Annotated in this window: 96 protein-coding genes, 1 tRNA gene and 3 pseudogenes (2 of these 100 cut by a window edge); 59 read left to right on the forward strand and 41 right to left on the reverse strand. The window is 67.4% G+C overall.

Features of this window, described 5'->3' with window-relative positions; all coding sequences use genetic code 11:
• The 3 genes from PX554_RS03710 to PX554_RS03720 form a co-directional block, all read right to left on the reverse strand.
• Nucleotides 1–716 carry the 5' portion of a TerD family protein gene (locus PX554_RS03710; protein ID WP_275499096.1) on the reverse strand. Its footprint begins 463 nt before the window's first position, so only the first 716 of its 1,179 coding nucleotides appear in the window; the start codon lies at nucleotides 714–716; its stop codon lies off the left edge, out of view.
• A 44-nt stretch (nucleotides 717–760) separates the two neighbouring features.
• Nucleotides 761–1,342: a TerD family protein gene (locus PX554_RS03715; RefSeq protein WP_093220343.1), complete on the reverse strand. Its 582-nt coding sequence runs from the start codon at nucleotides 1,340–1,342 to the stop codon at nucleotides 761–763.
• Nucleotides 1,343–1,433: 91 nt separating this feature from the next.
• Nucleotides 1,434–2,453, reverse strand: a complete 1,020-nt coding sequence (locus PX554_RS03720; protein WP_275499098.1) for an ATP-grasp domain-containing protein — start codon at nucleotides 2,451–2,453, stop codon at nucleotides 1,434–1,436.
• A gap of 201 nt (nucleotides 2,454–2,654) precedes the next feature.
• Here PX554_RS03720 and rplK point away from each other — a divergent pair, with 201 nt between their 5' ends.
• The 3 genes from rplK (at nucleotide 2,655) to PX554_RS03735 (ending at nucleotide 4,724) form a co-directional block, all read left to right on the forward strand.
• Nucleotides 2,655–3,086, forward strand: coding sequence for a 50S ribosomal protein L11 (gene rplK / locus PX554_RS03725; protein ID WP_093220348.1), 432 nt, complete (start codon nucleotides 2,655–2,657; stop codon nucleotides 3,084–3,086).
• Between the two features lie 4 nt (nucleotides 3,087–3,090).
• Complete coding sequence (gene rplA / locus PX554_RS03730; protein WP_275499100.1) at nucleotides 3,091–3,789, forward strand: 50S ribosomal protein L1; 699 nt, start codon at nucleotides 3,091–3,093, stop codon at nucleotides 3,787–3,789.
• Between the two features lie 134 nt (nucleotides 3,790–3,923).
• A complete protein-coding gene (locus PX554_RS03735) occupies nucleotides 3,924–4,724 on the forward strand; it encodes an EAL domain-containing protein (RefSeq protein ID WP_476712848.1) in 801 nt (266 codons plus the stop codon).
• A 4-nt stretch (nucleotides 4,725–4,728) separates the two neighbouring features.
• Here PX554_RS03735 and PX554_RS03740 read toward each other — a convergent pair whose 3' ends face one another.
• Nucleotides 4,729–6,648, reverse strand: coding sequence for an AsmA family protein (locus PX554_RS03740; RefSeq protein ID WP_275499102.1), 1,920 nt, complete (start codon nucleotides 6,646–6,648; stop codon nucleotides 4,729–4,731).
• Between the two features lie 104 nt (nucleotides 6,649–6,752).
• Between PX554_RS03740 and PX554_RS03745 the strand changes: the two genes are divergently transcribed.
• The 3 genes from PX554_RS03745 (at nucleotide 6,753) to rplL (ending at nucleotide 8,474) form a co-directional block, all read left to right on the forward strand.
• Nucleotides 6,753–6,953 carry a hypothetical protein gene (locus PX554_RS03745; RefSeq protein ID WP_093220356.1) on the forward strand — a complete coding sequence of 67 codons (201 nt, stop codon included), beginning with the start codon at nucleotides 6,753–6,755 and terminating at the stop codon, nucleotides 6,951–6,953.
• Between the two features lie 547 nt (nucleotides 6,954–7,500).
• Entirely contained in the window at nucleotides 7,501–8,022 is a 522-nt protein-coding gene (gene rplJ / locus PX554_RS03750; protein ID WP_093220359.1) for a 50S ribosomal protein L10, read from the forward strand.
• Between the two features lie 68 nt (nucleotides 8,023–8,090).
• Complete coding sequence (gene rplL / locus PX554_RS03755; RefSeq protein WP_093220361.1) at nucleotides 8,091–8,474, forward strand: 50S ribosomal protein L7/L12; 384 nt, start codon at nucleotides 8,091–8,093, stop codon at nucleotides 8,472–8,474.
• A 256-nt stretch (nucleotides 8,475–8,730) separates the two neighbouring features.
• Here rplL and PX554_RS03760 read toward each other — a convergent pair whose 3' ends face one another.
• Complete coding sequence (locus tag PX554_RS03760; RefSeq protein WP_275499105.1) at nucleotides 8,731–9,909, reverse strand: hypothetical protein; 1,179 nt, start codon at nucleotides 9,907–9,909, stop codon at nucleotides 8,731–8,733.
• Between the two features lie 335 nt (nucleotides 9,910–10,244).
• Between PX554_RS03760 and rpoB the strand changes: the two genes are divergently transcribed.
• Both rpoB and rpoC read left to right on the forward strand, forming a co-directional pair.
• Entirely contained in the window at nucleotides 10,245–14,399 is a 4,155-nt protein-coding gene (rpoB, locus tag PX554_RS03765) for a DNA-directed RNA polymerase subunit beta (protein ID WP_275499107.1), read from the forward strand.
• A 123-nt stretch (nucleotides 14,400–14,522) separates the two neighbouring features.
• Nucleotides 14,523–18,809: a DNA-directed RNA polymerase subunit beta' gene (gene rpoC / locus PX554_RS03770; protein ID WP_275499109.1), complete on the forward strand. Its 4,287-nt coding sequence runs from the start codon at nucleotides 14,523–14,525 to the stop codon at nucleotides 18,807–18,809.
• A gap of 253 nt (nucleotides 18,810–19,062) precedes the next feature.
• On the opposite strand, the gene PX554_RS03775 is transcribed toward rpoC, so the two are convergent.
• Nucleotides 19,063–19,407 (reverse strand): DUF2794 domain-containing protein, encoded by a 345-nt coding sequence (locus tag PX554_RS03775; RefSeq protein WP_275499111.1) that lies wholly within the window; start codon nucleotides 19,405–19,407, stop codon nucleotides 19,063–19,065.
• A complete protein-coding gene (gene epsC, locus PX554_RS03780) occupies nucleotides 19,407–20,087 on the reverse strand; it encodes a serine O-acetyltransferase EpsC (protein WP_275499113.1) in 681 nt (226 codons plus the stop codon). Before epsC ends, PX554_RS03775 begins: the two co-directional genes overlap by 1 nt.
• Before the next feature lie 159 nt (nucleotides 20,088–20,246).
• Between epsC and PX554_RS03785 the strand changes: the two genes are divergently transcribed.
• The 7 genes from PX554_RS03785 (at nucleotide 20,247) to PX554_RS03815 (ending at nucleotide 29,557) form a co-directional block, all read left to right on the forward strand.
• The gene (locus PX554_RS03785) at nucleotides 20,247–21,014 is read left to right on the forward strand and encodes a sulfite exporter TauE/SafE family protein (protein ID WP_275499114.1); all 768 of its coding nucleotides are present in this window, start codon (nucleotides 20,247–20,249) and stop codon (nucleotides 21,012–21,014) included.
• 189 nt (nucleotides 21,015–21,203) lie between these two features.
• The gene (gene parE / locus PX554_RS03790) at nucleotides 21,204–23,186 is read left to right on the forward strand and encodes a DNA topoisomerase IV subunit B (RefSeq protein ID WP_275499116.1); all 1,983 of its coding nucleotides are present in this window, start codon (nucleotides 21,204–21,206) and stop codon (nucleotides 23,184–23,186) included.
• Nucleotides 23,187–23,247: 61 nt separating this feature from the next.
• Nucleotides 23,248–24,579 (forward strand): 30S ribosomal protein S12 methylthiotransferase RimO, encoded by a 1,332-nt coding sequence (gene rimO, locus PX554_RS03795; protein ID WP_275499118.1) that lies wholly within the window; start codon nucleotides 23,248–23,250, stop codon nucleotides 24,577–24,579.
• Nucleotides 24,576–25,226, forward strand: coding sequence for a YiiX/YebB-like N1pC/P60 family cysteine hydrolase (locus PX554_RS03800; protein ID WP_093220387.1), 651 nt, complete (start codon nucleotides 24,576–24,578; stop codon nucleotides 25,224–25,226). The genes rimO and PX554_RS03800 overlap by 4 nt, the downstream gene beginning before the upstream one ends.
• Nucleotides 25,223–26,611 carry a serine hydrolase domain-containing protein gene (locus PX554_RS03805; RefSeq protein WP_275499121.1) on the forward strand — a complete coding sequence of 463 codons (1,389 nt, stop codon included), beginning with the start codon at nucleotides 25,223–25,225 and terminating at the stop codon, nucleotides 26,609–26,611. Before PX554_RS03800 ends, PX554_RS03805 begins: the two co-directional genes overlap by 4 nt.
• Nucleotides 26,608–27,999: a leucyl aminopeptidase family protein gene (locus tag PX554_RS03810; RefSeq protein ID WP_275499123.1), complete on the forward strand. Its 1,392-nt coding sequence runs from the start codon at nucleotides 26,608–26,610 to the stop codon at nucleotides 27,997–27,999. The genes PX554_RS03805 and PX554_RS03810 overlap by 4 nt, the downstream gene beginning before the upstream one ends.
• A 61-nt stretch (nucleotides 28,000–28,060) precedes the next feature.
• Nucleotides 28,061–29,557 (forward strand): CYTH and CHAD domain-containing protein, encoded by a 1,497-nt coding sequence (locus PX554_RS03815; protein ID WP_275499125.1) that lies wholly within the window; start codon nucleotides 28,061–28,063, stop codon nucleotides 29,555–29,557.
• Nucleotides 29,558–30,558: 1,001 nt separating this feature from the next.
• Here the strand turns inward: PX554_RS03815 and PX554_RS03820 are convergent.
• Nucleotides 30,559–30,888, reverse strand: coding sequence for a hypothetical protein (locus PX554_RS03820; RefSeq protein ID WP_275499127.1), 330 nt, complete (start codon nucleotides 30,886–30,888; stop codon nucleotides 30,559–30,561).
• Nucleotides 30,889–31,084: 196 nt separating this feature from the next.
• Here PX554_RS03820 and PX554_RS03825 point away from each other — a divergent pair, with 196 nt between their 5' ends.
• On the forward strand, nucleotides 31,085–32,149 hold the full coding sequence (locus PX554_RS03825) for an aromatic ring-hydroxylating oxygenase subunit alpha (RefSeq protein WP_275499128.1): 1,065 nt from the start codon (nucleotides 31,085–31,087) through the stop codon (nucleotides 32,147–32,149).
• Between the two features lie 91 nt (nucleotides 32,150–32,240).
• Here the strand turns inward: PX554_RS03825 and tpiA are convergent, their stop codons facing one another.
• The gene (gene tpiA / locus PX554_RS03830; protein ID WP_093220409.1) at nucleotides 32,241–32,990 is read right to left on the reverse strand and encodes a triose-phosphate isomerase; all 750 of its coding nucleotides are present in this window, start codon (nucleotides 32,988–32,990) and stop codon (nucleotides 32,241–32,243) included.
• Between the two features lie 135 nt (nucleotides 32,991–33,125).
• On the opposite strand from tpiA, the gene PX554_RS03835 reads away from it, so the two are divergent.
• The 4 genes from PX554_RS03835 (at nucleotide 33,126) to PX554_RS03850 (ending at nucleotide 37,706) form a co-directional block, all read left to right on the forward strand.
• Nucleotides 33,126–35,081, forward strand: coding sequence for a peptidylprolyl isomerase (locus PX554_RS03835; protein ID WP_275499131.1), 1,956 nt, complete (start codon nucleotides 33,126–33,128; stop codon nucleotides 35,079–35,081).
• 10 nt (nucleotides 35,082–35,091) lie between these two features.
• The gene (locus PX554_RS03840) at nucleotides 35,092–36,588 is read left to right on the forward strand and encodes an anthranilate synthase component I family protein (protein WP_275499133.1); all 1,497 of its coding nucleotides are present in this window, start codon (nucleotides 35,092–35,094) and stop codon (nucleotides 36,586–36,588) included.
• A gap of 115 nt (nucleotides 36,589–36,703) precedes the next feature.
• Nucleotides 36,704–36,919, forward strand: a complete 216-nt coding sequence (locus PX554_RS03845; RefSeq protein WP_275499135.1) for a hypothetical protein — start codon at nucleotides 36,704–36,706, stop codon at nucleotides 36,917–36,919.
• Nucleotides 36,920–37,034: 115 nt separating this feature from the next.
• Nucleotides 37,035–37,706, forward strand: coding sequence for a DMP19 family protein (locus PX554_RS03850; protein ID WP_275499137.1), 672 nt, complete (start codon nucleotides 37,035–37,037; stop codon nucleotides 37,704–37,706).
• A 167-nt stretch (nucleotides 37,707–37,873) separates the two neighbouring features.
• On the opposite strand, the gene PX554_RS03855 is transcribed toward PX554_RS03850, so the two are convergent.
• A complete protein-coding gene (locus PX554_RS03855) occupies nucleotides 37,874–38,215 on the reverse strand; it encodes a LysR substrate-binding domain-containing protein (RefSeq protein WP_275499969.1) in 342 nt (113 codons plus the stop codon).
• Nucleotides 38,104–38,805, reverse strand: a complete 702-nt coding sequence (locus PX554_RS03860) for a LysR family transcriptional regulator (protein WP_275499139.1) — start codon at nucleotides 38,803–38,805, stop codon at nucleotides 38,104–38,106. Before PX554_RS03860 ends, PX554_RS03855 begins: the two co-directional genes overlap by 112 nt.
• Nucleotides 38,806–38,894: 89 nt before the next feature.
• Here PX554_RS03860 and PX554_RS03865 point away from each other — a divergent pair, with 89 nt between their 5' ends.
• The gene (locus PX554_RS03865) at nucleotides 38,895–39,911 is read left to right on the forward strand and encodes an NADP-dependent oxidoreductase (protein WP_275499140.1); all 1,017 of its coding nucleotides are present in this window, start codon (nucleotides 38,895–38,897) and stop codon (nucleotides 39,909–39,911) included.
• A gap of 31 nt (nucleotides 39,912–39,942) precedes the next feature.
• Nucleotides 39,943–40,245, forward strand: a complete 303-nt coding sequence (locus tag PX554_RS03870; protein ID WP_275499143.1) for a putative quinol monooxygenase — start codon at nucleotides 39,943–39,945, stop codon at nucleotides 40,243–40,245.
• A gap of 17 nt (nucleotides 40,246–40,262) precedes the next feature.
• Here PX554_RS03870 and PX554_RS03875 read toward each other — a convergent pair whose 3' ends face one another.
• Nucleotides 40,263–40,793: a hypothetical protein gene (locus PX554_RS03875; RefSeq protein ID WP_275499145.1), complete on the reverse strand. Its 531-nt coding sequence runs from the start codon at nucleotides 40,791–40,793 to the stop codon at nucleotides 40,263–40,265.
• Nucleotides 40,794–40,930: 137 nt separating this feature from the next.
• Between PX554_RS03875 and PX554_RS03880 the strand changes: the two are divergent.
• The 7 genes and pseudogenes from PX554_RS03880 to lexA form a co-directional block, all read left to right on the forward strand.
• Nucleotides 40,931–41,503, forward strand: a pseudogene (locus PX554_RS03880) (anthranilate synthase component II); the annotation flags it as partial.
• 107 nt (nucleotides 41,504–41,610) lie between these two features.
• A complete protein-coding gene (gene trpD / locus PX554_RS03885) occupies nucleotides 41,611–42,606 on the forward strand; it encodes an anthranilate phosphoribosyltransferase (protein ID WP_275499147.1) in 996 nt (331 codons plus the stop codon).
• On the forward strand, nucleotides 42,603–43,388 hold the full coding sequence (trpC, locus tag PX554_RS03890; protein ID WP_275499149.1) for an indole-3-glycerol phosphate synthase TrpC: 786 nt from the start codon (nucleotides 42,603–42,605) through the stop codon (nucleotides 43,386–43,388). The genes trpD and trpC overlap by 4 nt, the downstream gene beginning before the upstream one ends.
• A gap of 127 nt (nucleotides 43,389–43,515) precedes the next feature.
• Nucleotides 43,516–43,992, forward strand: a complete 477-nt coding sequence (moaC, locus tag PX554_RS03895) for a cyclic pyranopterin monophosphate synthase MoaC (RefSeq protein WP_275499151.1) — start codon at nucleotides 43,516–43,518, stop codon at nucleotides 43,990–43,992.
• A 359-nt stretch (nucleotides 43,993–44,351) separates the two neighbouring features.
• Nucleotides 44,352–45,851: a reverse transcriptase domain-containing protein gene (locus tag PX554_RS03900; protein WP_275499970.1), complete on the forward strand. Its 1,500-nt coding sequence runs from the start codon at nucleotides 44,352–44,354 to the stop codon at nucleotides 45,849–45,851.
• A 31-nt stretch (nucleotides 45,852–45,882) separates the two neighbouring features.
• Nucleotides 45,883–47,067, forward strand: coding sequence for a molybdopterin molybdotransferase MoeA (locus PX554_RS03905; protein WP_275499153.1), 1,185 nt, complete (start codon nucleotides 45,883–45,885; stop codon nucleotides 47,065–47,067).
• A gap of 68 nt (nucleotides 47,068–47,135) precedes the next feature.
• Entirely contained in the window at nucleotides 47,136–47,804 is a 669-nt protein-coding gene (lexA, locus tag PX554_RS03910) for a transcriptional repressor LexA (RefSeq protein WP_275499155.1), read from the forward strand.
• Between the two features lie 4 nt (nucleotides 47,805–47,808).
• Here lexA and PX554_RS03915 read toward each other — a convergent pair.
• Nucleotides 47,809–49,926: pseudogene (locus PX554_RS03915) on the reverse strand (ComEC/Rec2 family competence protein); the annotation flags it as partial.
• Between the two features lie 28 nt (nucleotides 49,927–49,954).
• Here PX554_RS03915 and gltX point away from each other — a divergent pair.
• Genes gltX through PX554_RS03930 form a run of 3 tightly spaced genes read left to right on the forward strand, consistent with a single transcriptional unit; the run spans nucleotide 49,955 to nucleotide 52,895 of the window.
• Entirely contained in the window at nucleotides 49,955–51,394 is a 1,440-nt protein-coding gene (gltX, locus tag PX554_RS03920; RefSeq protein ID WP_256326036.1) for a glutamate--tRNA ligase, read from the forward strand.
• Between the two features lie 18 nt (nucleotides 51,395–51,412).
• The gene (locus PX554_RS03925) at nucleotides 51,413–52,696 is read left to right on the forward strand and encodes a citrate synthase (protein ID WP_093220443.1); all 1,284 of its coding nucleotides are present in this window, start codon (nucleotides 51,413–51,415) and stop codon (nucleotides 52,694–52,696) included.
• Nucleotides 52,683–52,895, forward strand: coding sequence for a hypothetical protein (locus tag PX554_RS03930; RefSeq protein ID WP_093220445.1), 213 nt, complete (start codon nucleotides 52,683–52,685; stop codon nucleotides 52,893–52,895). The genes PX554_RS03925 and PX554_RS03930 overlap by 14 nt, the downstream gene beginning before the upstream one ends.
• A gap of 4 nt (nucleotides 52,896–52,899) precedes the next feature.
• Here the strand turns inward: PX554_RS03930 and PX554_RS03935 are convergent, their stop codons facing one another.
• Nucleotides 52,900–53,868 (reverse strand): magnesium and cobalt transport protein CorA, encoded by a 969-nt coding sequence (locus PX554_RS03935; protein ID WP_275499158.1) that lies wholly within the window; start codon nucleotides 53,866–53,868, stop codon nucleotides 52,900–52,902.
• Nucleotides 53,869–53,967: 99 nt separating this feature from the next.
• Here PX554_RS03935 and PX554_RS03940 point away from each other — a divergent pair, with 99 nt between their 5' ends.
• Complete coding sequence (locus PX554_RS03940) at nucleotides 53,968–54,762, forward strand: TrmH family RNA methyltransferase (protein ID WP_275499161.1); 795 nt, start codon at nucleotides 53,968–53,970, stop codon at nucleotides 54,760–54,762.
• 27 nt (nucleotides 54,763–54,789) lie between these two features.
• On the opposite strand, the gene PX554_RS03945 is transcribed toward PX554_RS03940, so the two are convergent.
• Complete coding sequence (locus PX554_RS03945; RefSeq protein ID WP_093220453.1) at nucleotides 54,790–55,365, reverse strand: hypothetical protein; 576 nt, start codon at nucleotides 55,363–55,365, stop codon at nucleotides 54,790–54,792.
• 126 nt (nucleotides 55,366–55,491) lie between these two features.
• On the opposite strand from PX554_RS03945, the gene PX554_RS03950 reads away from it, so the two are divergent.
• The gene (locus PX554_RS03950) at nucleotides 55,492–55,893 is read left to right on the forward strand and encodes an MAPEG family protein (protein WP_093220456.1); all 402 of its coding nucleotides are present in this window, start codon (nucleotides 55,492–55,494) and stop codon (nucleotides 55,891–55,893) included.
• 3 nt (nucleotides 55,894–55,896) lie between these two features.
• Here PX554_RS03950 and PX554_RS03955 read toward each other — a convergent pair whose 3' ends face one another.
• The 4 genes from PX554_RS03955 to PX554_RS03970 form a co-directional block, all read right to left on the reverse strand.
• Complete coding sequence (locus tag PX554_RS03955) at nucleotides 55,897–57,942, reverse strand: alpha/beta hydrolase family protein (RefSeq protein WP_275499164.1); 2,046 nt, start codon at nucleotides 57,940–57,942, stop codon at nucleotides 55,897–55,899.
• A gap of 470 nt (nucleotides 57,943–58,412) precedes the next feature.
• Nucleotides 58,413–58,916, reverse strand: a complete 504-nt coding sequence (locus tag PX554_RS03960; RefSeq protein ID WP_275499166.1) for a DUF2497 domain-containing protein — start codon at nucleotides 58,914–58,916, stop codon at nucleotides 58,413–58,415.
• A gap of 31 nt (nucleotides 58,917–58,947) precedes the next feature.
• A complete protein-coding gene (locus tag PX554_RS03965; protein WP_275499168.1) occupies nucleotides 58,948–60,456 on the reverse strand; it encodes a TolC family outer membrane protein in 1,509 nt (502 codons plus the stop codon).
• An 18-nt stretch (nucleotides 60,457–60,474) separates the two neighbouring features.
• On the reverse strand, nucleotides 60,475–61,140 hold the full coding sequence (locus PX554_RS03970) for a protein-L-isoaspartate O-methyltransferase family protein (RefSeq protein ID WP_093220467.1): 666 nt from the start codon (nucleotides 61,138–61,140) through the stop codon (nucleotides 60,475–60,477).
• A 151-nt stretch (nucleotides 61,141–61,291) separates the two neighbouring features.
• Between PX554_RS03970 and PX554_RS03975 the strand changes: the two genes are divergently transcribed.
• Both PX554_RS03975 and PX554_RS03980 read left to right on the forward strand, forming a co-directional pair.
• Nucleotides 61,292–61,365: transfer RNA gene (locus tag PX554_RS03975), tRNA-Cys, on the forward strand.
• 102 nt (nucleotides 61,366–61,467) lie between these two features.
• Entirely contained in the window at nucleotides 61,468–62,298 is an 831-nt protein-coding gene (locus tag PX554_RS03980; protein WP_275499170.1) for an MOSC domain-containing protein, read from the forward strand.
• 7 nt (nucleotides 62,299–62,305) lie between these two features.
• Here PX554_RS03980 and PX554_RS03985 read toward each other — a convergent pair whose 3' ends face one another.
• The 7 genes from PX554_RS03985 to hpnI are packed head-to-tail and all read right to left on the reverse strand — an operon-like array spanning nucleotide 62,306 to nucleotide 69,211.
• Nucleotides 62,306–63,613, reverse strand: coding sequence for a hypothetical protein (locus PX554_RS03985; RefSeq protein ID WP_275499172.1), 1,308 nt, complete (start codon nucleotides 63,611–63,613; stop codon nucleotides 62,306–62,308).
• 35 nt (nucleotides 63,614–63,648) lie between these two features.
• Nucleotides 63,649–64,641, reverse strand: coding sequence for a lysylphosphatidylglycerol synthase domain-containing protein (locus PX554_RS03990; protein ID WP_275499174.1), 993 nt, complete (start codon nucleotides 64,639–64,641; stop codon nucleotides 63,649–63,651).
• A complete protein-coding gene (locus PX554_RS03995; protein ID WP_093220659.1) occupies nucleotides 64,638–65,534 on the reverse strand; it encodes an aminomethyltransferase in 897 nt (298 codons plus the stop codon). The genes PX554_RS03990 and PX554_RS03995 overlap by 4 nt, the downstream gene beginning before the upstream one ends.
• A 13-nt stretch (nucleotides 65,535–65,547) precedes the next feature.
• Nucleotides 65,548–66,372: a hopanoid biosynthesis-associated protein HpnK gene (gene hpnK, locus PX554_RS04000; protein ID WP_275499177.1), complete on the reverse strand. Its 825-nt coding sequence runs from the start codon at nucleotides 66,370–66,372 to the stop codon at nucleotides 65,548–65,550.
• A gap of 9 nt (nucleotides 66,373–66,381) precedes the next feature.
• Nucleotides 66,382–66,579, reverse strand: a complete 198-nt coding sequence (locus PX554_RS04005; RefSeq protein WP_093220664.1) for a hypothetical protein — start codon at nucleotides 66,577–66,579, stop codon at nucleotides 66,382–66,384.
• A gap of 23 nt (nucleotides 66,580–66,602) precedes the next feature.
• The gene (gene hpnJ / locus PX554_RS04010; RefSeq protein WP_275499179.1) at nucleotides 66,603–68,048 is read right to left on the reverse strand and encodes a hopanoid biosynthesis associated radical SAM protein HpnJ; all 1,446 of its coding nucleotides are present in this window, start codon (nucleotides 68,046–68,048) and stop codon (nucleotides 66,603–66,605) included.
• A complete protein-coding gene (gene hpnI, locus PX554_RS04015; protein WP_420833414.1) occupies nucleotides 68,045–69,211 on the reverse strand; it encodes a bacteriohopanetetrol glucosamine biosynthesis glycosyltransferase HpnI in 1,167 nt (388 codons plus the stop codon). The genes hpnJ and hpnI overlap by 4 nt, the downstream gene beginning before the upstream one ends.
• A 195-nt stretch (nucleotides 69,212–69,406) precedes the next feature.
• Between hpnI and hpnA the strand changes: the two genes are divergently transcribed.
• From hpnA to PX554_RS04050, 7 genes are read left to right on the forward strand one after another with little or no spacing between them, the layout of a single operon-like run.
• Nucleotides 69,407–70,402 carry a hopanoid-associated sugar epimerase gene (hpnA, locus tag PX554_RS04020; RefSeq protein ID WP_275499185.1) on the forward strand — a complete coding sequence of 332 codons (996 nt, stop codon included), beginning with the start codon at nucleotides 69,407–69,409 and terminating at the stop codon, nucleotides 70,400–70,402.
• Nucleotides 70,372–71,640 carry a glycosyltransferase gene (locus tag PX554_RS04025; protein WP_420833415.1) on the forward strand — a complete coding sequence of 423 codons (1,269 nt, stop codon included), beginning with the start codon at nucleotides 70,372–70,374 and terminating at the stop codon, nucleotides 71,638–71,640. Before hpnA ends, PX554_RS04025 begins: the two co-directional genes overlap by 31 nt.
• Nucleotides 71,637–72,473 (forward strand): squalene synthase HpnC, encoded by an 837-nt coding sequence (hpnC, locus tag PX554_RS04030; protein WP_275499189.1) that lies wholly within the window; start codon nucleotides 71,637–71,639, stop codon nucleotides 72,471–72,473. Before PX554_RS04025 ends, hpnC begins: the two co-directional genes overlap by 4 nt.
• Nucleotides 72,470–73,309: a presqualene diphosphate synthase HpnD gene (gene hpnD / locus PX554_RS04035; RefSeq protein ID WP_275499190.1), complete on the forward strand. Its 840-nt coding sequence runs from the start codon at nucleotides 72,470–72,472 to the stop codon at nucleotides 73,307–73,309. Before hpnC ends, hpnD begins: the two co-directional genes overlap by 4 nt.
• Nucleotides 73,306–74,559: a hydroxysqualene dehydroxylase HpnE gene (hpnE, locus tag PX554_RS04040; protein ID WP_275499192.1), complete on the forward strand. Its 1,254-nt coding sequence runs from the start codon at nucleotides 73,306–73,308 to the stop codon at nucleotides 74,557–74,559. Before hpnD ends, hpnE begins: the two co-directional genes overlap by 4 nt.
• A gap of 8 nt (nucleotides 74,560–74,567) precedes the next feature.
• Nucleotides 74,568–76,514 carry a squalene--hopene cyclase gene (shc, locus tag PX554_RS04045; protein ID WP_275499194.1) on the forward strand — a complete coding sequence of 649 codons (1,947 nt, stop codon included), beginning with the start codon at nucleotides 74,568–74,570 and terminating at the stop codon, nucleotides 76,512–76,514.
• A complete protein-coding gene (locus tag PX554_RS04050; RefSeq protein ID WP_275499196.1) occupies nucleotides 76,511–77,182 on the forward strand; it encodes a phosphorylase family protein in 672 nt (223 codons plus the stop codon). The genes shc and PX554_RS04050 overlap by 4 nt, the downstream gene beginning before the upstream one ends.
• Nucleotides 77,183–77,194: 12 nt before the next feature.
• Here the strand turns inward: PX554_RS04050 and hpnH are convergent, their stop codons facing one another.
• Together hpnH and ispH are read right to left on the reverse strand one after the other, a co-directional pair.
• Nucleotides 77,195–78,340: an adenosyl-hopene transferase HpnH gene (gene hpnH, locus PX554_RS04055; protein ID WP_093220686.1), complete on the reverse strand. Its 1,146-nt coding sequence runs from the start codon at nucleotides 78,338–78,340 to the stop codon at nucleotides 77,195–77,197.
• Between the two features lie 12 nt (nucleotides 78,341–78,352).
• Complete coding sequence (ispH, locus tag PX554_RS04060) at nucleotides 78,353–79,345, reverse strand: 4-hydroxy-3-methylbut-2-enyl diphosphate reductase (RefSeq protein WP_275499198.1); 993 nt, start codon at nucleotides 79,343–79,345, stop codon at nucleotides 78,353–78,355.
• A gap of 218 nt (nucleotides 79,346–79,563) precedes the next feature.
• Here ispH and PX554_RS04065 point away from each other — a divergent pair, with 218 nt between their 5' ends.
• Both PX554_RS04065 and PX554_RS04070 read left to right on the forward strand, forming a co-directional pair.
• Nucleotides 79,564–80,163 carry an ABC transporter substrate-binding protein gene (locus tag PX554_RS04065; RefSeq protein WP_256326044.1) on the forward strand — a complete coding sequence of 200 codons (600 nt, stop codon included), beginning with the start codon at nucleotides 79,564–79,566 and terminating at the stop codon, nucleotides 80,161–80,163.
• Between the two features lie 5 nt (nucleotides 80,164–80,168).
• Entirely contained in the window at nucleotides 80,169–81,218 is a 1,050-nt protein-coding gene (locus PX554_RS04070; protein WP_275499201.1) for an MlaA family lipoprotein, read from the forward strand.
• Nucleotides 81,219–81,259: 41 nt separating this feature from the next.
• Here PX554_RS04070 and hpnN read toward each other — a convergent pair whose 3' ends face one another.
• The gene (gene hpnN / locus PX554_RS04075; protein WP_275499203.1) at nucleotides 81,260–83,857 is read right to left on the reverse strand and encodes a hopanoid transporter HpnN; all 2,598 of its coding nucleotides are present in this window, start codon (nucleotides 83,855–83,857) and stop codon (nucleotides 81,260–81,262) included.
• Nucleotides 83,854–84,315 carry a DUF2141 domain-containing protein gene (locus PX554_RS04080; RefSeq protein WP_275499205.1) on the reverse strand — a complete coding sequence of 154 codons (462 nt, stop codon included), beginning with the start codon at nucleotides 84,313–84,315 and terminating at the stop codon, nucleotides 83,854–83,856. Before PX554_RS04080 ends, hpnN begins: the two co-directional genes overlap by 4 nt.
• A gap of 241 nt (nucleotides 84,316–84,556) precedes the next feature.
• Between PX554_RS04080 and PX554_RS04085 the strand changes: the two genes are divergently transcribed.
• The 4 genes from PX554_RS04085 to PX554_RS04100 are packed head-to-tail and all read left to right on the forward strand — an operon-like array spanning nucleotide 84,557 to nucleotide 92,163.
• Nucleotides 84,557–86,299 (forward strand): non-ribosomal peptide synthetase, encoded by a 1,743-nt coding sequence (locus PX554_RS04085; RefSeq protein ID WP_275499206.1) that lies wholly within the window; start codon nucleotides 84,557–84,559, stop codon nucleotides 86,297–86,299.
• A complete protein-coding gene (locus PX554_RS04090) occupies nucleotides 86,299–87,519 on the forward strand; it encodes a cytochrome P450 (protein ID WP_275499208.1) in 1,221 nt (406 codons plus the stop codon). The genes PX554_RS04085 and PX554_RS04090 overlap by 1 nt, the downstream gene beginning before the upstream one ends.
• On the forward strand, nucleotides 87,516–91,505 hold the full coding sequence (locus PX554_RS04095; RefSeq protein ID WP_275499210.1) for a non-ribosomal peptide synthetase: 3,990 nt from the start codon (nucleotides 87,516–87,518) through the stop codon (nucleotides 91,503–91,505). The genes PX554_RS04090 and PX554_RS04095 overlap by 4 nt, the downstream gene beginning before the upstream one ends.
• Nucleotides 91,426–92,163 (forward strand): 4'-phosphopantetheinyl transferase family protein, encoded by a 738-nt coding sequence (locus PX554_RS04100; RefSeq protein ID WP_275499212.1) that lies wholly within the window; start codon nucleotides 91,426–91,428, stop codon nucleotides 92,161–92,163. The genes PX554_RS04095 and PX554_RS04100 overlap by 80 nt, the downstream gene beginning before the upstream one ends.
• A 161-nt stretch (nucleotides 92,164–92,324) precedes the next feature.
• On the opposite strand, the gene msrB is transcribed toward PX554_RS04100, so the two are convergent.
• The 3 genes from msrB to PX554_RS04115 form a co-directional block, all read right to left on the reverse strand.
• Complete coding sequence (msrB, locus tag PX554_RS04105) at nucleotides 92,325–92,774, reverse strand: peptide-methionine (R)-S-oxide reductase MsrB (RefSeq protein ID WP_275499213.1); 450 nt, start codon at nucleotides 92,772–92,774, stop codon at nucleotides 92,325–92,327.
• 36 nt (nucleotides 92,775–92,810) lie between these two features.
• Nucleotides 92,811–93,131: a DUF2218 domain-containing protein gene (locus tag PX554_RS04110; RefSeq protein ID WP_275499215.1), complete on the reverse strand. Its 321-nt coding sequence runs from the start codon at nucleotides 93,129–93,131 to the stop codon at nucleotides 92,811–92,813.
• Nucleotides 93,132–93,213: 82 nt separating this feature from the next.
• A complete protein-coding gene (locus PX554_RS04115) occupies nucleotides 93,214–93,801 on the reverse strand; it encodes a PadR family transcriptional regulator (RefSeq protein WP_420833416.1) in 588 nt (195 codons plus the stop codon).
• A 99-nt stretch (nucleotides 93,802–93,900) separates the two neighbouring features.
• Between PX554_RS04115 and PX554_RS04120 the strand changes: the two genes are divergently transcribed.
• Both PX554_RS04120 and PX554_RS04125 read left to right on the forward strand, forming a co-directional pair.
• A complete protein-coding gene (locus PX554_RS04120; protein ID WP_275499217.1) occupies nucleotides 93,901–95,211 on the forward strand; it encodes a replication-associated recombination protein A in 1,311 nt (436 codons plus the stop codon).
• Between the two features lie 98 nt (nucleotides 95,212–95,309).
• Nucleotides 95,310–96,458: an aminotransferase class I/II-fold pyridoxal phosphate-dependent enzyme gene (locus PX554_RS04125; protein WP_275499219.1), complete on the forward strand. Its 1,149-nt coding sequence runs from the start codon at nucleotides 95,310–95,312 to the stop codon at nucleotides 96,456–96,458.
• Between the two features lie 81 nt (nucleotides 96,459–96,539).
• Here the strand turns inward: PX554_RS04125 and PX554_RS04130 are convergent, their stop codons facing one another.
• The gene (locus PX554_RS04130; RefSeq protein WP_420833417.1) at nucleotides 96,540–97,175 is read right to left on the reverse strand and encodes a peptidylprolyl isomerase; all 636 of its coding nucleotides are present in this window, start codon (nucleotides 97,173–97,175) and stop codon (nucleotides 96,540–96,542) included.
• Nucleotides 97,176–97,376: 201 nt separating this feature from the next.
• Between PX554_RS04130 and PX554_RS04135 the strand changes: the two genes are divergently transcribed.
• Both PX554_RS04135 and dinB read left to right on the forward strand, forming a co-directional pair.
• A complete protein-coding gene (locus PX554_RS04135) occupies nucleotides 97,377–98,627 on the forward strand; it encodes an aminotransferase class V-fold PLP-dependent enzyme (protein WP_093220717.1) in 1,251 nt (416 codons plus the stop codon).
• Nucleotides 98,628–98,703: 76 nt separating this feature from the next.
• Nucleotides 98,704–99,783: a DNA polymerase IV gene (dinB, locus tag PX554_RS04140; protein ID WP_275499976.1), complete on the forward strand. Its 1,080-nt coding sequence runs from the start codon at nucleotides 98,704–98,706 to the stop codon at nucleotides 99,781–99,783.
• Here dinB and PX554_RS04145 read toward each other — a convergent pair.
• Nucleotides 99,780–100,373: a TetR/AcrR family transcriptional regulator gene (locus PX554_RS04145; RefSeq protein WP_275499222.1), complete on the reverse strand. Its 594-nt coding sequence runs from the start codon at nucleotides 100,371–100,373 to the stop codon at nucleotides 99,780–99,782. The genes dinB and PX554_RS04145 overlap by 4 nt on opposite strands.
• 94 nt (nucleotides 100,374–100,467) lie before the next feature.
• Nucleotides 100,468–100,521 (reverse strand): annotated as a pseudogene (locus PX554_RS26650) (hypothetical protein); the annotation flags it as partial.
• Between the two features lie 11 nt (nucleotides 100,522–100,532).
• Here PX554_RS26650 and PX554_RS04150 point away from each other — a divergent pair.
• The gene (locus PX554_RS04150) at nucleotides 100,533–101,465 is read left to right on the forward strand and encodes an SDR family NAD(P)-dependent oxidoreductase (RefSeq protein ID WP_420833421.1); all 933 of its coding nucleotides are present in this window, start codon (nucleotides 100,533–100,535) and stop codon (nucleotides 101,463–101,465) included.
• A 46-nt stretch (nucleotides 101,466–101,511) separates the two neighbouring features.
• On the opposite strand, the gene PX554_RS04155 is transcribed toward PX554_RS04150, so the two are convergent.
• From PX554_RS04155 to PX554_RS04165, 3 genes are all read right to left on the reverse strand, one after another.
• A complete protein-coding gene (locus tag PX554_RS04155; RefSeq protein WP_275499226.1) occupies nucleotides 101,512–102,300 on the reverse strand; it encodes an SDR family NAD(P)-dependent oxidoreductase in 789 nt (262 codons plus the stop codon).
• Between the two features lie 127 nt (nucleotides 102,301–102,427).
• Complete coding sequence (locus PX554_RS04160) at nucleotides 102,428–103,612, reverse strand: zinc-dependent alcohol dehydrogenase (RefSeq protein WP_093220729.1); 1,185 nt, start codon at nucleotides 103,610–103,612, stop codon at nucleotides 102,428–102,430.
• Nucleotides 103,612–104,196 (reverse strand): SRPBCC family protein, encoded by a 585-nt coding sequence (locus tag PX554_RS04165; RefSeq protein ID WP_275499229.1) that lies wholly within the window; start codon nucleotides 104,194–104,196, stop codon nucleotides 103,612–103,614. The genes PX554_RS04160 and PX554_RS04165 overlap by 1 nt, the downstream gene beginning before the upstream one ends.
• Before the next feature lie 30 nt (nucleotides 104,197–104,226).
• Between PX554_RS04165 and PX554_RS04170 the strand changes: the two genes are divergently transcribed.
• The 5 genes from PX554_RS04170 (at nucleotide 104,227) to PX554_RS04190 (ending at nucleotide 112,917) form a co-directional block, all read left to right on the forward strand.
• Nucleotides 104,227–104,451, forward strand: a complete 225-nt coding sequence (locus tag PX554_RS04170) for a hypothetical protein (protein ID WP_275499231.1) — start codon at nucleotides 104,227–104,229, stop codon at nucleotides 104,449–104,451.
• 156 nt (nucleotides 104,452–104,607) lie between these two features.
• Nucleotides 104,608–107,280: a TonB-dependent receptor gene (locus tag PX554_RS04175; protein WP_275499233.1), complete on the forward strand. Its 2,673-nt coding sequence runs from the start codon at nucleotides 104,608–104,610 to the stop codon at nucleotides 107,278–107,280.
• 22 nt (nucleotides 107,281–107,302) lie between these two features.
• Nucleotides 107,303–108,445, forward strand: a complete 1,143-nt coding sequence (locus tag PX554_RS04180) for an SGNH/GDSL hydrolase family protein (RefSeq protein ID WP_093220737.1) — start codon at nucleotides 107,303–107,305, stop codon at nucleotides 108,443–108,445.
• A 28-nt stretch (nucleotides 108,446–108,473) separates the two neighbouring features.
• Nucleotides 108,474–109,688 carry an SGNH/GDSL hydrolase family protein gene (locus PX554_RS04185; RefSeq protein WP_093220739.1) on the forward strand — a complete coding sequence of 405 codons (1,215 nt, stop codon included), beginning with the start codon at nucleotides 108,474–108,476 and terminating at the stop codon, nucleotides 109,686–109,688.
• A gap of 370 nt (nucleotides 109,689–110,058) precedes the next feature.
• On the forward strand, nucleotides 110,059–112,917 hold the full coding sequence (locus PX554_RS04190; RefSeq protein WP_275499236.1) for a YadA family autotransporter adhesin: 2,859 nt from the start codon (nucleotides 110,059–110,061) through the stop codon (nucleotides 112,915–112,917).
• A 111-nt stretch (nucleotides 112,918–113,028) separates the two neighbouring features.
• On the opposite strand, the gene PX554_RS04195 is transcribed toward PX554_RS04190, so the two are convergent.
• Together PX554_RS04195 and yghU are read right to left on the reverse strand one after the other, a co-directional pair.
• Complete coding sequence (locus tag PX554_RS04195) at nucleotides 113,029–114,834, reverse strand: putative bifunctional diguanylate cyclase/phosphodiesterase (RefSeq protein ID WP_275499237.1); 1,806 nt, start codon at nucleotides 114,832–114,834, stop codon at nucleotides 113,029–113,031.
• Between the two features lie 123 nt (nucleotides 114,835–114,957).
• On the reverse strand, nucleotides 114,958–115,343 hold the final stretch of the coding sequence (yghU, locus tag PX554_RS04200) for a glutathione-dependent disulfide-bond oxidoreductase (RefSeq protein ID WP_275499239.1). Its footprint extends 484 nt past the window's final position; 386 of the gene's 870 nt are visible here — the last part of the coding sequence; the start codon falls outside the window, past its right edge — the gene reads right to left on this strand; it ends in the stop codon at nucleotides 114,958–114,960.

Genomic DNA, 115,343 nt, shown 5'->3' on the forward strand with positions numbered 1-115,343 from the left:
CTGCCGCCGCCGAACAGCCCCTTGCGCCCACGCGACCAGTTGAGGTTGATCGTGATCTCGCCGAAGCTCGCGCCGCGCTTGGCGAGGCTTACGGTCTGCCCGCGCTTCTCCAGCGTCACCTTGCTGAGGCTGACCGGCGGCGGAGCGGGCGGGGGCGGAGGAGGAGGCGGTGTCGCAGCGGCCGGCGGCTCGTCGGCGACGTCGATCCCGAACGACCGCGCGAGCGGCGCAAGCCCGCCGTTGAACCCTTGGCCAACCGCACGGAACTTCCATTGCCCATTCCGGCGATACAGTTCGCCGAAGGTCATCGCCGCCTCGCTCGCCCCGGCGAGCTGCGGCCGAAAGCGCAACGCTTCCCCGCCACCACGCGGCGCAACGGTGATCTCGGCGCCGTCGAGCCGGGCCAGCGTCTCGCCTCGCGCCTGCGCGTCGGGGAGCGTCACGCAAAACACGATCCGCTCGATCTCGGCGGGCAGCCGCGCAAGATCGACCTCGAACGCGCCCTGCCCGCGCGACGCATCGAAACGGATGCCGCCGCCATCGCCCTCGGGCTGGTTGTAGAACACCATGTCGGCGTCGCCGCGCACCTTGCCGGTCGCGGTCAGCAGATAAGCGGACGCATCGGCGTCCACCCCGCCCGTCGCGCTCCAGGCGAACGTCACGGCCAGCGCGTCGCCGGGGACGGGCGCGTTGCCGCCCTGTTGCAGATCGGTCATGCGATCTCCTGTTCGTGTCGGCGAAAGGATGGTGGCGGGCGGCGTCAGAGCACGCCGCGGATCACACCCATCATATCGTGGAAGGTCCGTCCGGTGGTGCGCTCGCCCAGCGCCTTCATCTCCCAGCCATCGCCCGAGCGGACCAGCTTCGCCATCACCTGCCCGGTGTGCGGACCCGATCCGCTGAGATCATAGCGCGCCATTTCCTTGCCATTGGTCGAATCCACAACGCGGCAATAGGCGTTTTCGATCCGGTCGAAACTTTCGCCGGTGAAGCTGTTGACGGTGAACACCAGCGATCGCACCGTGGCGGGCACCCGCGTCAGATCGACATTGATCGTCTCGTCGTCGCCGTCCCCGGCGCCGGTGCGGTTGTCGCCGCTATGGACGATGCTGCCGTCCGCGCTGACGAGCTGCCGGAACCACACCTGATCGAGCAGCGCCCCGCCCGCATCGAACAGCAGGCACGACGCGTCGAGATCGATATCGCCGCCACCGCCGCCGAACAGGCCGAACAGCCCCTTGGACTTGCGCACGTCCCAGCCCACGCCCATCGCCACCCGCGTCAGCGTGCCGCCGCCCGACTTTTCCAGCTTTACAGTTTGGCCTTTTTGCAGACTGACCACGCTGGCTTCTCCATATTTTCGTTTTGTAACGTTCTGTATGCCAAGCGATTATGACAGTTGACCTACAAACCACAAGGCCGGCGGTTCCGCCTCATCCCCGCGCCGCATCGGTTCGTCGTCGCCGCTCGGCATGGACTACCGCGACGATTTCGACGTTCACATCGGCGTCGAAGCGCCGCGCGGTGCCTGTCACGACATCGACCCAGGTCGCGCTGAACGGCACGCCCACCGCGTCGCAATAGGACGCGCCGCCCGCCGCGCGCGTGTTGATTTCAAGGATACGCCACGCCCCGCCGCGATCCTGCCGGTACTGGACGTTGACCGCACCGTGCAGCGCGTAGCGCGCGACCAGGCCGGCGGCGTGGGCGATCAGCGGATGCCGCGTCTCGATGCGCTGCCGGTTGGCGTCGAGCTTGGTCCGCACCGCCGCGACCAGCGTGTCGCCACGATCCGCGACGATGTCGACCGATGCCTCCAGCCCCGGCAGATGCTCCATCACCAGCAGCGAGAAGGTCTCGCCGCGCGCCTCGCCCGCCCGCAACGCGGCGGCATAGACCTCGGGCGCGATCCGCCGCGCATCGGGATCGGCGAGATGCTGGAGCGCGGTCGCCGCATCGAGCGTCCAATAGCCGGCGCCGTAAATGCCCGTCGCCGGCTTGACGCAGGCGACCGCACCGCCCCGCGCGATCGCATCCACCGCCGCCTCGAACGCCGCCGCCGTCGTGACCGGGATCGTCGGGCACAGCATCGCATCCCCGGCCAGCGCCGCCGAAAACGCCGCCTTGTCGTCGAGCAGCCGCAATGTCGCCGCGTCGGCGGCGACATGCAGCGCGATCCCTTCCGCCGCGAACCGGTCGGCCATCCCGGCGACATCCATGCGCCCCCGCTGCGCGACCAGCGCATCGACGCCGCGTTCGATCGCGGTCGCGAGCAGCCATTCCGGGTAATCGAAGGTGCCGCGTGCCGGCTCGCGCCAGAATTCGGGCGCGACATCGCGCACCGGCGACTCCGGGTCGATCGCGCTGACGCACAACGAAATGCCGGGCCGCTCGACGGCGATGCGAGAGACGATGTTGCGGAGCGAAAACGCCTGGTTGAACCACAGCTTCATAGCTCGGCGGATATCGCCCCTCGCCGTCACGTCAACCGCGGCGCGCCGATTGCATCGCCACGCCGCTTGCGCTATGCGCCCGCGCTTCCAGAGCGACAGCAATGGGATTCGTGCGGGAGGGCGCTGTGACACGCGCCCGCTACCAACCGCTAGACTTGATCGGGGCACGCCACCGTGCGGGCCCGACCGAAAGAGAGTGACATGGCAAAGAAGATTACCGGATACATCAAGCTGCAGGTTCCTGCAGGCAAGGCGAACCCCTCGCCGCCGATCGGCCCGGCGCTGGGTCAGCGCGGCGTGAACATCATGGAGTTCTGCAAGCAGTTCAACGCCTCGACGGGCGATCAGGAAGTCGGCACCCCGCTGCCGACCATCATCACCGTCTATGCCGACCGCAGCTTCTCGTTCGAGACCAAGACGCCGCCGGCGACCTATCTCATCAAGAAGGCCGCGAACCTGAAGTCGGGTTCGAAGGAGCCGGGCAAGACCTCGGCGGGCAAGATCGCCCGGTCGAAGCTGTCGGAAATCGCGCAGGCCAAGATGAAGGATCTGAACGCGAACGACATCGAAGCGGCAACGCGCATCATCGAGGGCTCGGCCCGCGCGATGGGCCTCGAAGTGGTGGAGGGCTGATATCATGGCAAAGCTGACCAAGAAGGCGAAGACCCTCGCCACCGTGATCGACCGCGACAAGCTGTACGGCATCAACGAGGCGATCGAATTGGCCCGCGCCAACGCGACCTCGAAGTTCGACGAGACGATCGAAGTCGCGCTCAACCTCGGCGTCGATCCGCGTCACGCCGACCAGATGGTGCGCGGCGTCGTCACGCTGCCCAAGGGCACCGGCAAGACCGTGCGCGTCGGCGTGTTCGCCAAGGGCGCGAAGGCTGAGGAGGCGCTCGCCGCCGGTGCCGACGTCGTCGGCGCCGAAGACCTCATGGAAATCGTCCAGGGCGGCAAGATCGACTTCGATCGCTGCATCGCGACCCCGGACATGATGGGCGTCGTCGGCCGGCTCGGCAAGATCCTGGGTCCGAAGGGCCTGATGCCGAACCCCAAGCTCGGCACCGTCACGATGAACGTCGCGCAGGCGGTCAAGGACGCCAAGGGCGGCCAGATCGAATATCGCGTCGAGAAGGCCGGCATCATCCACTCGGGCATCGGCAAGGCGTCGTTCCCGGCCGAAGACCTGCGCGCGAACTTCGACGCGCTGGTCGATGCCGTGGTCAAGGCGAAGCCGGCGGGCGCCAAGGGCAAGTATGTCCGCAAGGTCGCCGTCAGCTCGACGATGGGCGCCGGCATCAAGGTCGACACCGCCGAGGTGAGCGCGGCGTAAGCCACGCCACCGCGGGCAAGACCATGAAGGGCCGGGAGCGATCCCGGCCCTTTTTGCGTGCGCCCATGATCGAAGTTAACCACTTTCCTGATTCATAAGGCTTTTCTTTGAACTTTCACGGGCATGATGCGCGCATGGCCCTTCCCGTGACCCCATCGGCGCCCGCGCCCGCCCCCTGTGCCGGATGCCGCGACGGCGGCGATCTCGATTTCGCCTTTTCGATGGCGTTCCAGCCGATCGTCGATATCGTCACCGGCACGCCCTTCGCCTACGAAGCGCTGGTGCGCGGCCCCAACGGACAAGGCGCCGCCAGCGTCCTGTCGCGCGTGTCGGACGCCAACCGCTACGCCTTCGATCAGCAATGCCGTGTCCGCGCCATTTCGGTCGCCGCCGCCGCCGGGCTGATCGACACCCGCGCGCGCCTGTCGATCAACTTCCTTCCCAACGCGGTCTATTCGCCCGCCGCGTGCATCCAGTTGACGCTCAAGACCGCCAGGGCGGTGGCGTTCCCCACCGACCGGCTGATCTTCGAATTCACCGAAAACGAGCGGATGGCCGATCCGGCGCACGTCGCCGATATCATCGCGACCTATCGCAAGATGGGCTTCGGCACCGCGCTCGACGATTTCGGCGCGGGGCATGCCGGGCTCAACCTGCTCGCGCGGTTCCAGCCGGACATCATCAAGCTCGACATGGAGCTGATCCGCGGGCTCGACAGCAGCCTGCCGCGCCGGATGATCGTCGATGGCGTCGTCAAGATGTGCGCCGCGCTCGGCATCACCGTCATCGCCGAGGGGATCGAGACCGCCGGCGAATTGGCGGCGCTCCGCGCGATGAACGTCCGCTACGTCCAGGGCTATCTGCTCGCCCGGCCCGGCTTCGAGACGCTGCCGCCGATCGCGTTCGACGTGACCGCGGAGCCGCCGATCGCCTGAGCCGCTACCGCAACGCCGCCGCGCTCAACCGCGCGCAATCGAGTGGCGCGAACGCCGGGCGCGGCGCAGGCTTGTCGCCCAGCCCGATCGCTTCGCCGATCGAGCGCCCGAGCGCCTTGAAGAAGCCGCCGACACCCGGCTTGCCCGAGGGCGCGTCGCTCCCCGCGATCGCGATGGCGGGTTTGCTGAGCGTGCCGCCGATGCGGATCGGGTCGACGATGCGCAGCGCCGGATCGTCGCGCGTGCGCCCCGCCAGCGTCAGCGCGATGCGCTCGTCGCGCAGGTCGATTCGCCCGCTGCCGCGCCCTATCGAACTGCCGGTGTCGATCGCCAGCGGGTTCGGCGTCAGCACGCCGCCCCGCGCGCGGAACGCGGCGACGAGACAGCGTAGCGGCACCCGCTCGGACGGGTGCAGGATCGCCTGTTTGATCGTGCCGCCAAGATCCTGCCCGAGCACATCCGCGACCACGGCCTTGATCGTGCCGGCGTTGGAGACGATCGCGGCGCTGCCGTCAGCATGGCTCAGCGCCTCGCGCACTGTATCGCCCTGCCCGCTGAGCGCGATCCGCCCGCGCACGATGCCCGTGATGTCGTCGGGCGACCCGACCAGCGTGTCGAGCGTCATCCCCTCCAGCCGCAGATCGGTCGACAGCTTGGGCCGGCCGCTGCGGTGATCGACCCGGATCACGCCGGTCATCCGCCCGGTGGCGAGCGTCGCGACGAGACGGTCGACCGTCAGCACTTGATGGTCGAGACGAAGCTCGCCGCGGAGCGTGCGAAACACCGTCCCGCCGCCCGACAGCAGATGATCGACCCGGAACGCGATCGTGCCGTCGGTGCGCCAGAGATGCGAAAGGTTGATCCGCGTCGGCGGCAGCACGCGCGGGCCGATCGCGGCCTTGCTCGCCGCCGCCCTGGCACGGCCGGCGTCATCGGCGAGGTCGTCGAAATCGAACTGGCTGGCGCGCATCTGCGCGTCGATCCTGGTGCGTCCGTCGCGCTTGAGGATGCTCGCCTTGCCGACGAAACGCGAACGCCCGATGCCGCCGCCGATCCGGTCGAGATACCAGTCGCGCGCATCATGCCGCACCTGCGCGATCAGCGCGATCGGCCGCGTGCCGAACAGCCCGGCCTCGATCGCGCGGTCGAGGTTCTTGAGCGTGGGTGCGCGCGCCGTCACGGTCGCGCCGAAGCGATGCGTGTTGAGCACGCCGTCGGTCGTTCCTTTCGCCTCCAGCCGCAGCGCCGGCGACACCAGATGCAGTTCGACCGGCCATGCCGCCGCCGGATCGATCCCGTCGATCCGCCCGCCGGTCACGTCGAGCCGCGCGGGCGTACCGAGGAACGTGCCGGTCGCGGCCAGCCGCAGCCCGGATGCACCCGTCACCTCGAACGGCCCGGAGACGCTCAGTTGCCGCTTGGCATCGCGCAGGCTGAGCCGGCCGTCCCGGACCGTCAGCCGGGTCAGCCCCGGCCCCGTCGTGGCCGGCGGCGCATCCGCTGGCCGGGGCCGCCCCTTCCAGTTGGAGCGCCCGCTCGCGTCGCGCACCAGCGCGACCTCGAGCCCGTCGATCACCAGCGCGTCGGGCTTCACTCCGCCGAACAGCAGCTTGAACACCGGCAGCCGCATCGTCACCGCCCGCGCGCGCAGGAAATCGCCACCGCCCACCCAGCCGGGCTGTTCGATCCGCACGTCTTCGATCACGATGTCGGGCGTGTAGGAGAAAGCCTGCAAACGGCGGATCGCGCCGATATGCGCGGGCGCGCCGAGCCGGGCGGCGATCCGCCGCTCGATCGCCGGGCGCAACAGCCCGAACGGCAGCGCCCCCAGCGCGAGCGCGAGCAGCGCCGCGAGACCGGCGACGATCAGCCCGGCCCATCCGGCGCGCCGCAGGAGCGACCGCGTCGCCGGTGTCATCGCCATAGTCCGATCGCCCCTTTTCCCACGCCTCAATCATCGGGCCGGCTTTTGGTTGCGCGCGCGGACACGGTCTGGACAGCGCGCGGCGCATCGTTATCAGCGCGCGCATGGCAGTCATCGCAACCATCATGAACACGGCCACCGGCCAGCCCATCCAGAAAATGACCTTCGGGCGCATGCCCAAGCCCTGGGTATCCTTCAATCTCGCCACCGGGGAACTCGTCACCGCGGACCGCGTCGAGGTCGGCAAGCCCGCGCCGGGCAAGGTCGTCGTGCCGGTTTCGGTGTGGGTGACGGTGAAGGCGTAAGCGCGGTCGGGGTAAAGGGGCCGGTTGCTCCGGCCCCTCCTCTCCTCACTCGCAGCCCGGTCGGGCGAGCCTGTCCGCGAAACCTCCGGCGCGGCCGACTCATCGAAGGTGAATCGGCGGAACCCGTCGAGTGTCTCGCAAAGCCTCCGGCAATGCTACAAGGATGATGCCGCGCGGCGGCCACGCTCAGCGTGGTTCGCCGACAAAATCGCACGCTTCGCCGCATAAAGACGCGATCGTCGAACGGCAATTGACTTTGCCGCCAATGCCGCTAACAGCGCGCCTTCGCCCGGCACGCGTTCGCGTATGCCGGGTCCGTCCGAGACAGTGGGTGCGCCGGGTTTGCCGTCGCTTAATTTCCCGCCGAGACGGGGAATGGAATTCTGGTCCGGGCGTTCCGCGCCCGCGCCCTTCGGTCCGTCGCCATGTGTCGCGGTCCGCCCATGCCCCTTCGCTGGACAGCCCCCGGAAGGGTGCGGCTGTTGCGCCGCGTTCCTCCGGGTCAACCGGCCCGCCGTTCGCGGTGGGCCAACACGTGGAGAATGGCATGGATCGTGCTCAAAAGACCGAGCTCGTCGCCGAGCTGAACCGCACTTTTGCCGAAGTCGGCGCGGTGATCGTCACCCGCAACCTCGGCATGACCGTTGCGCAGTCGACCAAGCTGCGCAACGCGATGCGGGATGCCGGCGCGAGCTACAAGGTCTCGAAGAACAAGCTTGCCAAGATCGCGCTCGACGGCACCGACTATCTCTCGCTGGGCGACATGCTCACGGGTCCGGTCGGTCTCGCCACTTCCGTTGATCCCGTCGCGGCCGCCAAGGTGGCCGTCGAATTCGCGAAGACGAACGACAAGTTCGAAATCGTCGGCGGGGCGATGGGCGCGACCGTCCTCGACGTAGACGGCGTGAAGGCGCTGGCGACGATGCCGTCGCTGGATGAACTGCGTGCCAAGATCATCGGCCTGCTGGTTGCTCCTGCAACCAAGCTCGCCACGATCACGCAGGCTCCGGCGGCACAGCTCGCCCGCGTCCTCCAGGCCTATGCCGACAAGGACAAGGAAGCCGCCTGATTTCAGGCTCTTTCGAGATTTTTCTTACCTGAACAGACCGGGGCGATGCCCCCTATTGGAGACTACACATGGCAGACCTGAACGCGCTGGTTGACCAGCTTAGCGAACTGACCGTCCTCGAAGCCGCCGAGCTTTCGAAGCTGCTCGAAGAGAAGTGGGGCGTTTCGGCCGCTGCGGCCGTCGCCGCTGCGCCGGCCGCCGGCGGCGCCGGTGGCGCCGCTGCCCCGGCTGCTGAAGAGCAGACCGAATTCGACGTCATCCTCACCGGCGACGGTGGCAAGAAGATCAACGTCATCAAGGAAGTCCGCGCGATCACCTCGCTCGGCCTGACCGAAGCCAAGACGCTGGTCGAGTCGGCTCCGAAGGCCGTCAAGGAAGGCGTGTCGAAGGACGAGGCCGCCAAGATCAAGGCGCAGCTCGAAGCCGCCGGCGCGACCGTCGAAATCAAGTAAGCCGCAGTCGGCACGCGGGCTGGCACGCCAGCCCGCGAGACCGACAAGGCCGGCCGGCGCGGGCGCCAAGCCCGCGTCCGACGTCATGGGCTTGGCCCATGACGGCTTGCAAAAAGAAGGGGCGGCATCCGCGAGGATGCCGCCCCTTTCTTATACCCACCGTCGCCCCGGCGCAGGCCGGGGCCGCCAAGTTGTCCGCCGGGCGGGTTGCCAGAACCGAAACGGCCCCGGCCTCCGCCGGGGCGACGGCTTATCCTCAATCGTCTCGCGACACCGTGAACGACAAATGCCGCACGCGATCATGCATGCGCGGCGGCCCGTCGAGCCGGAACGGCCCGAGCTTCGCGTCGGCGCCGCGATCAAGCCCGACGACGAACGAAGCGGCGCTGCGTCCGTGCCCGCCCTCCCACGCATAATCAAGCGCGACCGTCATCACCGGCACGAACAGCGCCCGCCCCTCACCGACCCCCTGGATCGCGAGCGGCGGCATCACGTCGCGCGGCAGCATCGCGGTGCCCTCCAGCGCGGCGGTCGCGCCGGCGGCGAGATCGAACCGCGCGACGACCGCGCGTTCGATCGGCGCGGCGAACAAGGCGTCGAGCGTCCGTTCGAGCCCCGGCTCGACCCCGAACAGCCGCAGATCGAGCGCGATCGCGCGCGCGTCGACTTCGCCGGCATTGTGCAGCACGATGCGATACTCGACGGCCGCGCTCAGCAGGTTGGTGCCGGCCCGCTTGACCTCGAGCGCGATCGCGATCCGCGCGCGCGGCGCCGCCACCGCCTCGGCGACGGGCGCGGGCGCGGGCGGCGATGGTGCCGGTGGGGGTGGCGGCGCCGTCGCCGGCTCCGCTTCGGCGGTGATCTCATCGTCCCCGCGCCGCCGCCGCCGGTACAGCACGACACCGGCGCAGACGGCGATCAGCGACACACCGGCCGCCCACAGCCCGAGTGATCCCCAATTCTTCGCGGCCGGGGCGGATGGCGGGGTCGCCGCGACCACAGCCGCCGGCGGCGAGGCCTCTGGCGCGGGCGCTGACGTCGGGATCGCCGTCGGTGCGCGGGCCGGTGTGAGCGCCGGCGCGGGCACGGTCGCGCGCGCGATCGGTGTCGGCGTAGCGGCGGGGGTCGCCCTTGGCGTCGGCGTCGCCCGAACCGTCGGGCGCACCGGCGGCGGCGTCACCGTGGCGGGCGTCGGGGTCGCGCTCGGCGTGGCGGTGGCGCTCGGCGTCGGGCGCGGCAGCGGCGCGACCTTGGGCTCGGGCGTCGGCACCGGCGTCGGGCGTGGCGGCTCGGTCGGCAGGCTGAAGCCTTCGAGTCCCGGGATCGTCGCGGGCGGCTGGCTGTTCTGCGCGCCCGCGCTTCCGGCCGTCCCGACCGTCACGGCCAGCGCGAGCACCGCGCGCGCGCGGCGGGTCGCAGGAAAAAGCAAAGTCAAAATCGCCTCGGTGCGTCGTTCAAGCCCATGCCATACGACCGCGTCATGATAAGACAAGCGCCAGACGCGCCGCGCGCGCCGACCCGATCGCGCGGATTGTCGGCCGGATTTGACACGCTCCAACACCGCGCCTATATGGCGTCCTTCACCACGACTTTCGGGAAATGACGTGCCCTCGCGCAGCATGTCGATCGGATTGGAGGTTGTGGCCTTACGAGGACGCCGAGAAGCTGCTGTTTTCCGAGTATCGCGGAGGACATGCGGCTTTTTGCGTCTTTCCGCGTGCCCGCCCGGGCGATCCGGGCACGAAATTTTGACGTGAGGGCTAAAGACACATGGCAACCAGAGCGATCGAAGGCGGCACCGCGAAGCGCCGCATCCGCAAGGTGTTCGGCAACATCCACGAAGTGGTGCAGATGCCGAACCTGATCGAGGTGCAGCGCGAGAGCTACGAACAGTTCCTCCGCTCAGATCCCTCGATCGGCTATGTCTCGGGCCTCGAAAAGACGCTGCGTTCGGTGTTCCCGATCCGCGATTTCGCCGGCACCGCCGAGCTCGACTTCGTCAATTACGAACTCGAGCCGCCTAAGTTCGACACCGACGAATGCCGCCAGCGCGGCATCACCTATGCGGCGCCGATGCGCGTCACGCTGCGCCTGATCGTGTTCGAGGTGGACGCCGATACCGAAGCCCGCTCGGTGCTCGATATCAAGGAGCAGGACGTGTACATGGGCGACATGCCGCTCATGACGCAGAACGGCACGTTCATCATCAACGGCACCGAGCGCGTGATCGTCTCGCAGATGCACCGCTCGCCGGGCGTGCTGTTCGATCACGATCGCGGCAAGACCCACGCCTCAGGCAAATATCTGTTCGCCGCGCGCGTGATCCCGTATCGCGGCTCGTGGCTCGATTTCGAGTTCGACGCCAAGGACATCGTCAACGTCCGTATCGACCGCAAGCGCAAGCTGCCGGTGACGGCGCTGCTGTATGCGCTCGGCCTCAACTCCGAGGAAATCCTCAACTATTTCTACAACCGCGTCACCTTCGTGCGCGGCCAGGGCGGCTGGATCGTCCCCTATCAGGCCGAGAACTGGCGCGGCCAGAAGCCGATGTTCGACATCGTCGACGCCAAGACCGGCGAGATCGTGTTCGCCAGCGGCCAGAAGATCAGCCCCCGCGCCGCCAACAAGGCCGGCAAGGACGGCCTCACCGACCTGCTGATCCCGACCGAGGAAATCTTCGGCCGCTACAGCGCCTATGATCTCATCAACGAGACCACCGGCGAGATCTATATCGAGGCGGGCGACGAGGTTTCGGCCGAGAACCTCGAAAAGCTCGACAAGGCCGGCATCGACCGGATCGAGCTGCTCGACATCGACCACGTCACGACGGGTCCGTGGATTCGCAACACGCTCAAGGCCGACAAGGCCGAGGAGCGCGAGCAGGCCCTCAGCGACATCTACCGCGTCATGCGCCCCGGCGAGCCACCGACGCTCGAAACCGCGGAATCGCTGTTCTCCGGCCTGTTCTTCGATCCCGATCGCTACGATCTGTCGGCGGTCGGCCGCGTCAAGCTCAACATGCGTCTCGACCTCGACGTCGAGGACACCGTCACCACGCTGCGCACCGAGGACATCCTCGAAGTCGTCAAGACGCTCGTCGGCCTCAAGGACGGCAAGGGCGAGATCGACGACATCGACAACCTCGGCAACCGTCGCGTGCGTTCGGTCGGCGAGTTGCTCGAGAACCAGTATCGCGTCGGCCTGCTCCGCATGGAGCGAGCCGTGAAGGAGCGTATGTCCTCGGTCGATGTCTCGACGGTGATGCCGAACGACCTCATCAACGCTAAGCCGGCGGTCGCCGCGGTGCGTGAGTTCTTCGGCTCGTCGCAGCTCTCGCAGTTCATGGATCAGACCAACCCGCTCTCCGAAGTGACGCACAAGCGTCGCGTGTCGGCGCTCGGGCCGGGCGGTCTGACCCGCGAGCGCGCCGGCTTCGAAGTCCGCGACGTTCACCCGACGCACTACGGCCGCATCTGCCCGATCGAGACGCCGGAAGGACCGAACATCGGCCTCATCAACAGCCTCGCCTCGTTCAGCCGCGTCAACAAATACGGCTTCATCGAGACGCCGTACCGCAAGGTCATCGACCACAAGGTCACCGACGAGGTCGTGTATCTCTCGGCGATGGAAGAGGCCAAGCACACGATCGCGCAGGCCAACGCCGAACTCGACAGCGAAGGCCGCTTCACCGAGGAATTGGTCTCGTCGCGTCAGGCGGGCGAATTTCTGATGGCGATGCCGGGCAACATCACGCTGATGGACGTCAGCCCCAAGCAGCTCGTCTCGGTCGCCGCGTCGCTCATTCCTTTCCTGGAAAACGACGACGCCAACCGCGCGCTGATGGGCTCGAACATGCAGCGTCAGGCCGTGCCGCTGGTGAAGGCGGAAGCGCCGTTCGTCGGCACCGGCATGGAAGAGACGGTTGCACGGGACTCGGGCGCGGCGATCGCCGCCAAGCGTTCGGGCATCGTCGATCAGGTCGATGCGACCCGTATCGTCATCCGCGCGACCGGTGAGGTCGAGGCCGGCCAGTCGGGCGTCGACATCTACACGCTGATGAAGTTCCAGCGCTCGAACCAGAACACCTGCATCAACCAGCGCCCGCTGGTGAAGGTGGGCGACGTGGTCAACATCGGCGACGTGATCGCCGACGGTCCCTCGACCGAGTTCGGCGAGCTGGCGCTGGGCCGCAACGCGCTCGTCGCGTTCATGCCCTGGAACGGCTACAATTATGAGGACTCGATCCTTATCTCCGAGCGTATCGTGAAGGATGACGTCTTCACCTCGATCCACATCGAGGAGTTCGAGGTCATGGCGCGCGACACCAAGCTCGGGCCGGAGGACATCACGCGCGACATCCCCAACGTCGGCGAGGAAGCGCTTCGCAACCTCGACGAGGCTGGCATCGTGTACATCGGCGCAGAGGTCGAGCCGGGCGATATTCTCGCCGGCAAGATCACGCCGAAGGGCGAAAGCCCGATGACGCCGGAAGAGAAGCTGCTCCGCGCGATCTTCGGTGAAAAGGCCAGCGACGTGCGCGACACCTCGCTGCGTCTGCCGCCGGGCGTCGCCGGCACCGTCGTCGAGGTCCGGGTGTTCAACCGCCACGGCATCGACAAGGACGAGCGCGCGATGGCGATCGAGCGCGAGGAGATCGAGCGTCTCAAGAAGGACTCGGACGACGAGCGCAGCATCCTCAACCGCGCGACCTGGTCGCGTCTGCGCGAGATGCTGATCGGCCAGACCGCGACCGCCGTTCCCAAGAACGGCCCGCGCAAGGGCGTCGTCATCGATCAGGACGTGCTCGACAGCGTCGATCGTCACGAATGGTGGAAGTTCGCCGTCGCCGACGACAAGGTCCAGAGCGATCTGGAAGCGGTCAAGGTGCAGTATGACGACGCCGTCAAGGTGATCGTCGAGAAGTTCCAGGATCGCCGCGACAAACTCGAGCGTGGCGACGAGCTGCCGCCGGGCGTGCTCAAGATGGTCAAGGTGTTCGTCGCGGTGAAGCGCAAGCTCCAGCCGGGCGACAAGATGGCCGGCCGTCACGGCAACAAGGGCGTCATCTCGCGCATCCTGCCGGCGGAGGACATGCCGTTCCTCGCCGACGGCACGCCGGTCGATCTCGTGCTCAACCCGCTGGGCGTGCCGTCGCGCATGAACGTCGGGCAGATCTTCGAGACGCATCTCGGCTGGGCGGCGCGCAACCTGGGCCAGCAGGTCCACCGCGCGCTCGAGGATTGGCGTGAAGCCAATCCCGATGCCGAGGGCGGCGCGATGCCCGATGCGGTCAAGCAGCGTCTGCTCGAAGTCTATGGCGAACATTATGTCGCCGACATCGAGAGCCGCACGCCCGACCAGATCGTCGAGCTGGCGGAGAACCTGAAGACCGGCGTGCCGATGGGCACCCCCGTGTTCGACGGCGCCCGCGAGAAGGACGTTTCGGACATGCTGAGCCTCGCCGGGCTCGACACCTCGGGTCAGTCGGATCTGTTCGATGGTCGCACCGGCGACAAGTTCGATCGCAAGGTGACGGTGGGCATCATCTACATGCTCAAGCTGCACCACCTCGTGGACGACAAGATCCACGCCCGGTCGATCGGGCCGTACAGCCTCGTCACCCAGCAGCCGCTGGGCGGTAAGGCGCAGTTCGGCGGCCAGCGCTTCGGCGAAATGGAGGTCTGGGCGCTGCAGGCTTACGGCGCGGCGTACACCTTGCAGGAAATGCTGACGGTGAAGTCCGACGACGTGGTCGGCCGCACCAAGGTCTATGAGGCGATTGTCAAGGGTGACGACACGTTCGAGGCCGGCATTCCGGAGAGCTTCAACGTGCTCGTCAAGGAAATGCGCTCGCTGGGCCTGAACGTCGAGCTGAAGACGGTCGAGGAGTTCGACACCGACGGCGTCGCGATCGCGGCGGAGTAACCGACTTCTCCCCTCCCGTTCACGGGAGGGGTCGGGGGAGGGCCTGTGGGCCGAGCACCTCCCCGACGTGACATGCCCTCCCCTAGCCCCTCCCGCACGCGGGAGGGGAATTGGAGCTGAAAAATGAACGAACTGACCAACTTCGCCAATCCGGTCGCCAAGCCGGAAACCTTCGACCAGATCCAGATCGGCATCGCCTCGCCGGATCGCATCCGCTCGTGGTCGTTCGGCGAGATCAAGAAGCCCGAAACGATCAACTATCGCACGTTCAAGCCCGAGCGTGACGGCCTGTTCTGCGCGCGCATCTTCGGTCCGATCAAGGATTACGAGTGCCTGTGCGGCAAGTACAAGCGCATGAAGTACAAGGGCATCGTCTGCGAGAAGTGCGGCGTAGAGGTCACCGTCTCGAAGGTCCGGCGCGAGCGCATGGGCCATATCGAGCTGGCCGCGCCGGTCGCGCACATCTGGTTCCTCAAGTCGCTGCCGTCGCGCATCGGCCTGCTGCTCGACATGCAGCTCAAGCAGCTCGAGCGCGTGCTGTATTTCGAGGCGTATATCGTGATCGAGCCGGGCCTCACCCCGCTCGAAAAGTATCAGCTCCTCACCGAGGACGAGCTGCTCGACGCGCAGGATGAATATGGCGAGGACGCGTTCTCGGCCGGCATCGGCGCCGAGGCGGTTCGCATCATGCTCGAATCGCTCGATCTCGAAGGCGAGCGCAAGGATCTGCTCGAGGAACTCGCGACCACCAAGTCCGAGCTCAAGCCCAAGAAGATCATCAAGCGCCTCAAGGTCGTCGAGAGCTTCATCGATTCGGGCAACCGCCCCGAGTGGATGATCCTCGAGGTCGTGCCGGTCATCCCGCCCGAGCTGCGTCCGCTCGTGCCGCTCGACGGCGGCCGCTTCGCGACCTCGGATCTGAACGACCTGTACCGCCGCGTCATCAACCGCAACAACCGCCTCAAGCGGCTGATGGAATTGCGCGCGCCGGACATCATCGTCCGCAACGAGAAGCGCATGCTCCAGGAAGCCGTCGACGCGCTGTTCGACAACGGCCGCCGCGGCCGCACGATCACCGGCGCCAACAAGCGTCCGCTCAAGTCGCTGTCCGACATGCTCAAGGGCAAGCAGGGCCGCTTCCGCCAGAACCTGCTCGGCAAGCGCGTCGACTATTCGGGCCGCTCGGTCATCGTGACCGGTCCGGAACTCAAGCTGCACCAGTGCGGCCTCCCGAAGAAGATGGCGCTCGAACTGTTCAAGCCGTTCATCTACGCGCGCCTCGACGCCAAGGGCCTGAGCATGACGCTCAAGCAGGCGAAGAAGTGGGTCGAGAAGGAGCGCAAGGAAGTCTGGGACATCCTCGACGAAGTCATTCGCGAGCACCCGGTCATGCTCAACCGCGCGCCGACGCTCCACCGTCTCGGCATCCAGGCGTTCGAGCCGGTGCTGATCGAGGGCAAGGCGATCCAGCTTCACCCGCTGGTCTGCTCGGCGTTCAACGCCGACTTCGACGGTGACCAGATGGCGGTCCACGTGCCGCTGTCGCTGGAAGCCCAGCTCGAAGCGCGCGTGCTGATGATGTCGACCAACAACATCCTCTCACCCGCCAACGGCAAGCCGATCATCGTGCCGTCGCAGGACATGGTGCTGGGTCTGTACTATCTGTCGATGCTCAAGGAAGGCGAGCCCGGCGAGGGCATGCTGATCTCCGACATGTCGGAAGTCCATCAGGCGCTCGAGGCTGGCGCGGTCACGCTCCACACCAAGATCGTCAGCCGCGTTCCGCAGACCGACGAGAACGGCCAGCCCTACCTCAAGCGCTATGAGACCACCCCCGGTCGCATGCTGCTCGGCGAGTGCCTGCCCAAGTCGTCGAAGGTGCCGTTCGATACCGTCAACCGCCTCCTCACCAAGAAGGACGTCGGCGACGTGATCGACGAGGTGTATCGTCACACCGGCCAGAAGGAGACCGTGCTGTTCGCCGACGCGATCATGAGCCTCGGCTTCCGTCACGCGTTCAAGGCGGGCATCTCGTTCGGCAAGGACGACATGATCATCGCGCCGGACAAGGACAAGCTGGTCGATGAGACCCGCGAGCAGGTGAAGGACTTCGAGCAGCAGTATCAGGACGGCCTGATCACGCAGCAGGAGAAGTACAACAAGGTGATCGACGCCTGGAGCCGGTGCGGCGATCAGGTCGCGAACTCGATGATGAACGAGATCAAGGCGGTCAAGCGCTACGAGGACGGCCCCAACAAGGGCCGCGAGAAGCCGATCAACTCGATCTACATGATGGCGCACTCGGGTGCGCGCGGTTCGCAGGCGCAGATCAAGCAGCTTGCCGGCATGCGCGGGCTGATGGCCAAGCCGTCGGGCGAGATCATCGAAACGCCGATCATCTCGAACTTCAAGGAAGGTCTGACCGTCCTCGAATACTTCAACTCCACCCACGGCGCCCGTAAGGGCCTCGCGGACACGGCGTTGAAGACCGCGAACTCGGGCTACCTCACCCGCCGTCTGGTCGACGTGTCGCAGGATTGCGTCATCATCGAACTCGATTGCGGCACCGAGCGTGCGCTCGAGATGCGCGCGATCGTGCAGGGTGGTTCGACGATCGCCTCGCTCGGCGAGCGTATTCTCGGCCGCACCACGGCGGAGGACATCATCGACAGCAAGACCGGCGAGATCGTGATCCCGCTCGGCACGCTGCTCGACGAGCCGATGGTGGCGCGGATCGAGGCGATCGGCACGCAGTCGGTCAAGATCCGCTCGCCGCTGGTGTGCGAGACCAAGATCGGCGTCTGCGCCAAGTGCTACGGGCGTGATCTCGCCCGCGGTACGCCGGTGAACATCGGCGAGGCGGTCGGCGTCATCGCGGCGCAGTCGATCGGCGAGCCGGGCACGCAGCTCACGATGCGTACCTTCCACATCGGTGGCGCGGCGCAGCTCAACGAGCAGTCGAACCTCGAAGCGGTCACCGACGGTACGCTCGAATATCGCGATCTGCGCATCATCACCGATCAGCGCGGCCGCCGCGTCGTGCTGTCGCGCTCGGGCGAAGTCGCGATCGTCGACATGGACGGGCGCGAGCGTTCGGTCGATCGCATCCCCTACGGTGCGTACGTGCTGCACGACGACGGCGCGATCGTCTCGAAGGGCGATCGTCTGGCCGAGTGGGATCCGTTCACCATGCCGGTCATCACCGAGAACCCCGGTATCGTGAAGTATCAGGATCTGATCGAGGGCAAGACGCTCACCGAACAGGCCGACGAAGCGACCGGCATCTCGCAGCGCGTGGTCATCGAATACCGCGCGACCAGCAAGGCGAAGGAGGATCTGCGTCCGCGTCTGACCCTGCTCGACAGCGGTTCGGGCGAGGCCGGCCGCTACATGCTGGTGCCGGGCGCGACGCTCTCGGTCGAGGATGGCGCGGAAGTCCAGGGCGGTGACGTTCTGGCGCGCGTCAGCCGCGAGTCCGCCAAGACCCGCGACATCACCGGTGGTCTGCCGCGCGTCGCCGAGCTGTTCGAGGCGCGCAAGCCCAAGGAAAATGCCATCATCGCCAAGGTCTCGGGCCGCGTGGTGTTCGGCAAGGACTATAAGGCGAAGCGCAAGATCGGCATCCAGCCCGAGGATGGCGGCGAGGTCGTCGAGTATCTGGTGCCCAAGTCGAAGGTGATCGACGTTCAGGAAGGCGACTACGTCAAGCGTGGCGACAACCTGATCGGCGGCAGCCCCGATCCGCACGACATTCTCGAGGTGCTCGGCATCGAGCCGCTGGCGGAATATCTCGTCTCGGAAATCCAGGAGGTCTATCGTCTCCAGGGCGTGAAGATCAACGACAAGCACATCGAGACGATCGTTCGTCAGATGCTGCAAAAGGTCGAGATCACCGACGGCGGCGACACCACGCTGCTGGCGGGCGAGCAGGTCGATCGCGACGAGATGGATGCGATCAACGCCAAGCTCGAGCCGAACCAGGCGCGTGCCGTCGGCAAGCCCGTCCTGCTCGGCATCACCAAGGCGTCGCTGCAGACCCGCAGCTTCATCTCGGCGGCGTCGTTCCAGGAGACCACCCGCGTCCTCACCGAGGCGGCGGTTCAGGGCAAGCAGGACACGCTGATCGGCCTCAAGGAGAACGTCATCGTCGGCCGGCTCATCCCGGCGGGCACCGGCGCCGGCATGAACCGCCTGCGGATCGCGGCCTCGTCGCGGGACGCGGCACAGCGGGTGGCGATGCGCCGCATGTCGGAAGTGGCCTTCGTCGCGCCGAACTCGGCGGCCGAAGAGCACGAAGCCGAACTGGCCCGCAGCCCGCGTGACGCCGCCGGCACGCGCGACGCGCTTGCCGCCGTCGAGCCCTCGGGCACCGGCACCGATGCCGACGCGGGCGATTATCTGGAGAGCTGATCGGCTCGTCAGACACCAACGCGAAAGCCGCCGTCCGGGGATGCCCGGGCGGCGGTTTTCGTTTGAGGACATTCGTCCGCGCCCCTTCTCTCCGTTCGTCCCGAGCGAAGTCGAGGGATGGTCGCGGAGCGCAGAGGCCTCGCCTTCGCTCGGCGCGAAAGGATTGGGGTGGTGACGGAGGATACTGAACCGGCGCGGGGGCGACCGCCCTCCCCAACCGTCACCCAGCGTAAGCCGGGGTGACGCTAGGAGGCTATTCCTCGACGAGCTTCATCAGCCGCCGCTCGACGGGTGCGAGCACCGGGCCCAGCTCATGCCCGCGCTTCACCACCGCGCCCTGTTCGCCGACCAGCGCCCACATGCCCTGCTTGTTGCGCAGCGCGGGCCGCTTCTCGATGCGGAACTCGGGCCGTTCGGCGGCGCGGCGATAGCAGGAGAACACCGCCGCCTCCCGCCCCAGGTCGATCGCGTAATCGCGCCAATGCCCCGCCGCGACCATCCGCCCGTAGAGATCGAGGATGCGGTTGAGTTCGAGCCGCTCGAAGCCGATCTGCGCGGGCCTGCCCGGCGGCTGGGGAAAAGGCGTGACCGTCCCCATCAGGCGCGGCTGCGCACATCCTCTTGCTCCGCGAGCAACGCGTCGAGCCGCTTGCGCATCGTCTCGATTTCGCAGCGGAGCAGCTCGACCTTCTGGGTCTGCGGATCGAACACGTCGCTGCACGGCGTGCCGTAGGCGAGGAACCCCGGCTTCGCCTGACCGCCCTCGATCATCGTCGGTCGTGCCGGAATGCCGACCATCACCGCGCCCTCGGGCACGTCGCGCGTCACCACCGCATTCGCGCCGATGCGCGCGCCCTTGCCCACCGTGATCGGCCCCAGCACCTGCGCGCCCGAACCGATGATGGCATTATCGCACAAGGTCGGGTGGCGCTTGCCCGCCACGCCATTGTCCGGACTGGTGCCGCCGAGCGTGACGCATTGGTAGATCGTCACATTGTCGCCGATCTCGGCGGTCTCGCCGATCACGGTGAAGCCGTGGTCGATGAAGAAATGCTTGCCGATCCTGGCGCCGGGATGGATGTCGATCGCGGTCGTCATCCGCGACAGATGGTTGACGAGCCGGGCGAGGAAGAACAGCCGCGCCGTGAACAGCCGATGCGCGACGCGGTGCCAGACCAGCGCCCACACCCCCGGATAGGTCAGAATCTCGAGACGCGATCGCGGCGCGGGATCGCGCGCCTTGATCGAGTCGAGATACGCGACCAACCGTTGCAACATCACGTACGTCCCCTCTTCGATCGACGGTATCTAGGCGTTCGCGCGTGCGAATAAAAGTGCGACGAAAACCGCGAAGCCGCTGGATTTAAACCCCATCTTCCCTGTAGGAATTGGAAACCGAGCCATTCCGGCGCGTTATGCTTGCGCAAGGGAGCGCGAATGCCGGATTTTTCCACGATCGACTTCGCCGCTATCCTGCCCTTCATCGCGATCGGTTTCGCGGCACAAGTGATCGACGGCGCGCTCGGTATGGCGTTCGGCCTCATCAATTCGACCTTGCTGGTCAGCATGCTCGGCATGCCGCCCGCGCTCGCCTCGGCGAGCGTCCACGCGGTCGAGACCTTCACCACCGCCGCCTCGGGCACCAGCCACATCGTCCACCGCAACGTCGACTGGCGGCTGTTCGGGCGGCTGGTCGTTCCCGGCGTGCTCGGCGGCGTGCTCGGCGCTTACGTGCTGAGCAACATCGACGCCGCGGTCGCGAGGCCGTTCGTGATGGCCTATCTCGCCGCGATCGGCCTGTTCCTGCTGTTCCGTGCTTGGCGCGGCGCGCTGACGCTGCGCTCGCCCCGGATCGTCGCGCCGCTCGGTCTCGCCGGCGGGTTCCTCGATGCGGCGGGCGGCGGCGGCTGGGGTCCGGTCGTCACCTCGAACCTGCTCGTCCAGGGCTCGGCCCCACGCACCACGATCGGCACGGTCAACACCAGCGAATTCTTCCTCACCGCGACCGTTTCGATCACCTTCTTCACGCAGATGGGCTGGGCGGCGTTCTCACTGGCGACGCTCGGCCTGCTGATCGGCGGACTGGCCGCCGCCCCGCTCGGCGGGGTCGTCGCGAAACACGTGCCCGCGCGGCCGCTGATGGCGATGGTCGGCACGCTGCTGACGGTCACCAGCGCCTATACGATCTGGCAGGCGCTGCGGTAAGCAGCGACCGGCCCGTCCCCGTACCACTGTTCGTCCCGGGCGAATTACCACCGTTCATCCCGAGCGAATTACCACCATTCGTCCCGAGCGAAGTCGAGGGATGCGCCTCAAGCGCTGCCTGCGGTCTCGACACGAACGGTTAGGGAACATCCTCTAGCCGCAAGGCCCCGCCTGCGCTATCCGCACATCATGTCCAAGGAAGATCTGTTCGCCGCCGCGCCAAAGCCCGATTTCGAATATGACGCCTCCTCGATCGAGGTGCTCGAAGGTCTCGAGCCGGTGCGCCGCCGCCCCGGTATGTATATCGGCGGCACCGACGAGCGCGCCTTGCACCATCTCGCCGCAGAGGTGGTCGACAATGCGATGGACGAGGCGGTCGCCGGCCATGCGACGCGGATCGAGGTGGTGCTCGACGCGGGCAACCGTCTCACCGTCATCGACAACGGCCGCGGCATCCCGGTCGATCCGCATCCCAAATTCCCCGGCAAGTCCGCGCTCGAGGTGATCCTCTCGACGCTGCATTCGGGCGGAAAGTTCGAGGGCAAGGCGTATCAGACCGCCGGCGGCCTGCACGGCGTCGGCATCAGCGTCGTCAACGCTTTGTCGTCTGACACGACGATCGAGGTCGCGCGCAACAAGACGCTCTATCGCCAGCGTTTCTCGCGCGGCGTCACGCTCGGCCCGCTCGAGGCGCTCGGGCCGACGCCCAACCGGCGCGGCACCTCGGTCAGCTTCGTGCCCGATACCGAGATCTTCGGGCCGGAACTCCACTTCAAGCCCGCGCGGCTGTACAAGCTCGTCCGCTCCAAGGCGTATCTGTTCGCGGGCGTCGAGGTGCGCTGGCGCTGCGCCGCCGGGATCATCACCGACGACACCCCGCCCGAGGCGGTGTTCCAATTCCCCGGCGGCCTCGCCGATCACCTGCGCGAGCAGGTCGGCAACCGCGAATGCGCCACCACCGATTTCTTCGTCGGGCGCCAGGATTTTCCAAACGAGCAAGGCCGCGTCGAATGGGCGGTGGCGTGGCCGCTGTGGAGCGACGGCAGCTATAGCTGGTATTGCAACACCATCCCCACCCCCGACGGCGGCACGCACGAACAGGGCCTGCGCGCCGCGCTGGTGAAGGGCATCCGGGCCTTCGCCGATCTCGTCGGGCAGAAGAAGGCCAAGGACATCGCGCCCGAGGATGTGATGACCGGCAGCGAACTGATGCTCTCGGTGTTCATCCGCGACCCGCAGTTCCAGAGCCAGACCAAGGACCGGCTCACCAGCCCCGAGGCGGCCGCGCTGGTCGAGCGTGCGGTGCGCGACCATTTCGACCATTTCCTCAGCGACAATATGGAGCGCGGCAAGGCGCTGCTCGGCTATGTGCTCGATCGGATGGACGATCGCCTCCGCCGCAAGGCCGAGCGCGAGGTCAAGCGCAAGACCGCGACCAGCGCGCGCAAGCTGCGCCTCCCCGGCAAGCTCACCGATTGCGCCGCCGACAGCCCCGAAGGCACCGAACTCTTCATCGTCGAGGGCGATTCGGCGGGCGGCTCCGCCAAGCAGGCGCGCGACCGCAAGACCCAGGCGATCCTCCCGATCCGCGGCAAGATCCTCAACGTCGCGAGCGCCACATCGGCCAAGATCCTCGCCAATCAGGAGATCGCCGATCTGATCCAGGCGCTCGGCTGCGGCACGCGCAAGGACTGCAACCCGGAGAACCTGCGCTACGAACGCATCGTCATCATGACCGACGCCGATGTCGATGGCGCGCATATCGCCACGCTGCTGATGACCTTCTTCTTCCAGGAAATGCCCGATCTGGTGCGGCGCGGGCATCTGTTCCTCGCCCAGCCGCCGCTCTACCGGCTCACGGCGGGCACCAAGAGCCTCTACGCGATGGACGATGCCGATCGCGCCCGCATCGAGTCCGGCCCGTTCAAGAACAAGAAGGTTGATGTCGCACGCTTCAAGGGTCTCGGCGAGATGAACCCGATGCAGCTCCGCGAGACCACGATGGACCCGGCCACCCGCCAGATGCTGCGGATCACGCTGCCGCAGGAATACGAGGAGCGTGCAGGCGTCAAGGATCTGGTCGATCGGCTGATGGGCACCAACCCGGCGCACCGCTTCGCCTTCATCCAGGAGAATGCCGCACGCCTGGACGTCGCCGAACTCGACGCCTGACCCCCCTAACGCCCGCGCCACTGGCAAAGATCGCGCCAATCGCCTACATGCGCCCTCTCTCATGGCAACGACTCTCCCCTCCCCGCCGCGCGTCGGCATGGTTTCGCTTGGCTGTCCCAAGAACCTCGTCGATAGCGAGCGCATCCTCACCAAGCTTCGCAGCGACGGCTATCAGATGTCCCCCGATTACGTGGGCGCGGATGTCGTGCTGGTCAACACCTGCGGCTTCCTCGATTCCGCCAAGGAGGAGTCGCTTGAAGCGATCGGCGAGGCGATCGCCGAGAACGGCCGCGTCATCGTCACCGGCTGCATGGGCAAGGAAGCCGAGACGATCCGCGCGCGCTTCCCCAACGTTCTCGCCGTCACCGGCGCGCATCAATATGAGGAAGTGGTCGGCGCGGTCCATGACGCTGCGCCGATGCCGCCGAGCGCGTTCCTCAATCTCGTGCCGGAGAGCGGGCTCAAGCTCACCCCGCGCCATTACAGCTATCTCAAGATCAGCGAGGGCTGCAACCACCGCTGTTCGTTCTGCATCATCCCGAGCCTGCGCGGCGATCTCGTCAGCCGCCGGCCCGATGCGATCCTGCGCGAAGCCGAGAAGCTGATCGCGGCGGGCACGCGCGAGCTGCTCGTCATCAGCCAGGATACCTCGGCCTATGGCGTCGACATCCGCCACCAGCCGCGCCCGTGGCATGGCGCGGAGGTGCGCGCGCACATGACCGATCTGTCGCGCGAACTCGGCAAGCTCGGCGCGTGGGTGCGGCTCCACTATGTCTATCCCTATCCGCACGTCGATCAGGTCATCCCGCTGATGGCCGAGGGGCTGGTCCTCCCCTATCTCGACATCCCGTTCCAGCATGCCAGTCGCAACGTGCTCAGGCTGATGAAGCGCCCCGCCAACGAGACCAAGGTGCTGGAGCGCATCAAGCACTGGCGGACGATCGCGCCCGATATCGCGATCCGCTCGACCTTCGTCGTCGGCTTCCCCGGCGAGACCGAGGATGACTTCGCCTATCTGATGGACTGGCTGGAGGAAGCCCGGCTCGACCGTGTCGGCGCGTTCCGCTTCGAACCCGTCGAAGGCGCCGCCGCCAACGCGCTGCCCGATCCTGTGCCGGAAGAGATCAAGGAAGAGCGCTACGCCCGGCTGATGGCGCTCACCGCGCGCATCTCGGCGGAGAAGCTCCAGGCCAAGATCGGCCGCACGCTCGACGTCATCATCGACGCGGTCGGCGAGGATGGCGCGACCGGCCGCTCCAAGGCCGACGCGCCCGAGATCGACGGCGAGGTCCACTTGCGCGACGCCGGCCACCTCGCCCCCGGTGACATCGTACGGGTCGCGATTGAGGATGCCGACGAGCATGATCTGTTCGGGGTGCCCGTAGCCGCGTGACGACTCCTGCCGAAGCGCTCGCAAGCTGGCAGCCGCAGCGTTATGCCGCGGTGCGCCGCGCCGTCCGCACCGGCGATCTCGCGATCTGCTCGGGCAACCAGATGTTCTCGCGCGCCATCCAATGGGCGACCAAGAGCCAGTGGAGCCACATCGCGATGATCGTCCGGCTCGAAGAGCTCGACCGGGTGATGGTGCTGGAGGCGGTGCAGAAGATCGGCGTGCGCTGCGTGCCGCTCAGCCGCTGGGTCACCGATTTCCAGCCGCGTCACAAGCCCTTCAACGGCAAGGTCGTGATCGCCCGCCACGATCAGGTCGCGCGCGCCACGCAGGATCAGATGCGGCGGATGAGCGGTTTCGCCACCGGCCAGCTCGGCTGTCCGTTCGACGCGGCCGAACTCGCCAAGATCGCGCTCCGCATCGGCCTCGCGCGCTTCGGCGTGCGGCTGCCGCACATGATCCAGCCCAACGACGAATATTTCTGCTCCGAATATCTCGACGAATGTTATCAGCGGCTCGGCGTGAAGATCCCGTGGGACGGGCGCGGCTTCATCGCGCCGTCCGATTTCGCGCGCGCGCCGCACGTGCAGGCGGTGATGCGGGTTTCGCGCTTCCCGTTCCGCACGGGTGCGATACAAGACGACGAATGAAAGCCCTGCTCGCCGCGCTGTTGCTCACCGCCGCTCCGGTTTCCGCGCAACACTTGTCGCCGGTCGAGACCGCCAGGATCGACACGATCGTCACCGAAAGCCTCGCGCGCACCGGCGTGCCCTCCGCGTCGATCGCGGTCGTGCGCGACGGCCGAATCGTTCTCGCCAAGGCCTATGGCAAGCAGTCCGAGACGATCCGCCAGCCCCGCGCCGACGCCAAATACCCGATCGCCTCGATCTCGAAGCAGTTCACCGCCGCCGCGGTGCTGCTGCTGCGCGATCAGGGCAAGCTCAGCCTCGACGACACGGTCTCGAAATACATCCCCGGCATCAGCGGCGGCGACGTCATCACGATCCGCCAGTTGCTCAGCCACACCTCCGGTCTGCAGGATTACTGGCCGCAGGATTACAGCTTCGCGGCGATGCGCAATCCGGTCACCCCGCAGGACATCGTCGATCGCTGGGCGAAGAAGCCGCTCGATTTCGCGCCCGGCACCCAATGGCAATATTCGAACACCGGCTATGTCGTCGCGGGCATGATCGTCGAGAAAGTCGCCGGCATGCCCCTGCTCGATTTCCTCAAGGCCCATGTCTTCACCCCGCTCGGCATCGCCCCGGTCGATCAGGATCTCGCCACCGGCCCCGGCTATCCGCAGGGCTATCAGCGCTTCGCGCTCGGCCCGGTCCGCCCCGAGCCGCCCGCCGCGCACGGCTGGCTGTTCGCGGCCGGAGAACTGGCGATGTCGGCAAGTGACCTCGCAAGATGGGACATCGCCCGGATCAACCGCACTGTGCTGCCCGCCGCCGACTGGACCGAGCAGGAGACCCCGGTCAAGCTCACCAACGGCACCACCAACGGCTACGGCCTCGGCGTCACCGCCGGCGAGCAGTTCGGCCACCGTTTCGTCGAGCATAGCGGCGAGGCGGTCGGATTCCTGTCGCAGAACACCGTCTTCCCCGATGACAAGGCGGCGGTGGTGGTGCTGGTCAACGGCGATTTCAGCGACGCGTTCAGCAGCATCGCCGCGCGGATCGCCGAAACCATCCTGCCGCCGTCGCCCACCCAGCGCGCCGAGGCCGCGAGCACCGACAAGGCGCGCCGCGTCTATGCGATGCTGCGATCGGGCACGCTTGACCGCACGCTGATGACCGCGGACTCCGACGGCTATTTCACCGCCACCGCACTCGCCGACTATAAGGCGACGCTCGGCCCACTCGGCGAACCCAGGGGCTTCGATCTCGTACGCGCGCCGCGACTGCGCGGCGGTTTCGTCAACCGCACCTATCGCGCGGTCTTCGCCGACCGCACACTCAACATCGTGACCTATGCCGAACCCGGCGAAACCGGGCGCTACGAACAATTTCTGGTGATGCCGAGCCAATGACCTACGATCCCACGCCCCTGCTCCAGCCCGATCGCGGCCAGGCCGCCCGCACGATCCACATCGTCACCAAGGACGCGTTCGAGACATGGCGCGCGGCGCAGCCGCCGCGTGTACGCGCTGCGCTCGACGCCGCGCGTGTCGAAGCCAAGCTGGGCGCGAGCGCGATCCTGCCCGGCGGCGAGGCCGAGCATTGGTCGGTGCTGCTATGCGTCGCCAAGACCCCGCTCGGCACGTGGGATCTCGCCAAACTCGCCGAAACCCTGCCCGATGGCAGCTACCGGCTCGACGGCGCGCAAGCGGGCGCGGCGCTGCTCGGCTGGGCGCTCGCCCAACACGCCTTCACCCGCTACAAACAGCCCGATCGCACCCCCGGCCGCGTGCTGCTCACCACCGAGCCGGCGCGCATCCCCGAAACGCTGGCGCTCGCCCGCGCCACCGCGCAGGTGCGCGATCTCGTCAACACCGCCGCCGCCGATCTCGGCCCGGCCGAGCTCGAGGCCGAAGCCGCCGCGCTCGCCGAGGCGCACGGCGCGCAGCTCACCGTCACCAAGGGCGCCGCGCTCGCCAGCGGCTATCCGATGATCCACGCGGTCGGCCAGGCCGCCGCGCACGGGCGCGAACCCCGGCTGATCGAGCTCGAATGGGGCAATCCCGCGCATCCGCGCCTCGCCGTGATCGGCAAGGGGGTGTGTTTCGATTCGGGCGGGCTCGACATCAAGCCCTCCGCCGGCATGCGGCTGATGAAGAAGGACATGGGCGGCGCCGCCCACGCGCTCGCGCTCGCCGGGCTCATCATGGGCGCGCATCTTCCCGTGCGGCTCCACCTGCTGATCCCGGCGGTGGAGAATGCGATCGCGGGCAACGCCTTCCGCCCCGGCGACGTGCTCGCGACCCGCAAGGGGCTGACCGTCGAGAACACCAACACCGATGCCGAGGGCCGGCTCATCCTCGGCGATGCGCTCACCCGCGCCGGCGAGACCAGCCCCGAACTGATCCTCGATTTCGCCACGCTGACCGGCGCCGCGCGCGTCGCGCTCGGCCCCGACCTCCCCGCCACTTTCGCCAACGACGATGCGCTCGCCGAGGCGCTGCTGGCGGCCGGCACGGCCAGCGAAGACCCGCTGTGGCGGATGCCGCTGTGGGACGGCTATGACGACATGCTCGCCTCGGACATCGCCAATCTGCTCAACGCCCCCGACGGCGGCTTCGCCGGCGCGGTGACGGCAGCGCTGTTCCTGCGCCGCTTCGTTCCCGAAGGCGCGCAATGGGCGCATCTCGACACCTTCGCCTGGCGCCCGAGCGCCAGGCCGGGCCGCCCCAAGGGCGGCGAGGCGCTCGGTTTGCGCGCCGTCTGGGCGATGCTCAAGGACCGCTACACCGCAGCGTGAGGGCGCGCGGGTTCGGGCCATTACGAATGGCCGCGACCGGGCCTGCCGATATCGTCACGCGATGGACTCGCCACGATCCCTTCCGGCCCAGCGTACGGACGCGCCGCGCGAGGTCGAGATCAAGCTAGATCTGGACGGCGCGGCGGCGGCGATGCTCGAGGCCACGCTGTCCGCCCGCGCCCGGCCGGAACGGCTCGAACAGCGCGCCGTCTATTTCGACACGCCCGACCACCGGCTGATCGCGGCCGGCTTCACGCTGCGTATCCGCGCGTGCGGCGGCCGTCTCGTCCAGACGGTGAAGACGCTGTCGCCCGGCGCGGGCCTGTTCGGTCGAGGTGAATGGGAACGGCCGGTGACGGCGCTCCGCCCGGTCGCGGATTCGCGCGTCACCGGGCTCCCCCTCGACGCCGAGAGGGTGGACGCGCTCGTCCCCGTCTTCGTGATCGAAACCGCGCGCACGCGGTGGCGCTTCGCATCGCCCGGATCGGCGACGCTGGTCACCGACCGCGCGCTGATCCAGGCGAGCGATCGGCAATGCATGTTCCACGAAGCCGAGGTCGAACTCGAACCCGGCGGCGGTGGCATCGGTGCGGCCTTCGCGCTGGTCCGCCAGCTCGACGCGGCGGCGCCGCTGCGCATCGCGGTGCTGAGCAAGGCCGAGCGCGGCTATCGCCTGCTCGGGCCGGTCGCGGCCGCGTACAAGGCCGAGCCGGTGGCGCTCGATCGCGGGATGACGGTCGCTCAGGCACTGCCGGTGCTAATCAACGCCTGCCTGCGCCACTATCGGCTCAACGAAGCGATCCTGCTCGACCGGCACGAGGGCGAAGCCGTCCATCAGGCGCGCGTCGCGCTGCGCCGGTTACGATCGGCGCTCGCGATCTTCCGCGCGCTGCTCGATGCACGCGCGCGGCACGTCGATGAAGCACTGGCGCGCCTCGCCCGGGAATTGGGGGCGGTCCGCGATCTCGACGTGGCGTTGCAGCGGGAAGACCTCGCGCCGTACCGCCCCGTCTTGAAACGGCGGCAGGCTGCGGCCTATGCCACCTTGGTGGCGACGCTCCGCGCGCCCGAGACGCGCGCGGTGTTCCTCTATGCCGTCGCCTGGCTCGCGGATATCGCGGCGCCCGGCCCGCAATCGCCGATCGACGATCGCCCCCTCGCCGCCTTCGCGCGCGAAGCGCTGAACCGCGCCCGCCGCCGCCTCGCACGCCGCGCCATACATTTCGAGCGCCTCAGCCCCGCCGCCCGCCACCGCACGCGGATGGCCGCCAAGCGGCTGCATTACGCCGACGATTTCTTCGCGCCGATCTTCACGGCGGCCAACCGCCCCCGCCGCATCGCCCGCTTCTCGCGCGCGCTCGGGAAGCTTCAGGACCGGCTCGGCGAACTCAACGATCTCGCCACCGCGCACGCGCTCATCCGCGATCTCGGCGTCATCGAGCGGGACGGCCGAAGCGACCGCAAACCGCTGAAACGCGCACACCGCACACTCCGCCACGTCCTGCACCTGCCGCCATATTGGCGCGACGGTCGGGATGGCGCCCGCGCCGGCGGGTGACGGAGCCGGCGGCGGGGAGGACCGGCAGCCACAAATCCGCCCGGCGCAGACGCGCGGCCCCATCTCGGCAAGCCGGGGGACGAGGGCCGATCAGGCGCATCGACGCTGCACGAGTTGCCGCCGGTGATGTTGTGGTCTGGTGGAATACTGACCTTGCGTGATACGGTCTGCCGATGATTTTGCGCCGGTCATCTGTGATCCTGCCTGCTACGCTCGCGTGGCTGTTAAGCGCGTCCCCGGCATGGACCCAGTCCAGTCCGGCCACCCCCACCGTGCTCGAAATTGAAACATTCGTGCGCAGCGATTGGCAGTACTTCAGCAATCGCATTCGAACCGAGGATGCACTTGCTGTAGAACCCAAGCGGCTGATCAGCGTTCCGCACACCCTTTGTGAGCCGGGATACGACGGACGCTTTTTCGAATGCGCTACTCTCGTGGTTTACGAGCTACCCAACGGGCGCTCTCGCAGCTCACTTGTTCGGCATGACGTGGAACGGGATGGGGAAGGTCTGTTGCACACTGCAATCGTAACCAGAGAGCGGCCGATCCCGTTGAAGTAGGGTTCCGGCTGGTCACCACCCGCCTTGATGCAAAACTTTTGATTTTTGCATCAAGAATGGCCGGGTGTGGTGGTTAGGCGGCAGTCCGCTTTGGGACGGGGGCGACTGTTAGCGGACGAACATTAATCCCACGACCAGCATAAAGAAGCCGCACGCGACCAGCGAAATCAAGCCGTATGCACAGACGCCAGTCCAGTAGCCGATAGGAGCGTCAGCTCTCCCGATGGTATACCCGACCCGTCGCACCTTCCCTGAGCGGAGGGCGTCAACCGTGAGATAGCCGAAGCCACACGCGAACGCGGTAACGAAGAGCGCCGCCAGCATCAGCATTGTCGAAGGCTCACAGTGCGCTCGAAGTTCAAGGTGCAGGTGTTTTAGTCGCTCAATGAACGTCTGCAATCGGGATTTTGAATGCCCGCTCCAAGTGACGGACTTTGGGCGCTAGCCGTCATGCCCGGGAAGTATGGCCCGCGCTTTCTTCAGAACGGCGTCCATGTCGGTGTCCGACTCTTTCAGGTTCCCTCGAGCGCGCTCGACATCTCCGTTCGCGAGCGCCGCCACCGCGTTGTTGGTGTTCATCACCGCGAATGAGAGCGAGCCGACCATCTCGACCAGATCCGCCATAGTGACACCCAGCCCGTCTTTCGCCGCGCCATTGCCCGTCTTCCCCAACCCGACCTCCTCAAGCACCGGGCGCCCCGTGATCATCATCCGGGCCACTAAGGGGTCGATCACATACGTCCGAAACGGTTTCAATACGTAGTCCGTCACTTTCCCGGCCGAGGCGGAGGCGCCTGGCGGAGGGCTGGGACGTGGCGCAGCGGCAGGTGGTTGCCATCACTGGGAAACGCATGAAATGCGCCGCCCCCGCCGCCCTAATTTTCGCAACGCGGCGTGAAAATCATTGCGTTTGATCGCGCGCCTCAACCCCGCCATCTCCCGCTCATCCGCTTTCGATGAGGCCCCCATGGCGACCGCCGCGATCTTCACTCCCGAGGGGCCGGCCCTGCCGCGCAACTGCACATTCGATCCCGCCGATTGGGCGATCCTCGCGCGGCATTGGTATCCGGTCGCGCTCGTCCGCGAGATCGGCGATGCCCCGCTCGGCACCAAATTGCTCGATCAGCCGCTGGTCATCTACCGCGCCGAGGGCGAGATCGTCGTCGCGCCCGATATCTGCCCGCATCGCGGCGTGCCGCTCAGCATGGGCGCCCAGACCGGCGGCGGGGTGGTCTGCGCCTATCACGGCCTGACGTTCGGCGCAGGCGGGCGCTGCGTGCATGTGCCCGCGCACCCCGCCAAGGGAATCCCCGACCGGATGCATCTCAAGACCTATCCGCATGTCGAGCGGTACGGGCTGATCTGGACCTGCCTCACCGCCGCGCCCGGCGCGCGGCCCGAGCCGGGCGACATCCTCGACGTGCCGCATTGGGACGAGCCGGGCTATCAGCAGATCGTCTGCCCGTGGATCGACATCCACGGCTTCGCCGGGCGGCAGATGGAGGGGTTCCTCGACGTCGCGCATTTCGCCTTCGTCCACACCGGCACCTTCGGCGATGCCAACAACGCAGAGGTGCCCGCGTACAAGCCGCGCACCACCGAACATGGTTTCGAGGCCGAATATTGGAGCACGGTCGGCAATTATCCGATCGGCGTGAGCGGGCGCGGCGTGCCCGATTTCCGCTGGCTGCGCCACTTCCGCTGCCACCTGCCCTTCTCGGCGTCGCTCGAAATCCACTTCCCTGGCGCCGACCGGCTGGTGGTGGTCAATCTCGCCTCGCCGGTTTCGGCCAAGGTCACGCGGCTGTTTGCGCCGATCGCGCGCAATTTCGATACCGATCTGCCGGTGCAGGCGGTGTATGATTTCAACCTGCGCGTGTTCCAGGAGGACAAGGCGATCGTCGAGGCGCAGATGCCCGAGGAGCTGCCGCTCGATCCGATGATGGAAGCGCACATCCCCGCCGACATGAGCTCGCTCGCCTATCGGCGGCTGCTCCGCGACATGGGGCTGAGCCGATTCTTCACGGCGTAGGCGAACGCCCGCCAACCGTTCGTGTCGAGCGAAGTCGAGACACCGGCGCGCGGAGGCGCCGCCTCGATTTCGCTCGGGGCGGACGGTGGCGCTATCCCAACCCGGCCGCCGCCGCGATGATCGGCACGAACGTCGCCGCGCTCAGGCTCGCGCCCCCCACCAGCGCGCCGTCGACATCGTCGGCCGCGAGCAGCGCCGCGGCATTGTCCCCGGTCACCGATCCGCCGTAAAGGATACGCATCGCCGATGCGTCGTCGCCGAGCAGTTCGGCCAGCGTCGCACGGATCGCGCCGTGGATCGCGGCCGCGTCCTCGGGCGTCGGGGTGCGCCCGCTCCCGATCGCCCAGATCGGTTCATAGGCGATCGACAGCCAGCCCGATGCCGCGCCGTGCGGCATCGATCCGCGCAATTGGCCGGTCACGACCGAGACGGCCGCCCCCGCGCCACGCTGTTCCGCCGTCTCGCCGATGCACAGGATGCCGTTCAGCCCATGCCGCAGCAGCGCCTCGGCCTTGCCCTTCACCTCGGCGTCGGTTTCCGCGTAGCCGCCGCGGCGCTCGCTGTGGCCGACGATCGCGAAGCTCGCCCCCGCCTCGCGCACCATTCCGGCGGAGATACAGCCGGTAAAGGCGCCGCTGTCCGCAGGATGGACATCCTCCGCGCCGATCGCGAAGCCCGGCGCGCGCGCCGCAGCCGGTGCGATCAGCGTCGCGGGCACGCCGACTGCCACGTCCACGCCCGGATAGCCCCTGGCCGCCGCCGCGATCGTCTCGATCTCGGCGAGCGCGGCGAGATCGCCGTTCATTTTCCAGTTGCCCGCAATCAGCTTGCGTCGTCTCATCCCCAGTCTCCCCCTTTTTAGGTGTTTGTTGCGCTGCGATACCGAGGTTCCGCCGTCACACAAGCTTGAAGCGCCCGCCCCCGCCGCCTAAAGCGGCGCGCTACTCCGCCTTCAACAGATCGGCACGCCCGCGTTATGCTCAGTTTCTTCCGCCGGATCATCAACTCGAAGGTCGGCGTCGTCGTCACCCTCGCCGGGCTGATCGTCATCGCCCTGATGTTCGGGCTGACCGACATCACCGGGCTGACCGGGGGCGGCGGCGCGACCGGATTGGGCGAATCGCTGGCGACCGTCGGCGGCACCAAGATCGGCGCGAACGACATCCGCAGCCGCGCGCAGCGCGAGCTGGAGGGGTATCGCCAGCAGAACCCGACGCTCGACATGGCGCAATTTGTCGCCGGCGGTGGAGTCGACGGCACGCTCAACCGCATGATCGACACGATCGCGCTCGAACGCTTCGGCCACAAGCAGGGCATGTTCGTCAGCGACCGGCTGGTCGACGGCCGCATCGCCAGCATCCCGTCGCTGCAAGGCCCCGACGGCAAGTTCAGCCAGGACGCCTATGACCGCGCGCTCAAACAGGCGCACCAGACCGATGCCGCGCTGCGCGCCGACATGAAACAGGGCATGATCGCCCAGTTGCTCGTCACCCCGCTCCAGGCCGACACGCCGCAGGTGCCGCGTGCGCTCGCGCTGACCTATGCCGGGCTGCTGCTCGAGAAGCGCCACGCGCAGATCGCCGCGATCCCCGCCGGCGCGCTCGCCACCGGCCCGGCCCCGACCGACGCCGAGCTCGCCGCCTATTACAAGACCAACGCCGCGCGCTACAGCGTGCCCGAACGCCGCACGATCCGCTACGCGACCGTGTCGGGCAAGGCGCTGACCACCCCCGTCACGGTCAGCGACGCCGAGATCGCGGCGGCCTATCAGGCGCAGATCGCCGGCTTCCGCGCGGTCCAGCGCCGCACCGTCGTGCGCGTGATCGTCGGCGACGCCGCCAGCGCCAATGCGCTCGCCGCCAAGATCAAGGCCGGCACACCGATCGACCAGGCCGCGCGCGCCGCCGGCCTCGAACCCGCGACGATGACCGCGCTGGAGAAGAGCGCGATCGCCGCGCAGACCTCGCCCGCGTTCGCCGATGCGGTGTTTGCCGCCGCCAAGGGCAGCGTCGTCGGCCCCGTCAAGGGCACGCTCGGCTATGTCGTCGGCCGCGTCGAGAGCATCGACGATCGCGGTGAAATCCCGCTCGCGCAGGCCAAGGCCCAGCTCACCGAGCAGCTCACCACGCAGAAGAAGAACGATCAGCTCCGCAAAATCCACGATGCGCTCGACGATGCGATCTCGAACCGCGCCACCTTCGACCAACTCGTCAGCCAGCAGAAGCTGACCCCGCAGGTCTCGCCGCCGGTGCTGGCGAGCGGGGTCGATCCCGCGCACCCCGACGCCAAGGTGCCCCCGGCCGCGAAGGCGATCGTCGATGCGGGCTTCGCCAGCCAGCCCGGCGACACGCCGCAGCTCGTGCCGGTCGATGCCGACAGCTTCGCGATCGTCGCGACCGCCAAGGTGTTCCCGTCCGCCCCGCCGCCGCTCGCGGAAATTCGCGATGCGGTCGCACGCGATTTCACCATGGAACGCGCCGCCAAGGCCGCGCGCGCCGTCGCCAAGAAGGTGATGGACGCCGCCAACACGGGCACGCCGCTCGCGCAGGCGGTCGCCGCCGCCGGGGTCAAGCTGCCCCCGGTCCAGCCGCTCGACAAGACCCGCGCCGAGATCACCGCCAACCCCGCCGGCGTGCCAGCACCGCTCGCGATGCTGTTCAGCATGGCGCCGCACACCGCCAAGATCGTCGCCGTGCCCAACAACGCCGGCTGGTTCGTGCTGTGGCTCGACCGGATCGACAAGGGTGACGCGCGGGGCCGCCCCGATATCGTCGCGGCGACCCAGGCCGATATCGGCAAGGCGACCGGCGGCGAATATATCCAGCAGTTCGTCAAGGCGGTGCGTGGCACGGTCGGCGTCAAGACCGACGCGATCGCGCTCGCCAAGCTCAAGGCGGCGCTGACCGGACAGGAGACGACCGATCAGCCCTGATCGCGATGGCATGGCGGCGGCGGCCACCGCGCTCGCCGCCGGGCGCCCGGCGCTGCTGTGGCGGCGCCAGATCGCCGACACCGAAACTCCCGTCGCCGCCGCGCTGCGGCTGATCGAGCCGGGTCGCGGCGACTTCCTGCTCGAATCGGTCGAGGGCGGCGAGACGCGCGGGCGGCACAGTCTGATCGGCCTCGCGCCCGATCTCGTGTTCCGCGCGCACGGCCAGTCCGCCGAGCTCAACCCGCACTGGCTCACCGACCGCGATGCCTTCGCGCCCGCCGCCAAGCCGACTCTCGCCGCGTTGCGCGATCTCGTCGCCTCGTGCCGGATGGACGTGCCCGCCGAACTGCCGCGCGCGCTCGCCTGTCTGGTCGGCTATTTCGGCTATGAGACGATCGGGCTGGTCGAAACGCTGCCGCGCCCCGATGTCGATCCGCTCGGCCTGCCCGACATGATCTTCGTGCGCCCGACCGTTATCCTGATCTTCGACCGGCTCGCCGACGCGCTGTTCCTCGTCGCGCCGGTGTGGCCCGACGCCACGCGCGCGCCGGACGCGATCATCGCGCAAGCCGCCGAGCGGATCGACGCGGTCGCCGCGCGCCTCGCCGCGACGCCGCTGCCCGCACCCGTCCGCGCCACCGACCTGCCCGAGATCGCGCTCACCCCGACGCTCCCCGCCGGCCGCTACGCCGAGATGGTGGAAACGGCGCGCGACTATATCGTCGCGGGCGACATCTTCCAGGTGGTGCTCGCGCAGCGCTTCACCGCGCCCTTCCCGCTGCCGCCGTTCGAACTGTATCGCTCGCTGCGTCGGATCAACCCCTCGCCCTTCCTCTACCATCTCGATCTGCCGGGCTTTTCGCTGAGCGGCTCGTCACCCGAAATCCTGGTGCGGGTCCGCGACGGCGAGGTGACGATCCGCCCGATCGCGGGAACCCGCCCGCGCGGCAAGACGGCGGCGGAGGACGAGGCCAACCGCGCCAGCCTGCTCGCCGATCCCAAGGAGCGCGCCGAGCATCTGATGTTGCTCGATCTCGGCCGCAACGATGTCGGCCGGGTCGCGGCGGCGGGCAGCGTGCAGGTGACGGCGAGCTACACCACCGAATTCTACAGCCACGTCATGCATATCGTCTCGAACGTGGTCGGCACGCTGGCGCCCGACAGCGACGCGCTCGACGCGCTGTTCGCGGGTTTTCCGGCCGGCACGGTCAGCGGCGCGCCCAAGGTGCGCGCCTGCGAGATCATCGCCGAACTGGAAGGCGCGGTGCGCGGGCCTTATGCTGGCGGCGTCGGCTATTTCTCGCCCGACGGGTCGATGGATTCGTGCATCGTGCTGCGCACCGCGATCGTCAAGGACGGGGTCATGCACGTCCAGGCGGGCGCGGGCATCGTCGCCGATTCAAACCCCGAGTACGAACAGCGTGAATGCGAGGCGAAGGCCGGCGCGCTGCTCGCGGCGGCACGCGAGGCGGTGGCACGGGCGAGCGCGCCGGGGTTCGGGCAGTAGGCGTGATGGCCTGAAGGGTTTGAGTGGCTTGGGAGGGCGGGTCGCGCCCACTTGTGTCCGTTCAGAGGTAACAATACGCCTGCCCGAGAGTGGACCTCAGCGAAGGTGCTGAAGCATGATTTGGACCTTCAGAATTGCTATCGCCATCGCACTCCTATGGGCGGCCTGGCGCGCATATCGAATGTTCCAGACGGGAAGCATCAGGGTTTACGATGCGGATGAGCCGGTTCTCCTGTTGGCGCGGCAGGAGAGGCCGCTGGCATATTGGTCGTTCGTCATTTTCTTTTACGCGGTGCTTTTCGTGATAGCCGTTAGCGTGACCTCACTTTGAGCCCGAAAGCCGACCGGCGGCTATCAGGAGGAAAAGCGGCAAGGCTGAACGCGCCCAATAGCGGACGTTCCTCCGACGCGCTAAGTCCAGGGCTCGTTGGAGACGGGGTTAGCGCATGAAGCAACTATTGATTGAACGCATTCCGGTTCCACAAAGCGAAGTGCGGACCGACGAGCCTGGCGCAGCTTGTTTGTGGGTAGGATATTTCATCGAAGAGGCTGTTGAGCGGGGCTATGAGGAGGACGAGCTTCCTCCGGAGGTTCTGCGCTTTCTTGATGTTTGGGAATATCATGGAGAGCGCGGCAACGGTGGGCACGCTCAATATTACGAGAACGAGGAAAACTGCCGTCCAAAATTGAAGCTGATGGCGAAGTTCCTCAAGACGATCGGTCTTCCGGAGCACGGTCGACTCATAGAAGACTTCGAGCATTTCTTAATCAGGAACGAGGGGAAGATCGACGATCTATATGAGCGTGAAGAAAACGGCGCGGTCAGGGAAATGTTTTACGGATTTGACGATCGCTTCATGCAGTTGGAGCAAAGCGAGGGCAAGCTCGTGGACCGGTTGGCCGGGTGGCTCTTGCAGCAACCGTGGATAGAGATCGAGGAGACCGGACAATCTGGCGACGTTACAAGGCTCCGGCAGTTGATCGCAGATCCTCCTGACCGCGAAGCACGGCTGGCCGCGAAAATGCGCAGGCGCGAAGCAGAAAATCGTGGCGCCCTGCTCGCCTTCGCGCGACGCTTCTTGGCATATCGCACACGGGGTCCGAAGCCTGATCGGTAGATGAGCGGAGCGTCCGCTTTCCACCAACCCCGGCCCTTCCGATCGGACCAATGTCCCAGGCGCCCCCAAGCGTAACGACATACCCTCCCCCACCCAAGGAGCAGCGATCGAGGAGGCACCTCCACCAGACCGAGCGCACGTACCGAACCGCACGGACTCCCCCGACGTCACGCGATCCGCGCACCCGCCATGCGCTCCGGCAAAACCGTCTGGAGCATCTCCAGAAAGGCGCGCACCCCCGGATTGGCGCGCCGGCTCTCCGGCCATAGCGCGGTGATGGTGTTCCGCTCGACCGCGAAGGCGGAAAGCACCGGCACCAGTTCGCCCCGCATCACGTGCGGCGCCGCCATGAACGTCGTTCCCATGCCGATCCCGCCGCCCGCCACCAGCATCGCGATCACCGCCTCGCTGGCATCGGCCACCACACCGGCCTTGGGCACGATCTCGATCTCGCGGTCGCCGAGTCGGAACGGCCAGCGGAAGGTCTGGCCGGTGTTCTGATAGCGCAGGTTGACGGTCTCATGCCCGTCCAGATCGTCGGGGTGGAGCGGCGTCCCATGCCCTTCAGATAGTCCGGCGATGCGAAGCAGCAGAGCCGATGCGGCGCGAGCTTGCGCGATAGCAGGCGGCTGTCCGCGAGATCACCGATGCGGATCGCGATGTCGATCCCCTCCTCGACGATATCCACCATCCGGTCGTTCAGCCGCAGATCGACCGACAGTTTCGGGTGAAGCCGCCGGAACGCCGGCAGCACCGGCGCGATCAGATGAAGCCCGATCGGCAGCGACGCCGCGACGCGCAGCGTGCCCGAAGGTTCGGAGCGCGCGCGCATCGCGGTCTGCTCGATCTCCTCCGCTTCGCGCAGCAGCCGCAGCGCGCGCTCGTGCAGGTCGCGCCCCTCCGGCGTGAGGGCGAGCGAGCGCGTCGTGCGGGTGAACAGCGTCACCCCGAGGTGCCGTTCGAGCCGCTGGATGCTCTTGCTCACCGCCGAGGGCGAGATCGACAGCGCGCGCGCCGCCGCCGTGTAGCTGCCGAGCGATCCCGCGCGCGCGAACGCGATCAGGCCGGTCAGCCGGTCGAGGATGATCTGTTCCGTCATGGCATTACTAAAGCGCCATGCGGGCCGATTATCAACCACCCCGGCACGGGGCTACATCCCGCACATCGACTTTCTGAGCGGAGATGACCATGCACGATATGATGAAGGCGGCGCGGCTCCACGCCTTCGGCGGCCCCGACGTCCTGATATATGAAGACGCCCCCAGGCCCGACCCGCAGCCCGGCGAGGTGCGCGTCCGCGTTCGGGCGGCGGGGCTCAACCCGCCCGATTGGTATCTGCGCGATGGCTATCGCGCACTGCCGCCCGAATGGCGGCCCGATGCGGCCTTTCCGCTGATCCTCGGCACCGACGTATCGGGCGTGGTCGAGGCGGTCGGCGACGGGGTCGATCGTTTCCGCGCCGGAGACGCGGTGTACGCGATGGTCCGCTTCCCCGAAAATGTGATGACCGGCAGCGGCGCTTATGCCGAATATGTCACCGTGCCGGCATCGCAGCTCGCGCGCAAACCCGCTAACATCGACCATGTCCACGCCGCCGCCGCACCGATGTCGCTGCTGACCGCATGGCAGTTCCTCATCGAGCTTGGTCATGACGAACCGAACCCGTTCCAGCCGTTCCGCCATGCCCCGGTGCCGCTCGAGGGCAGGACCGTGCTCATCAACGGTGCCGGCGGCGGCGTCGGGCATCTGGCCGTGCAACTGGCGAAATGGCGGGGCGCGCGGGTCATCGCGGTGGCATCGCCCAAGAACGCGCCGCTGATGCGCGAACTCGGCGTCGATCGGTTCATCGACTATCGGACGACCGCCGTCGAGGAGGCGGTCCGCGACGCCGATCTGGTTCTGGATGCGGTGGGCGGCGCGAACATGGAACGCTTTCTGCGGGTCATCAAACCCGGCGGTGCGCTGTTCCTGGTCAACCCGCTGGGGTTCGCCGGTCAGGCGGCGGCGGCCGCGCGCGGCGTCCATGTCTCCTCGACCCAGGTTCGATCGAACGGCGCCCAATTGGCGGAAGCCGCCCGCCTGCTCGACGACGGCACGCTTCGGATCGTCATCGACAGCACGTTCCCGCTCGCCGAAGCGTCGCGCGCGCACCGCCGTGCCGAAAGCGGTGCCATTCAGGGCAAGATCGTCCTCACCGTCGCCTGATCGTCATCGGGTCCAGGAAAGGCACGGCATCATGCTGATCGTCACCGGGCACATCTCCGTCGCGCCATCGGCGCTCGCGGCGTTCAGCCGCGATCTGCGCGCGCTCGCCACCGCCGCGCGACGGCGCGACGGCAATCTCGCGTACGACGCCGCCGTGGCAGATCCGTCCACCGGGCGGCTGCTGATCGCCGAGCGCTGGCGCGATCAGGCGGCGCTGACCGCGCACCTGCAAGCGGCGGACACGGTGCGGTTCCTGCACCGGTGGCGGGATCGCATCTCGGGCGACATCCGCAAATACGATGTCACGCGAGAGCGGGCGTTGATGGACGATTGACCGGGCGGCCGGCGCGCTCAGGGCGCAGTCGGGTCGATCGACTGGCCGTTGCGCTTCGCCACCCGCTCGGCGGTCCATTGTTGCAGCCGCTGCGCGCTACAGCCGGTCTGCCCGCCCGAGCCGACTGGCGAGCACGAATCGGGCAGCCCGGCGGCTTCGCGGCCGACCTGGTCCATCGACGCGGTGCGATTGACCCAGCTCTGGTTCTGCGCCGGGATCGGCTTGCGGTCGCGCAGCGGCTTGGGGATGCGATAGGGTTCGTCGATCCGCGAACAGACCACCACCTCGTCGGGCGAACTCGCCTTGGGGCACGGCGCGGTCCCGGTGATCGCGATGTTGCGGATGCGCTTCACCGGCTGCCCCGATTCGGCCTGCTCGGCGACCCCGGCGTGGTCCTGCTCGGCGAAATCCTTGCCCGCCACGTCCGCCGCGGTGATCGTGTCGCCCGACCGCGCGGCTGGCGGGGGCGGCGTCTGCGCGGGCGTGGTCTGCGCGATCGCCGTCATCGGCAGGCTGAGCGCGGCGGCGAGAAACAGGGCGCGAACCATCGTCTTGATCTCCTTGGGGTGAACCGAACGCTCGGCCCACCCGAATCGCTCCCCCCTATTACAGCGCGGATCGTCCGAAAAGGCGGCGGAATCGGGGCGTGGTTGCGCTGTCGGCCACAAAGGCTATGGCGAGGGGCATGATCCTCGTCATCGACAATTATGACAGCTTCACCTGGAACCTCGTCCATTATCTGATGGAGCTGGGCGCGGAGGTGAAGGTGGTCCGCAACGACGCCCTTTCCGCGCGCGACGCGGTCGCGAGCAACGCGCAAGGCTTCCTGATCTCGCCCGGCCCCAAGACCCCGAACGAAGCGGGCATCAGCCTCGATCTCGTCGCCGCCTGTGCCGAGGCGGGCAAGCCGCTGCTGGGCGTGTGCCTCGGCCATCAGGCGATCGGCCAGCATTTCGGCGGCCGCGTCGTGCGCGGCGGGCTGATGCACGGCAAGACCTCGCCCGTCGTCCACGACGGCACCGGGCTGTTCGAGGGCCTCCCCTCGCCCTTCACCGCGACCCGCTACCATTCGCTGATCGTCGAGGATCTGCCCGAGGGGCTGATCGCCAACGCGCATGCCGACGATGGCTCGGTGATGGGCGTGCGCCACGCGACGCTCCCCATCCACGGCGTCCAGTTCCACCCCGAGAGCATCGCCACCGAACACGGCCACGCCCTCCTCGCCAATTTCGTGCGGCTAGCGGGGATCGCCACCAAACTCCCCTCCCGTGTGCGGGAGGGGCTGGGGGAGGACCTGCCCTCCTCACAACCGCCGCTCGTGCGGACACCCCCTCCCCTAACCCCTCCCGCAAGCGGGAGGGGGATTTGACCACGATCGCCCTGCTCCCCGACCCCATCTCGCCGCTCTCGCGCGAGAGCGCGGGCGAGGCGTTCGCCGCGATCCTCGACGGCACCGCGCCCGATGCCGAGATCGCCGACTTCCTCACCGGCCTCGCGATCCGCGGCGAGACCAGCATCGAGATCGCCGCCGCCGCGCGCGCCTTGCGCGAGCGCATGATCGCGATCGAAGCGCCCGCCGGCGCGATCGACGTCTGCGGCACCGGCGGCGACGGCCACCACACGCTCAACGTCTCGACCGCGGTGTCGATCGTCGTCGCGGCGTGCGGCGTGCCGGTCGCCAAGCACGGCAACCGCGCCGCCTCGTCCAAGGCGGGCGCCGCCGACACGCTCGAGATGCTCGGGCTCGATCTCGACCGCGCCGCACGCGATGCCGAGGGTAGCCTCGCCGACATCGGCATCGCCTTTCTGTTCGCCGCCAGCCACCATCCGGCGATGAAGCGCATCACCCCGATCCGCCGCGCGATCGGCCGCCGCACGATCTTCAACCTGATGGGCCCGCTCGCCAGCCCCGCGCGCGTGACGCGCCAGCTCATCGGCATCGCCCGCCCCGATTACGCCGCCACCTACGCCGCCGCGCTCGCCGAGCTCGGCACCGAGGCGGCGCTCGTCGTCGCGGGCGAGGAGTCGCTCGACGAACTCTCCTGCGCCGGCCCCAGCGTCGTCGTCGCGCTCGGCATTCCCAACATCGCCGACCGCATCACGCCGGAGGATGCCGGCCTGCTCCGCCACCCGCTCAGCGCGATCCGCGGCGGCGACCCCGCGCACAACGCGCGTGCCCTCCGTGCCCTGCTCGACGGCGAAACCGGCCCGTACCGTGACGCCGTCCTCCTCAACGCCGCCGCCGCGCTGATCGTCGCCGGCACCGCCGACACCCTGAGCGAAGGCGCGGACACCGCCGCCGCCGCGCTCGACGATGGCAGCGCCGCCGCGCTGCTCGACAGATGGATCGCCTACCGATGACCGACGTGCTCGACCGTATCCTCGAAACCAAGCGCGCCGATGTCGCCGCGCGTAAGGCGACCACCTCGCTCGCCGAGATCGACGAGCGCATCGCGCTCCGTACCAAGCCGCGCGGCTTCCGCGCCGCGCTCGACGCCAAGGCGAAGACCGGCCACGCGCTGATCGCCGAGATCAAGAAGGCCAGCCCCTCCAAGGGCCTGATCCGCGCCGATTTCGATCCGCGCGCGCACGCCATCGCCTATCAGGCCGGCGGCGCCGCCTGCCTCTCGGTGCTGACCGACGAGGAATGGTTCCAGGGCGCCGACGAGTATCTCACCATCGCACGCGACGCCTGCACGCTGCCGGTGTTGCGCAAGGATTTCATGATCGATCCGTGGCAGGCGCCCGAGTCGCGCGGGCTCGGCGCCGATTGCATCCTGCTCATCATGGCGGCGCTCGACGACGCGCTGCTCGCCGAGATCGAGGCGAGCGCGACCGAATGCGGTATGGACGTGCTGGTCGAAGTCCACGACGCCAAGGAGATGGAGCGCGCGATGAAGCTCAAGTCGCGGCTGATCGGCGTCAACAACCGAAACTTGCGCGATTTCACCGTCGATTTCGCGCGCACCTACGAACTCGTGTCGAAAGCGCCCAAGGACTGCACCTTCGTCGCCGAAAGCGGCCTCACCACCCGCGCCGATCTCGATGCGATGGCAGACCACGGCATCCACTGCTTCCTGATCGGCGAAGCGCTGATGCGCCAGGACGATCTAGAGGCGGCCACCCGCACGCTGGTGGGATGAGCGCGGCGTCCGCACTTCCCTTCCCCTCCCTGGAAGGGAGGGGACCGAGGGGTGGGTCGGCCCGCGCGGAAACGCTGCGATCCCCTCAGGCCAACCCACCCGCGACCTTTCCGAAAGGGGAGCGCACATGACCGCCCTCACCCACCTCGACCAAACCGGCGCCGCGCACATGGTCGATGTCGGCGGCAAGCCCGTCACCGCGCGGCAGGCGATCGCCACCGGCCGCATCACCATGTCTGCGCACGCCGCCGACGCGATCCGCCACGGCACCGCGCTGAAAGGCGATGTCCTCGCCGTCGCGCGCATCGCCGGCATCATGGCCGCCAAGCGCACCAGCGACCTCATCCCGCTCTGCCACCCGCTGCCGCTCACGCGTGTGCGCGTAGATCTCGCGCCCGACGCCGAGGGCGTCACCGTCACCGCCACCGCCGCGACCGAGGGCAAGACCGGCGTCGAAATGGAAGCGCTCACCGCCGCCAGCGTCGCGCTGCTGACGATCTACGACATGGCCAAGGCGATCGACAAAGCGATGGTCATCACCGGCGTGCGGCTGCTGGAAAAGCGCGGGGGGAAGTCGGGCGAGTGGCGGGCTGCGAAGGTTTAATGCCGGGCGGTATCCCGATCGACCGACACCTTTATAAACGTGAGGCAATTGCATCCGAAGCGCCCGTAGCAGCGTACTGTGGCTTTATGGCAACAGCGTGCCAAAACTTCTACACGACAGTTTACGAATCGTCGCCGCGTGCTAGATATACGGTATCCTTACGCTCACGCGAACAGGAGTAGTTTGTTTATACTGTCAACCGCTAAATTCGCGCTGGTTTGGTACATAGTTGCCTCGCTGGTTAGAATGAATGTGGAAGGATCGGCAAAGACGTAAGTCTCGATGATCCATACTGTTTCAGTATACTCGAAATCGTTCGAAAACGGTCCCAGCAGAGTGTTAATGGCGCTCGATTGATAGTGGTGCTGGGGGAGGAACGCTTCCGAAAGGAAAATTCCGTATGGGATGCGGATGTTCTTCCCCCCTCTCGTGGAGGGCGCGTGGTAGACTGGTCCCCGTCTTTAAAACACTATCCACATTTCGATAAGCCAATACGCCACAAAGATATTGAAGAACTGGTACGAAATCCAGATGCTGTTTCTCGCAACAGCTTCTACCCGTTCATGCGCTTCGAGGAAAAGTGGCAACCCTTCCGCGATAAGGTCGGAGGAAAACCTAAGAAAAAGATTCGACAGCTCCGTTTCGCAAGCAGACGTGACGCTTATATCTACTCGTACTATCGGCATATTCTTCGCGATCCGTATGAAGCATCACTAAGGGCGCGCGATCTCGAACATAGCGTGATTGCTTATCGCAAGCTGGTAACGCCTACAGGCAAAGGGAAGTCCAACATCGACTTCGCTTTAGATGCTTTCAACGTCATCCGGAATTTTGGCCACGCGGCGGTCGTTACGCTTGATATCAGCGCATTCTTTGAGAGCATCGATCACGAATTGCTACGACAGAAGTGGTGTAGCCTGCTTGGCACGGCCGAACTTCCCCGTGACCACCGAGCAGTGTTTCGCGCGATCACTCGATATTCGATCGTCGACCGAGACGCGGCGTACGAACGCCTCGGCTATCTTACATGGGAAGCGAAAGGCGCTGGTAAAATTCCCGTTTACACCACGGGGTTTAAGGACATGCCCCGGCAGCTATGTTCAAACAGCGAATTTCGCGAGAAAATATGTGGAAAGGGTGGCACGTTCGCTAGTTTGATCGAAACGAACGAAAATGATTTCGGCATTCCTCAGGGATCACCGATCTCCGATATGTTAGCAAATATTTATCTTATCGACTTCGATAGCGCATTGAAGGCGTACGTAGATGCCGTTGGCGGCACATTCTTTCGCTATTCTGACGATATAATCATTATTGTTCCCGGCGAAGAAATTGAAGCAATTGCAGCTCGGGACTTTGCTATGAATGAAATCAAGAAACATGGGTCAAAGCTTCTTATTAAAGAAAGCAAAACATCTGTATTGAGATACTTTTCGGTTCCTGGCGGACAAGACTTCAAAAAGATACACGGCGAACAAGGTACAAATGGGCTAGAGTACCTCGGCTTCCGTTACGATGGCAAAGCAGCTTATTTGCGGGATAGCACGATGTCGAGACTTTACCGAAAGGTCACTCGCTCGATCCGCGCAGAGGCGCGTGCATTGGTACGGCGATATCCAGAAAAAGATCAATCATATATAGAAAGCAAGTTTAACGCTGCGAAATTTATGCAGCGCTATGGAAGAGTCGAAGATTTTGACCCGAAAGCCAGCTACGATACTTGGACTTTCTGGACATACGCTAGGCGGGCAATCGAAATATTCGGCCCGTTAGGTAAACCGATCAGCGGCCAGTTGAAAAACTATGGACAAATTGTTCGGACACGAATGACGCATGAAATTGCGCATGCCCTCTCCTAGCGAATAATATATAACTGGCCCGGACCTCAACATGCCACCCCTAGTCTCCGTAGACTCCGCCCTCACCCGCCTCCTCGCGCTCGCAACACCCGTCGCGCCCGAAACCGTCCCGATCCGCGCCGCCGCCGGCCGCTGGGCCGCGTCGGATGTCGCGGCACTCCGCACCCAGCCCTATGCCGATCTCTCGGCGATGGACGGCTATGCGTTGCGCTTCGCCGATCTGCCCGGCCCCTTCACCGTCATCGGCGAGAGCGCGGCCGGCACGCCCTTCGCGGGCAGCGTCGGCGCGCGCGAGGCGGTCCGCATCTTCACCGGCGCGACGATGCCCGCCGGCGCGGACAGCGTGCTGGTGCAGGAGGAGGCCGCGCGCGACGGCGCGATCCTCAGCGTCACCGGCGCCGGCCCCGCTTATGCCGGCCGCAACGTGCGCCGCGCGGGGCTCGATTTCCACGCGGGCGACGTGCTCGTGCCGGCCGGCGCGCGGATCACCCCGGCGCGGATCGCGGTCGCGGCGACCGGTGGGCACGGCGCGCTCCCGGTCCGCCGCCGCGTGCGCGTCGCCACCGTCGCGACCGGCGACGAACTGGTCGCGCCCGGCGCGCCGCTCCCGCCCGGCGCGCTGCCCGAATCGAACGGCGCGATGCTCGCCGCGATGCTCGCCGATCTGCCGGTCGAGGTGATCGATCTCGGCATCCTGCCCGATCGGCTCGACACGATCACCGCCGCCTTCGCTGCCGTCGAGGCCGATATCCTCGTCACCACCGGCGGCGCGTCGGTCGGCGATCATGATCTGGTGCGACCCGCGCTGGAGGCAGCGGGCGGCAACCTCGATTTCTGGCGGATCGCGCTGCGCCCCGGCAAGCCGATGCTGGCCGGGCGGCTGAACGGCGCGGTCGTGCTCGGCCTGCCCGGCAACCCGGTGTCGGCGTTCGTCACCGCGACGCTGTTCCTGCGCCCGCTGATCGCGCACATGAGCGGCGCCGCCGATCCGCAGCCGCGCCGCGCGACCGCGATCCTCGGCGAAGACCTGCCCGCCAACGATCACCGCGCCGATTACCTGCGCGCCGAGACGCGCGGGGGCCGCGTGTACGTCGCCGCGATCCAGGACAGTTCGATGCTGCGCACGCTCGCCCGCGCCGATTGCCTGGTGATCCGCGCGCCGAACGCGCCTCCGGCAAGCGCCGGCGACTCGGTCGAAATCCTGCCGATCGGCTGATGGACACCGCTTGACTTGCATCCTACCGTTCCATATTGGTTCCGCATCTGTTCGGACGGAGGAACGCGATGCTCACTCGCAAGCAGCACGAGCTGATCTGCTTCATCAACGATCGCCTGGAGGAAACCGGCGTGTCGCCCTCGTTCGAGGAGATGAAGGAGGCGCTCGATCTCAAGTCGAAGTCGGGCGTGCATCGGCTCATCAGCGCACTCGAGGAGCGCCAGTTCATCCGCCGTCTGCCCAACCGCGCGCGCGCGCTCGAAGTGCTGCGCATGCCCGAGCGGGTCGCCGCCGCGAAGAAGGCGGCTGTCGCGCCGCCCGCCAACCTCCGCCCGCTGCCCGAGCCCGCCAACGACGTGATCGAGATCCCGCTCCACGGCCGCATCGCCGCCGGCGTGCCGATCGAGGCGTTCGAGGGCCAGTCGATGCTCGCGGTGCCCGCCGCGCTGCTGGGCGGTGGCGAGCATTATGCGCTTGAAGTCGCAGGCGATTCGATGGTCGATGCCGGCATCCTCGATGGCGATTACGCGCTGATCCGCCGCACCGAGACCGCCCGCGACGGCGAGATCGTCGTCGCGTTGATCGAAGACGCCGAGGCGACGCTCAAATATTTCCGCCGCGAGGGCGCGATGGTCCGTCTCGATCCCGCCAACCGCGCCTACGATCCCCAGCGCTACGCCCCCGCGCAGGTCCGTATCCAGGGAAAGCTCGCCGGCCTGCTCCGCCGCTACGACTGACCCGCCACGGGTGACGGTCCTCGCTGTGGCTCACGATAGCGATGTTTCGGGTCGAAAAGGTGATCGCCACTCCACCCGTCTCGGCCAGCGTGGCGGCGTCGAGCTTCAGCCAGCGCGGCGAGCAAGCGCGCGGCAATCGCCGCTCGGAGATGACGATATCGACGCCGGCGCAGAGCGGGACGAGCTGCTCGGACGGAACTAAGTAAGCGCTGCGCGTGGCGAGGATTCGCCAAGCCCCGCGGCGAACGAGGCACAGATCGCGGCTGCACCGCGCGTCAGGCTGCTCGGACATCAGCAGCGGCACCGCATCGACCCCGCCATTCTCGGCGAAGGTCGATGCGGTATAATCGCCGGTCCGATCCCGCAGCACCGCGAGGTTGCCGCCCGCCGTCCGGATCGCCGCGTGCCGCCCGTCCCCGGTGACAAGCAGATCGGGCGCCGGCGTCAGCACCGCCCATGCAGCGCCGATCACCAGCGGCACCGCGCCCAGCCGCCGCCACCGCGTCCGCCACAAGGCGATCCACAGCCCGCCGGCGACCATCAGAGCATAGGCGCCCGCAGGCATCGCCGGTATCGACGCGACCGCCCCCGGCAACCCCGCCACCGAATGCGCGATCCACAGCAGCAGATCGAGCGACCGCGCCGCGACCCACCAGAACGGCCAGCCGGCGCCGACGCAGTCGAACAGCAACGCCAGCGCCTCGAAGGGCATCGTCACGAAGGTCGTCAGCGGAATCGCGACGATATTGGCGACCGATCCATACACGCCCGCGCGGTGGAAATGGAACACCGAGATCGGGATCAGCGCCAGCTCCACCACGACGCCCGTCAGCAGCAACGAGCCAAGCCCGCGCAGCATCGCCCGCCCGCGCCCCTCCTCGTGCGGCCCGAACCAGCGCTTGATCGCCGGATGCTCGTGCAGCGATACGATCGCCGCCACCGCCGCGAACGAAAGCTGGAAGCTCGGCCCCGCGAGCGCCTCGGGATAGAGCGACAGCACCACGAATGCGCCCGCCGCGACCAGCCGCAGCGTGATCGCCTCGCGCCCCATTGCCAGCGCGACCAGCACCAGCAGCGCCGCGACGCACGACCGCACGGTCGGGACTTCGGCGCCGGTGAGCAGCGTATAGCCGATCGCCGCGACCGCGCCCGCCCCCGCCGCGATCAACGGCACGCGCCAGCGTAGCGCGATCCACGGCACCAACGCGAGCAGCCGTCCGACGATCAGCATGACCGCGCCGACCACGGCGGTGATATGCAGCCCGCTCACGGAAAGCAGATGCGCCAGTCCGGAACGCCGCATCGCCTCCGCGTCTTTCTCGGGGATCGCGCCTTGGTCGCCGGTCGCGAGCGCGGCGGCGATCGCGCCGGCGCCGCCGGGCGCGCTCGCCTGAATGTGGCGCGACAAGCGTTGCCGCAGGCCGCCCCCCGCCGCCTCGCCCGGTATCAACACCGCCACGGGGGCGATGCCGCGACCGGTCGCACCGATCCCATCGAACCAGGCCACTCGCGCGAAGTCATAGGCGCCCGGCACCGCCGGCGCCGGCGGCGGGAGCAGCCGCGCGCGCAGCCGTATCGTCGCGCCCACCCCCAGCCCCGTCGGCACGTCCGCGACGGCCAGATTGACGCGCAGGTGCGGCGGCAACACCGGTGCGGTACGATCGCCTTCCGCAAGCACGCGCGACGGCGCCAGCCGCAACCGCACGAGATCGCGCGCCGCGATCGGGTCGACCCGCTCTACCTTCGCCTCGAACCGGGCCAGCACCGGGCCGGCCAGCGGCGCGACGCCGACCGACTCGGCGCGCCACCAGACGAGCAGGACGCCGCACGCGACGAGCATCGCCGCCACCGCGAGCGCTCGCCCGGCGCGTCCACCGTGTCCGATCGCCACGGCCGCGAGCGATACGCCCCCCGCCCCCAGCGCGGCGACGGTCCACGTCAACGGATCGGGAAGTTCCAGCCACAGCGTGACACCCGCGCCGAGCATTACCGGCAGCCACAGCACCAGTTGGTCGCGCTCGGCTTCGAGCCAGCGCTCCAACGCCGCCACCCAAGCGGGCGGCCAGCCGATTTGAAGCGGCGAAGGTCGCGTGCTAGGGGCGTCGGCGGCTAAGCTGGCCATCGATACTCATGTCTGGGAGCAAGCGCGGTTGGGCGCAACATCTGATAGCGCGGCGGCCACGTCCGGCACGCCCGAAACCGCAAACATCGTCACCCGGTTCGCGCCCTCGCCGACCGGCTATCTCCACATCGGGGGCGCGCGCACGGCCTTGTTCAACTGGCTGTACGCCAAGGCCAAAGGCGGCAAGTTCCTGCTGCGGATCGAAGATACCGACCGCGCGCGCTCGACCCAGCCGGCGATCGACGCGATCCTCACCTCGATGCGGTGGCTCGGGCTCGACTGGGACGGCGATGCCGTGTTCCAGTTCGAACGCGCGGCGCGCCACGCCGAGGTCGCGCACCAGATGGTCGAAAGCGGCCACGCCTATCGCTGCTACATGACGCACGAGGAACTGGCGGCGATGCGCGCCGAGGCGGAGGCGGCCAAGCGCCCCCTGCGCGTCCGCAGCCCGTGGCGCGACCGCGCGCCGGAAGCGGGCGACAAGCCCTACGTCATCCGCCTCAAGGCGCCGACCGAGGGCGCGACGACGATCGTCGATCGCGTCCAGGGCAGCATCACCGTTCAAAATTCCGAGCTCGACGATCTCATCCTGCTGCGCTCTGATGGCACACCAACCTATATGCTGGCCGTGGTGGTCGACGATCACGATATGGGCGTGACACACGTCATCCGCGGCGACGATCATCTCAACAACGCCTTCCGCCAGTTGCCGATCATCAAGGCGATGGACTGGCCCGAGCCGATCTACGCGCATGTGCCGATGATTCATGGGCCGGACGGGGGCAAGCTTTCGAAGCGGCACGGCGCGGTCGGCGTGGAATATTACCGCGACGAACTCGGCATGCTGCCCGAAGCGGTGGATAATTACCTGCTTCGGCTCGGCTGGGGTCACGGCGATGACGAAATCATCAGCCGCGAGCAGGCGGTCGCGTGGTTCGATCTCGACGGCATCGGCAAGTCGCCGTCACGCTTCGACCTCAAGAAGCTCGAAAACCTCAACGGGCATTATATCCGTGAGGCGGACGACGGCCGACTGGCCGCGTTGGTCGCGGCGCGGTTCGATCCCGCATTGAGCGAGGATCAGCGCGCCCTGCTCGAACGCGCGATGCCGTCGCTGAAGCCGCGGGCAGCCAGCCTGATCGAACTCGCCGATGGCGCGCAATTCCTGTTCCGTCAGCGTCCGCTCGCGATCGCGGTGGAAGCCGCGCCGCTTCTCGCCGGAAATGCGCAACCGTTGCTCGCTGCACTGCACACGGCGCTTGACGCGCTCGACGGCTGGGATACGGAGGCGCTCGAGTCTGCGGTTCGGCAGGTCGCCGAGGATGCGGGGGTCAAACTCGGCCAGGTCGCGCAGCCGCTGCGCGCCGCCTTGACCGGACGCAAGACCTCCCCCGGTATCTTCGACGTGCTTGTGCTGCTCGGGCGCGAGGAAAGCCTCGGCCGGATCGCCGATCAGATACAGAACTGAATAGAGGAAGAGACATCGATGACCGACACCGCGAAACTGAGTGTAGCCGGCAAGGACGTTGAGAACGCGGTGATTTCGGGCACGGTCGGCCCGGACGTGATCGACATCCGCAAGCTGTATGCGCAGACCGGAATGTTCACCTACGATCCCGGCTTCACCTCGACGGCGAGCTGCGACTCCGCGATCACCTATATCGACGGTGACCAGGGTGTGTTGCTGCACCGCGGCTATCCGATCGGCCAGCTCGCCGAACAGTCGAGCTTCATGGAGACCTGCTACCTCCTGCTCAACGGCGAGCTGCCCTCGGCCGACGAACTCACCAAGTTCGAATATACGATCAGCCGCCACACGATGCTGCATGAGCAGCTCGCGACCTTCTATCGCGGCTTCCGCCGCGACGCGCATCCGATGGCGGTGATGTGCGGCGTGGTCGGCGCGCTCTCGGCGTTCTACCAGGATTCGGCCGATGTGTCGGACCCGATGCAGCGCATGATCGCCAGCCACCGGCTGATCGCCAAGATGCCGACGATTGCGGCGATGGCGTACAAATATTCGATCGGCCAGCCGTTCATGCACCCCAAGAACGACCTGAGCTACACCGGCAACTTCCTGCGCATGACCTTCGGCGTTCCGGCCGAGGAATATGAGGTCAATCCGATCGTCGAGAAGGCGATGGACCGTATCTTCATCCTCCACGCCGATCACGAACAGAACGCCTCGACCTCGACCGTCCGGCTCGCCGGCTCGTCGGGCGCCAATCCGTTCGCGTGCATCGCGGCGGGCATCGCCTGCCTGTGGGGGCCGGCGCATGGTGGCGCGAACGAGGCCGCGCTCAACATGCTCCGCGAGATCGGCACCCCGGACAAGATCCCGCATTATATCGAGCGCGCCAAGGACAAGAACGACCCGTTCCGCCTGATGGGCTTCGGGCACCGCGTCTACAAGAACTACGATCCGCGCGCGACGGTGATGCAGAAGACCGTGCGCGAGGTGTTCGCGTCGCTCAACGTCACGGATCCGGTGTTCGAAACCGCGCTGCGGCTCGAGGAGATCGCGCTCAACGATCCGTATTTCATCGAGAAGAAGCTGTTCCCGAACGTCGATTTCTATTCGGGCATCATCCTTTCGGCGATCGGCTTCCCGACCACGATGTTCACCGCGCTGTTCGCGCTCGCGCGCACTGTCGGCTGGGTCGCGCAGTGGAACGAGATGATCTCGGATCCGGCGCAGAAGATCGGCCGGCCGCGCCAGCTCTACACCGGCGCGACGCAGCGCGATTACGTTCCCCTTGCGACCCGCTGACGCGCTCCGCATCGTCCTCCTCATCGCCGGCGCGCTCGCGCTGGCGATGGGATTGCTGTGGATCGGCCAGGGCTTAGGTGTGATCCGCTGGCCGGCATCGAGCTTCATGATCGATGCGCGGCGCTGGGTACTCTACGGCGCGGTCCTCGTGGTCGCGGGCGGTTTGCTGATCCTTCGGAACCGCCGCCCGCGGCGGTGATCGCTCACAGCCAACCCAATCGCCGGAACCGCCAGTAGAGCACGGCGCATACCCCGACGATCACCGCCAGCGTCAGCGGATAGCCCCAAACCCATTTCAGTTCGGGCATATGCTCGAAATTCATGCCGTAGATGCCGGCGATCGCGGTCGGCACCGCCAGAATCGCGGCCCAGGCCGCTAGCTGACGGGTGATCGCGCCAGTGCGCTGCCCTTCGAGCAGATTGCTGAATTCGAACACCGACGTCAGCACCTCGCGCAATCCCTCGACCATCGATTGTACGCGACGGACATGGTCGAGCACGTCGCTGAAATAGGGCCGCGCGTCAACGTCGATACACGGCAGATCCAGCCGCACGAACTTGCCCGCAACCTCCCCCATCGGCACGAGAACGCGCTGAAAGCGCATCAGCTCGCGGCGCAGCGCGAAGATCCGCGCGACCTCGTCGCGGTTGAGAAACGCGTCGATGGCGCGGCGCTCCATCGCGATCACCTCTTCTTCGATCGTCTCTACGATCGGCAGATAGCCGTCCGCGATGAAATCGAGGATAGCATGCAGGACGTAATCGACGCCCTGCGCGAGCAGCGTCGGCGCCTTTTCGAGATTGTCACGCAAGGATAGATGTTTGCGCGGCGAGCCGTGGCGCACGCTGATGATGTGGCTGTGCCCGACGAAAATCGACGTCTCGCCATAAATGATCTTGTCGCCTTCCAGGTGCGCGGTGCGGGCGACGACGAAAAGCTGGTCGCCATAGACATCGACTTTCGGAAGCTGGTCGGCCTTCAGCGCATCCTCGATCGCGAGCGGATGAAGATTATACGCCGTCTGCAGGGTACGCAGTTCGGCTTCGTCGGGTTCGGCGATGCCGATCCAGACGAACTCCGATTTGTTGTGCGCGCAATCGACCTTCTCATCGATGTCGATCTCGCGCACTTTTTTGCCGTCACGGTAGAGGTAGGCGGCAATCACGCTCATCGACGGGCCTTTGGAAACAGCGGTTTGGTGCGCGGTAGCAGAACACGTGCGCGTCGCTCAATCATCGACGCGGCGCTTTGGTTGCGGCATAGGCGGGCGATGCCGCGCGAGATCACCGCTTATTCGAACCCGCTCATCAAACGCGTGCGTGCGCTGCGCGAGAAACGTCATCGCCGCGAGGAAGGGCTGTTCCTCGCCGAAGGGCTGCGCATCCTGACGGAAGCGCGCGAGAGCGGCCGCCTGCCGATCTACCTTTTCTTCGCGCGGGACAGCGCGGCGCATCCGCTGGTGCGCGCGCTCGTCGCGGACGTCGAGGCGGCGGGTGGCGAGGCGATCGAGACCGTGCCCGACATCCTCTCCAAGCTGTCGGGCAAGGACAATCCGCAGGCCGTGGTCGGCGTCTTCGAGGAATTCGCGGCCGAACTGACCAAGCTCGATCGCGGCGCCGCCAAAATCTGGCTGGTCGCCGAGCGGCTGCGCGATCCCGGCAATCTCGGCACGATCCTGCGTACCGGCGACGCGGTCGGCGCGGGCGGACTGATCCTGATCGGCGAGTGCGTCGATCCGTTCTCGCTCGAAGCAGTGCGCGCGAGCATGGGCGCGCTGTTCACCGTGCCCATCGTTCAAAGCGGCTGGGCGGACTTCCTGACGTGGCTGCGCGCCGGCCCCGGCCAACTCGTCGGCCTCAGCCTCGACACCGATCAGCATTATCGCGAAGCGGACTACACCGCGCCGACATTCCTTCTCACCGGCAACGAAGCCCAAGGCATGCCGGACGACTATGCGAAAGCCTGTGACCTGCTCGTGAAGATCCCGATGCTCGGCAAGGCCGACAGCCTCAATGCCGCCGTCGCGACGGCTGTGATGGCTTATGAGGTGCTCGCGCGCGCCTGACGTGGCGCGAGGCGCGCGCGGCTTGGCTCACACGGCGTCGTGCGGCACCGTCTTGGGCTCGGGTGCCGGCGCCGTCACGGGCGTAGGCGCGGTGCCGAACTTCGGCGCGGTGCCGCAATCGCCGGAGCTTTGTGACACGACCTTCGGCTGCGCGCCCGCACCGTAAGACGTCATCTGATAGCTTTGCGTGCAACCGCCACCCTTGCCGTCACCGCTGCTATACGACGTGAACGAATAGCTGACCGTACCGCCGGCAGGTAAGCTGTTGAGCGCGGCCCGATCGATCTTGCCGTTCGTTGGTGCGGCGCGCTGCATCGCCGCGACCTGTTGCAACATCGCGTCGCGCTGACGATCCATATCGGCGAACATCTGGTCGAACGAGGCGAACGACGCGATCGGATCGAACAGCGCGACCGGCATCGACTGGGCGACGGGGACGAGCACGACCTTCGGCGCGACATCGCCGACATAGCGAACATGCGCGACCGATCCGTCTGGAAGGTTCACGTCCATCATGTGCATCGCGCGGTCGGCGGCGAGCGCACTGCCCGCGAGCGCGGCGGTGCCGATCCCCGCCAGGGCGATCTTCGCAAACAGGTTCATGAGAATGCCTCCTCAGTGCTTGAAGAACCGCATGGAATGTATTCCGCGAAGCTGAACGGCCGATGAAAGCAACGTCGCGCCGCGTCGGACGTTGTGGGTGTCTCGGGGCGATCGAAGGAACGGACCATGCACGTCGAATATGCGGTTCTCGCCTGGGGGTGCGTCCTCGGCTTCATCCACATCTTTGGCGCCGCGCAGGTGCGGACTGCGCAGCTCGGCATGGCGTGGAACGCCGGCCCGCGCGACGCACCGATGCCGCCGCCGACGCCGCTGGGCGGCCGGCTCGCACGCGCGCAGGCGAACTTCTTCGAAACGTTTCCGATCGTCGTCGCGGCGGTGGCGCTGCTCGGCATCACCGACATCCACACGCGCTGGACCGCGATCGGGGCGGTCGTGTGGCTGGTCGCGCGGATCGTCTATATCCCGCTGTATGCGGGCGGGATTCCCTATCTCCGCTCGCTCGTGTTCCTCGTCAGCGTGGCGGGAATCGTGATGATGCTGTGGCCGGTGCTGGCGGCGACGCTCTGAACCTTATTGCGTCGCCTTGCCGGTCCACCGGTCGAGCCAGCCGAGCACCTCATGATACCATTGGCGGCTTTCCTTGGGCTTCTGCACCCAGTGGCTACCGCCGGGGAACACGACCAGCCGTGAGGGCACGTCGCGGCGCTGGAGCGCGGTGAAGGCAGCAATCCCCTGCGTATAGGGGATGCGGTAATCGCCTTCGGAGGTGATGACGAGCTGCGGCGTCTTCCATGCGGTGACGTGGTTGACCGGGTTCCACTTCTCGAACGCCTGCGGGTCTTCGTAATAGGGATGTCCGCCATGCTCCCATTCGTCGAACCAGAGTTCCTCGGTTTCATACGCCATCGCGCGCGCGTCGAACACGCCGTCGTGCTGGACGATGCATTTGAACCGATCGGGCCAATTGCCCTCGATCCAGTTCATCATATAGCCGCCATAGGACGCGCCGAGCGCGCAGGCGTTGTCCCCGTCGAGCCAGCCGAACGTCTCGGTCGCCGCCTTCAATCCGGCCTTGAGGTCTTCGAGCGGCCAGCCGCCCCAATTGTTGCGGATCGCGTCGGTGAACGCCTGTCCGTAGCCGGTCGAGCCGTGGAAATCGACCGCGACGAGGCCGTAGCCGGCGCCCGCGAACACCGCCGGGTTCCAGCGGTACGACCAGCTATTGTTGCTCGATCCCTGCGGTCCGCCATGCACCATATAGGCGAGCGGTACCTTTCCGGTCGCGCCGGCTGGCTTAACCGCATAGCCCCAGACTTTGTCGTTGTTCGCGCCAGTGAAGCTGAAGCGCGAGACGCTCGGCATGTCGATGCCGGCGAGCTTTTGGGCGTTGACGTTGGTCAGCCGCACCGGCTTCTTGCCGGCCAGCATCCAAAAGTCATCCGGGGCGGTCAGGCTGTTCATCGCATAGATGAGCCCCTTGGCGGTCGGCACCACGGCAGAGACATTGCCCTGCCCGGTCAGCCGCGTGACCTTGCCGGTCGTGGGATCGACCGACCAGATCGGATTTTCCTGAACATCCTCGGCGGTGACGATCAGCTTCTTGCCGTCGCGCGTCCAGGCGATCGACTCGATCGAACGATCCCAGCCCTCGGTCAGCGCACGCACCTGGCCGGTGGCGAGATCGCGCAGCATCAGCACCTGCCGATCCGCCTCATAGCCCGCGCGCTTCATCGCCGCGTAAGCGAGCCACTTGCCGTCCGGCGAAACGGCGGGGATCGTGTCGGTGGCGGGATTACCCTCGGTCAGATTGACCGGCGCGCCGGACCCGTCAGCCGGCGCGGCGTAAATGTCGAGATTGGTCGAAAGCGGCTCCTTGGCGTCGCCCTTGCGCAGCGCGAAATAGACGGTCTTGCCGTCCGCCCCCCAGGCGATCTCGCTGCCGTCGCCGAACGGCTTGGACGGCGCGTCGCCGGCCAGACCGTGCTCGATCGCGACGCCATTACCTTTCGCACCCGCTGCCGTCAGCGGCAGCACGAAAAGCTGTGAGCGCATCCCCTCATACCAGCTCGCCCAGTGGCGCACGAACAACTGGTCGAAGGTACGGCCATTGCCGGCGCGCGTGTCCTTCTTCACCATCGGCACTTCGAGGCTCGGCGCGCCGACACGGCGGTCGGCGTAGATCACCAGCTTGTCGCCGGTCGGCGCGACCAGGAAGCCGCCCATGCCGCCCTTGAAGTCGGTCAGTCGCGATGGTGCGCCGCCCGTCACCGGTACCGACCAGACGGCGTCATCGCCGCCTTTGTCCGACTGGAAGAAAACCGTCTTGCCGTCGCGGGAGAATTGCGGGGCGGTTTCGTTGGCATCGGCGTCGGCGACGAGCTTCTCGGGCTTGGCGCCCCGGGCGTTGAGGTCGAACCGCCACAGATCGAAGCGGCCCGTATCGGCATCAAGGTCGGTTTCGCGCTGCTGCCACACCAGCCAGCGTCCGTCGTCGGAAACGGCGGGGACCGATACACGCGACAGCGCGATCACGTCGTCGATGGTGAGTTGGCGGGCGGCGACGGGGGTCGCGGTTACGGCAAGCAGCGCAGTGCCCGCAGCGAGGAGCGTCTTCATGCGCCCAGATAAAGCAGAGCGCCGGGTGCTCCGCAACCGGGGTCGGAGCGGGATCGATTCAACGGGTACGTTCGTCCTGAGTTTGTCGAAGGGGTGCAACGCGCGCCAGCGTTTGGGGCACGTGCTTCGACGAGCTCAGCACGAACGGTTATAATGATGTCGTCTCGCTCTAGACCAGTTTGTGATCGCTACGGTTGCGCAAAAGAACCGTTCGTCCTGAGCTTGTCGAAGGGCGGGCAACGCACGTTAGCGTTTGAGGCACGTGCTTCGACGAGCTCAGCACGAACGCTTATGATACCATCGTTCCGCTCCAGATCGGTTTGTGATCGCAACGGTCTCGCAAAAGAACCGTTCGTCCTGAGCTTGTCGAAGGGCGGGCAACGCGCGTCAGCGTTTGGGGCACGTGCCTCGACGAACTCAGCACGAACGGATACAGTAAGCCGTAATTCGGAACGCGGCTTGGACCCGTTTTAACGGCCCTGATTGGTGATGCGGGCGATCTCTTTGGCGACCATCTGCTCGACCATCGCGGGCAGGTGCGCATCGAGCCAGTCGCGCAGCATCGGCCGAAGCATCTCGCGCACCATGCCTTCAAGCGTGTCGGAGCCCGAGACCTCGGGCTTCACGATCAGCCGCGACAGCGCATCGAGCGTGGCGTTCTCGGCACCGCGCGACAGCAAGGGTTCGGCGGGCGCCTCGGCCTTGGCGGGCGCGTCGGCGAATTGGACCGGGGTCGGCTCGGGCGCGGTCATCTTGGCAGGCATCGGCTCCTCCGCCTCGTCATCGGCACCGTACGCGACCGCGTCGCTTAGCTCGAGCACGTCGTTCGGCTGGGTGAGCGGCAGCGGACGACCGCCAGCCGGGCGCAGCGGGCGACGGTGACGCCCGGCGCCGACATCCCCCTCCTCGGCGATGATGCGTTTGATCGAGGAAAGGATGTCCTCCATCGACGGCTCGGAGCTGATATCCCCCATTGCGATCAACCTTTTCGCCCCGGCACCTTGGTTAACGTTTTCTGACCGCGCTGTCTGTGGGATTTGTGGCAGGGCTGTCAACTGGTGTATCGAGAAACGGATCGAGCGGCTTGGTCACGATCGCGGTCTGTGGCGGGGTCGCGGTGGTGCGGGTCGCGACCGGCTTGGGTGCGGGCGCCGGCGCATAGTCCCAGATCGTATGGCTGACGCGCTTGTAGTTGACGACCGGATCATAGAGCGCGCCGCCGTCCAACCCGAGATCGCGCGCCTCGGCCTTGCCCATCGCGGCGAGCAGCGAGAAACCGGCGACATAGGCGTCGCGCTGCGCGGAGACGAGCGTGATCTGCGAGTTGAGCAATTCCTGCTCGGCATTGAGGATGTCGAGAATCGTACGGCTGCCGACGCTGTTCTCGGCGCGCACGCCTTCGAGCGACAATTTGTTGGCGTTCACCGCCGCCTCGCTCGACGCGATCACCTGAAGCGAGGACTTCCAGATCGCATAGGCCGATCGCGCCTGCGCGATGACGTTGCGTTCCACCTCGGTGACCTGCTCGATCGCCTGCCCGCGCCGCGCCTGCGCCTGCCGGATCAGCGCGGTCGGCCCCCCGCCCTGATACAGCGGCAGATTGAGCTGCACGCCGACCGTCGCCGACTTGCCCGTCTGCGTCAGGCCGAACTGCGTGCCCGAGCCAAGCGAGTCGAAATAGTTGAAGTAGTTCCCGCTCGCGATCGCGCTGACGCGCGGCAACCGCGCAGCGGCTGCGGTGCCGACGTCGTACACCGTCGCGTCGCGGCTCTTCTGCGCGGCGAGAAGCGCGGGATTGTCCTTGAGCGCGACATCGACCGCGACTTCGGGATCGGCCGGCAGATTGGGCAAGGCCGGCGGCTCTTCGAGCTTGCCCGGCGGCGTGCCGACGAAGCGGATGTAGCTCTCGCGGCTCGCGATCAACTGCGCCTGCGCGCTCTGCAACTGGCTGCGCGCGAGCGCGAGCCGCGCTTCGGACTGGGCGACGTCGGTGCGCGTCAGGTCGCCGACCTGGAACCGGTCACGGCTGGCTTGGAGATTGACCTCGAGCACATGGACGTTCTGCGCGTTGAGCGAGACGATCGCCTCGTCGCGGATCACGTCCATATACGCGCCCACCACCGAGCTGAACACGCTCGCTTCGGTGTCACGCAGCGACAGGCGCCCGGCATCGACGCGGGTCTCCGCCGCGCGGATCGAACTGCGGATACCACCGCCCGCGTAGAGCGGTACCGAAAGCTGCGGCTGTATGCCGATCTGGCGCTTTGGATTGGAAAGCGTGTTGGCGTCGTTGTAGACGTTTTCGCTATATTGCATGGCCGCGTTGGCGGCGGGCAGCCCCTGCGCGCGCGCGATCGGGACATTCTCATCGATCGCGCGGACATTGGCGCGATCAGCGGTGAGCGTGGGATTGGTGTTATACGCCTTGGCCAGCGCCTCGCGGAGCGTTTCGGCACCAGCCGGCGCAGCGGCGAGCACCAACCCCGCGCCGGCAAGAGATAGGGAATATCGCATTGCCGGCGGGGAGCCCTGTCAGAAGGAGAAGGTTTTCGGGCGTGCGAAGCCCGGCAGCGGTACGCATTCGACATCGGCGAAACCGACCAGACCGAAGCCGCCCGCCGTCCGCCGGCCCGAGCTGAGCCGGGTAACGCCGCGATCACTGATGCCGGCGACGGCACGGCCGCCGGGGCGGACCTGCGCGACGATCGCATCGGGTACCTGCTCGACCGCGCCGTCGATCACGAGAACGTCATAGGGCGCGCCGGCGGCGTGGCCCGCCTCGAGCGGCCCCGTCACCACGGTGACGGAGGGATAGTCGGCGAGCGCGGCGCGAGCGTCCGCGGCGAGCGTCGCGTCACTCTCGACCGCGACCACCGAGGCGACGAGTTGCGCCAGCACCGCCGCCGTGTAGCCGCCCGCCGCACCGATCAGCAGCACGCGATCGGTCGGTTCGAGATAGGCTTCGGTGAGCAGCCGGCCGGTCGCGATCGGCACGTTCTGGAAACGGCCGTGGCCGAGCGGCACGGCGGTGTCGCGATATGCGATCTCGGCGGCGCCAGCGGGCAGGAACGCCTCGCGTGGCACGCGGTCCATCGCGGCGACGACGCGTGGATCGTTGACCGCGTTGGGCCGCAATTGGCTCGCGACCATCGCGTGGCGCATGGTCTCGTAGGTCGGTTGAGATGCCGTCGAAGTCATAACGCCCCTGTCGCATAACTGTGTTGCTTATGCAATGCACTTGTCGAGATTGCCGCTTGTATCGTGGCGGCAGGGCGTCGCCAAGCCACGCGCGGATTTTTCGCAACGCGCGGTTGACTTGCGCGCGCGCTCCGCACAAATGCCCGCCTCCGGCCCGATGGCGGAGTGGTGACGCAGAGGACTGCAAATCCTTGCACCCGGGTTCGATTCCCGGTCGGGCCTCCACTTCAATGCGCTGCGCTTTGGCGCGTCCCTGATGCAAGGGCGCTCGCCCGGCGCGTCCGGCGGCTCGCTTCGCATATGATCCTGCCTTAAGGCGTGGTGGTGATGACGCCCCTCACGACGACCGCCTTGTACCGCTACCCCGTGAAGAGCCTGCGCGGCCATGCGCTCGGCATGGCGACGATCGGCGCGCGCGGGATCGAAGGGGACCGGCGATGGATGATCGTCGATGCGAATGGCCGTTTCCTCACCCGCCGCGAAGCGCCCGAGATGGCGCTGTTCGACGTCCGTCCCGAAGGCGACGCGCTGGTGTTCGATCATCCCAAGGCCGGCGCTCACCGGACTCCCCGCCCGTCAGACACCGCGGCGCGGATCGATGCGCGAATCTGGACCGACACGGTCAGCGTGCGGATCGCCGATGCCGCGACGAACGACTATTTCGCGCGTGCGCTGGGCAGGCCGGTTTGGCTGGTGTTCCAGGGCGACGAAGGGGTGCGTCCGGTCAGCCCCAGCCACGCCCTGCCCGGCGATCATGTCAGCCTGTCGGACGGCTATCCGCTGCTGATCGTCGCGCGCGCCTCGCTCGACGCGCTCAACGCCGCGCTAATGGTGCCGATCCCGATCGAGCGGTTCCGCGCCAACCTTGTCGTCGATGGCGGCGCGGCGTGGGACGAGGATCGCTGGCGGCGGATCCGCATTGGCGGCGTGACCTTCCGCACCCCCAAACTGTGCTCGCGCTGCGTCATCATCACGCAGCAACCGCTGACCGGGGCGCGGCTGGAGGGGAACGAGCCGCTCGCCACGCTGCGCAAGCTCGGCCGGATGGCGAAGGGCGGCGTGATGTTCGGGCAGAACGCGATTCCCGAAAATGACGGGGTGATCTCGCCGGGCGACCGGGTCGAGGTGCTCGAATGGGGCGAGTCGATCCTCGCCTAGCGCGGCGTCACCACAGCAGCCGGGCCGCGATCCCGATCAGCGCGACGCCGATCGCCGGCAGCGATCCGATTACCAGCCGATGCCGCGCCACCCCGGAATCGACGGCGAACGCGAAGGCCAGCCCGGCCGCAAGCATCGTCCACAGATGATATCGCAAGTCGGAGGCGACGCTCAGCACCAGATACCCGCCGCCGTAGAGCGCGGCCGACAGCGCCAGCGGCATCGCCACCCCCGGCACGCCCCACGCCGCGTACACCATGCCGAGCGCGAGCGCGATCCAGCAGATCGGCCAGCCGAGCGGAGTGCGGCAAGTCTGCACCGCCAGCCAGTCGAACGCGCGCTGGAGCGGGTTCCGCGCGATCCGATAGCCCCAGGGGTTGGGCGCGGATTGCGGCTGCACCGGCCGCTCGAACTCATGGCCAAGCAGGAAGCGCATGTTCGCATTGGCATGGCGTAGCCGGTGTTCGGCATAGGCGAGCGGATGCGCTGCGATCGCCCGCAGCCAGAACACATAGGGACTCTGATGCCGTGCGGCGAAGGTGTCGCGAATCAGCGCGAAGCCGATCGGGCACGGCTCCGCGACCCACCACGCGTAGCTGTCCCACCGCGCCGGATCGTAGCACCGATGGTTGACGGCGACTGGTTCCGCCACCGGCAGCGGCGGGAAGGCATCGACACCGCCGTGTTCGGTTATGCCACCAAGATCGAAGATCACCAGCGAGAGCGCGACGCCGCTGGGCTTGGCGCCCGTCGCATGGTTGGCAAGCGGCATCGCCACCCCGAGCGCAACTCCGCCGGCGAGCGCGCAGGTGGCCAGCCGCGCGCGGGTGCGCCGCCAGTCCGCCGGCAGCACCGCCACGAGCAGCGGCAGCGCGGCGAGCAAAGCGTTGAAGCGCAATGTCGCGGCGAACAGCAGCAGGGCGATCGCGGCCGCTCGCAGACCCCAGCGGCCCTCGCGGCCCGCCCACGCCCCCAGCCCCGCCGCCGCGAGCATGGCACCCGCCATCAGACTGTCCTTGAGCACCGAGCCGAGCGTCGCCAGCGCGAACGGCAGCAGCGCCGGCAGCACGATGAGCCACCCACGCCGGGCGCGCACGGCGAGCAGCGCGATGCCGGACCAGTACAGCCCAGCTTGCAACAGCAGCATCGGCGCGGGGCCGGGCTGCACCGCGATCAGGTGCCGCCACACCCATTCCATCGCGGGCGGATGCCAATCGTCGAAGGCGCCGCTGACCGCCTGGCCGTATTGGCGCACCGCGTCCCAATACATGATGCCGGGCCAATAGGCGGCGAGTTGCAACACCGCCGCGGCCACCAGCAGCGCCGCGACGACGCGGGGCGCGCGGGCCGTCAGGCGGGTTCGGCCCGCTTGGCGACGAGCGCGCCGACCTCGCCCGCCTGCCACGCGAGGATCGCCGGCACGCCGATGAGGAGGTCGCGCGCGCGCTTGAGCAGCGAGAGCGCGAGCGCGGTCGTCGGCGGCAGGCCGAACACCGGGCCGATCAGCGCATAGGCGGCTTCCTGGATGCCGATCGCGCCGGGCACCGCGAAGGCGACGCTGCGCAGCGTGAAGATCAGTGCCTCGATCGTCAGCGCCGCCCACAGCGGCACGTGCGACCCCATAAACCACAATGCCACCCACGCCCCGGCCGCGCTGCCGACCCAGGCGAGCAGATTGAGCACGAAGGCGGCGAGGATGCGCTTGGGTTCACGGTAGATCGCATCGAGCCGCGCGCGCACCGCGCCGACCGCGTCGACCGAGCCTGGGATCATCCGCGCCGCGACCGCGCCGACCAGCTTGAGCACCGGGCGCTGTCCGACGACGAACGCGAGCATCAGCACCGCCATCACGCCCAGCCCGCCGACGGCGAGCGGTACCAGCCCGGCGTGAACCGGCCCGCTGGTCAGCACGAAGAGCAGGGTCGCGACTCCGGCGATGGTGAACAGCAGTTGCGCCGCCATTTCGGTGGTCATGTCGGCGACCATCGACGCGTAGATCAACGAATCGGGAACGCCGCGCGTCGCGAGCGTACGCGCGCCGACGACCAAGCCGCCGAGTTGCGAGAAGGGCAGCACGTCGGTGGCCGCCTCGCGCGTGGTGCGCGCCCAGACGAACACGGGCAGCCGGCGCAGCGGCTCGCCCGGCGCGGTGACGAGCCACGCGCCACCAAGCAGCAGCAGCACGCCCGCCGAGCACAGCAGGAAGGCGCCCATGCCAAGCCAGCCGATCGCCGCCATCGCGGTGAACACCTGCCGGGCGCCGACCGCCCCGACCGTCCAGCCGGCGACCGCGATGCCGATGAGAGTTGCGACGAGCAGGCCGGCGCGCGCGAAACGGTTCATGCGGCGGCCGGGATCTTCTTCCGCATCAGCCGCAGCACGAGCCGGATCGCGCCCGGCACGAATTTGGGGCGGATAAGCCGCGCGTCATACGGCGCGAGCCGGCGGTCGTTCTCGGCGAGGCAGATCGCGGCGAGTTCGGGAAATTCGATCTCCACGCCCAACTCCTTCGATCCGTTCAGCGTGAAGTTGTTTTCCTGTGCCTTGGTGTTGTTGCCCATGCCCTTCGCCATGTCGATCCGCTCCCAGAACAGGAAGCACCACACGGCCCACACCTTGAGTTCGAAATACGGGCGACGCCACCACGGCATGTTGCGCCGCCACCAGGCGACCCAGTTCACGAAGAACAGGATGTGCCGCCCCTCCTCGCGCATCACCGGCTCGAACGTGTCGATCAGCTCGGGCGGGAAGAAGCCGGTGTCCTTGGCGATCTTGAACAGCCCAAACCCGAAGAAGCTGTCGATACATTCCGAGAAGCCCGAGCGCATGAACGCCCATTCGGCATCCCTCGGCTTGATGTAGGGCGGCTCGGGTTCGAGCACGATGCCATAGTGCTGGACCATGTCGGCGAGCACGATCTTGTGGCGCTTCTCCTCGAACGCGTCCATTTCGAGCGCGGTCTTGAGTTCGGGATCGCGCACGAAATCCGCGAAGGTCTGGACGAACAGGCCGGTGCGGCCCTCGGTCTGTACCGCCATGTCCCAGATCGGCAGCGACACGATCTTCGCGCGGACATCGTCTTCCAGCACGGGCCAGTCGATCAACGCGGGCGTGTAGGGATCATGCGTGTCGAGCAACGTACGACAGAACAGCACCTTGTGCGCCTGGCTGCCGAGTTTGACGCGCTCGCCCGGCGCGGGGCCGTCGGCTTCGATCTTGCCGGGGATATAGTTCATATGCGTGTTCCGTTCACAGATCGGAGAACCGCGCCAGCCGGATGCCGCCCCGCGCGATGATCTCCCGCGCTGCCGGATCGAGCAGCGCCGCCAGCTCTTCCTGATATTTATACCCCGGTGCGGCGAGCGGATAGTCGCCGGTGGCGGGGTGGAGATAGATTTCGCTGGTCCCCTCGGGCAGATGCCGCAGGATGCCGCGCAGCCGATCGGGCGTCATCCCGCCCGACCATGCGAGCCCGAAGACGTGATCGGGCGCTTTCATGCCCGCGCGCCTGAGCTTGGTGCGCACGCGGCGCGCGAACGGCGCGGCGATGTCCACGCCCTTGACCGGCTCGACCTTGCGGATCACCGCGCGCGGCTCGATCGGCGCGCGCCCGGCGCGCATTCCGAAGCGCTGCCCGACCGCGATCACGACCGACGCGATCGCCGGATGCATGTGCATGTGCTTGTGCGAATCGACGTGATCGAGCGGCAGCCCGGTCGCGACGAACAGGCGGAATTGCGCCTCGATCTCGGCGGTGAGCTGGCGCCGCACCGCCGGGCGCAACAGGATCGCGAGGCTGGTGCCAAGCGCCTCGATACGGAACATGCCGTTCGCATCGACGAGATCGGGAACCCGTTCGGGCGGAAGCGCGGGCGGCACCTCGGCGAGCGCGACGTGCAGGCCGACGCCGAGGCGCGGCATCGTTCGCGCCCGCGCCACCGCATCGGCACAGGCCGCGCCCGTCACCATCAGGCTGGTGGTGGTGAGGATGCCGTCGCGGTGCGCCTGCTCGATCGCGTCGTTGACCGGAACCGACACGCCGAAATCATCGGCGTTGAGAATGACCGTCTTCACCTGCCCGCCTTACGCCTCGCCGAAGCCGTAGAAGGCGGGATCGGCGAGCACGATATCGGCGACGCGCGGCGCGTTGGGGATGCCGATGCGGCGCAACAGCAGCACCATCGTCGCGCGGTCGCTCCCGCGCACCGCAAGTTCCCAATCCTCGAACAGCCCGCGCGCGGCGAGTCGTTCGTTCACCGTCATGTCCGACGCCGCCGTCACGATAGACTCCTCGTCGTCCGGGATTACACGGCCTCTTTGCGGCGGCGCAGGAAGTCGAAGAACTCGACGCCCTCGCGCAGACGGCGCTTCATCATGTCCCAGTCGCGCAGCATCTCCCACACGATCGAACCGATCTTGGAAGGACGGAAGTAGAAGCGCTTGTAGAACTCCTCGACCTTGTCGAAGATCACCGTCGCGTTGAGATGCGGGTAGGAAAGCTGCGCGATCTGATTGCCGTCGTCGGTGAGCAAGCTGTTGCTGTTGTCGAACCAGCCGTTTTCGGTCGCCTGCTTGTAGAGGAAGGTGCCGGGATAGGGCGCCGCCAGCGACACCTGGATCGTGTGCGGGTTGATCTCCTTGGCGTAGTTGATCGTTTCTTCGATCGTCTCCTCCGTCTCGCCGGGCAGGCCGAGGATGAAGGTGCCGTGGATCACGATGCCAAGCTCGTGACAGTCCTTGGTGAACTGCTTGGCCACGTCGACGCGCAGGCCCTTCTTGATGTTGTGGAGGATCTGCTGGTTGCCGCTCTCATAGCCGACCAGCAACAGACGCAGGCCGTTCGCCTTGAGGATTTCCAATGTCTTACGCGGCACATTCGCCTTGGCGTTGCAGCTCCACGTCATCGGGAAACCGGGCTTGCCGAAGCCCAGTTCGCCGAGCGCGATGGCGATTTCCTCGACGCGCGAATGGATGTCGGTCAGCGTATCGTCGTCGAAGAAGATCTCCTTGGTCTCGGGGATGTTCTCCATGATGTACTTCACTTCCTCGACCACCTTGGCGACCGAGCGGCCGCGGTAGTTGTGGCCGCCGATCGTCTGCGGCCACAGGCAGAAGGTGCAGCGGCTCTTGCAGCCACGACCGGTATAGAAGCTGACATACGGGTGCTTGAGATAGCCGCCGAAATATTTCTCGATCTGGAGGTCGCGCTTGTAGATCGGCGAGACCATCGGCAAGTCGTCCATGTTCTCGATCATCGCGCGGTCTTTGTTGCGGACGAACGATCCGTCCGGCGCGCGCCAGGTGATGCCATCGACTTCCGCGAGCGGCTTGCCCTCGGCGATTTCGAGGATCGTGAAATCATATTCCTCGCGCGCGACGAAATCGATCGCGGCGGTGGCGGCGAGGCTCTTGTCCGGCTCGACCGCGACCTTGGCACCGACGAAACCGATCAGCGCGGTGGGGTTGCGCGCGCGGATCAGCTCGGCGCATTTCACGTCCTGCGCGAAACTGGGAGTCGACGTGTGGAGCACGATCAGCTCCATGCCATCGACCTCGTGCTTGATGTCGTCCCACGACTGGTCGTGCGCGGGCGCGTCGATCAGCTTCGATCCCTCCACCATCGCCGCGGGCTGCGCGAGCCAGGTCGGATACCAGAACGACTTGACCTCGCGCTTCATCTGATACCGCGCGCCGGCCCCGCCGTCATATCCGTCGAACGAGGGGCCTTGCAGGAAAAGCGAACGCATCATGGTAAAGTCTCCGGGGCCGCAGCGATATGGCCGTTTGGTCCTATTCTAAGCGTCGCGCCGCGCCAATCAACCGAGCGGACGAAGAAGCTGGCGCAATAGACCGCGAATCCGAAGATGTCGCGTATTGGCAACACCCAGGACGCGGCGGCGCGCCCGCGCGTGACCCGATTGACCGAAAATACGGCGAAAAGACGGACGGCGAGCGCGCATGACGCAAGTGTCATCCCCGCGACCGGCCACCACAGCGCCGCGAGCAGCGCCATCGGCAGCGGGAAGGTCACGATCAGCCCCGCATATGGCGCGAGAGCGAGATCGCGCACCGTCACGCCCCAGCGCAGTTCGTGCCGCCACAAGGCACGGGCGGAGCGCTCGTCGAAGGCGTGCGTCACCAGCAGCGGCGGCACCACCACGGACAGGCCGAGCCCGCGCACCGCCGCGCCGATCGCATAATCGTCGGCGAGCACGTCGGCGAAACGCGCGAAGCCACCGATCCGCGTCAGCGTCTCGCGGCGCATCGCGATGGTCGATCCCATGCAGGGTGCCGCGAGCCGATTCGCCACGCCGAAGATCAGCCCCAACAGGAACTGCCAGTCGATCCCCCCCGCGCCGAGCCGCGACCAGAAGCCGGCATCACCACGCCCGTGATAGGCGCAGGTGACGATGCCGACGCCCGGCGCATCGAGGGCGGCGAGCACCTGGCGGACATAGTCGCGGCCGACCGCGATGTCGCTGTCGCTGAGCATCACCACCGGATGCGCGATCGCGCCTTCCATGTTGGCGAGGTTGGAGATCTTCCCGCTCGATCCGTGGCGCGTCGAATCGATGACGAGGTCGATCGTCGCATTGGGGTGGCGGCGCCGCAGCGCGTCGATCGCGCGAATCGCGGGGTCGTCGGCGCGCTGCACGCCGCACAGCAGTTGCACCGGGCCAGTGTGCGATTGGGCAAGGAAGCTCGCGAGATTGTCGAGGATGCGCGGCTCGGCGCCGTGGAGCGGCTTGAGGATGGTGACGCCGGTGGTCGTGTCGATCGTCGGCGCGGGTCGCGCGAAGAAGCGGCGCAGCACGATCGTCGCCGCGAGCATCCAGCCGATGCCGATCGCGGCGAGCGCCAGCGCGAGCGCGCCGAAGATGGCGGTGATGTAACCCACGTCCGAACGTCCCACTCGTTACGCGCTGCAAACGCCCCCACCGTTCGTCCCGAGCGACGTCGAGGGACACGCGGCTACCATTCATCATGTGCCTCGACTTCGCTCGGCACGAACGGCTGGGGAGCGTTCGATTCCTGCCGCGCCCCTACCCGCCCCGCGCCCGAATGTCAGCGCCTTCCTTCCGCCATGACTTTGGGTAAAGGGGCGCGGATGGACAGCAGCGATCTGGTTCTCGTCACCGGCGTCTCCGGGTTCGTCGGCTCCGCCGTGGCGCGGCGGCTGGCGGCGGAGGGGCGAAGCGTGCGAGGTCTCGCCCGCGCGAGCAGCGCGCGCGCCAATCTCGTCGATTTTCCGGGAGACCTGGTCGAGGGTGACGCGCGCGATCCGGCGGCGATGGCACGCGCGATGGCGGGGGTGCGGCACCTTTTCCACGTCGCCGCCGACTATCGGATCTGGGCGCCGGACCCCGAGGAGATCGTCCGCAACAATCTCGCCAGCACGCGCGCGGTGATGGAGGCCGCGCGCGAGGCGCGAGTCGAGCGCATCGTCTATACCAGCAGCGTCGCCACGCTGCTCCCGGACCCCGCCGGCCCCGCCGACGAGACCCGCCCCGCCACGCCCGAACAGGCGGTCGGCGCCTACAAGCGCAGCAAGGTCGTCGCCGAGCGGCTGGTCGAGGCAATGGCGGCGGAGGGACTGCCGGTGGTGATCGTCAACCCCTCCACCCCGATCGGCCCGCGCGACGTACGCCCGACCCCGACCGGGCGGATCATCGTCGAGGCCGCGTCGGGCAAGATGCCGGCGTTCGTCGATAGCGGGCTCAACCTCGTCCATGTCGATGACGTCGCCGAGGGGCATCTGCTCGCGCTCACGAAAGGGCGGATCGGCGAGCGCTACATCCTCGGTGGGCAAGACGTGTCGCTCGGGACGATGCTCGGCGAGATCGCCGCGCTGGTCGGGCGCAAGCCGCCGACGCTCGCGCTGCCGCGTGGGCCGCTCTATCCGCTGGCATGGGCGAACGAACTGCTCGCGCGGGTGACGGGCAAGGAGCCGTTCCTGACGATCGATTCGCTCAAGATGGCGGGACACGCGATGTATTATTCGAGTGCCCGCGCGGAAGCCGAACTCGGCTATCGCGCGCGCCCGCATGTCGAGGCGCTCCGCGATGCGATTGAATGGTTCCGCGGCGCAGGGAAGATTCGGTGATCTGGCTGGGCGCGCTCACCGTCGCGATCTGGCTTGGCATCGCGCTCGGCCGTGACGGCTTCTGGCTGGCCCGCGAGCGGGACACGCAACCTACCCCGGCCCGCGACATGACTCCCCTCCCTGAAAGGGAGGGGCTGGGGGTGGGTTCCTCTCGTGGGAATGCCGCGCTCGCCCCGCACCCACCCACCCCCGTCCCCTCCCTTCCAGGGAGGGGAGAAGAAGGCTGGCCCTCCGTCGTCGCGGTCGTGCCCGCGCGCGACGAGGCCGAGGTGATCGCCGAGTCGATCGGCAGCCTCGTCGCGCAGGAGTATCCGGGCGCATTCCGCATCCTCCTCGTCGATGACGGCAGCACCGACGGCACCGCCGAGATCGCCCGCGCCGCCGCGCGCGGATCGGAGCGGCTGACGATCCTGCCAGGCGCGCCGCTCGCGCGCGGGTGGACCGGCAAGCTCTGGGCGGTCTCGCAGGGGATCGCGGCGGCGGGCGACGCGGACTATCTGTTGCTCACCGACGCCGATATCGCGCATGCGCCCGATACGCTCGCCAACCTCGTCGCGCGCGCCGAAGGCGATGACCGCGTCCTGGTCTCGCTGATGGCGCGGCTGCGCTGCGAGAGTCTCGCCGAGCGCGCGCTGATCCCGGCGTTCGTGTGGTTCTTCCAGATGCTGTACCCATTCGCCACGGTGAACCGACGGGACCGTGGCCTCGGCGGCGCGGCCGGCGGCGTGATGCTGGTGCGGCGCACCGCGCTCGAGGCGGCGGGCGGGATCGGCGCGGTGCGCGGCGCGCTGATCGACGATTGCGCGTTCGGCGCGCTGATGAAGCGCCACGGCGCGATCTGGCTCGGGCTGACCGACCGCGCGCGCAGCATCCGCGTCTACGACACCGCCGAATCGGTCGCGGCGATGATCTCGCGCTCGGCCTATGCGCAACTGCGCTATTCGCCGTGGTTGCTCGCCGGCACCACGATCGGCCTCGCGCTCACCTATCTCGCGCCGCCATTGCTTGCGCTGTTCGCACGGGGCTATGCGCAGGCGCTCGGGATCATGGCTTGGGTTTTGATGGGGCTTTTGTTTCAGCCGATGTTGCGATTCTACCACCGCTCGCCGCTGTGGGGCGCCGCCCTGCCCGCTATCGCGAGCTTCTATGCCGGCTGCACCTTGCTGTCGGCATGGCAACATGCGCGCGGACGCGGCGGCATGTGGAAGGGCCGCGCGCAAGCGGATCTCCAAGCATGAGCACAGCCAAGGATCTCGCCTCCGGCAAGGGGCATAAGGACGAGAATTTCCCGGTCGCGTCGCTGCTCAAGCCGCAACACCGTGCGCCGATCCTCGCTTTCTATCGCTTCGCGCGCGCCGCCGACGACGTCGCCGACAATGCCGGGGCCAGCGCGGACGAGAAGCTCGCGCTGCTCGGCGCGATGCGCGCGAGCATCGCCGGCACCCGTGACGCCGACCCCGTATCGGTCGCGCTGCGCGGCGTGATGGCCGCACATCGGCTCGATCCCGTCCACGCGCTCGACCTGCTCACCGCGTTCGAGCGCGACTGCACGATCAACCGCTATCAGACCTGGGACGATGTGATCGACTATTGCCGCTATTCGGCGATGCCGGTCGGGCGCTACGTCCTCGATGTTCACGGTGAGGATCGCGCGCTGTGGCCGGCCAATGACGCCTTGTGCGCGGCGTTGCAGGTCATCAACCATCTGCAGGATTGCGGGAAGGATTATCGCGCGATCGACCGGGTCTACATTCCGCTCGCGGCGCTGGCGTGGCGTGGCGCGCAGGTCAGCGACCTGGGGCTGGACGCCGCGACGCCGGCCTTGCACGGCACGATCATCGACCTCGGCAACCAGACCCTCGCCCTGCTTGCCGACTCGAAGCGGTTCGCGCGCGGCATCCGCGATCGGCGGCTCGGTATGGAGGTGGCGATCATCCAGCGGCTCGCCGAGGATCTCACCCGCCGCGTCAAGACGCGCGATCCCCTGTCCGAACGCGTCCACCACACCAAGCTCGAAATGGCACGCATCGCCGGCGGCGCGGTGCTGGCCTATCTGGTGGGCCGGGCATGAACCCCAAGGCGACTCCCGCTTCGCTCCAGGCGCAGGTCTCCGGCAGCAGCTTCTACGCCGGCATGCGCGTGCTGCCCAAGGCCGAGCGCGAGGCGATGTACGCGGTCTATGCGTTCTGCCGCGCGGTCGACGACATCGCCGACGACCAGCAGGGCGACCGCGCCAGCCGCGCGGTGGCGCTCGATGCGTGGCGCAACGATATCGAGGCGCTGTATGCGGGCGGCGATCCCGGCCAGGCCGCGCTGGTGGCGGACGCGGTGCGGCGGTTCGATCTGCAGAAGGACGATTTCCTCGCCGTCATCGACGGCATGGCGACGGATGTGGCCGGCGACGTGCGCTGGGTGCCGTTCGAAACGCTCGATCTCTATTGCGATCGGGTGGCGTCGGCGGTGGGGCGGCTGTCGGTCAACATCTTCGGGATGGACCGCGCGACCGGCGTGACGCTGTCGCACCACCTCGGCCGCGCGCTGCAATTCACCAACATCCTGCGCGATATCGACGAGGATGCCGCGATCGGCCGGGTCTATCTGGCGGGCGAGCATCTCACCGCCGCCGGCATTCCCTTCACCACGCCGATCGAGGTGGTGAACGATCCGCGCATCGACGCCGCCTGCCGCCCGCTCGCCGCGATCGCGCACCGCCACTATGCCGAAGCGAACGCGATCCTCGCCACGCGCCCGCGCGGCCATCTGATCGCGCCACGGCTGATGGCGGCGGTCTATGCGCCGATCCTGTCGCGCATGGAAAAGGCCGGCTGGTCCGCGCCGCGCACACGAATCCGCACCAACAAGCCCGCGCTGATCCTCACCGCCCTGCGGCTGTGGCTGTTCCGATGACTCGGCGCGCGCGCGTGATCGGCGCCGGTATGGCGGGACTGTCTGCGGCGGTGGAACTCGCGCGCGGCGGGTTCGCGGTGTCGATCTCGGAAGGCGCGGCGCAAGCGGGCGGTCGCTGCCGCAGCTACCACGATCCGCAACTCGGCCGGGTGATCGACAATGGCAACCATCTCGTCCTCTCGGGCAATGACGGTGTGGCGCAGTTCCTCGCCACGATCGGCGCGTCCGATCGGCTCGCTGGTCCGGACAGCGCGGAGTTCGACTTCGCCGATCGCCGCACCGGCGAACGCTGGAGCTTCCGACCCAATGACGGCCGGCTCCCGTGGTGGATCTTCTCCAAAACGCGGCGTGTCCCCGGGACCACCGCGCGCGACTATCTGCGGCTCGCCGCGCTGACTTCGGGCAAGCGCGGCCAGACCGTCGCCGACCGAATCGAAACGCGCGGCGTGCTGTGGGAGCGTCTGCTCGAGCCGGTGCTGCTCGCCGCGCTCAACACCGCGCCTGCGGATGGCGACGCCACGCTGACCGCCGCGATCATCAATCAGACGCTCGGGCGCGGCGGCAAGGCGATGAAGCCGCGGATCGCAGAGCCGACGCTCGCCGCCGCCTTCGTCGATCCGGCGACCGAGTGGCTCGCGGCGCACGGCGCCAGCCTTGCGCTCGGTCACCGGCTTCGTGCGATCGGCTTCGATAGCGATTGCGTGACCACGCTCGACTTCGGCAACGGCGCCGAGCCGGTCGCGCCGGATGAGGCGGTCATTCTGGCGGTACCCGCGTGGATCGCCGAGAGCCTCGTCCCCGATCTGACCGTGCCCGACGATCACCGCGCGATCGTCAACGCGCATTTCGCCTTCACGCCGCCGCCCGGCACGCCGCCGATGGTGGGCGTGATCGGCGGCACCGCAGAGTGGATCTTCGCCTTTCCGGATCGCTTGTCCGTAACCGTCAGCGGCGCCGACCGGCTGATCGACGCCGACCGTGCCGAGCTCGCCGCCGCGTTCTGGGCAGACATTGCCGCGATCCACAAACTGCCTCCCGAGCTGCCACGCTGGCAGATCGTCAAGGAAAAGCGCGCGACCTTCGCCGCTACGCCCGCGCAGGAACGGCGTCGCCCGCCGGCTTCGACGCGCTGGCGCAACCTGTTCCTCGCCGGCGACTGGACGCAAACCGGGCTGCCCGCGACGATTGAGGGTGCGCTCCGCTCGGGTGTGACCGCCGCGCGCTTGGCGCAGAGCGCACGGCTGGTATAGGCGCCGCGATGGCCACTCTGCTGGAAACCCCCGATCTCGTCGCGATCGCCGACACCGCCACCACCCGCGCCGCCGCCGCACTCGCCGCCGCGCAGAAGCCCGATGGACATTGGGTGTTCGAGCTTGAAGCAGATGCCACCATCCCCGCCGAATATGTGCTGTTGCGCCATTATCTTGGCGAGCCGCGTGCGGTTGAACTGGAGGCGAAGATCGGCCGTTATCTCCGCCGCATCCAGGGCGCGCACCACGGCTGGCCGCTGTTCCACGGCGGCGCGTTCGACGTCAGCGCGAGCGTGAAGGCCTATTATGCGCTCAAGATGATCGGCGACGATATCGACGCGCCGCATATGGCGGCGGCGCGGCGGGCGATCCTCGCGGCGGGCGGTGCCGAGGCAGCCAACGTCTTCACGCGAATCCAGCTCGCGCTGTTCGGCGCCGGGCCGTGGAAAGCAGTGCCGACGCTGCCGGTCGAACTGATCCTGCTGCCGCGCTGGTTCCCGGTGCATCTGTCGAAAATGTCCTATTGGGCGCGCACCGTCATCGTGCCGCTGCTGGTGCTCGCGGTGAAGCGACCGGTCGCGCGCAACCCGCTCGGGATCAAGGTCGACGAACTGTACACCGGCAAGGCCAAGCCGCCCGAGAGCAAGGCCGCCGATACCAAGCGCGGCTGGACGTTGTTCTTCAACGGGCTCGACGTGGTGCTGAAAGGCGTTGAGGGGCTGTGGCCCAAGCGCACCCGCGAACGCGCGATCCAGGCGTGCGTCGATTTCACCGTGGAGCGCTTGAACGGCGAGGATGGGCTCGGCGCGATCTACCCGGCGATGGCGAACAGCGTGATGATGTTCGACTGCCTTGGCTATCCCGAGGATCATCCGCACCGCGCGATCGCGCGCCAGTCGGTCGAGAACCTGTTGGTCGTCAAAGACGACGAAGCCTATTGCCAGCCCTGCGTCTCGCCCGTGTGGGATACCGCGCTCGCCGCGCACGCGATGCTCGAGGCGGGCGGCGCGGAGAACGAGGCGCGCGCTGATGCCGCGCTGGAATGGCTACGCCCGTTGCAGGTGCTCGACGTCAAGGGCGACTGGGCCGATCAGCGGCCGGACGTGCGACCGGGCGGCTGGGCGTTCCAGTACAACAACGCGCATTATCCCGATCTCGACGACACCGCCGTGGTGGTGATGGCGATGGACCGTGCCAGCCCACGTTCGGGCGCGGATTACCGCATGGCGGTGGAGCGCGCGGTTGAATGGACGGTGGGCTTGCAGAGCAAGGGCGGCGGCTGGGGCGCGTTCGACGCCGACAACCACCATCAGTATCTCAACAACATCCCCTTCGCCGATCATGGCGCGCTGCTCGACCCGCCGACCAGCGACGTATCGGCGCGGGTTGTGTCGATGCTGGGCCAGTTGGGCGAGCCGCTCGACAGCCCACGGATGCGCGAGGCGCTCGACTTCCTCGAACGCGAGCAGATGGCGGACGGAAGCTGGTTCGGCCGCTGGGGGGTGAATTACATCTACGGCACCTGGTCGGTGCTGTGCGCGCTCAACGCGGCCGGGGTCGATCCGCAGTCGCCGATGGTGCGCAAGGCGGTCGCGTGGCTGGTCGCGATCCAGAACGCCGACGGCGGCTGGGGCGAGGATTGCGACAGCTATGATCTCGCCTACACCGGCCACACCCCCGCCCCCTCGACCGCCTCGCAGACCGGCTGGGCGCTGCTCGCGCTGATGGCGGCTGGCGAGGTCGATCATCCGGCGGTGGAACGCGGCGTGCGCCATCTCGCCGAAACGCAAGCCGAGGACGGGTTGTGGGGGCAGGAGATGTACACCGGCGGCGGTTTCCCGCGCGTGTTCTACCTGCGCTATCACGGCTACCCCAAATATTTCCCGCTGTGGGCGCTGGCGCGCTACCGCAATCTCAAGCGCTCGAACGACCGGCGGGTGGCGGTCGGGATGTGACCTTGCTCGTCGCCTGCGGGCTGACGCGCGAAGCGCGGATCTTCGCGCGGGATGATGTGGTGGCGGTCGCCGGCGGCGGTGACGCGGCGCGGCTCGAGGGCGGGCTGGAGGCCGCGGTTGCCAGGGGCGGCGTGCGTGCGATCCTGTCGGGCGGCATCGCCGGCGCGCTCGATCCTTCGCTCAAGCCCGGCGACGTGGTGATCGGCATCCTGTTCTCCCGCGAAAGCGGGAGTCCAGAGCAACCGAACGAAGCGTTTGCGGCGCTGAACTCCCGCTTTCGCGGGAGAACGGCGGAGATGTTCCCGAAGGCGCGGTTCGGCCACATCGTCGGCAGCGACACGATCGTCGCGACGCTCGCCAGCAAGCGCGCGCTCTACGAAGCGACCGGCGCGCTCGCGGTGGACATGGAATCGCACATCGCCGCGCTCGTCGCCGCGCGCCACGCCCTGCCCTTCGCGATCCTGCGCACGATCTCCGACGCGGCGAACCACGTCCTGCCGCCCGCTGCGCTGGTCGGTATGAAACCCGATGGCGGCATGGCGCTCGGCGCGGTCCTCGCCTCGCTCGCGCGGCAGCCGTCGCAGTTACCCGCGCTTATTCGCACCGGCCGCGACGCGGCGCGCGCGTTCAGGGCGCTGGAGCGGGCCTGGACCTCCTTCGAGATCTGACCCGCCCGTTCGTTACGCCGCCCGCTGTGTCCGCCGGAACCCTTCCGGGTCCGCCGCCTTGATCTTCGCCAGCTCGCGCTCGACGTGAGTCGAGTGGACATCCTCGGCCGGGCGGGCGCGCGAGAGGTCGATATCGGGCGCCATCGGGCCTTCGGTGCGGATGCCCTTGCGACCGACGTTGAACATCGCGAGCGGATTGCGGATCGATTCGCTCGCCGCCGTCCCTTCGAAACCGCAATGGACCATGCAGTTCGAGCATTTCTCGTACTTGCCGACGCCGTACTGATCCCAGTCGGTGCCTTCCATCAGCTCGGCGAAGGTCTGCACATAGCCTTCGCCGATGAGGTAGCAGGGCTTCTGCCAGCCGAAGACGGTGCGCAGCGGCATCGACCACGGCGTGCATTCATACGAGCGGTTGCCGGCCAGGAAATCGAGGAACAGCGGCGAGTTGGTGAAGGTCCACGCCTTGCCGCCGTTGCCGCGGCGGAACACGTCGCGGAAGAAGGTCTTGGTGCGTTCGCGCGTCAGGAAATGCTCCTGATCGGCGGCGCGCTCGTATGAATAGCCGGGCGACAGCGTGATCTCGACGCCGCGCTTCTCCATTTCGTCGAAGAACGATGCGAGGCGTGCCGGATCGGCGCCGTCGAACACGGTGCAATTGACCTGCACGCGAAAACCGCGCGACTTGGCCAGCTCGATCGCCTCGACCGCGACCTCATAGGTGCCGTCCTGATCGACCGCGTGATCGTGCATGCCCTTGTCGCCATCGAGATGGATCGACCAGGTGAAGAAATTCGACGGCTTGTACTGGTCGATCTTCTTCTTGAGCAGCAGCGCGTTGGTGCAGAGGATCACGAACTTCTTCTTCGCGATATAGCCCTCGACGATTCTGGGCATGTCGCGGTGAAGCAGCGGCTCGCCGCCGGCGATCGACACGGCGGGCGCGCCGCATTCGTCGATCGCCTCCATGCATTGTTCATACGACAGGCGCTGGTTGAGGATCGGATCGGGATAGTCGATCTTGCCGCAACCGGGGCAGGCGAGATTGCAGCGCAGCAGCGGTTCGAGCATCAGCACGAGCGGATATTTGCCCCCGCCGATATGCTTGCGCAGCGTATAGCTGCCGATGCGGGCGAGCGCGGGAAGCGGAAGGCTCATGGTCTGTTCGTCCTAGTTCGCCATTGCAGCGTGGCTGGCGGCGGTCATCGGTCCTCTTAGCTCACGCGGGAGGGCGAATTCCAGTGTCTCTTCAATCCCGTCGAGCTGGCTGACCTCGACCGGACCGATCCGGCGCAGCGCGGCGATGACGTCATCGACCAGCGCGTCGGGTGCGGAAGCGCCGGCGGTGAGGCCGACCGTCTCGACCCCTTCGAACCAGGCGGGATCGATCTCGCTGCCATCGGCGACGAGATAGCTCGGCAACCCTTCGTCGGCGCCGAGATCGCGAAGCCGGCTCGAATTGGAGCTGTTGGCGGCCCCGACGACGAGCAGCAGATCGGCGACGCGGCACAGATCGCGCACCGCGGTCTGGCGGTTTTGCGTGGCATAGCAGATTTCCGAGACGTCGGGGCCGATCAGATTGCGGAAGCGCGCCTTCAAGGCCGCGATGATCGAGCGCGTATCGTCGACGCTGAGCGTGGTCTGGGTGATATACGCGATCTCGCCATCGTCGGGCAGATCGAGATCGGCCACCGCTGCCGCCGAGGATACGAGATGCACCGGCGCATCGACCTGGCCAACGGTGCCGACCACCTCGGCATGTCCCTCATGCCCGATCAGCACCAGGGTACGGCCGGCGCTGGCATAGCGGCGCCCTTGCAGATGCACCTTGGTGACGAGCGGGCACGTCGCGTCGAGCACGGGCAGGCCGCGCGCCGCCGCTTCCTCCTCCACGGTGCGCGCGACGCCGTGCGCGCTGAACACCGTCATCGCACCAGCGGGCACTTCCGACAATTCCTCCACGAACACCGCGCCCTTGCGGCGCAACGTATCGACGACATGTTTGTTGTGGACGATCTCATGCCGCACGTAGACAGGCGCGCCATAACGCTCGATCGCCCGCTCGACGATCTCGATCGCCCGCACCACACCCGCACAAAATCCGCGCGGGTTCGCCAAGATCACGCGCAAGGCGCCGTCCTTTCCGAATTCAACCACTCTCATACCGCGAGACGGGCGGTTCCAAACCCCGCATCGCTGCCCCTGTCCGCTGCATATGCGAAGGCTTGGCCGAAAAATGAAGCGGAAAAAGGGCAAGCTATACCGGTCGGTACTGAAAGCCGGTCCTGTTCAGCCGCGCGTCAGGGCTTTGTGCTAATCGAATCCGGTTGGTATCGGGCCGTTGCGTCCCTACCTGATGGCTCAACGTGATGGAGTGTTACATGATCCGCCTTTCCGGCCTGGCCGCCCTGCTGCTCGTGGCGCCGGTCGCCGCCGCAGCGCAAACCGCCGATCCCGCCGGCGCCCCGGTCCAGGCGCTCAATGACGGACTGCTCGCGATCATGAAGGGCGGCAAGGCCGCCGGCGTATCGGGTCGTTCGGCGAAGATCGCGCCCGTGGTCGATCGCGCGTTCGACATCCCGCTGATGACGCGGCTATCGGTCGGCCCAGCGTGGACGACGACCGCGCCGGGCGACCAGTCCGCCCTGGTCGCCGCGATCCGCAAGCTGACGATCGCGCAATATGCCAGCAATTTCGATGGCTGGTCGGGCGAGAGCTTCAAGATCGCCCCGCAGGTGGAAACGCGCGGAACCGACAAGCTGGTCCGCACCACCCTGGTCGCGCCGAAGGGCGATTCGACCGCGATCGCCTATCGCCTGCGCCAGAGCGGCGGACAGTGGAAGATCATCGACGTCTTCTACCAGAATTCGGTCAGCCAGCTCGCGACGCGCCGTTCGGACTTCGCGGGCGTGCTCGCCAAGGGCGGCGCGAAGGCGCTGGTGACGCACCTCGACCAGCTTTCCGCCAAGGCGGCGAACTGATCCGCATGGGGTTTTTCGGGGGGGCGAGCGGACTGGCGCTCGCGGTAACGATCATGACGCCGCTCGCGGCGAGCGCCAGGCAACAGTCCGCGCCGGCCGGGGTGATGGCGCCCAAGCCGCTCTCGCCGTCCGCCGTGTCGCCGGCGGCGAAGGCGGTGCGGTCGCCGCATTACAAGGGCGATCCGCTCGAGGGCCTCAACCGCGGGCTGTTCTCGATCCACACGTTTTTCGACCGCCTTCTCTTCCGCCCGGTCGCGATGGCGTACAAGGCGGTGGTTCCCAAGGTGATCCGCGGCGGCATACGCCATGTCTTCTCGAACATCGGCGAGCCGGTGGTGTTCGTGAACGACATGCTCCAGTTGAAGCCCAAGCGCGCGGTGCGAACGGCGGCGCGCTTCGCGATCAATTCGACGATCGGCATCGGCGGGCTGATCGACGTCGCCAAGACCAAGAAGTTCAAGCTGCCGCACCATTGGAACGGCTTCGGCAATACGCTCGGGCGCTACGGCGTCGGGCCGGGGCCGTATCTGTTCCTGCCGTTCATCGGACCGACCGATTTCCGCGATCTCGGCGGCGCACCGGTCGATGGCGCGATGTTGCCGCTCGTGATCGGCGCGCCGTTCGATCGGATCGAATATCAGGCCCCGCAGGGGGCGCTGGTCGGACTCGATCTGCGCGCCGAGTCGGACGCGGACCTCAAGGCGCTGCTCGGCGGCGCGGTTGATCCCTACGCGACGCTGCGGTCGGCGTTTTTGCAGACGCGCGCGGCAGAGGTATATGCGTTGCGCCACGGCCGCGACACGAACGCCAATCCGCTCGACGAACCGCTGAACGATCCGGCCGGCGGCGGCGTGACGTCGTCGGAGTTGCGCGATCCCCTCATCGATCCCGCGGCGCCCGCCGGGCAGCCCGCGCCGAGCGAGCAGACCGCCCCACCATCGCCGGCGTTCAGCGATCCCTTGATCGATCCCGCCGCGCCACCTGCCGCTCCGGACACCAAGCCGACCTCCCCGGAACTCGGCGACCCACTGGCGGACCCGGCGGCCAAACCCTGAGCCGACCGCCCTCTCCGGTCGGCGGATTACTCCGCTGACCGTCAGGCCTTCCGTGCCTTCCTTGGTGGCCCGAGCAAGGCCGGCTCGAAGATCAGCGCGCAGACCAGGGTCCACGCGAGCGAGATCATCAGGATCTTGCCCATGCTGGCGGTGCCGGGGTGGTGCGACAACCACAGGCTGCCGAACGCGCTGCCGGTGGCGAGCGCGCTGAACAGCACCGCGCGCGCGAGGCTGGATTGCAGCAGGTCGGTCGCGCCGCCGCGCCACGCCATCACGAAGTAGATGTGGAAGGCGACGCCGACCCCGAACAGCAGCGGAAACGCGATGATGTTGGCGAAGTTGATCGGCTGGCCGATCAGCACGCAACTGCCGAGCGTGAGGAACCCGGACAGCACGACCGGCGCGAGCGTGAACGCGACTTCACGAACATCCCGCAGCACGAGGAACAGCAGCCCGCTGATGAGCACCAGCGCGAGCACCCCCGCCTCGATGAACGCCCAGGCGATCGTTCCCGCCGCCTCCTGGGTCGCCACCGGCAGGCCGGAGGCGTCGGGCGCGACCGCGCGCACCGCGCTGGTGAAGCGGCGCAACACCGCATTGTCGTTGCTGTCGCCGCGCGGGAAGACCTGGATGAGCGCGCGTCCGTCCTTCGCGACCCAGTCGTTCGCGATCTCGGGCGGCAGGGTCGCGCGTGTGACCGGCTCGGCCTGCAGCGTCGCGCGGACCTGATCGAGCATCACGCCGAGCGGCGTCACCAGCACCTCGCGCGCGCGGGCGCGGATCGTCGGCGGTGCCGACGCGAGCCGCGCGAACAGGCCGGCGAGCCGGCGCGCGTCCTGCGCGGACGTGTCCGCCGACGCGCCGGCGACCGTGCGGAGTTGCCCGGCAGTCGCGTTGAGCGCGGCGGCATCCTCCGCATCCGATGGCGCCGGCGCCATGTCGAACGGGTTGATCGTGGCGTCCAGCAGCAGCGACGCATCCTGGAGCAGCGCGAGCTTCCCCGGCTGATCCTCAGGCACGAAACCGTCGACCGTCACCGCCTCGTCGACCTCGGGGAGTTTCGCCAACCGCGCCGCGAGTGTTTTCGCGGCATCGGCGTTGGGCGCGAGCAGGTTGATCGTGTTGGGTGTGCGCAGCGGATCGTGCATCAGATCGGCGAGCGCGCGCATCGCCGGGCCGTCGGGGTTGCGCAGATGAAGCGGGTTGAAGTCGAACCGCACGAACGGCAGCAGCGCGATGCTGACCAGCATCGACAGCGCGAACGCCCAGAGCACCGCCTTGCGATGCGTGTGCAGCCAGCGATCGACCGGCGCCGCCTCGCGGAAACCCACCTCGCGGCGCGGCGCACCCGGCTTGAGCAAGGTGAGCAGCGCGGGCAGCAGCGTGATCGACAGCAGCAGCGCGATCACCATGCCGATGCCGGCGATGATGCCCAGCTCGGAAATGCCGATGTAATCGGTCGGCAGGAACGCGCCGAACCCGAGGAACACCGCCCCCGCCGCGAGCGCCAGCGGCGCGGACAAAGCGGTGGCGGCACGGCGCAGCGCCTCGGGCGTGGCATGGCCATCGAGCCGCTCGGCGTTGAAGCGCACGCTGATCTGAATACCGAAATCCACGCCCAGCCCGACGAACAGCGGGATGAACGCGACCGAGATCAGGTTGAGCGTGTGAACCGCGAGCAGACCGGCGGCGGTGGTGATGACAAGGCCCGCGATGATGGTGACGACGATCGCCGCGACGATCTTGGCCGATCGCGTCGCCAGCCACAGCGTCACCAGCATCGCCAGCGCCATGATGAGCCCGACGATGCCGATATTCTCTTCGAGCGTGGCGAACTCCTCGTCGGCGAGCGGAACCTCGCCGGTGGTCCGCACCGAGACGCCGTGGGCCGCGTCGAGCCCGAGTTTCGCCGCCTGCCGCTGGATCGCCGCGACCGCGTCCTCGCCCGGCTGAAGCGCGCCGTAATCCAGCCGCGGCTGCGCGAGGATCAGGCGGCGGCGCGGCGGCGCCTGATCGCCGCCGGACGACGCCATGAGGTCCTGCCACGAGAAAAAGGCCGGTCTGCCGGCGAGCGTGGCGTCGAGCGCATCACCGAGCGACCGCATCGGCCGGTCGAGGTCGGCGAGCTTCGCGGAGCCCTGCTCCACCCCGGTCAGCGCGGTGCCGAAGGCGCCAGCGACACCGCGCAGCGACGGATCGCGCGCGAGCGGCCCGAGCAACGGCTGCGCCTTGATGAGCGCGTCGGTCGCGGCCTTCACGTCGGCGAGCGAGCCGAACATCAGCCCCTGCTTGGCGAAATACGCGCCGCCGTCGGGGCGTTCGGCGCGGCGGAAATGCTTGCTGTCGGCGGCGAGCGCGTCGGTCAGCTTGGCGGCGCCCGCCTCCGCGAGTTCGGGCGTCTTGCCATCGATGATGACGAGCAGCACGTCGGTCAGGTTCGGGAACGCCGCCTCGACCGCCTTCTCGTTCTGCCGCCACGCGACCTTGGGCGAGATCAGCGCCGCCGTGTCGGTGGTCATCGAGAAGCTCGTCGCCGCGTAAGCGAGGGCGATGGCGGCCAGCACCACGCACGCCAGCGCGGCGAACACGGGCCGGCGCACGCTGGCCGCGACCAGCCGCAGGATCAGGGCGGCGATCAACGCTTCGCGTCGCCGCCGAGGAAATAGCGCAGGTTCAACCTGATCGTCTGCTCGCCGCCGGTCGTATCGAACATCGCATCGCTCCATTTCGGCGGACCGAGCTTGATCCGCGCATCGTTCGAAAAGCCGACGCCTTCCTTCGGGATGCCGAACAACGCCTGATCGACCTTGCCGTTGCCATTCTCATCCAGAAAAGCCTGCACCGCGTAACGCCCCGGCGGCAGTCCGGTGAGCGACACCGTCGTGATGCCCACGCGCGCGGGCGCATCGGCGGAAATCGGGCAATCCTTGAGGAACTGCGCCTGCGTACAGACGTCGATATGCACGCGGCCCTTGGCGGAGCGGACATTGCCGATCTCGACATGCAATGTGCCCGTGCCGGTCGATCCACCCGCCAGCGCGGGTGCGGCGATCATCCCCAAGGCCGCCAGAGCGACCTTCCCGAAACCCAACGTCACGTTCAATCCTGTTCCATCGTCCGCGATTAAGCGCACGCCTTTCGCCCCCGCGCGATGAATGCGGCGTGTATCGCGCGGCTGGCGGAGGTCCAGCATTTTCCGTCCGTTCTGACGAGAACGCACCGGCTATTCGCGCGGAAGGTCGGACGCTCGACACGCCCCCGGCCAGCAAAAAGCTGCGGCGGATTAAGGGTTACCTCACTTTTTTTTGGTTGGGTGCGCGCAACTTGGGGAGATACCAATGCTCGACCTGCCGGCGACGGAGACCCTGTCGCGCCCTATCCGCCTCCGAATCGGAGAGATCGCGCGTGGCGCTGGTGCCGCCGTGGCGATCGAGTCGCCGGGCGGATCGCTGAGCTATGCGGCGCTCGATGCGCGCGCCGCCGCGCTCGCCGGTGCGCTCGCGTCGCGCGGCGTGACGCCCGGCGCGACCGTCGCGGTGTGCCTGCCGCGCTCGGCCGAGCAGATCGTCGCCTTGCTCGCGGTGTGGTATGCGGGCGCCGCGTATCTGCCGCTCGATCCGGCCTGGCCCGAGGCGCGGCTCGCCGCGTTCGTGACGCGCGCCGGCTGTGCGGCGGCGATCGCGCCGCGCGGCGCCGCGATCGGCACCGTCACGCCTGACGATACCGACGACGCCGTTTCGGCTGAAGCGAGCGATCTCGCCTATGTCATCTTCACCTCGGGTTCGAGCGGCGAACCGAAGGCGGTCGAGGTCGGGCACGACAATCTCGCCGCGCTGGTCGATTGGCATCTGGGCGCCTTCGCGATCGGGGCCGGCACGCGCAGCGCGCACCTCGCCGGGCTGGGGTTCGACGCGGCGGCATGGGAAATATGGCCGACGCTCGCGGCGGGCGGCACGCTCTGTCTTCCCGATGATGCGGTACGGCTCGATCCGTGTGCGCTCCGCGACTGGCTGGTGCGTGAACGTGTCGAGGTCGCCTTCGCGCCGACCGCCCTCGCCGAGCCCCTCGCGACGATGGACTGGCCGGCGGACGCGCCGCTCCGGGTGCTGCTGACGGGCGCCGACAAGCTGACGGTGCGGCCGAAACCCGGCCAGCCGTTCACGTTCGTCAACAATTACGGCCCGACCGAATGCACCGTGGTCGCGACCTCGGGCGCGGTCGCGGCGGAAGGGGTCGGTCTGCCCTCGATCGGCGCGGCGATCCCCGGCACCACGATCCATCTGCTCGATCCCGCCGGCGACGCGGTGACGCCCGGCGCGCCCGGCGAGATCCACATCGGCGGCGCGCAGGTCGCACGCGGTTACCGCGGCGATCCGGCACTGACCGCGGCGCGCTTCGTCACGCATCCGCGGTACGGCCGGCTGTATCGCACCGGCGATCTCGCGCTGCGGCTGGAGGACGGCGACTACGCATTCCTCGGTCGCGTCGACGGACAGGTGAAGGTGCGCGGCCACCGCATCGAACCCGCCGAAATCGCCGCTGCCCTCCATCGCCTCCCCGAGATCGCCGCCAGCCACGTCCTCGTTCGCGACGGCGAACTGGTCGCCTATGTCACGTTGAACGGCGAGGTGACGGCGGGCGCGCTGCGCGCCGCGCTCGGCGAGGCATTGCCGGACTATATGGTGCCGACGCATTTCGCCCGGCTCGACGCGATGCCGCTCACCACGAACGGCAAGATCGACGTGCGCGCGCTACCGGACCCGGCCAGCGCCGCCCTGACCGAAAGCACCGGCGCGCGCGCGCCCCAAACACCGACCGAGCTTCGGCTGTTCGAAATCGTCGGCGACGTGCTCGGGCACCGGGACTTCGGCGTCGATGACGACTTCTTCCTGCTCGGCGGGCACTCGCTGCTCGGCACGCAGGTCATCATCCGCGCGCGCGACGCCTTCGGCATCGATCTGTCCCTATTCCATCTGTTCGAGGCGGCGACCGTCGCCAAGCTGGCCGACGTCGTCGAGACGCTTATCTTCGCGAAGATCGCGGCGATGAGCGACGAGGACATCGAGAGGCTATCGGCATAATGGCGACCCGCCCGGTTTCCGATCCGTCGCTCAGCCTGTTCCGGCTGCTCGACCCCACGGTCCTTGCCGATCCCTATCCGCTGTACGCGCGGCTGCGGAGCGAAGACCCGGTCTATTGGGATCCGTATCTGCATAGCTGGGTGGTGACGCGCTACCGCGACGTGCACGCGGTGCTGCACAAATTCTCGGCGGATCGTACCCCCTCGCCCGATCTGATGCGCTCGCTCGGCCTCGGTTCGATCGAGCCGATCGCGGCGGTGATGGTCAAGCAGATGCTGTTCCTCGATCCGCCCAACCACACCATCCTGCGCAAGCTCTGCTCGACCGCATTCACCCCGCGCCGCGTGGAGGCGCTGGAGGATCGCGTCGTGTCGGTCGCCAACCGGCTGATCGACGCGGCGCTCGCGCGCGGTGAGATGGACGTGATGGCCGATTTCGCCGAGCCCTTCCCCTCGATCGTCTTCGCGCATCTGATGGGGGTGCCAGAGGCGGATCACGCGCAGCTCAAATCCTGGTCGGCCGATTACGCGCAGATGCTCGGCAATTTCTCGCACAACCCGGACGGCATCGCGAGGGTGCTGAAGAGCACCGCCGACATGATCGCCTATTTCCAGCACGCTATCCACAGCGGCTCGCTCAAGGACGGCCTCGTCAAATCGCTGGTCGAAGCCGAGATCGACGGCCAAAAACTGACCGAGGAAGAGGTGATCGCCAATGCCATCGTGACGATGGTGGGCGGGCAGGAAACCACCACCAACCTGATCGGCAGCGGGCTGCTGACGCTGTTACGCCAGCCCGAAAAGTTCGCCGAGTTGCGCGACCGGCCCGACATCATCGAAACCGCGATCGAGGAACTGCTGCGCTACGAAAGCCCGTCGCAGCACACGTCGCGGATCGCGACCGAGGACACCGTGATGGGCGGCAAGCTCATCAAGAAGGGCACGCCGGTGATGGCGGTCATGGCCGCCGCCAACCGCGACCCCGAGCGTTTCGCCAACCCCGACGCGCTCGATTTCGAGCGCAAGGACAATCGCCACATGGCGTTCGGCTGGGCGGCGCATTTCTGCTTCGGCGCGCCGCTCGCGCGGATGGAGGGGCGTATCGCGTTCCGCCTCCTGCTCGACCGACTCAGGAACCTCTCGCTGTCCGAGCAGACGCTCGAATGGCGCGAGAATCTCGGCCTGCGCGGCCTAAAGGCTTTACAGGTGACATTCGGATGAACATGCCCGCCAAGATCGATGCCGCGCAGGCGCGTCGCGACCTGCTCGCCAGGATGCTCGCGGGCAATGCCGCGACGGCGGCGTCCGCCCCCGAGCCGATCCGCCCGCGCGATCCTGACCGCGTCATCCCGCTCACCGCCGAGCAGAACCAGCTCTGGCTGCACGCGCAGATGGCGCCGGAAATGCCGCTCTACAACGAGTCGATCACGATCCACCGGCTCGGCCGCTACGATCACGCGGCGATGGAGCGCGCTCTGACCGAGGTGGTGCGCCGCCACGCGATCTGGCGTTCGGCGATCGTCGAGGTCGATGGCGATTACGTGATGGAGGTCGCCCCTCCGACGCCGATCTCCCTCGCGATCATAGACATCAGCCATGTGCCCGAGGCTGAGCGCGAGGCGGAGGCGGTACGCCTCGCCACCGAAGACGCCCGTGCGCCGATCGCGCCGGATAAAGCTCCGCTGTTCCGCGCCCGCGTCGTCAAGCTGAGCGACGAGGAGCATCGGCTGTATCTGACGCTGCACCATGTCATCTTCGACGGGGTTTCGATCTACAAGACGCTGGTGCCCGAACTGGCCGCGCTGGTCGATGCCTATGAAGCGGGCAGGCCCTCGCCGCTGCCCGAGCCGGTGCTGCAATATGCCGACTACGCGGTCTGGCAGGCGGACCGCGACCCCGGCGACGACTATCGCCGCCAGCTCGATTTCTGGCGCGAGCAACTCGCCGAACCGATCCCGCGCCTCGACGTGGTGGGTGACCGGCCGCGCGCGGCGCTGCCGACCCATGCCGGTTCGATGGAGGTGTTCGACCTCGACACGCCGCTGGTCGAGCGCCTGAAGGCGATCGCGCGCGCGGAGAACGCGACGCTCTATTCGGTGCTGCTCGCCGGCTACACGGCGATGCTGTTCCGCTATACCGGGGACGAGGACATCATCGTCGGTGGCGTCACCGACACGCGGCGGCGGCCCGAGTTGCAGCCGTTGATGGGCTATTTCCTCAACACCATGGCGATCCGCAGCCGTCCGACGGGCACGACGCCGTTCCGCGAGTATCTCGCGGCGGTGAAGCGCAGCGTGATCGGCGCGCTGGGGGCGAGCGACGTGCCGTTCGACAAATTGGTCCGTGCGCTGGACATCAAGCGCGGCACGGGTACGCATCCTCTGTTCAACACGCTGTTCTCGATCGAGCCGCCGGTCGATCCGTTCCCGTCGGGCTGGGATCTGACGCAGATGGACGTGACCGTCGGCGCGGCCAAATATGATCTGTACCTCGAGCTCGACGAGCGGCCCGACGGCGGCATGGCCGGGCGCTTCCTCTATTCGACCGAACTGTTCGACGCGAGCACGATCCGCCGCATGGCCGGCCATTGGGTGCGGCTGCTCGAGGGCGTCGCCGCCGATCCGGGAACGCCGCTGGCGAAGCTGCCGATGCTGGCGGCGGACGAGCGGGATCGTCTCGCCGCCGAATGGAACCGGACGGCGCGCGCCCTGCCCTATGCGAGCGTGGTCGACTGGGTGGCGGCAAAGGCCGCAGCCGAGCCGGACACGGTCGTGATAGAACAGGCTGGCGAAGGCTGGACCTACGCCGAACTCGCGCACTCCGCCGATGCGATCGCGGCGGAGCTGGCGTCGCGGGGGGTCGGGCCGGGCGCGTTGGTCGGCCTGTCGCTCGAACGCACGCCGTATATGATCGCAGCGATGCTCGGCGTGGCGAAGACGGGCGCCGCCTATCTGCCGCTCGACCCTGGATTCCCGCGCGCGCGGCTCGCGATGATCGTCGAGAGCGCGCGCCCGGCGCTGATCCTCGTCGAGCCCACCACTGAACACGCGCCGCCGCAGGACGCCGCGCCTCTGGTGCGGCTCGATCGCCACTGGCCGCACCGCCCCTTCACCGCGCCGGCGATCGACCCCGAGGCGCCCGCATACGTGCTCTATACATCGGGCTCGACCGGCAAGCCCAAGGGCGTCGAGATCCCGCACGCGGCGCTCGTCAACTTCCTGGTCGGGATGGAGGGCAGCCTCGACCTCGCGCCGCGCCAGTCGATCCTCGCGATCACGACTTTGTCGTTCGACATCGCCGAACTGGAGATCTGGCTGCCGCTGGTGACGGGCGGCAAGGTCCATCTCGCCACGCGCGAGACCGCCACCGACATGATCGCGCTCGCCGAGGATGTCGAGCGGCTCAAGCCCGATATCCTACAGGCGACCCCGGCGACCTGGCGCGGACTCATCGAGGCGGGATGGGCGGGTTCGCCGGCCCTCACCGCGCTGTGCGGCGGCGAGAAACTGCCGCGTGCGCTGGCGGACCAGTTGCTGCCCCGCGTCGGCGCATTGTGGAATATGTACGGCCCGACCGAGACGACGATCTGGTCGACCGTCGCCAGGGTCGAGCCGATCGGCCCGATCACGATCGGCCGGCCCATCGCCAATACGACGATCCGCATCCTCGACGAACATGGCAATGATCGTCCGGTCGGCGCCGTCGGCGAATTGTGCATCGGCGGGCGCGGTGTCGCCACCGGCTATCGCGAACGCCCCGATCTGACCGAGGCCAAATTCATCGAGCATGACGGCGAGCGGCTGTACAAGACCGGCGATCTCGCGCGCTGGCGTCCCGACGGAATGCTCGAATGCCTCGGCCGTACCGATCATGAGGAGAAGATTCGCGGCTTCCGCGTCGCGATCGAGGAAGTCGAAGGCGCGCTGGCGGCGTTGCCCGGCGTCTCGGCGGCGGTGGTGAAGGCGTGGCCCGATCCGAGCGGCGAGCGCGCCCTGGTCGGCTATCTGGTCGGCACCGGCGAGATAGCGGACTGGCGCGAGTCGCTGGGCGCGACCCTGCCCGATTACATGATCCCGACGCGCTTCGTCGTGCTCGACACGCTGCCGCAGACTCCCAACGGCAAGATCGACCGAAACGCGCTGCCCGAACCGGGCAAGGCTTCGATCACCGACGATGCCCCGTTGGAGACGCCCGAACAGGTGAAGCTCGCGACGATCTGGCGCGACGTGCTCAAGGCGGATGTGACATCGCGCAACGCCGATTTCTTCGATCTCGGCGGCCATTCGCTGCTGATCGCGCGGCTGATCCGGCGGATCGCCAAGGATTACGGCGTCAAGCTGCCGATGGCCGCGCTGTTCCAGGCGCCGCGCCTCGCCGACATGGCCGAGATCATCGCGGGTGGGAAAGGCATCGAGAACCCCGCCGTCGCGCCAATCCAGCCGAACGGATCGCAACCACCGATCATCTGGCTGGACGGCGGCTCGACCTTCCGCCCGCTCGCCGAGCGGCTCGGACCGGATCAGCCGTTCTACGGCGTCTCCACCGCCGCGATCATCGAGGCGGCGGGCGGCACGCCGAGCAGGGATTTCCGCAAGACCGCCGATCTCATCATCGCCGCGCTGCGCCAGATCCAGCCGAACGGGCCGTACCGGATCGGCGGCTGGTGTACGTCGGGCATCCTCGCCTATGCGGTCGCGACCCAACTCGAGGCGGCGGGTGACGAGGTACGGCTGCTGATGCTCGCGCACCCCTTCCATCCGGTACGCGCGCGACAGATCGGCGCGGCGCGGTTCTTCCTCAGCAAGTTCAAATATCATCTCGACAAGACCTTCGCGCAACCCAAGGGCAAGCGCTGGCATTATTTCGTCGATCGCTTGCGTGGCCTCTCCGACGCGGCGGCGCTGGCGGGCGGGCGCGAGGCGGTGTTGCAGCCGAAGATCCAGTCACGGCTCGATTATGCCGCGAGCCACTATACGCCCCCCGCGTACCATGGCGACGTGATCCTGTTCCAGCCCGACGACCATCCCGGCGTGCTCGATTTCGTCGAGGATTGGCGCGCGCAGGTGCGTGGCCAGTTCGACGCGCACATCATTCCCGGTGGCCATCGCACGATGCTCGAACCGCCCAATGTCGATATTTTCGCCGATCTCCTGCGCGCCCGGCTGGCGCGCGCGAACGCCGAGGCGGCGCGCCAGCGTCGCGCCTGAGCGATTGGCGGCGGCAGAGCTCCACTTCGGCAGCCTTGATGTCGCGGAGGACGAGGTCGGGCGGGTGCTGGCGATGCTCGATCCGGCCGAGCGGGCACGTGCGGCGCGCTTTGCTTTCGCGCGCGACCGGCGCCGCTTCATCGTGCGCCGCGCCCGGCTGCGCGCAGTGCTGGCGGATGCGACCGGGGTGGCGGCGGAGCGTCTCGTTTACACCGAGAATGCCTATGGCAAGCCGGCGCTGGTGGATGGACCCAAGTTCAGCGCCTCGCACTCGCACGAACTATGGGCGGTCGCGGTATCCGATCGCGAACTCGGCCTCGACGTGGAATATCGTCAGCCCGGCATAGACTGGCGCGATCTGGCGGCGGGACTGTTCGGCGCGGGCGAACGCACCGCGCTCGCCGCGCTTGCGGAGGACGACGCGGCGCGCGGCTTCTTCGATTGCTGGGCGCGCAAGGAAGCGTTCGTCAAGGCGATCGGCATCGGGCTGTCGTATCCCCTCGATGCGTTCGCGGTGTCGGTCACGCCCGAGGCGCGGTTGCTTTCGGGGGCCGACGGATGGGCCATCGCCAGCGTGGCGCTGGCGGACGGCTATTCCGGCGCGCTGGTGATCGAGGACGACGCACCACCCCGGATCATCTCTCACCCCTCGCGCTGAGCGTCACACAGGCGCCGCGCTCGGGCTCACGTGCTTCGACGAGCTCAACACGAACGGATTGGCACGGTCACACCACCAACCGTTCGTGTCGAGCGAAGTCGAGACACCTGCGCTCCGCCCAGTCCCTCGACTACGCTCGGGACGAACGGATCAACCGCAACTTACGCCACCTCTTCGACCTGCGGCAGATAGTCGCCATACCCTTGCGCGACCATGTCGTCGCGGTGGACGAAGCGGAGCGACGCCGAGTTGATGCAATAGCGCAGCCCACCGCGATCACGCGGACCGTCGTCGAAGACGTGGCCGAGGTGACTGTCGCCATGTTTCGAGCGGACTTCGGTGCGGATCATCCCGTGAGAGGCGTCACGCAACTCGGCGACGTTGGCGGGCTCGATCGGCTTGGTGAAGCTCGGCCAGCCGCAGCCGGATTCGAACTTGTCCGAGGACGCGAACAGCGGCTCGCCCGAGACGATATCGACATAGATGCCCGGCTCCTTGTTGTAGAGCAAAGGCCCGGTGCCGGGGCGTTCGGTGCCCGATTGCTGCGTCACGCGGTATTGTTCGGGGGTCAGCGCCGCGACGGCGGCGTCGGTCTTCTCATACTGTGCCATGATGGATCTCCGTTCGCCGCCGGATATAGGGCGCGCTCAGCCCCGCTTCCAGTCGAACGCCAGTGGCGCCTCGCGGAAGGCGAAGCGGTCGAGGTGGCGGGCGACCGCGCCCTCCAATCCTTCGAGCTGTTCGTCAGAGCTGGCGTCGATCCGCACGTCCAGCCCGCCGTCTCGCGCGTCGAACGTCACCAGCGCGTCGGCCGGCCAGTCAGCGCCACGCGCGTCCTTGGGGAAGACGATCGTGCCGTGGTCAGGGGTGAATTCGACCGCGAGATTGTGCTGCCAGTGCTTGCACAGTTGCTGGAGGTATTTGCTCGCGCTTTCGGTCGGCACGGTGGCGGTGGCGCTGATGGTCATGATTACATCCTTTCTCACCGGGGCGCTTGACCCCGGTGCAACGATCGCGAGGCGCTTGCGGAGCATCTGCAAGCGCGTCATCTCAGAGGCGCTCGATCTTCTGCGCGGCCTCATCGAGCAGCGCTGTGATCCGGTGCAGCGTCTCGGTGTCGACATCCTCGGCCGTCAGCCGGTTCTGCAGCGCCATGCGCAAATTGCCCATCGCCCGGCGGATCGGCGCGCCGTCCGTACGGGCGCTGTGCTTGCCGACCTCCGCCAGCCGCGCAAACAGCGCCTCGACCAGTTCGGCATTCTCGGCGAGATGGGCGGCGCCCGCTTCCGTCGCGGTGAACAGCTTCTTCGCGCCCTCGCTCTTGCCCGCCTCGATCAGCCCCATGTCGTCGAGCAGGGTCAGCGTGGGATAGACCACGCCGGGGCTCGGCGCGTAGGCGCCGCCGGTCAGTTCCTCGATCTGGCGGATCAGATCATAGCCGTGGCGCGGCGTGTCCGCGATCAGCTTCAAGAGCACGAGCTTCAGTTCGCCGCCGTCGAACATCCGGCGCGCACGCCCGCCGCCCATTCCACGCCCCTCGCCCCAGCCGCCGCCGAATCCGCCCCGGCCCATGCCGTGATGGTGGTGACCATGATGGCCGTGGCCAAAGCCGCCGGCCCGTTTGTTGAAACCAAACATATCGTTCCTTTCTATAACACGATGCAACTAAGATATATCTTGAGTCGTTTCGCGCAAGTCCGGCTGTGCATTTTTTTCCCCGCACCCTATCTTGGGCGCATGGCCGACCTCTTCGCCGGATATGATCCCCCCGCCACGCCCGACGTGCCCGACACCGCGCCGCTCGCCGACCGGCTGCGCCCGCAGCGGCTCGCGGATGTCGTCGGCCAGGATCACCTCACCGGCCCCGAGGGCGCGATCGGGCGGATGGTCGCGGCGGGACGGCTTTCGTCGATGATCCTGTGGGGGCCGCCCGGCACCGGCAAGACCACGATCGCGCGGCTGCTCGCCGATGCGGTCGGGTTGCGCTTCGTCGCGATCTCGGCGGTGTTCTCGGGCGTGGCCGATCTCAAGAAGGCGTTCGCCGAGGCGCGCGACCATGCCCGGATCGGGAAGCGCACGCTGCTGTTCGTGGACGAGATCCACCGCTTCAACCGCGCGCAGCAGGACGGTTTCCTGCCCTATGTCGAGGACGGCACCGTCACCCTGGTCGGCGCGACCACCGAAAATCCGTCGTTCGAACTCAACGCCGCCTTGCTCAGCCGCGCGCAGGTGCTGATCCTGCGCCGGCTCGATGCCGCCGCGCTCGAACTGCTTCTATCGCGCGGGGAAGCTCTGGAGCGCCGCCCCCTGCCCCTCACGCCCGAGGCGCGCGAGGCGATCGTCGCCAGCGCCGACGGCGACGGCCGCTTCCTGCTCAACCAGGCCGAGACGTTGTTTTCGGTCGATCTGCCCGAGCCGCTCGATCCCGCCGGGCTGTCGGCGTTCCTGCAACGCCGCGTCGCGGTGTATGACAAGGATCGCGAAGGCCACTACAACCTCATCTCCGCGCTCCACAAATCGCTGCGCGGCAGCGACCCCCAGGCCGCGCTCTATTATCTCGCGCGAATGCTCACCGCCGGCGAGGAACCGCTCTACGTGCTGCGGCGGATCGTGCGCTTTGCGTCAGAAGATATCGGCCTCGCCGATTCGAACGCGCTGGTGGTGTGCCTCGCGGCCAAGGAGTCCTACGAATTCCTCGGCAGCCCCGAAGGCGAACTCGCGATCGCGCACGCGTGCCTGTATTGCGCGACCGCGCCCAAATCGAACGCGGCCTACACAGCGCAGAAGGCGGCGTGGCGGGTCGCGAAGGAGACCGGCTCGCTGATGCCGCCGCAGAACATCCTCAACGCGCCGACCAAGCTGATGAAGGACATCGGCTATGGCAAGGATTACGCCTACGACCACGATACCGACGAGGGCTATTCGGGCGCGAACTACTGGCCCGAGGAGATGGCGCCGCAGACCTTCTACACGCCGACCGACCGCGGCCTCGAAAAGCGCATCGCGGAGCGGATGGCGTGGTGGGCGGAGCTGAAGGGCAAGTCGTGAGCGCCGCGAGATCGCGCGCCGACATGATGGCGCCGAGACGCCCGAAGACCTTTCGCAGCGGCCTTTGTCTCCGGCGCGGCGCGCGCTAAGCACGCGGGATGACCGCGACGATCGACCCGTTCCACGCCATCGCCATCAGCCGCGCCGCGCACCAACTCGCCGCCGAGGGGCGATCGGTGATCCACATGGAGTTCGGCCAGCCCTCGACCGGGGCGCCGGCTGCGGCGATCGCCGAGGCGCACCGCATCCTCGACAACGACGGCATGGGCTATTGGGAGAGCAGCCCGCTCAAGCGCCGGATCGCGCAACATTATGCCGACAGCTACGGTGTGTCGATCGATCCCGAACAGGTGATCCTCACCTGCGGCGCCTCCCCCGCCTTCGTGCTCGCGCTCTCCTGCCTGTTCGCGCCCGGCGACCGCGTGGCGTTCGCGCGGCCGGGCTATGTCTCCTACCGCAACACGGTGAAGGCGCTGTTCCTCGAACCGGTCGAGATCGGCTGCGGCGCGGCGGAGCGCTTCCAGATCACCGCCGCCGCGATCGAGGCGCTCGATCCCGCGCCGCAAGGGCTGATCCTCGCCAGCCCCGCCAACCCGACCGGCACGATCATCGCGCCCGACGAACTGAGCGCGATCGTGGCGGTGTGCCGCCGGCGCGGCATCCGCATCATCTCGGACGAAATCTATCACGGCCTCAGCTACGGCGATGCGGCCCGATCGGTGTTGCAGGACGAGCCCGACGCGCTGATCGTCAACAGCTTCTCCAAATATTTCAGCATGGCCGGCTGGCGGCTCGGCTGGCTGGTGGTGCCGCCCGCGCTGATCGACGCCGCGCGGGCGCGGATGGGTAATCTGTTCCTCACCCCGCCCTCGCTCGCGCAGCATGCCGGGCTGGTCGCGTTCGATTGCCGCGACGAGCTGGAAGGGCATATCCGCACCTATGCGACCAACCGCGCACTGCTGCTCGATGCGCTCCCCGCGCTCGGCCTGCGCCGCATCGCGCCGCCCGATGGCGCGTTCTACATCTACGCCGATATCGGCCATCTGACCGATGACAGCATGGCGTTCTGCATGGATCTGCTGATGGACACCGGCGTGACGACCGCCCCAGGAATCGACTTCGATCCGGTCGATGGGCACCGCTTCATGCGCTTCAGCTTCGCGGTCTCGACCGATCGGATCGAGGACGCGCTGCGGCGGATGACGCCGTGGTTCGCGGGGCGGTCACTTCTACCCCGTTCGTCCTAAGCTTGTCGAAGGACGTGTCCCGCAGTTCAGCGTTAGAGGCACGTGCTTCGACAAGCTCAGCACGAACGGGTTGGTGCGGTCTCACAGCCCCTTGAACATCAGCCACACCTTGGGGCGGCCGGTCGGCTTCGGCGTTCCGTCCAGCCGCACCGCATGGACGATCTTGATCGGGTGGACCAGCATCTGCCCCTTCATCTCCTCGTCGCCACCCGGCGCGGTCGGCATCGCCAGCATGCGTTTCACCACGTCCATCCCGCTCAGGACATGGCCGAACACCGCATAGCCGGGCGAGCCCGGCTTGGCGTCGAGATTGGGGCTCGGGCCAACCAGCAGCGAGAAATTGGCCGAACCGGACGCGGGGTTGGCGTAGCGCGCCATCGAGATCGCGCCGCTGACATGGCGCAGCCCGGTCTGGTTGGTCGGTTCGAGCGGCAGCATGTCGAGCTTGCGCCGCGCGTCGGTGCCGATCCCGCCCTGTACGAAGCCGAGGTCCGGGTGCCCGGCCTTGCGCGAGGCGCGGTAGAAACTCGTCCCGTCGAGCCGTCCGTCATCGACATATTGCAGGAAATTGACCGCCGTCTTCGGCGCGTGGCGGTAATCGATGGCCAGCGTGATCGGCCCGGCCGAGGTATCGAGCCGCACGCGCACCACCGGCGGCTCGACCGGCGCCGCCCCGATCAACAACGCCGCACCACAGGCAAGACCCAGAAACCGCACGCACGTCTCCCTTTTCGTCAGCATATCGGACCAGGACCGGTTCCACGTTCACACCTGAACGCTGGCTGAGGGACGCGCGATCCGATCAAGCCGTCTTGCCGACCGGCGCGGTTCAGGCAAGACTGTCGCCGAGACGGGCGAAGCATCGTCAGCGGGGAGAGGCGGAGGGCTTGGGGAAAACCATAGTCGGGGGGCGTCGTAATGAACAAACGGGATTTCCTGAAGGCCGCCGGCGCCGCGTCGCTCGCCGCCTTGCTCGATACGCCGGGTCTGGCCGCGCGCGCGCCGGAAGACCTCGCGCGGGACGAAGCGTTCTGGGCCGAGATCCGCAGCCATTTCCCGACCGACAACCGCTTCATCAATCTCGAAAACGGCTTCTACTGTTTCCAGCCCAGCGACGTATTCGACGCCTTCGTCGCCAACGCGCGGGCGGTCAACGGCGAGGCATCGCATTACATGCGTACCCGCCTCGACACCGACGTGGTGAAGATACGCACCGCCGTCGCCGCGCTGGCGGCCGTGCCGGTCGAGGAACTGGTGGTCACGCGCAACACCACCGAATCGCTCGATACCGTCATCAACGGCATCCCCTGGCAAGCCGGCGACGAAGCGGTGATGGCGACGCAGGACTATGGCTCGATGATGGATATGTTCGCGCTCCAGGCGCGGCGCCACGGCATCGTGAACCGCATCGTGCGATTGCCGCTCGATCCGGCGAGCGACGCCGAGATCGTCGAAACGTACCGCAAGGCGATCACCCCCAGGACCAAATTGCTGATGGTGTCGCACATCGTCGGCGGTACGGGTCAGGTGCTGCCGGTCGCGGCGATCTGCGACATGGCGCATGGCCTCGGCGTGCCGGTGATGGTCGATGGCGCGCACAGCTTCGCACATCTCGATTTCAAGATCGCCGATCTGCGCTGCGACTATTTCGGCGCGTCGCTACACAAATGGCTGTCGGCGCCGCTCGGCCTCGGCGTGCTGTGGGTGCGGCGCGATCGCATCGCCGGGCTGTGGCCGATGTTCGGCGATGCCAGCATGGCCGACGACGATATCCGCAAGCTCAACCACCGTGGCACCCACCCGGTCCACAGCGACCTGACGCTACCGCGTGCGATCGCCTTCCACGAGGCGATCGGCGCTGAACGCAAGATGGCGCGGCTGCGCTTCCTCCAGCAGAGCTGGACCAGCCGCGCGCGTGCGATCCGTGGCGTGTACCTCAACACGCCGCGCGATCCGGCGCGGACCTGTGCGATCGCCAACGTCGGGCTGAACGGGCTCGCCCCGGCGATGCTGGCGGAGACGCTGCTGAAGGACCACAATATCTACACCGTCGCGATCGACCGCGGCGAGGTGAAGGGCGTGCGCGTGACGCCGCAAATCTATACATCGCCGGCGGAACTCGACGCGCTGGTGGCGGCGCTGACGAAGATCGCCGGGCGGGCGGCTTAGCCGGCCACGCAGCTTCGGACGCGACCTATTCGCGGTTCGCGTTCCCCTTCCGTTCGATATGCGCTATCCTCGGCGCATGGACGTGCGCAAGATCATCCATATCGACATGGACGCCTTCTACGCGTCGGTCGAGCAGCGCGACGATCCGACGCTGCGGGGCAAGCCCGTCGCGGTCGGATCGGCGTCGGCGCGCGGCGTGGTTGCGGCGGCGAGCTATGAGGCGCGCGCGTTCGGGGTGAAGTCCGCTTTGCCGTCGGTAACGGCGCTGCGCCGGTGCCGGGACTTGGTGTTCGTGCGGCCGCGCTTCGACGTGTACAAATCGGTCTCGCGTCAGATCCACGCGATCTTCGCCGAATTCACGCCGATCATCCAGCCGCTGTCGCTCGACGAGGCCTATCTCGACGTCACCGCGAACCTCCGCGACCTGCCGACCGCCTGGGCCACGGCCAAGGCGATCCGCGCGCGCATCCTCGAGGAGACCGGCCTCACCGCCTCGGCGGGGATTTCGTACAACAAGTTCCTCGCCAAGCTCGCCTCGGATCATCGCAAACCCAACGGCCAGTTCGCGGTGACGCCCGAAATGGGCGCGGCCTGGGTCGAGACGCTGCCGGTGTCGCGCTTCCACGGCGTCGGCCCCGTCACCGCGCGGAAAATGGCGTCGCTCGGCATCGAGACCGGCGCCGATCTCCGCGCCAAATCGCGCGCGTTCCTCGCCGAGCATTTCGGCAGTTCGGCGGACTGGTATTTCGCCATCGCGCGCGGCATCGACGATCGCCCGGTCAATCCCAACCGCATCCGCAAATCCTCCGGCTCGGAAACGACCTTCCGCGACGATCTCACCGAGCCGGCCGAGATCGAAGCGGGCGTGCTGGAAATGGCCGAGGACGTCTGGCGCTGGTGCGAAGGCGCGCAGGCGTTCGGCCGCACCGTGACGGTGAAGGTCAAATATCAGGATTTCCAGCAGATCACCCGCAGCCGCAGCGCCGCCCGCCCGATCCGCAGCCGCGCCGACCTGCACGATGCCAGCCTGGCGCTGATCCGCTCGGTGTTGCCGACGCCCAAAGGTATCCGGCTGGTCGGCGTGACCGTCTCCAATTTCGACGGCGCCGACACCGAGGCGCTGCCGCTGTTCGAGGGATTGCCCGGCCGGGGTTAGTCGCGTCCCTGGCTCGGCACGCGCAGCCCCGCGATCAGGATATCCACCATCGCGCGCGCGCTCGCCTCCCAGCCCGGCTCGGCGCTGACATTGGCGACGCCGATCACCGCGCGAAGCAGATCGAGCGGCGGTACGGTCAGGGTGATCTCGCCGCTCGCGACCGCGCGCGCGGTGAGCAACGTCATCGCGTCACTCATCTGCGCGCCCGACGCCGCATAGATTTCCGCGCTGTCGCAAACCATCGTCGCGAGCGCGCCGGCGATGATCTGCTTGGTCGCGAAATACTCGACGAACAGCAGCATCCACGCGCGCAGCGCCTCGATCGGCGGCCGTTCGGCGGCGAGCCGCTCGGCGGCGGCGGCAAGCTGGTTCGCCTCGTTGCGATAGACCTGTACGATCAGCGCCTCACGCGTCGGGAAATGGCGGTAGAGTGTGCCGATCCCCACCCCCGCCGCGCGCGCGATCTCTTCCAGACCCGCGTCCATTCCCTTGCTGGCGAACACGCTCTTGGCGGTGGCGAGCAGCTTGAGCCGGTTGCGCTCGGCATCGGCACGCGGTTTTCGAACGGGAGTTTTCGCCGAATCCGCCACTCTGTTACGCCAGCCCCTTGAAAGCGGAGGATGCCTCCGCATATAAGCGGCGACGTTATTGTGGCACCCTAACACGGGAATGCCGATCGCGTCGTCAGCCTTCTTCTAAAGGAACAGCACATGGTTCAGCAATTTGGCGCGACCTCCACCACCGACGAAGTGCTCGCCGGCGTCGATCTGTCGGGCAGGCGCATCCTCGTCACCGGTGTTTCGGCCGGGCTCGGTGTCGAGACCGCGCGCGCGCTCGCCGCGCATGGCGCGCAGGTGGTGGGTGCCGCGCGCGATCTCGCCAAGGCCGGGGCCGCAACCGAGGTGGTGCGTGCGGCCGCCGCGAACGGCGGCGGTCTGGAGTTGATCGAACTCGATCTCGCCAACCTGGCCAGCGTGCGCGCCGCCGCCGACGCGCTGGTCGCGAAGGGCGAACCGTTCGATGTGGTGATCGCCAATGCCGGCGTGATGGCGGCGCCGTTCGGCCACACCACCGATGGCTTCGAAACCCAGTTCGGCACCAATCACCTCGGCCATTTCGTCTTCATCAACCGCATCGCGTCGCTGCTGCGGCCGGGCGGGCGGGTGGTGAGCCTGGCATCGGCCGGTCATCGCTTCGCCAATGTCGATCTCGACGATCCCAATTTCACGCGCGGCGATTATGATCCGTGGGTCGCCTATGGCCGTTCCAAGACTGCCAACATCCTGTTCGCGGTCGAGTTCGACCGGCGCCACCGCGCGCGTGGCGTACGCGCCGCGGCGGTGCATCCCGGCGGCATCCAGACCGAACTTAGCCGCCACCTCGAAGACGGCGCGATCGAGGCGATGATCGCACAGATCAACGCCGATCTCGCCGCCGAGGGCAAGCCCCCCTTCGAACTGAAGACGATCCCGCAGGGCGCGGCGACATCGGTATGGGCCGCCGTCGTCGGCGAGGCCGACGAGATCGGCGGGCGCTATTGCGAGGATTGCCACGTCGCCACCAACGTCACCGACGGCCCGCTCAGCGTCGCGAGCGAGGGCGTGCGCTCCTATGCGCTCGACCCCGACAACGCCAGGGCGCTGTGGGCGAAGAGCGAGGAGATGGTCGGCGAAGTGTTCTGACGAACCGAAGAGGCCGCGACCATCAGGTCGCGGCCTCTCATTTGCCTCAAGCGTCCGGCGCGGTGCCCGGTTCGGCCATCTTGCGGTGCTGCTCGGCGAGCACCGACGCGGGCGTTACATGCGCGGCGGCGACCTGTAGCTTGTTCTTCCAGCCCGATACGATGCTGGCCTTGCCCGCCATCAGCGCGTCCCAGCCATCCTTCGCCACGTCGGCCGGATCGCTCTTGCTGTCGCTCGTACCGACCGACGTATCCATCATGCCGCCGCGCTCGAAGAATTCGGTCTCGACCGGCCCCGGCATCAACGTGGTCAGCGTGACGCCCTTCGACTCCTTGATCTCGTTGCGCAGCGCATCGGTGAAGCTGTCGACGAACGCCTTGGTGCCGTTGTACACCGCCTGGAACGCGCCGGGGATGAACCCCGCGATCGAGCCGGTGACGAGCACCTTGCCGGCGTCGCGCGCGACCATCGGCTTGAGCACCTTCTGGAGCAGATAGGCGGTGCCGACGATGTTGGTGTCGACCACCCGCCGCCAATCGGCGAGATCCTGATCGAGAAACGCGTGGCCCAGCCCGCGCCCGGCGTTGGCGCACAGCAGATCGACCTGCCGGCCGCCGGTCGCCGCCAGCAACTGATCGACGCCCTCGATCGTCGAGAGATCGGCCTCGACCCATTGCACCTGGGTGCCGAACTGCTCGAAGTCGGTCGCCGCCGCTTCGATCAGCGGTTCGTCGGCGACGACGAGAATGTCATACCCGTCCTTCGCCGCGAGTGTGGCCAGTTCGAAACCGATGCCGGTCGAGGCGCCGGTGATGATCGCGAATGTGTCAGCCATGATCTCATCCTTCTTCTCCCCTCCCTGGTCAGGGAGGGGTCGGGGGTGGGTCGGTTTACGAGGAAGCGCGGTGACCACCATTAGCCCACCCTCCCCCAGCCCCTCCCTTCCAGGGAGGGGAGCAAGGTCACGCGGCGGCGAAATCGGGCTTGAGCACGACCTTCGTCACCACGTCCTGATCGTCGTGGAACATCTTGTAGCCCTTGGGCGCATCCTCGAGCGCCATCCGGTGCGAGATCAGGAATTCGGTATCGATCTTGTCTTCCATGATCGCGTTGAGCAGCCCGGGCAGATAATGCTGGACGTGGGTCTGCCCGGTCTTGAGCGTAAGCCCCTTCTCCATCACGGCGCCGAGCGGGAATTTGTCGACGAACCCGCCATAGACGCCGGGCATGGAGACGCGGCCGCCCTTGCGGCACGCGAGGATCGCCTGCCGGATCGCGTGCGGACGGTCGGTGCCGAGCATCAGCGACGCCTTGATCTGATCGACGACATTGTCGGCGAAGAAACCGTGCGCTTCCAGCCCGACGCTGTCGATCACCGCGTCGGGGCCGATCCCGCCGGTCATCTGCATCAGCGCCTCGTAGGTCTCGGTCTCGCCGAAGTTGATCGTCTCGGCACCAAATCGCTTCGCGAGTTCGAGCCGGCGCGGGAAATGGTCGATCGCGATCACGCGCTCGGCCCCCATCAGGAAGGCCGATTGCACCGCGAACAGCCCCACCGGCCCGCATCCCCAGACCGCGACGGTATCGCCCGGTTCGATCTCGGCATTCTCCGCCGCCATCCAGCCGGTCGGCAGAATGTCCGAGAGGAACAGCACCTTGTCGTCCGCGACGCCGTCGGGAATGACGATCGGGCCGACGTCGCTGAACGGCACGCGGACATATTCCGCCTGGCCACCAGCATAGCCGCCGGTCATGTGGCTGTAGCCGAACAGGCCGCTCATCGGCTGGCCGTAAAGTTCCTGCGCGATGTCCTGGTTGTCGGCGGGCAGGCCGTTGTCGCACGCCGAATATTGGTGCTTGCCGCAATGATAACAGCTTCCGCACGATATCGTGAACGGCACGACGACGCGCTGCCCCTTCTTGAGCGTCGATTTGGCGCCGATCTCCACCACCTCGCCCATGAACTCGTGCCCGAGGATGTCGCCGGCCTGCATCGTCGGGATATAGCCGTCGTACAGATGCAGGTCCGAGCCGCAGATCGCGGTCGAGGTGACCTTGATGATCGCGTCGCGCGGGTTGAGGATTTCGGGATCATCGACCGTATCGACGCGAACGTCGTGACGGCCGTGCCAGGCGAGTGCGCGCATCAGGCCTTCTCCTCTTCGAATTGCTCGCGGGTTCGCGCCGACGTGGCGATCTCGCCGGTTTCCATGAGCTGCTTGAAACGGCGCAGGTCGCGCCGTGCCTGGATGGCAGGTTCGCGCTGGAACATCTTGGCGACCAGCTTGCCGATCGTGCCGCCGGGCGGGTCGTACAGCACCGTCGCGGTGACGACAGTGCCGCGCGCACCGGCATCGCGAAAGTCGATGCGGCCGCTGTTGGGCACGTCCGCCCCGTCCTCCGAAGCCCAGGCGATCAGTTCGTTTTCGCGTTCCTCGGTGATGATGGCGGTCCATTCGACGGTGCGGCCGCCGGGTGCCTTGACCGTCCAGTGCGAACGCCGGTCGTCGATCGGCGCGACCGCGACGACATTGTCCATGAAGCTCGCGAGGTTCCGGAAATCGCGCCAATAGGCGTAGAGTTCGGCGACGGGGCGGTTGATCGTCACCGCGCGCGCGACCAGGCTGTCGCCATTGGGTTCGAGCAGCGCGTTTGTCGCCTCGTCGACCGCGCCGGATCGTTTGGAAGTGGCGAGCGGCGCGTCGTCGGTCTGAAAGTCGGTTTCTGCCATGGCGTCCTCCGTGTTGCAGGGGGAGATCGCATGGCGCGCAGGTCCGTTCCCGTCGTTTCCCGAGCGAAATCAAATACCTTACTGATCGAGATCAAGCCGATCGCGCTGTTCGCTGCGCCGCCGCCGCCCCTCCGCCAAACGCAAAAATACCGCATTGATATTTATATAGGGACAAGTTATTCGTATATGGACAACAAGAAACAAGGAGAGCGATTCGGTTGCGTCGCGTGCTGCATGCGCTTTGGTGCAGCATAACCATCGGACCAATGTACCCGCGCCGCCCCGCGCGATCCGATCGACCGCCGGCCCTTTTTCCGGTTTCCATGAAGTTTCGCCTGCGGTTCCCGCCGCACGGTGCCAGTGCGTTCGAGTTCATTTCAACAACGATAAAATAATTTGGAGGGAAATTTGATGCGTTCGTTCACCTTTCTGGCGAGCACCGCGCTCGCGTCGCTGGTTGCCGTTCCCGCCTTCGCGCAACAGCCCGCCGCCGCCTCCGACGACGCGGCCGTAGAGCGCGCGGAGCAGGACATCGTCGTCACCGGCGTGCGCGCCAGCCTCCAGTCCGCCGCGAACGTGAAGCGCAACGCCGGCACGATCGTCGACTCGATCGTCGCCGAAGATATCGGCAAGCTCCCCGACAACAACGCGACCGAAGCACTTCAGCGCATCACCGGCGTGCAGGTGTCGCGCGATCTCGGCGAGGGCGGGTCGATCGCGATCCGCGGTCTGCCGCAGGTCGAAACGACGCTCAACGGCCGCGAGACCTTCACCGCGGGCGGTGGCCGGACCTTCAACCTCCAGGATTTCCCCGCCGAGCTGGTCGCCCGCATCGACGTCTACAAGGCATCCACCGCCGACCTGATCGAAGGCGGCCTCGGCGGCCTCGTCGATCTGCGCACGCGCCGCCCGCTCGATCTCCCGGGCTTCACCCTCGGCGCGTCGCTGCGCGGCATGTACTCGGATTCGGTCAAGAAGGCGACGCCGAGCGGATCGGTGTTCGCCTCGGACAAGTGGGACACCGGCATCGGCGAGGTCGGCCTGCTTGGCAGCTTCTCGTATCAGGACCGCAAATATCGGCAGGACATCGACAGCACCGGCGCGCCGACGCCGCGCAGCGACCTGGTCCCCGGCCAGAGCGTGTTCGCGCCGAACGGCAACAATCAGGTGCTGGTGATCGGCGAGCGCCAGCGCATCGGCGGCAACGTCGCGCTGCAATGGCGCCCCTCGCCCGATCTCGAGTTCACGCTCGAAGGTCAGTACCAGCGCTTCAAGACGACGCAGCAGCAATATAACATGTTGGTGGCGACGGCGGGTTCCACCCCGGTCGCCGGCAGCACCACGCTCTTCTCCGGCACGCAGGACGTATCGCAGGTCAGCTACGCGAACCAGCGCCTCACCGCCGGCGGCACCGCGCGCGACACACTCGACGAGAACAAGTCGATCAGCCTCGCCGCGAAGTGGAACGTGAAGGGCGTCACGGTCAACGGCGACCTGACCTACACCAAATCGCGGAACGACCTGTATTACACCGAGCTCGATCTCATCACGACCGCGCCGGGCTTCACGCAAAATCTCGGCACCAACCCGCCCTCCTCGTCGACCGGCTCGTACAACCTCGCCAATCTCGCCAATTACAGGGTCGGCGGGCTGACGCGGAACGAGAACCATTATGTCGGCGACGAGGTCGCGGCGCGCGTGGACCTCGAATATGCGTTCGAAGACAGCAGTTTTCTGAAATCGATCCAGGGCGGCTTCCGCTTCTCGGATCGTTCGATCGCACAGCAGAATCCGCTTCGCTACACCGGGCAGACGGCCTCCACCGATCCCGCCTCCTATTCGGGCCTGTTCCAGGCGAACAGCTATGGTGATTTCTACACGGCGAACGGTGCGAAGGTCGATTTCCAGCGCAACTTCCCCTACGCCAACGTCTCGCGGCTGCGCTCCGATTTCTCGGGCGTGTTGTCGCAACTCGGGCTGACCGGCGCGCTGGCCCCGTCGACGACATCGGTCAACAGCCTGCTCGCGGCGTTCAACGCCGATGAAAAGACCACCGCCGGCTATGTGATGGCGAAGTTCGATTTCGTCGCTGGACTGCCGATCGACGGCAATATCGGCGTGCGCTATGTTCAAACCGAGGATCTCATCACTGGCAACCAGCGCCGGACCGCACTGGTGAACGGCGTGTTCGTTCCCGTGACGCCGACGATCATCGATCCCGTCTCGATCAAGAACAGCTACGGAAACTGGCTGCCGAGCGTGAACGCGCGCGTTCACCTGACGCACAACCTCCAGCTCCGCCTCGCCGCTTCGGAAACGCTCACCCGTCCCGATTTCAGCCAGTTGTCGCCCGCGCTCACCGTCGTTCCGGGCCAGCTCGCCGCGAGCCAGGGCAACCCGAACCTTCAGCCGATCACCTCGAAGAACGCCGACGTGTCGCTCGAATGGTACGTCAACAAATCGACCTCGCTCTATGTCGCGGGCTTCTACAAGCGGGTCAAAGGCTTCATCTTCACCCGCTCCACGCCGGGCGTGACGATCGGCGGGGTCGATGGCTACACGCTGTCGCAGCCGCTCAATTCGGGCACGGGCACCGTCAAGGGCGCCGAGGTCGGCTATCAGCAGTTCTTCGATTTCCTACCGGGCGCGCTTTCCGGCCTCGGCATTCAGGCCAATGGCACCTATACCGAAAGCGCCGCGCCGACCTCGCTGGTCGGGTTCACCGCGCCGCTGCCGCAGCTTTCGAAGTACAGCTACAACATCGCCGGCATCTACGAGAAATACGGCATTTCCGCCCGCGTCGCGTACAATTACCGGTCGAGCTTCCTGTCCTCGATCCTCGCCGGCGCCTATACCCCGCCGGGCGGCACGACGACCTCCTATGTCTTCCCGGTGATGACCAAGGGCTATGGCTGGCTCGACGCGTCGCTCAGCTACGATATCGGCAAGCACGTCACGCTGACGATCGACGGGCAGAACCTGCTGCGCACCCAGATCCAGCAATATTACCAGGTCGCGACCCGGCCCGGACAATATACGATCGACGATCGCCAGTTCATGGCCGGCGTCCGCGTGAAGTTCTGATCAGGTGCGGGGCGTAAGGGGCATGTGGCGGTGGCCCCTCGCGCTCTGCTCCGCGGTCGTACTGCTCGCCCCCGCGCCCGCCGCGGCGGCGTGGGTGGCGGGCTGGACCGCCGCCGCCTTTCCCGCCACGCCCGTCCTCACCGATCGGGACGTGCGTGATTACGGCGGCGCCACCGTGCGGCAGGAGATGACCGTCGATGCCGCCGGCGCGCGCCTGCGCGTGCGGATGACCAACGCGCTCGGCACCGCGCCGCTCGCGTTCGAAGCTGCGACGGTGGAGATCGACGGCCGCAGCCTTCCGCTCTCCTTCGGTGGCCACGCCGGCGCGGCCCTGCCCGCCGGCGCGTCGCTGGCGAGCAATCCGGTTCGCGCTCCGGTCCGCCGCTTCCAGCGGATCGCGGTGACCGTCAGCTATGGGCCGGACGCCAGACCCGCCGCACATCTGTTGACGGTCACGGTGCGCTATCCCGACGGCCATCGCCGCACCGGGCGCGGACCCGCGCTCGCCGCCTGCATTGAGGTCGATCGGCGGGGAACGGGCCGCGTTCTCGTCGCGCTGGGCGATTCGGTCACAGAAGGTGCCCGCGCCGCGCCGCAGAGCTTCACCGGCTGGCCCGAGATGCTCGCCGCCCGGCTGGCGGCGCTGCCGCGCCATCGCGACTGGAGCGTCGTCAACGCCGGCATCCACGGCAACCGGCTGCTGCGCGACGGCGCCGGCCCAAATGCGCTCGCGCGCTTCGACCGCGATGTGCTCGCCGTTGCCGGCGTTACCGACGTGCTGCTGCTCGAAGGCATCAACGACATCGGCTGGGGCAATGCCAAACCCGCCAGCGACGGACCCGTACGCGCCGAGGACGTGATCGCGGCGTATCGCCAGATCATCGCCCGCGCACACGCTGCCGGCCTGCGAGTCATCGGCGCCACGCTGCCGCCGTTTCGCGGCTCGATCTATCACACCCCCGCCGGCGAGGCGGTTCGCCAGGCGGTCAACCAATGGGTTCGCGGCGCCGGCGCGTTCGACGCGGTCGTCGATTTCGACCGGGCGATGGCCGACCCCGCAGACCCCTCGCGGCTCGATCCCGCCAAGGATTCGGGCGACCATCTTCACCCGAGCGACGCAGGCTATGCCGCGATGGCGGCAGCGATCGATCCCGCCACGCTATGACGCAATCCGCAGAACAAGGTCTGGACGCATGAACCGTATCAAGTCGCTGCTGGCGCTCGGCGCCGCCGGGTTGGCCGTGGCGGCGGCCGCCGCGCCGCCGGCGTGGATCGGCGCCTATGGCAACGCGCCGATCGGCTATGAACCGGCGATCCGCGACGCGCTCGGCGGGCCGCTGCGCGATCAGACGGTGCGGCAGGTCGTGCGCGTGGGGGCGGCGAGCGACCGTTTGCGGATCCGCCTCACCAACGAACTCGGCGCCACCCCGCTGCGCATCGGCGCGGCGACCTTCGCGCGGCTCGACGCCTCGGGCACGGCGATCCCCGCCTCGATCCGCCCGCTGACCTTCAACGGCGCGCCGGGTACGGTCATTCCCGCCGGCGCGCCCGTGCTCGCCGATGCGCTCGCCGCGCCGGTCACGCCCGGCACCGATTACGCGGTCTCGATCTACTTCCCCGAGACCAGCACACCGCCCGCGCACGCGCAGATGGCGGATGTCGCGCCGGGCGATCAGACCGCCCGCGCCACGCTGAGCGGCAGCGTTCGCAAGCGCGTTCCCGCGATCGTGTCGCGCATCGACGTGGCGGCGCGCCGCGACGCGCGCGTCCTACTGGCATTCGGCGATTCGATCACCGAAGGCGCCGCCTCGACACCGGGCGCCTACCAGAGCTGGCCCGACCAGCTTGCCCGGCTGCTCGCCACCGACCGGCGGGGGCGGTGCTGGTCGGTGGTCAACGCCGGGGTCAGCGGCAACCGCCTGCTGCACGACGGGCGCGGCCCCAACGCGGTGGCCCGCTTCGACCGCGATGTACTCGCGGTGCCGGGCGTCCGCACGCTGGTGCTGCTCGAAGGCATCAACGATATCGGCGCGAGCGCGCAAGCCGAACATCGCGATCAGGCGGTCGGCGCCGAGGCCATCATCCAGGCCTATCGCGAGATCGTCGCGCGGGCGCGGGCGCACCATATCCGCGTGATCGGCGGCACGCTGCTTCCGTTCAAGGGCGCGGTCTATTTCACCGCCGAGGGCGAGGCGAAGCGCCAAGCGGTCAACGCCTGGATTCGAAGCCCGGGCGCGTTCGACGCGGTGATCGACTTCGACGCGGCGATGCGCGATCCCGCGCACCCCGCGCACATGGCGCCAGCCGCCGACTCCACCGACAATCTGCATCCCCGCGACGCCGGCTATGCCATCATGGCGAAGGCGGCCGCCGCCGCGCTGGCGCGGGATCCCTGCCCCGGCGCATGACGCTCGCGCCGCCGCGCAACGAAAGCATATTCGGTTAACAAACGGTGCATGCGGCCAAGTGCCGCCGCCCCTTTCCATAGTCGTGTCGCCACCGTTCGCAGCCGGTCGATGGTCACGAACCGGGCCGGCAACACCACGCCTGTGGCCGATGCTTGAAAAGATGGGCCGCTGATCTCGAGATGTGCGGCGCCGCGTCGCGCACATGGCATTAGACTTTGGTCTAATCGGCTATATTCCTGTTCTTACGCCAATAAAACCATGCCAATTCTCCAAACCTCTCAAGTCTATCCCTTGATTCGCATCAACGGGAACGACGGCTGAGACAAATTGCCAACCAGAGTGGGGGGAACCATTCAGGGAGGTGTTTGACGTGATCGATCCTCATACCCCAAATCAGATGTCGGACCCCTATCGGGCCGACGAGACCGGGTCGAAGTCTTGCCCGGCAACTTTCGCATCCAGACGCGCGCTACGCGCCGGCATATCGATCGTCGCGCTCGCTGGAGCGGGGTTCGCGGCGACCTCGCAAGCTCAGGCGCAGGCCGCGCCGCCGCCCAATCTCGTCAGCGCGTGCTCGGGCGTCAGCCTGCCCCGCTCGGTGGTGACGGGCATTCTGACCCCGGTGGTGAACGGCATCGTCACGCCCGTGCAGAACACCGTCAACCCGATCCTCGGCGTGGTCGGCGCGGTCATTCCGCTCGTGCCGCCGCTCGGCATCGACGCCGCCGGATTGCTCGCCGACGCCGCCGCCGGACAGCCGATTTCCCTACAGGCGGTCAACCTCAACGGCACCGTGGTCGGCCCGGACGATCGCTGCGACACGCAGGCGGATTCGTTCACGCTCGCCAACCCACGGGGCATCTCGATCGGCGGCAATCGCATCACCGGCCTCGGCGCGAACGGCCTCGAGGCATCGGCGGGCGAACTCAATTCGGTCGCGTTCGGCAATCTCGCGACGACCGACGCCACCGCCGACCGCGCGATCGCGATCGGCCCGAACGCCGCGGTGCTCGCGGGCGCGGGCGGCTCGGTCGCGCTCGGCTCGGGGGCCACCGTCACCGCCGCGAACAGCGTCGCGCTCGGCGCGGGCAGCACGGCGACGCGCGGGGCTCTGGCCGGCTATACCGCGGTCGGCCTGCCCGGTTTGCAGAATTCGGCCGGCGAAGTCTCGATCGGCGCCCCCGGCGCGCCGCGTCAGTTGACCAACGTCGCCGCCGGCACCGCGCCCACCGACGCCGCCAACACCGGGCAGGTCGCGGGTGTCGCCGCCGCCGTCGATGCGCTCGCCGGCACTGCCGTGCAGTATGACACGACGACGCGCGACCGCGTCACGCTCGCCGGCGCGGGCGGCACCACGATCGCCAACCTCGCGCCCGGCGCGCTCACCGACACCTCGACCGACGCGGTCAACGGCAGTCAGCTTTACGCCACCAACCAGAATGTCGCGAACAACACGACGCTCGTCACGAACCTCACCAACAACATCAACAACGGCGCGGTCGGCCCGGTGCGCTATTCGAACGCCGGCACGCCGACCGTCCCCAACGGCGGGGTGCCCACCAATGACGTGACGCTCGCCGGCGCGGCCGCCGGCCCGGTCGGTCTGCACAACGTCGCCGACGGCACGATCGCCGCCGGATCGACCGACGCGGTCAACGGCGGGCAGGTCTCCACGTTGCAGGATCAGCTCGCCGCGCTCGACGCCGATGCGGTGCGATATGATACCGCCACACGCGACCGCATCACGCTGGGCGGCGCCGGCGGCACGACCATCGCGAACCTCCGCCCGGGCCTGCTCACCGACACCTCGACCGAGGCGGTCAACGGCAGCCAGCTCTACGCGACCAATCAGAACGTCGCGAACAACACGACGCTCATCACCAATCTCACCACCAACGTGAACAATGGCGGCGTCGGCCCGGTGCGCTATTCGAACGCGGGCACCCCGACCGTCCCCAACGGCGGCGTGCCGACCAACGAAGTGACGCTGACCGGCGCCGCCGCCGGCCCGGTCGGGCTCCACAACGTCGCCGCCGGCAGCATCGCTGCCGGATCGACCGACGCGGTCAACGGCGGCCAGGTCGCCGCCCTGCAAGACCAGATCACCGCGGTCGGCGCCAATGCCGTGCAATATGACACTGCCGCGCGCGACCGCGTCACGTTCGGCGGCGCGAACGGCACCACCCTCACCAACGTCGCGGCGGGTGAAATCAGCGCCACCTCGACCGACGCGGTCAACGGCGCGCAATTGAACGCGACCAACGTCAATGTCGCCAACAACACCACCGCGATCAACAATCTCACGGGCGTGGTGAACACCATCTCGAACAGCGTCACCAACCTCGGCGATCAGGTCGCCAACGGCGCGATCGGGCCGGTGCAATATTCGAACCCCGACACGCCGACCACGCCGAACGGCGGCGTGCGCACCAACGATCTCACCTTGGTCGGCGCGGCGCCCGGCGCGGTGGCGCTGCACAATGTCGGCGACGGCGCGATCGCGGCGGGATCGACCGATGCGGTCAACGGCGGCCAGATCTACGGCCTCACCACCACGGTCGCCAATGCCGTCACCTATACCACCGATGCGCAGGGCAACCGCACCAACACGGTCGCGCTGGTGGGCGGCAACGCCGCCGCGCCGGTGACGGTGTCGAACGTGGCGGCGGGCGCGGTCGCCGCCACCTCGAACGACGCGGTCAACGGCAGCCAGCTCTATGCCACCAACCAGAACGTCGCCGCGGTGACGACCACCGCCAACACCGCGCTGACGCTCGGCCAGAACTCGGTGCAATATGACGAGACCCGCACGAGCGTGACGCTCAACGCGGGCGGCGCGGCGACGGCGATCCACAATGTCGCCGCCGGCACCAGCCCGACCGACGCGGTCAACGTCGCGCAGTTGAACAACGGCATCAACACCGCGATCAACGCCGCCAACCAATATACCGACGGGCGGATCTCGTCGCTCAACTTCGATCTGCGCAACACCCGGCGCGATGCGGCGGCGGGCACGGCCGGCGCACTGGCGGCGGCGGGGCTGCCGCAAGCCTATGAGGCCGGCAAGGGCATGATCGCGGTGTCGATGGGCGTTTATCAAAGCGAGACCGCGGTCGCGGTCGGCTTCTCCAAGGCGTTCGGCGATGGGCATACCGTGGTGAAGATGGGCGGCACCTGGGACTCGCGCAGCCGCGCGGGCGCCAGCACCGGCATCGGCTATCAGTTCTGATGCGAAGCCCGGCCCGCCGCACCCGGCGGGCCGGAGCACCACCGTCGATCCACCCAATATCGACACGAAAGCGGGGCCGATCGGCCCCGCTTTTTCGCGCGCGTTGAACGGCTATCGCGCGCGTTCGGCTTCGAGCAGGCCCACCACACCCGTGCTCGCCACCGGCGGGCTGAACAGATAGCCCTGCGCGAAATCGCAGCCGTCGTTCAGAAGCGCGTCGCGCCGCTCGTTCGTCTCGACCCCCTCGGCCACCGTCTTGATGCCGAGGCCCTTGCCGAGCCCGATGATCGCCCGAACGATCGTCCAGTCGCAGGCGGTTGGCGCCTGCACGAACGACCGGTCGATCTTGAGGACATCGACCGGGAACTGCCGGAGATGCGCCAGCGACGCATAACCGGTTCCGAAATCGTCGAGCGCGATGGTGATACCCGCGTCGTGCAGCGTCGAAATGGTACGCCGCACATGCGCGTCGCTATTGTCGAAAAACACGCCCTCGGTGATCTCGAGCTCGATGCAGGTCGCCGGCACGTCGAAGGCGGCGAGCCGCGCGATCAGCTTGGCGGCGAAATCGGCACCGCGAAATTCCATCGCCGACGCGTTGATCGCGATGCGACCGGTGTCCAAACCGCGCTCGCGCCAGCCGCGAATGTCGGCGAACACCTTCTCCTGCATCCGCTCGCCCAGCGCGATCGCCAGTTCCGGGTCGTCGAACGCAACCGCGATCGTCGCGGGCAGTTGCACGCCGCGTCCGGGATGGCTCCAGCGCAACAGGGCTTCGAACCCCGCGATCCGCCCGGTACCCAGTTCGATCTTCGGCTGGTAGTACGGCAGGATCAGATCGCGATCGAGCGCATCGCGGGCGATCGACAGCATGGAGAGCCGCTGCTGCATTTGCAGGCGCAGTTCCCCGCGAAAATAGCACAGCGTCCCTCCGCCCTCGGCCTTGGCGTCGTATAGCGCGAGATCGGCGTTCTTGCGCAGCGTGTCGCCATCGGCGCCATCGGCGGGGTAGAAGGCGACGCCGATGCTGCTGCGGCAATGATAGGTAATCGCCCCATAGCGGAACGGCGTGTCGAGCGCGGCGACCGCGCGGTCGATGGCGGCGGCGAGCCGCGCCGAATCGGGCCGCGCGAGGTACAGGGCGAATTCGTCGCCGCCAAGCCGGCCCACCATCGCCGGTTCCTCCGCCGCGCCGCTCAGGCGCACGGCGACATCCTTGAGCAACGCGTCACCCGTGTCGTGGCCGAACCGATCGTTGACCTGTTTGAAATTGTCGAGATCGAACAGCATCAGCGCCACCACCGAACCGGCCTCGGCGGCGCGCTCGACCGCGCGTTCCAGACCGGTGAGGAACGCGGCGCGCGCCCAGATGCCGGTCAGGCTATCGTGATCGGCCGCCCAGCGGACCGCGTCGGCGGCCAGCTTGCGGTCGTGGATGTCCTCGATCGTGCCGTACCAGCGCAGGATCTTGCCCGATGCGTCTTTCAGCGGCGCCGCGCGCGAGCGATGCCAGCGATAGCTGCCGTCGCGCATCCGCATGCGCACCTCGTTGTCGATCGGGTGACCCAGCGATGCGTTGCGGCGCCACATCATCGCGACGCTCTGCCGGTCATCGGGATGCACCGCCGCGAAGAAGCCCTGACCGCGCACTTCGCCCATGCTCAGCCCGGTCCGCGCCAGCCCGGCCTCGTCGATGTCGAGGATGTCGCCGTTCGGCCAGGCGGTCCAGACGACGAGCGGGCTGAGCGCGATCGTGTACCGATACCGCTGCTCCAATTCGCGCGAGGCCTGCTCCAGCCAGAGCGCGCGGTCGTGGTCGGCGTCGCCCGGCTGGTTCACGCGGGATTCCGAACGTTCGAGGAGCCCCTCGCCGAGCCCCTCCCGCTTCCAGTCATCGTGCGCCTCCAGTCGCTCCATCCTCTAACCCCGGCCGGCTAAGCGCCTCATTCTATTCTGTTTTCACCGTATCGGGGGAACATTAACAATTGATGGCGGATCAGGAAGATGCGCCACATCATCGGGAAAGGAAACCCATTCAGATCAAAGATCGAAAACGTCGAAATCGTGCGCGTCATGGCGCTCGCGCAACTGCGCCTCGCCCATGATGCGGTTCACGATCCGCCCGCGTTTCACCGGCGGGCGTGCGCCGATCAGATCGGTCCAGCGCGCGAGATTGGGATAGTCCGCCACGGAAAGGAACGTCTGCGCGCCATAGGCGCCGGTCAGGATGCCGCCGTACCACGGCCACACCGCGATGTCGGCGATCGTGTAGGTGTCGCCGGCGAGATAGGTGCGATCGGCGAGATGCGTGTCGAGCACATGCAACTGGCGCTTGGTTTCCATCGCATAGCGGTCGATCGCATATTGGATCTTGAACGGCGCATAGGCGTAGAAGTGGCCGAAGCCGCCGCCGACGAACGGCGCCG

The sequence above is a fragment of the Sphingomonas pollutisoli genome (assembly GCF_029167165.1).
GTDB classification, from domain to species: domain Bacteria; phylum Pseudomonadota; class Alphaproteobacteria; order Sphingomonadales; family Sphingomonadaceae; genus Sphingomonas; species Sphingomonas pollutisoli.

Excerpts from the sequence above, each read along its gene's own strand:
- PX554_RS03905 (WP_275499153.1), top strand. The coding sequence starts at position 45,883 with ATGCCACCCCTAGTCTCCGTAGACTCCGCCCTCACCCGCCTCCTCGCG.
- PX554_RS03980 (WP_275499170.1), top strand. The coding sequence starts at position 61,468 with ATGACGCCCCTCACGACGACCGCCTTGTACCGCTACCCCGTGAAGAGC.
- parE (WP_275499116.1), top strand. The coding sequence starts at position 21,204 with ATGTCCAAGGAAGATCTGTTCGCCGCCGCGCCAAAGCCCGATTTCGAA.
- rpoB (WP_275499107.1), top strand. The coding sequence starts at position 10,245 with ATGGCAACCAGAGCGATCGAAGGCGGCACCGCGAAGCGCCGCATCCGC.
- PX554_RS03815 (WP_275499125.1), top strand. The coding sequence starts at position 28,061 with ATGGACTCGCCACGATCCCTTCCGGCCCAGCGTACGGACGCGCCGCGC.
- tpiA (WP_093220409.1), bottom strand. The coding sequence starts at position 32,990 with ATGAGACGACGCAAGCTGATTGCGGGCAACTGGAAAATGAACGGCGAT.
- PX554_RS03875 (WP_275499145.1), bottom strand. The coding sequence starts at position 40,793 with ATGGTTCGCGCCCTGTTTCTCGCCGCCGCGCTCAGCCTGCCGATGACG.
- epsC (WP_275499113.1), bottom strand. The coding sequence starts at position 20,087 with ATGTTGCAACGGTTGGTCGCGTATCTCGACTCGATCAAGGCGCGCGAT.
- PX554_RS03745 (WP_093220356.1), top strand. The coding sequence starts at position 6,753 with ATGGCAGTCATCGCAACCATCATGAACACGGCCACCGGCCAGCCCATC.
- PX554_RS03950 (WP_093220456.1), top strand. The coding sequence starts at position 55,492 with ATGCACGTCGAATATGCGGTTCTCGCCTGGGGGTGCGTCCTCGGCTTC.
- PX554_RS04090 (WP_275499208.1), top strand. The coding sequence starts at position 86,299 with ATGGCGACCCGCCCGGTTTCCGATCCGTCGCTCAGCCTGTTCCGGCTG.
- trpC (WP_275499149.1), top strand. The coding sequence starts at position 42,603 with ATGACCGACGTGCTCGACCGTATCCTCGAAACCAAGCGCGCCGATGTC.
- rpoC (WP_275499109.1), top strand. The coding sequence starts at position 14,523 with ATGAACGAACTGACCAACTTCGCCAATCCGGTCGCCAAGCCGGAAACC.
- PX554_RS04195 (WP_275499237.1), bottom strand. The coding sequence starts at position 114,834 with ATGGAGCGACTGGAGGCGCACGATGACTGGAAGCGGGAGGGGCTCGGC.
- PX554_RS03840 (WP_275499133.1), top strand. The coding sequence starts at position 35,092 with ATGGCGGCGGCGGCCACCGCGCTCGCCGCCGGGCGCCCGGCGCTGCTG.
- PX554_RS03970 (WP_093220467.1), bottom strand. The coding sequence starts at position 61,140 with ATGACTTCGACGGCATCTCAACCGACCTACGAGACCATGCGCCACGCG.
- hpnD (WP_275499190.1), top strand. The coding sequence starts at position 72,470 with ATGAACCCCAAGGCGACTCCCGCTTCGCTCCAGGCGCAGGTCTCCGGC.
- rplJ (WP_093220359.1), top strand. The coding sequence starts at position 7,501 with ATGGATCGTGCTCAAAAGACCGAGCTCGTCGCCGAGCTGAACCGCACT.
- PX554_RS04115 (WP_420833416.1), bottom strand. The coding sequence starts at position 93,801 with ATGTTTGGTTTCAACAAACGGGCCGGCGGCTTTGGCCACGGCCATCAT.
- hpnE (WP_275499192.1), top strand. The coding sequence starts at position 73,306 with ATGACTCGGCGCGCGCGCGTGATCGGCGCCGGTATGGCGGGACTGTCT.
- PX554_RS03775 (WP_275499111.1), bottom strand. The coding sequence starts at position 19,407 with ATGGGGACGGTCACGCCTTTTCCCCAGCCGCCGGGCAGGCCCGCGCAG.
- PX554_RS03935 (WP_275499158.1), bottom strand. The coding sequence starts at position 53,868 with ATGAGCGTGATTGCCGCCTACCTCTACCGTGACGGCAAAAAAGTGCGC.
- msrB (WP_275499213.1), bottom strand. The coding sequence starts at position 92,774 with ATGGCACAGTATGAGAAGACCGACGCCGCCGTCGCGGCGCTGACCCCC.
- PX554_RS03785 (WP_275499114.1), top strand. The coding sequence starts at position 20,247 with ATGCCGGATTTTTCCACGATCGACTTCGCCGCTATCCTGCCCTTCATC.
- rplL (WP_093220361.1), top strand. The coding sequence starts at position 8,091 with ATGGCAGACCTGAACGCGCTGGTTGACCAGCTTAGCGAACTGACCGTC.
- PX554_RS03735 (WP_476712848.1), top strand. The coding sequence starts at position 3,924 with ATGGCCCTTCCCGTGACCCCATCGGCGCCCGCGCCCGCCCCCTGTGCC.
- ispH (WP_275499198.1), bottom strand. The coding sequence starts at position 79,345 with ATGAGAGTGGTTGAATTCGGAAAGGACGGCGCCTTGCGCGTGATCTTG.
- PX554_RS03990 (WP_275499174.1), bottom strand. The coding sequence starts at position 64,641 with ATGAACCGTTTCGCGCGCGCCGGCCTGCTCGTCGCAACTCTCATCGGC.
- hpnC (WP_275499189.1), top strand. The coding sequence starts at position 71,637 with ATGAGCACAGCCAAGGATCTCGCCTCCGGCAAGGGGCATAAGGACGAG.
- PX554_RS04095 (WP_275499210.1), top strand. The coding sequence starts at position 87,516 with ATGAACATGCCCGCCAAGATCGATGCCGCGCAGGCGCGTCGCGACCTG.
- PX554_RS04110 (WP_275499215.1), bottom strand. The coding sequence starts at position 93,131 with ATGACCATCAGCGCCACCGCCACCGTGCCGACCGAAAGCGCGAGCAAA.
- PX554_RS03955 (WP_275499164.1), bottom strand. The coding sequence starts at position 57,942 with ATGAAGACGCTCCTCGCTGCGGGCACTGCGCTGCTTGCCGTAACCGCG.
- PX554_RS04100 (WP_275499212.1), top strand. The coding sequence starts at position 91,426 with ATGTCGATATTTTCGCCGATCTCCTGCGCGCCCGGCTGGCGCGCGCGA.
- PX554_RS04125 (WP_275499219.1), top strand. The coding sequence starts at position 95,310 with ATGACCGCGACGATCGACCCGTTCCACGCCATCGCCATCAGCCGCGCC.
- PX554_RS04120 (WP_275499217.1), top strand. The coding sequence starts at position 93,901 with ATGGCCGACCTCTTCGCCGGATATGATCCCCCCGCCACGCCCGACGTG.
- PX554_RS03945 (WP_093220453.1), bottom strand. The coding sequence starts at position 55,365 with ATGAACCTGTTTGCGAAGATCGCCCTGGCGGGGATCGGCACCGCCGCG.
- PX554_RS04085 (WP_275499206.1), top strand. The coding sequence starts at position 84,557 with ATGCTCGACCTGCCGGCGACGGAGACCCTGTCGCGCCCTATCCGCCTC.
- PX554_RS04185 (WP_093220739.1), top strand. The coding sequence starts at position 108,474 with ATGAACCGTATCAAGTCGCTGCTGGCGCTCGGCGCCGCCGGGTTGGCC.
- PX554_RS03940 (WP_275499161.1), top strand. The coding sequence starts at position 53,968 with ATGCCGCGCGAGATCACCGCTTATTCGAACCCGCTCATCAAACGCGTG.
- PX554_RS04025 (WP_420833415.1), top strand. The coding sequence starts at position 70,372 with ATGGTTCCGCGGCGCAGGGAAGATTCGGTGATCTGGCTGGGCGCGCTC.
- moaC (WP_275499151.1), top strand. The coding sequence starts at position 43,516 with ATGACCGCCCTCACCCACCTCGACCAAACCGGCGCCGCGCACATGGTC.
- hpnA (WP_275499185.1), top strand. The coding sequence starts at position 69,407 with ATGGACAGCAGCGATCTGGTTCTCGTCACCGGCGTCTCCGGGTTCGTC.
- PX554_RS03835 (WP_275499131.1), top strand. The coding sequence starts at position 33,126 with ATGCTCAGTTTCTTCCGCCGGATCATCAACTCGAAGGTCGGCGTCGTC.
- lexA (WP_275499155.1), top strand. The coding sequence starts at position 47,136 with ATGCTCACTCGCAAGCAGCACGAGCTGATCTGCTTCATCAACGATCGC.
- PX554_RS03850 (WP_275499137.1), top strand. The coding sequence starts at position 37,035 with ATGAAGCAACTATTGATTGAACGCATTCCGGTTCCACAAAGCGAAGTG.
- hpnJ (WP_275499179.1), bottom strand. The coding sequence starts at position 68,048 with ATGATGCGTTCGCTTTTCCTGCAAGGCCCCTCGTTCGACGGATATGAC.
- PX554_RS03865 (WP_275499140.1), top strand. The coding sequence starts at position 38,895 with ATGCACGATATGATGAAGGCGGCGCGGCTCCACGCCTTCGGCGGCCCC.
- PX554_RS03805 (WP_275499121.1), top strand. The coding sequence starts at position 25,223 with ATGAAAGCCCTGCTCGCCGCGCTGTTGCTCACCGCCGCTCCGGTTTCC.
- PX554_RS04175 (WP_275499233.1), top strand. The coding sequence starts at position 104,608 with ATGCGTTCGTTCACCTTTCTGGCGAGCACCGCGCTCGCGTCGCTGGTT.
- PX554_RS04160 (WP_093220729.1), bottom strand. The coding sequence starts at position 103,612 with ATGCGCGCACTCGCCTGGCACGGCCGTCACGACGTTCGCGTCGATACG.
- PX554_RS03960 (WP_275499166.1), bottom strand. The coding sequence starts at position 58,916 with ATGGGGGATATCAGCTCCGAGCCGTCGATGGAGGACATCCTTTCCTCG.
- hpnH (WP_093220686.1), bottom strand. The coding sequence starts at position 78,340 with ATGAGCCTTCCGCTTCCCGCGCTCGCCCGCATCGGCAGCTATACGCTG.
- PX554_RS03965 (WP_275499168.1), bottom strand. The coding sequence starts at position 60,456 with ATGCGATATTCCCTATCTCTTGCCGGCGCGGGGTTGGTGCTCGCCGCT.
- PX554_RS03995 (WP_093220659.1), bottom strand. The coding sequence starts at position 65,534 with ATGAACTATATCCCCGGCAAGATCGAAGCCGACGGCCCCGCGCCGGGC.
- shc (WP_275499194.1), top strand. The coding sequence starts at position 74,568 with ATGGCCACTCTGCTGGAAACCCCCGATCTCGTCGCGATCGCCGACACC.
- rimO (WP_275499118.1), top strand. The coding sequence starts at position 23,248 with ATGGCAACGACTCTCCCCTCCCCGCCGCGCGTCGGCATGGTTTCGCTT.
- PX554_RS03845 (WP_275499135.1), top strand. The coding sequence starts at position 36,704 with ATGATTTGGACCTTCAGAATTGCTATCGCCATCGCACTCCTATGGGCG.
- rplK (WP_093220348.1), top strand. The coding sequence starts at position 2,655 with ATGGCAAAGAAGATTACCGGATACATCAAGCTGCAGGTTCCTGCAGGC.
- PX554_RS04135 (WP_093220717.1), top strand. The coding sequence starts at position 97,377 with ATGAACAAACGGGATTTCCTGAAGGCCGCCGGCGCCGCGTCGCTCGCC.
- PX554_RS04070 (WP_275499201.1), top strand. The coding sequence starts at position 80,169 with ATGGGGTTTTTCGGGGGGGCGAGCGGACTGGCGCTCGCGGTAACGATC.
- PX554_RS04155 (WP_275499226.1), bottom strand. The coding sequence starts at position 102,300 with ATGGCTGACACATTCGCGATCATCACCGGCGCCTCGACCGGCATCGGT.
- dinB (WP_275499976.1), top strand. The coding sequence starts at position 98,704 with ATGGACGTGCGCAAGATCATCCATATCGACATGGACGCCTTCTACGCG.
- PX554_RS04165 (WP_275499229.1), bottom strand. The coding sequence starts at position 104,196 with ATGGCAGAAACCGACTTTCAGACCGACGACGCGCCGCTCGCCACTTCC.
- PX554_RS04180 (WP_093220737.1), top strand. The coding sequence starts at position 107,303 with ATGTGGCGGTGGCCCCTCGCGCTCTGCTCCGCGGTCGTACTGCTCGCC.
- PX554_RS03870 (WP_275499143.1), top strand. The coding sequence starts at position 39,943 with ATGCTGATCGTCACCGGGCACATCTCCGTCGCGCCATCGGCGCTCGCG.
- PX554_RS03925 (WP_093220443.1), top strand. The coding sequence starts at position 51,413 with ATGACCGACACCGCGAAACTGAGTGTAGCCGGCAAGGACGTTGAGAAC.
- PX554_RS03810 (WP_275499123.1), top strand. The coding sequence starts at position 26,608 with ATGACCTACGATCCCACGCCCCTGCTCCAGCCCGATCGCGGCCAGGCC.
- PX554_RS03860 (WP_275499139.1), bottom strand. The coding sequence starts at position 38,805 with ATGACGGAACAGATCATCCTCGACCGGCTGACCGGCCTGATCGCGTTC.
- PX554_RS03740 (WP_275499102.1), bottom strand. The coding sequence starts at position 6,648 with ATGGCGATGACACCGGCGACGCGGTCGCTCCTGCGGCGCGCCGGATGG.
- rplA (WP_275499100.1), top strand. The coding sequence starts at position 3,091 with ATGGCAAAGCTGACCAAGAAGGCGAAGACCCTCGCCACCGTGATCGAC.
- PX554_RS03825 (WP_275499128.1), top strand. The coding sequence starts at position 31,085 with ATGGCGACCGCCGCGATCTTCACTCCCGAGGGGCCGGCCCTGCCGCGC.
- PX554_RS04065 (WP_256326044.1), top strand. The coding sequence starts at position 79,564 with ATGATCCGCCTTTCCGGCCTGGCCGCCCTGCTGCTCGTGGCGCCGGTC.
- PX554_RS03720 (WP_275499098.1), bottom strand. The coding sequence starts at position 2,453 with ATGAAGCTGTGGTTCAACCAGGCGTTTTCGCTCCGCAACATCGTCTCT.
- PX554_RS04170 (WP_275499231.1), top strand. The coding sequence starts at position 104,227 with ATGGCGCGCAGGTCCGTTCCCGTCGTTTCCCGAGCGAAATCAAATACC.